General features: G+C 71.9%; 83 protein-coding genes, 4 tRNA genes and 3 pseudogenes (1 of these 90 only partly in view). 53 read left to right on the top strand and 37 right to left on the bottom strand.

Translation table 11 applies throughout. The annotated features are described in order from the left end of the window. Together ABZT74_RS26275 and ABZT74_RS26280 are read left to right on the top strand one after the other, a co-directional pair. A pseudogene (locus ABZT74_RS26275) lies at window positions 1–265 on the top strand (YafY family protein); its annotated part reaches 698 nt to the left of the window's first position; the annotation flags it as partial. A 394-nt stretch (window positions 266–659) separates the two neighbouring features. Further along, window positions 660–875 (top strand): I78 family peptidase inhibitor, encoded by a 216-nt coding sequence (locus ABZT74_RS26280; protein ID WP_355874565.1) that lies wholly within the window; start codon window positions 660–662, stop codon window positions 873–875. A 140-nt stretch (window positions 876–1,015) separates the two neighbouring features. On the opposite strand, the gene ABZT74_RS26285 is transcribed toward ABZT74_RS26280, so the two are convergent. Continuing rightward, window positions 1,016–2,044: a phosphatase PAP2 family protein gene (locus ABZT74_RS26285; protein WP_355874563.1), complete on the bottom strand. Its 1,029-nt coding sequence runs from the start codon at window positions 2,042–2,044 to the stop codon at window positions 1,016–1,018. 672 nt (window positions 2,045–2,716) lie between these two features. Between ABZT74_RS26285 and ABZT74_RS26290 the strand changes: the two genes are divergently transcribed. Then, on the top strand, window positions 2,717–4,378 hold the full coding sequence (locus tag ABZT74_RS26290; RefSeq protein WP_355874560.1) for an MFS transporter: 1,662 nt from the start codon (window positions 2,717–2,719) through the stop codon (window positions 4,376–4,378). 164 nt (window positions 4,379–4,542) lie between these two features. Next, complete coding sequence (locus ABZT74_RS26295; RefSeq protein ID WP_355874557.1) at window positions 4,543–5,733, top strand: acyl-CoA dehydrogenase family protein; 1,191 nt, start codon at window positions 4,543–4,545, stop codon at window positions 5,731–5,733. 50 nt (window positions 5,734–5,783) lie between these two features. On the opposite strand, the gene ABZT74_RS26300 is transcribed toward ABZT74_RS26295, so the two are convergent. Further along, window positions 5,784–6,224 carry a cell division protein SepF gene (locus ABZT74_RS26300; RefSeq protein WP_355874554.1) on the bottom strand — a complete coding sequence of 147 codons (441 nt, stop codon included), beginning with the start codon at window positions 6,222–6,224 and terminating at the stop codon, window positions 5,784–5,786. A 289-nt stretch (window positions 6,225–6,513) separates the two neighbouring features. Between ABZT74_RS26300 and ABZT74_RS26305 the strand changes: the two genes are divergently transcribed. The 6 genes from ABZT74_RS26305 (at window position 6,514) to ABZT74_RS26330 (ending at window position 14,879) form a co-directional block, all read left to right on the top strand. Further along, window positions 6,514–7,767: a DUF5685 family protein gene (locus tag ABZT74_RS26305; protein WP_356177211.1), complete on the top strand. Its 1,254-nt coding sequence runs from the start codon at window positions 6,514–6,516 to the stop codon at window positions 7,765–7,767. 503 nt (window positions 7,768–8,270) lie between these two features. Next, on the top strand, window positions 8,271–10,172 hold the full coding sequence (locus tag ABZT74_RS26310) for an FAD/NAD(P)-binding protein (RefSeq protein WP_356177210.1): 1,902 nt from the start codon (window positions 8,271–8,273) through the stop codon (window positions 10,170–10,172). A gap of 151 nt (window positions 10,173–10,323) precedes the next feature. Next, window positions 10,324–11,106, top strand: a complete 783-nt coding sequence (locus tag ABZT74_RS26315) for a DUF1684 domain-containing protein (protein ID WP_356177209.1) — start codon at window positions 10,324–10,326, stop codon at window positions 11,104–11,106. Window positions 11,107–11,372: 266 nt separating this feature from the next. After that, entirely contained in the window at window positions 11,373–12,272 is a 900-nt protein-coding gene (locus ABZT74_RS26320; protein ID WP_355874543.1) for a S1 family peptidase, read from the top strand. A 243-nt stretch (window positions 12,273–12,515) separates the two neighbouring features. Continuing rightward, complete coding sequence (locus ABZT74_RS26325; protein WP_356177229.1) at window positions 12,516–13,508, top strand: SPFH domain-containing protein; 993 nt, start codon at window positions 12,516–12,518, stop codon at window positions 13,506–13,508. 288 nt (window positions 13,509–13,796) lie between these two features. After that, window positions 13,797–14,879: a S1 family peptidase gene (locus tag ABZT74_RS26330; protein WP_356177208.1), complete on the top strand. Its 1,083-nt coding sequence runs from the start codon at window positions 13,797–13,799 to the stop codon at window positions 14,877–14,879. Window positions 14,880–15,032: 153 nt separating this feature from the next. Here ABZT74_RS26330 and ABZT74_RS26335 read toward each other — a convergent pair whose 3' ends face one another. Further along, on the bottom strand, window positions 15,033–16,103 hold the full coding sequence (locus ABZT74_RS26335) for a DUF3533 domain-containing protein (RefSeq protein ID WP_356177207.1): 1,071 nt from the start codon (window positions 16,101–16,103) through the stop codon (window positions 15,033–15,035). Between the two features lie 153 nt (window positions 16,104–16,256). Between ABZT74_RS26335 and dnaE the strand changes: the two genes are divergently transcribed. Together dnaE and ABZT74_RS26345 are read left to right on the top strand one after the other, a co-directional pair. After that, window positions 16,257–19,835, top strand: coding sequence for a DNA polymerase III subunit alpha (dnaE, locus tag ABZT74_RS26340; protein ID WP_356177206.1), 3,579 nt, complete (start codon window positions 16,257–16,259; stop codon window positions 19,833–19,835). Next, on the top strand, window positions 19,832–20,806 hold the full coding sequence (locus ABZT74_RS26345; RefSeq protein WP_356177205.1) for a hypothetical protein: 975 nt from the start codon (window positions 19,832–19,834) through the stop codon (window positions 20,804–20,806). The genes dnaE and ABZT74_RS26345 overlap by 4 nt, the downstream gene beginning before the upstream one ends. 12 nt (window positions 20,807–20,818) lie before the next feature. Here the strand turns inward: ABZT74_RS26345 and ABZT74_RS26350 are convergent, their stop codons facing one another. Beyond that, window positions 20,819–21,217 (bottom strand): cupin domain-containing protein, encoded by a 399-nt coding sequence (locus ABZT74_RS26350; RefSeq protein WP_356177204.1) that lies wholly within the window; start codon window positions 21,215–21,217, stop codon window positions 20,819–20,821. A 191-nt stretch (window positions 21,218–21,408) separates the two neighbouring features. Between ABZT74_RS26350 and ABZT74_RS26355 the strand changes: the two genes are divergently transcribed. Together ABZT74_RS26355 and ABZT74_RS26360 are read left to right on the top strand one after the other, a co-directional pair. Next, complete coding sequence (locus ABZT74_RS26355) at window positions 21,409–21,855, top strand: MarR family transcriptional regulator (RefSeq protein WP_355874527.1); 447 nt, start codon at window positions 21,409–21,411, stop codon at window positions 21,853–21,855. Window positions 21,856–22,027: 172 nt separating this feature from the next. Beyond that, a complete protein-coding gene (locus ABZT74_RS26360) occupies window positions 22,028–22,888 on the top strand; it encodes an alpha/beta fold hydrolase (protein ID WP_356438643.1) in 861 nt (286 codons plus the stop codon). Between the two features lie 70 nt (window positions 22,889–22,958). Here the strand turns inward: ABZT74_RS26360 and ABZT74_RS26365 are convergent, their stop codons facing one another. Continuing rightward, window positions 22,959–23,987, bottom strand: a complete 1,029-nt coding sequence (locus ABZT74_RS26365) for a lytic polysaccharide monooxygenase (RefSeq protein ID WP_356177202.1) — start codon at window positions 23,985–23,987, stop codon at window positions 22,959–22,961. A gap of 254 nt (window positions 23,988–24,241) precedes the next feature. Here ABZT74_RS26365 and ABZT74_RS26370 point away from each other — a divergent pair, with 254 nt between their 5' ends. Then, window positions 24,242–24,733, top strand: coding sequence for a GNAT family N-acetyltransferase (locus ABZT74_RS26370; protein WP_356177228.1), 492 nt, complete (start codon window positions 24,242–24,244; stop codon window positions 24,731–24,733). Window positions 24,734–24,762: 29 nt separating this feature from the next. On the opposite strand, the gene ABZT74_RS26375 is transcribed toward ABZT74_RS26370, so the two are convergent. Beyond that, a complete protein-coding gene (locus ABZT74_RS26375) occupies window positions 24,763–24,897 on the bottom strand; it encodes a hypothetical protein (RefSeq protein WP_351429693.1) in 135 nt (44 codons plus the stop codon). A 169-nt stretch (window positions 24,898–25,066) separates the two neighbouring features. Between ABZT74_RS26375 and ABZT74_RS26380 the strand changes: the two genes are divergently transcribed. After that, the gene (locus tag ABZT74_RS26380; RefSeq protein ID WP_356177201.1) at window positions 25,067–25,699 is read left to right on the top strand and encodes a class I SAM-dependent methyltransferase; all 633 of its coding nucleotides are present in this window, start codon (window positions 25,067–25,069) and stop codon (window positions 25,697–25,699) included. 225 nt (window positions 25,700–25,924) lie between these two features. Here ABZT74_RS26380 and ABZT74_RS26385 read toward each other — a convergent pair whose 3' ends face one another. Both ABZT74_RS26385 and ABZT74_RS26390 read right to left on the bottom strand, forming a co-directional pair. Beyond that, on the bottom strand, window positions 25,925–26,425 hold the full coding sequence (locus ABZT74_RS26385; RefSeq protein WP_356177200.1) for a DUF402 domain-containing protein: 501 nt from the start codon (window positions 26,423–26,425) through the stop codon (window positions 25,925–25,927). After that, window positions 26,397–27,335: a GNAT family N-acetyltransferase gene (locus ABZT74_RS26390; RefSeq protein ID WP_356177199.1), complete on the bottom strand. Its 939-nt coding sequence runs from the start codon at window positions 27,333–27,335 to the stop codon at window positions 26,397–26,399. The genes ABZT74_RS26385 and ABZT74_RS26390 overlap by 29 nt, the downstream gene beginning before the upstream one ends. Before the next feature lie 71 nt (window positions 27,336–27,406). Between ABZT74_RS26390 and ABZT74_RS26395 the strand changes: the two genes are divergently transcribed. Next, entirely contained in the window at window positions 27,407–27,781 is a 375-nt protein-coding gene (locus ABZT74_RS26395) for a GntR family transcriptional regulator (protein WP_355874510.1), read from the top strand. Window positions 27,782–27,818: 37 nt separating this feature from the next. Here the strand turns inward: ABZT74_RS26395 and ABZT74_RS26400 are convergent, their stop codons facing one another. Further along, complete coding sequence (locus ABZT74_RS26400) at window positions 27,819–28,913, bottom strand: DUF5925 domain-containing protein (protein ID WP_355874508.1); 1,095 nt, start codon at window positions 28,911–28,913, stop codon at window positions 27,819–27,821. 165 nt (window positions 28,914–29,078) lie between these two features. Here ABZT74_RS26400 and ABZT74_RS26405 point away from each other — a divergent pair, with 165 nt between their 5' ends. Next, a complete protein-coding gene (locus ABZT74_RS26405) occupies window positions 29,079–30,506 on the top strand; it encodes a xylan 1,4-beta-xylosidase (RefSeq protein ID WP_356177227.1) in 1,428 nt (475 codons plus the stop codon). Window positions 30,507–30,672: 166 nt separating this feature from the next. Here ABZT74_RS26405 and ABZT74_RS26410 read toward each other — a convergent pair whose 3' ends face one another. The 5 genes from ABZT74_RS26410 to ABZT74_RS26430 form a co-directional block, all read right to left on the bottom strand. Continuing rightward, window positions 30,673–34,539: a lipopolysaccharide biosynthesis protein gene (locus ABZT74_RS26410; RefSeq protein WP_356438646.1), complete on the bottom strand. Its 3,867-nt coding sequence runs from the start codon at window positions 34,537–34,539 to the stop codon at window positions 30,673–30,675. Then, complete coding sequence (locus ABZT74_RS26415) at window positions 34,532–35,329, bottom strand: polysaccharide deacetylase family protein (protein WP_355874503.1); 798 nt, start codon at window positions 35,327–35,329, stop codon at window positions 34,532–34,534. Before ABZT74_RS26415 ends, ABZT74_RS26410 begins: the two co-directional genes overlap by 8 nt. Then, window positions 35,326–36,339: a glycosyltransferase family 2 protein gene (locus ABZT74_RS26420; RefSeq protein WP_355874501.1), complete on the bottom strand. Its 1,014-nt coding sequence runs from the start codon at window positions 36,337–36,339 to the stop codon at window positions 35,326–35,328. Before ABZT74_RS26420 ends, ABZT74_RS26415 begins: the two co-directional genes overlap by 4 nt. Continuing rightward, window positions 36,336–37,154, bottom strand: coding sequence for a glycosyltransferase family 2 protein (locus ABZT74_RS26425; protein ID WP_355874499.1), 819 nt, complete (start codon window positions 37,152–37,154; stop codon window positions 36,336–36,338). Before ABZT74_RS26425 ends, ABZT74_RS26420 begins: the two co-directional genes overlap by 4 nt. 363 nt (window positions 37,155–37,517) lie before the next feature. Beyond that, window positions 37,518–37,964, bottom strand: coding sequence for a hypothetical protein (locus tag ABZT74_RS26430; RefSeq protein WP_356438649.1), 447 nt, complete (start codon window positions 37,962–37,964; stop codon window positions 37,518–37,520). A 196-nt stretch (window positions 37,965–38,160) separates the two neighbouring features. Between ABZT74_RS26430 and ABZT74_RS26435 the strand changes: the two genes are divergently transcribed. After that, window positions 38,161–38,967, top strand: coding sequence for an SGNH/GDSL hydrolase family protein (locus ABZT74_RS26435; RefSeq protein ID WP_356177195.1), 807 nt, complete (start codon window positions 38,161–38,163; stop codon window positions 38,965–38,967). A gap of 11 nt (window positions 38,968–38,978) precedes the next feature. Here the strand turns inward: ABZT74_RS26435 and ABZT74_RS26440 are convergent, their stop codons facing one another. From ABZT74_RS26440 to ABZT74_RS26455, 4 genes are all read right to left on the bottom strand, one after another. Beyond that, window positions 38,979–40,616: a serine/threonine-protein kinase gene (locus ABZT74_RS26440; RefSeq protein ID WP_356438651.1), complete on the bottom strand. Its 1,638-nt coding sequence runs from the start codon at window positions 40,614–40,616 to the stop codon at window positions 38,979–38,981. A gap of 45 nt (window positions 40,617–40,661) precedes the next feature. After that, window positions 40,662–42,548 carry a sulfite exporter TauE/SafE family protein gene (locus ABZT74_RS26445; protein ID WP_356438653.1) on the bottom strand — a complete coding sequence of 629 codons (1,887 nt, stop codon included), beginning with the start codon at window positions 42,546–42,548 and terminating at the stop codon, window positions 40,662–40,664. Beyond that, window positions 42,545–43,975 carry a tetratricopeptide repeat protein gene (locus tag ABZT74_RS26450; RefSeq protein ID WP_356438655.1) on the bottom strand — a complete coding sequence of 477 codons (1,431 nt, stop codon included), beginning with the start codon at window positions 43,973–43,975 and terminating at the stop codon, window positions 42,545–42,547. The genes ABZT74_RS26445 and ABZT74_RS26450 overlap by 4 nt, the downstream gene beginning before the upstream one ends. 114 nt (window positions 43,976–44,089) lie before the next feature. Further along, window positions 44,090–45,625, bottom strand: a complete 1,536-nt coding sequence (locus ABZT74_RS26455; protein WP_355874482.1) for a DUF4331 domain-containing protein — start codon at window positions 45,623–45,625, stop codon at window positions 44,090–44,092. A 230-nt stretch (window positions 45,626–45,855) separates the two neighbouring features. Between ABZT74_RS26455 and ABZT74_RS26460 the strand changes: the two genes are divergently transcribed. The 3 genes from ABZT74_RS26460 (at window position 45,856) to ABZT74_RS26470 (ending at window position 47,571) form a co-directional block, all read left to right on the top strand. Then, window positions 45,856–46,398, top strand: coding sequence for a sigma-70 family RNA polymerase sigma factor (locus tag ABZT74_RS26460; protein WP_355874479.1), 543 nt, complete (start codon window positions 45,856–45,858; stop codon window positions 46,396–46,398). Next, window positions 46,395–47,186, top strand: a complete 792-nt coding sequence (locus ABZT74_RS26465) for an anti-sigma factor (RefSeq protein WP_355874476.1) — start codon at window positions 46,395–46,397, stop codon at window positions 47,184–47,186. Before ABZT74_RS26460 ends, ABZT74_RS26465 begins: the two co-directional genes overlap by 4 nt. 115 nt (window positions 47,187–47,301) lie before the next feature. Next, on the top strand, window positions 47,302–47,571 hold the full coding sequence (locus ABZT74_RS26470) for a hypothetical protein (protein WP_355874473.1): 270 nt from the start codon (window positions 47,302–47,304) through the stop codon (window positions 47,569–47,571). 154 nt (window positions 47,572–47,725) lie between these two features. On the opposite strand, the gene ABZT74_RS26475 is transcribed toward ABZT74_RS26470, so the two are convergent. Continuing rightward, window positions 47,726–48,934 (bottom strand): CaiB/BaiF CoA-transferase family protein, encoded by a 1,209-nt coding sequence (locus tag ABZT74_RS26475; RefSeq protein ID WP_356438658.1) that lies wholly within the window; start codon window positions 48,932–48,934, stop codon window positions 47,726–47,728. A 78-nt stretch (window positions 48,935–49,012) separates the two neighbouring features. Continuing rightward, a pseudogene (locus ABZT74_RS26480) lies at window positions 49,013–49,663 on the bottom strand (ABC transporter permease); the annotation flags it as partial. Between the two features lie 2 nt (window positions 49,664–49,665). Here ABZT74_RS26480 and ABZT74_RS26485 point away from each other — a divergent pair. Further along, a pseudogene (locus ABZT74_RS26485) lies at window positions 49,666–49,917 on the top strand (TetR/AcrR family transcriptional regulator); the annotation flags it as partial. 60 nt (window positions 49,918–49,977) lie between these two features. On the opposite strand, the gene ABZT74_RS26490 reads toward ABZT74_RS26485, so the two are convergent. Genes ABZT74_RS26490 through hmgA form a run of 3 tightly spaced genes read right to left on the bottom strand, consistent with a single transcriptional unit; the run spans window position 49,978 to window position 53,375 of the window. Further along, complete coding sequence (locus ABZT74_RS26490; protein ID WP_356438661.1) at window positions 49,978–51,195, bottom strand: type ISP restriction/modification enzyme; 1,218 nt, start codon at window positions 51,193–51,195, stop codon at window positions 49,978–49,980. A 41-nt stretch (window positions 51,196–51,236) separates the two neighbouring features. Then, window positions 51,237–51,986 (bottom strand): GntR family transcriptional regulator, encoded by a 750-nt coding sequence (locus ABZT74_RS26495; protein ID WP_355874465.1) that lies wholly within the window; start codon window positions 51,984–51,986, stop codon window positions 51,237–51,239. Between the two features lie 48 nt (window positions 51,987–52,034). Beyond that, window positions 52,035–53,375, bottom strand: a complete 1,341-nt coding sequence (hmgA, locus tag ABZT74_RS26500) for a homogentisate 1,2-dioxygenase (protein ID WP_356438664.1) — start codon at window positions 53,373–53,375, stop codon at window positions 52,035–52,037. Between the two features lie 223 nt (window positions 53,376–53,598). Here hmgA and ABZT74_RS26505 point away from each other — a divergent pair, with 223 nt between their 5' ends. The 8 genes from ABZT74_RS26505 to ABZT74_RS26540 all read left to right on the top strand — a co-directional run bounded on the left by ABZT74_RS26505 (window position 53,599) and on the right by ABZT74_RS26540 (window position 64,489). Continuing rightward, on the top strand, window positions 53,599–54,276 hold the full coding sequence (locus tag ABZT74_RS26505) for a nuclear transport factor 2 family protein (RefSeq protein ID WP_356438667.1): 678 nt from the start codon (window positions 53,599–53,601) through the stop codon (window positions 54,274–54,276). Continuing rightward, window positions 54,273–54,890, top strand: coding sequence for a TetR/AcrR family transcriptional regulator (locus tag ABZT74_RS26510; RefSeq protein WP_355874456.1), 618 nt, complete (start codon window positions 54,273–54,275; stop codon window positions 54,888–54,890). Before ABZT74_RS26505 ends, ABZT74_RS26510 begins: the two co-directional genes overlap by 4 nt. A gap of 89 nt (window positions 54,891–54,979) precedes the next feature. Beyond that, on the top strand, window positions 54,980–57,244 hold the full coding sequence (locus ABZT74_RS26515; RefSeq protein WP_356438670.1) for a molybdopterin oxidoreductase family protein: 2,265 nt from the start codon (window positions 54,980–54,982) through the stop codon (window positions 57,242–57,244). A gap of 122 nt (window positions 57,245–57,366) precedes the next feature. Beyond that, complete coding sequence (locus ABZT74_RS26520) at window positions 57,367–58,854, top strand: citrate:proton symporter (RefSeq protein ID WP_356438672.1); 1,488 nt, start codon at window positions 57,367–57,369, stop codon at window positions 58,852–58,854. A gap of 59 nt (window positions 58,855–58,913) precedes the next feature. Further along, window positions 58,914–60,143: an MFS transporter gene (locus ABZT74_RS26525; RefSeq protein WP_356438674.1), complete on the top strand. Its 1,230-nt coding sequence runs from the start codon at window positions 58,914–58,916 to the stop codon at window positions 60,141–60,143. A 306-nt stretch (window positions 60,144–60,449) separates the two neighbouring features. After that, window positions 60,450–61,799 carry an ABC transporter ATP-binding protein gene (locus ABZT74_RS26530; protein WP_355874445.1) on the top strand — a complete coding sequence of 450 codons (1,350 nt, stop codon included), beginning with the start codon at window positions 60,450–60,452 and terminating at the stop codon, window positions 61,797–61,799. 208 nt (window positions 61,800–62,007) lie between these two features. Continuing rightward, complete coding sequence (locus ABZT74_RS26535) at window positions 62,008–63,396, top strand: aldehyde dehydrogenase family protein (protein WP_356438677.1); 1,389 nt, start codon at window positions 62,008–62,010, stop codon at window positions 63,394–63,396. Window positions 63,397–63,406: 10 nt separating this feature from the next. After that, on the top strand, window positions 63,407–64,489 hold the full coding sequence (locus tag ABZT74_RS26540; RefSeq protein WP_356438680.1) for a Zn-dependent alcohol dehydrogenase: 1,083 nt from the start codon (window positions 63,407–63,409) through the stop codon (window positions 64,487–64,489). A 44-nt stretch (window positions 64,490–64,533) separates the two neighbouring features. Here the strand turns inward: ABZT74_RS26540 and ABZT74_RS26545 are convergent, their stop codons facing one another. The 3 genes from ABZT74_RS26545 to ABZT74_RS26555 form a co-directional block, all read right to left on the bottom strand. Beyond that, on the bottom strand, window positions 64,534–65,631 hold the full coding sequence (locus ABZT74_RS26545) for a DMT family transporter (protein WP_356438683.1): 1,098 nt from the start codon (window positions 65,629–65,631) through the stop codon (window positions 64,534–64,536). Between the two features lie 117 nt (window positions 65,632–65,748). Further along, window positions 65,749–66,474: a winged helix-turn-helix domain-containing protein gene (locus ABZT74_RS26550; RefSeq protein ID WP_356438686.1), complete on the bottom strand. Its 726-nt coding sequence runs from the start codon at window positions 66,472–66,474 to the stop codon at window positions 65,749–65,751. A gap of 113 nt (window positions 66,475–66,587) precedes the next feature. Then, the gene (locus tag ABZT74_RS26555; protein WP_355874431.1) at window positions 66,588–67,229 is read right to left on the bottom strand and encodes a TetR/AcrR family transcriptional regulator; all 642 of its coding nucleotides are present in this window, start codon (window positions 67,227–67,229) and stop codon (window positions 66,588–66,590) included. Window positions 67,230–67,318: 89 nt separating this feature from the next. On the opposite strand from ABZT74_RS26555, the gene ABZT74_RS26560 reads away from it, so the two are divergent. The 3 genes from ABZT74_RS26560 (at window position 67,319) to ABZT74_RS26570 (ending at window position 69,549) form a co-directional block, all read left to right on the top strand. Further along, window positions 67,319–68,470, top strand: coding sequence for an acyl-CoA dehydrogenase family protein (locus ABZT74_RS26560; protein ID WP_356438689.1), 1,152 nt, complete (start codon window positions 67,319–67,321; stop codon window positions 68,468–68,470). Window positions 68,471–68,573: 103 nt separating this feature from the next. Next, complete coding sequence (locus ABZT74_RS26565; RefSeq protein WP_355874425.1) at window positions 68,574–68,828, top strand: YiaA/YiaB family inner membrane protein; 255 nt, start codon at window positions 68,574–68,576, stop codon at window positions 68,826–68,828. Between the two features lie 94 nt (window positions 68,829–68,922). After that, complete coding sequence (locus tag ABZT74_RS26570; protein WP_356438692.1) at window positions 68,923–69,549, top strand: TetR/AcrR family transcriptional regulator; 627 nt, start codon at window positions 68,923–68,925, stop codon at window positions 69,547–69,549. Window positions 69,550–69,597: 48 nt separating this feature from the next. Here ABZT74_RS26570 and ABZT74_RS26575 read toward each other — a convergent pair whose 3' ends face one another. Next, on the bottom strand, window positions 69,598–70,059 hold the full coding sequence (locus tag ABZT74_RS26575) for a MaoC family dehydratase (RefSeq protein WP_355874419.1): 462 nt from the start codon (window positions 70,057–70,059) through the stop codon (window positions 69,598–69,600). 106 nt (window positions 70,060–70,165) lie between these two features. Here ABZT74_RS26575 and soxR point away from each other — a divergent pair, with 106 nt between their 5' ends. Then, entirely contained in the window at window positions 70,166–70,708 is a 543-nt protein-coding gene (gene soxR / locus ABZT74_RS26580; protein WP_356438695.1) for a redox-sensitive transcriptional activator SoxR, read from the top strand. A gap of 31 nt (window positions 70,709–70,739) precedes the next feature. Here the strand turns inward: soxR and ABZT74_RS26585 are convergent, their stop codons facing one another. From ABZT74_RS26585 to ABZT74_RS26595, 3 genes are all read right to left on the bottom strand, one after another. Beyond that, entirely contained in the window at window positions 70,740–71,807 is a 1,068-nt protein-coding gene (locus ABZT74_RS26585; protein ID WP_356438698.1) for an RNA ligase (ATP), read from the bottom strand. Window positions 71,808–71,995: 188 nt separating this feature from the next. Next, the gene (locus tag ABZT74_RS26590) at window positions 71,996–72,721 is read right to left on the bottom strand and encodes a 3-keto-5-aminohexanoate cleavage protein (RefSeq protein ID WP_356177770.1); all 726 of its coding nucleotides are present in this window, start codon (window positions 72,719–72,721) and stop codon (window positions 71,996–71,998) included. Between the two features lie 396 nt (window positions 72,722–73,117). Then, window positions 73,118–73,720, bottom strand: coding sequence for a hypothetical protein (locus ABZT74_RS26595; RefSeq protein ID WP_355874411.1), 603 nt, complete (start codon window positions 73,718–73,720; stop codon window positions 73,118–73,120). Between the two features lie 285 nt (window positions 73,721–74,005). Between ABZT74_RS26595 and ABZT74_RS26600 the strand changes: the two genes are divergently transcribed. Further along, the gene (locus ABZT74_RS26600) at window positions 74,006–76,795 is read left to right on the top strand and encodes a penicillin acylase family protein (protein ID WP_356438701.1); all 2,790 of its coding nucleotides are present in this window, start codon (window positions 74,006–74,008) and stop codon (window positions 76,793–76,795) included. A gap of 206 nt (window positions 76,796–77,001) precedes the next feature. On the opposite strand, the gene ABZT74_RS26605 is transcribed toward ABZT74_RS26600, so the two are convergent. Then, on the bottom strand, window positions 77,002–77,490 hold the full coding sequence (locus ABZT74_RS26605) for a YajQ family cyclic di-GMP-binding protein (RefSeq protein ID WP_355882138.1): 489 nt from the start codon (window positions 77,488–77,490) through the stop codon (window positions 77,002–77,004). A gap of 200 nt (window positions 77,491–77,690) precedes the next feature. Here ABZT74_RS26605 and ABZT74_RS26610 point away from each other — a divergent pair. Beyond that, window positions 77,691–77,772, top strand: a tRNA-Tyr gene (locus tag ABZT74_RS26610). Between the two features lie 200 nt (window positions 77,773–77,972). Further along, complete coding sequence (locus ABZT74_RS26615; RefSeq protein ID WP_356438704.1) at window positions 77,973–78,491, top strand: hypothetical protein; 519 nt, start codon at window positions 77,973–77,975, stop codon at window positions 78,489–78,491. Between the two features lie 95 nt (window positions 78,492–78,586). Here the strand turns inward: ABZT74_RS26615 and ABZT74_RS26620 are convergent, their stop codons facing one another. Both ABZT74_RS26620 and ABZT74_RS26625 read right to left on the bottom strand, forming a co-directional pair. Beyond that, window positions 78,587–78,799: a hypothetical protein gene (locus ABZT74_RS26620; RefSeq protein ID WP_081218853.1), complete on the bottom strand. Its 213-nt coding sequence runs from the start codon at window positions 78,797–78,799 to the stop codon at window positions 78,587–78,589. A gap of 271 nt (window positions 78,800–79,070) precedes the next feature. Beyond that, window positions 79,071–79,727, bottom strand: a complete 657-nt coding sequence (locus ABZT74_RS26625) for an SDR family oxidoreductase (RefSeq protein WP_355882131.1) — start codon at window positions 79,725–79,727, stop codon at window positions 79,071–79,073. Window positions 79,728–79,933: 206 nt separating this feature from the next. Here ABZT74_RS26625 and ABZT74_RS26630 point away from each other — a divergent pair, with 206 nt between their 5' ends. Beyond that, a complete protein-coding gene (locus ABZT74_RS26630) occupies window positions 79,934–81,016 on the top strand; it encodes a hypothetical protein (protein WP_356438707.1) in 1,083 nt (360 codons plus the stop codon). 201 nt (window positions 81,017–81,217) lie between these two features. Here the strand turns inward: ABZT74_RS26630 and ABZT74_RS26635 are convergent, their stop codons facing one another. Further along, window positions 81,218–82,465 carry an amidohydrolase family protein gene (locus ABZT74_RS26635; RefSeq protein WP_356438710.1) on the bottom strand — a complete coding sequence of 416 codons (1,248 nt, stop codon included), beginning with the start codon at window positions 82,463–82,465 and terminating at the stop codon, window positions 81,218–81,220. A 407-nt stretch (window positions 82,466–82,872) separates the two neighbouring features. On the opposite strand from ABZT74_RS26635, the gene ABZT74_RS26640 reads away from it, so the two are divergent. From ABZT74_RS26640 to ABZT74_RS26675, 8 genes are all read left to right on the top strand, one after another. Then, a tRNA-Thr gene (locus tag ABZT74_RS26640) sits at window positions 82,873–82,945 on the top strand. A 46-nt stretch (window positions 82,946–82,991) separates the two neighbouring features. Continuing rightward, a tRNA-Met gene (locus ABZT74_RS26645) sits at window positions 82,992–83,064 on the top strand. 87 nt (window positions 83,065–83,151) lie between these two features. Then, the gene (rpmG, locus tag ABZT74_RS26650; RefSeq protein ID WP_004571794.1) at window positions 83,152–83,316 is read left to right on the top strand and encodes a 50S ribosomal protein L33; all 165 of its coding nucleotides are present in this window, start codon (window positions 83,152–83,154) and stop codon (window positions 83,314–83,316) included. A 168-nt stretch (window positions 83,317–83,484) separates the two neighbouring features. Then, window positions 83,485–83,937, top strand: a complete 453-nt coding sequence (locus ABZT74_RS26655; protein ID WP_081218857.1) for a MaoC family dehydratase N-terminal domain-containing protein — start codon at window positions 83,485–83,487, stop codon at window positions 83,935–83,937. 1 nt (window position 83,938) lies between these two features. Continuing rightward, on the top strand, window positions 83,939–84,367 hold the full coding sequence (locus ABZT74_RS26660; RefSeq protein WP_356177531.1) for a MaoC family dehydratase: 429 nt from the start codon (window positions 83,939–83,941) through the stop codon (window positions 84,365–84,367). A 190-nt stretch (window positions 84,368–84,557) separates the two neighbouring features. Beyond that, window positions 84,558–85,127 carry a helix-turn-helix domain-containing protein gene (locus ABZT74_RS26665; protein ID WP_356438713.1) on the top strand — a complete coding sequence of 190 codons (570 nt, stop codon included), beginning with the start codon at window positions 84,558–84,560 and terminating at the stop codon, window positions 85,125–85,127. A 94-nt stretch (window positions 85,128–85,221) separates the two neighbouring features. Continuing rightward, entirely contained in the window at window positions 85,222–86,853 is a 1,632-nt protein-coding gene (locus ABZT74_RS26670; RefSeq protein ID WP_356438715.1) for an MFS transporter, read from the top strand. 114 nt (window positions 86,854–86,967) lie between these two features. Next, window positions 86,968–88,056: a UDP-N-acetylmuramate dehydrogenase gene (locus tag ABZT74_RS26675; RefSeq protein ID WP_356438717.1), complete on the top strand. Its 1,089-nt coding sequence runs from the start codon at window positions 86,968–86,970 to the stop codon at window positions 88,054–88,056. 36 nt (window positions 88,057–88,092) lie between these two features. Here ABZT74_RS26675 and ABZT74_RS26680 read toward each other — a convergent pair whose 3' ends face one another. Beyond that, the gene (locus tag ABZT74_RS26680) at window positions 88,093–88,725 is read right to left on the bottom strand and encodes an NAD(P)H-binding protein (protein WP_356438719.1); all 633 of its coding nucleotides are present in this window, start codon (window positions 88,723–88,725) and stop codon (window positions 88,093–88,095) included. A gap of 137 nt (window positions 88,726–88,862) precedes the next feature. On the opposite strand from ABZT74_RS26680, the gene ABZT74_RS26685 reads away from it, so the two are divergent. Further along, window positions 88,863–89,495 carry a TetR/AcrR family transcriptional regulator gene (locus ABZT74_RS26685; RefSeq protein WP_356177536.1) on the top strand — a complete coding sequence of 211 codons (633 nt, stop codon included), beginning with the start codon at window positions 88,863–88,865 and terminating at the stop codon, window positions 89,493–89,495. 9 nt (window positions 89,496–89,504) lie between these two features. Here ABZT74_RS26685 and ABZT74_RS26690 read toward each other — a convergent pair whose 3' ends face one another. Beyond that, window positions 89,505–90,524, bottom strand: a complete 1,020-nt coding sequence (locus tag ABZT74_RS26690) for an adenosine deaminase (protein WP_356177537.1) — start codon at window positions 90,522–90,524, stop codon at window positions 89,505–89,507. Between the two features lie 170 nt (window positions 90,525–90,694). Further along, window positions 90,695–91,921, bottom strand: a complete 1,227-nt coding sequence (locus ABZT74_RS26695) for a pyridoxal phosphate-dependent aminotransferase (RefSeq protein ID WP_355882096.1) — start codon at window positions 91,919–91,921, stop codon at window positions 90,695–90,697. 247 nt (window positions 91,922–92,168) lie between these two features. On the opposite strand from ABZT74_RS26695, the gene ABZT74_RS26700 reads away from it, so the two are divergent. From ABZT74_RS26700 to rplA, 5 genes are all read left to right on the top strand, one after another. Then, a tRNA-Trp gene (locus ABZT74_RS26700) sits at window positions 92,169–92,241 on the top strand. Between the two features lie 108 nt (window positions 92,242–92,349). Next, window positions 92,350–92,628, top strand: a complete 279-nt coding sequence (gene secE, locus ABZT74_RS26705) for a preprotein translocase subunit SecE (RefSeq protein ID WP_081218863.1) — start codon at window positions 92,350–92,352, stop codon at window positions 92,626–92,628. Window positions 92,629–92,705: 77 nt separating this feature from the next. Beyond that, window positions 92,706–93,584, top strand: coding sequence for a transcription termination/antitermination protein NusG (gene nusG, locus ABZT74_RS26710; RefSeq protein WP_355882092.1), 879 nt, complete (start codon window positions 92,706–92,708; stop codon window positions 93,582–93,584). Between the two features lie 193 nt (window positions 93,585–93,777). Further along, window positions 93,778–94,212: a 50S ribosomal protein L11 gene (gene rplK / locus ABZT74_RS26715; protein WP_355882089.1), complete on the top strand. Its 435-nt coding sequence runs from the start codon at window positions 93,778–93,780 to the stop codon at window positions 94,210–94,212. Between the two features lie 93 nt (window positions 94,213–94,305). After that, the gene (gene rplA, locus ABZT74_RS26720; RefSeq protein ID WP_355987555.1) at window positions 94,306–95,031 is read left to right on the top strand and encodes a 50S ribosomal protein L1; all 726 of its coding nucleotides are present in this window, start codon (window positions 94,306–94,308) and stop codon (window positions 95,029–95,031) included. Window positions 95,032–95,273: the final 242 nt, after the last annotated feature.

The following is a 95,273-nucleotide window of genomic DNA, read 5'->3' on the forward strand; positions in this document are numbered from 1 at the left end:
CTCCACGCGCGCGTACGCCACGCACGCCGTGGTCCGGCTGCTGGTGCCCCTGGAGCGGGCCGCCGAGCGGATCTCGCCCTCGGCCGGGACGCTGGAGGCCGAAGGGGAGGGCAGCTGCCTGCTGCGCACCGGGGCGGCGAGCCTCGACGTGATGGTCATTCACGTGATGCTGATGGGCTTCGAGTTCGAGATCATCGAGCCCGCGGAGCTCACCGACTCGATCAGGACGGCCCGGGACCGGCTCTCCCGTGCGCTGGAGCGGGCCGCGCCGGGAGAACCCGGGACCACGCCTCCCACGCCGTAGCGGATGACCGGCGGTGAGGAGAGAACAGGCGGGGGTTCTGTGTCGGAACCGTGTATTTCCTATGCCGTGTCAGCTGTCGCGGTGGACGGCGGAATCGGGCGGGACCCGAATGGAAAGACACTGCCGAACGTATGCGCGCGCACATTCCGGCGGGTTATTCAGGATGTACCGGTGAAGGCTCAGAATTGCGTTCGAAGATGTTCGGAACACGGCGCGTGATCCTCCTGCGCGAGACGGAGTTACGCCGAAACGCGTGTCGTGATCCTGTGACAGAGATGTGACCGGCGGGGGACGAGTGACGCATGGTGGCCGCCCGGGCTTCCACCGTCGGGTCGCGGAGCCTAACGTGGCGGTCATGGCACCCATTCACCCCTCGCGTCCAGAGCCGCAGGACAGTCCGGAGAGCTATGTCGGACTGGAGGTGACCCGTGCCGAGGAACGCGCGCGGGAGCACGGCTGGTCCTCGGTGCGCTCGCTGCCACCCGGCACGGTCATCACCATGGAGTACCTCGTGGGACGGCTGAACTTCGAGGTCAGGGACGGCACGGTGGCCCGCTGCTGGAAGGGCTGAGCGCCCCCGGAGCGGGACCCCTCGGGATGCTCCGCGGAGGGCGCCCCGACGCCGGCACCCGACGTGCGAAGGCCCCCGGCTCGACGAGCCGGGGGCCTTCGCTGTGCGGGGTGAGGCTGTGCGTACCGACCCCGCAGTCCTCAGCCGCCCAGGGGGCGGGCGGAGGTGGTCGTCGTCGCCGCGCGGGCCACCCGGTCGGCGTGCGGTGGCCGACGGCTGCCCGCCGGCGTGACGGGTGTGCGCTCCGAGCGGGCGGTGTGCGGGCCCGGAGCCAGGTGGACGGGGGCTCTGGCCGGACGGGACGCGGTGGCGCCGCGGGCCGGCATCTCGCCGCCGTCCGTCGCGGAGGGCCGCGTGGCCATGACCGGGGCGCCGACCGGCGCGGGTGCCGGAGCGGGCGCGGTGCCGCCGCCACGGGAGCGCAGGCGGTCGCGGAGCGCGAAGATCCCGGCCTCGGCGCGGGCGATCAGCGGCTCGAACCAGGGCAGCGCCAGCAGGATCAGCAGGCCCGCGGCCCAGCCCAGCAGGACGTCGCTCAGCCAGTGCGTACCGAGGTACACGGTGGTGAGGCCGACACCGAGCGAGGTCACGGCGGACAGGGCGGAGAGCCAGCGCCTGGCCCGCGGGGTCGAGGCCAGATACGCCAGGATTCCCCAGGTCACCACGGCGTTGGCGGTGTGACCGGAGGGAAATATATCGCCGCCCAGACCCATCTCGTTCGAGCCGATCGTGATGGCGTAGTGCGGGCCGAGACGGCCCATGCCGATCTTGGCGGCGCCGACCGTGATGTTCAGCAGCAGCAGGGAAGCGCCCAGCGTGAGCAGCGGGCGCAGGGTGTGCTGCCGCCAGGAGCGCCAGCCGAGCCAGGCCGTGACCATCACGGCGGTGGGGCCGCGCTGGCCCAGCACCACGTAGTAGTCGAGGAAGGCGTGGATCTCCGGCCACTGCTGATAGGGCCGGAAGAACATGACCTGCCAGTCGAACCGGACCAGCCACGACGTGATCGAGACGGCCCACACGATGGCCAGGTAGAAGGCCAGGGTCGCCGTGAAGAGCACGACCCTGTGCCGGCTCATCCTGGAGACATCGATGTGGGCCGGCCGTTCCGGCTCACGGTCGAGCCGGGCGAAGACCCGGTCCAGACGGGTGAGGTTTCGTTCGGTACGCACTCAATCGACGTTACAGCGAGTGAGCTGCGTTCCAGGCCGATTCACTCGCTTTGTGATGACGATGTGATGTGGGATTCCTCTCAGGATCATGTTCATTTCCAATGAATCTCTAATCCGTGGAGTGCGGAGCCTTCAATTCCTTTGGTCATCGGCGGCTCCGGTTATATAGCGCTTATGTATTCGTTCACCGAATGATGGCGCGGAATTACCCCGCCGCTCACCGACCGCACACGGGCGGGCGGGCCGCGGCTCGCGGCGGTCCCGAGCGCGTCGTCGCAGGTCCGGCGACCTGCGCCACCGCCGCCGCACCCCGGGGACCGGCATGGACCTGGATGGACGCACCCGATCGGGAAGCCCGGGTGCGGCCGCGGCTCGGGACGCCGCCGGGAGGCGGTCCCGCGCGCCGCGACGGCGCCGGAGAAGCGGGGCCAAGGGCTCCGCGAGGCCCGGATCGGGCGGGTCCCGTCGGGCCCGGTGGGCGTGGCGTACGCCACACACCCACCGGAAGAACGTGAGAGGTCCGCCACGTGTCATCGGCGGGAACTCGCGTACGCTGACGCCTCACTCGCCTTTGTTGCGTGGGCCCGGGATTCGCTCTTCGGGCCGCAGCCCCCAGGGAGTCCCCACCCTGGCGGATCCGCCGAACGCGAGGGAATCTCTGGAGGTACGTACATGTCCGGGACGACCACGGCCGCTACGCGACGCCGTCGGGAGACCGGGGCCGGTGCCAACCGCTGGGTCGTCCTCGTCGTGCTGTGCGTCAGCCTGCTGCTGGTCGCCCTCGACGCCACCGTGCTCCACGTGGCGGTGCCCGCCGTCACCGAGGACCTCAGGCCCGGCGCCATGGAGCTGCTCTGGATCGTCGACGTCTACCCGCTCGTCTGCGCCTCGCTCCTCATCCTCTTCGGCACGCTCGGTGACCGCATCGGCCGCCGCCGTGTCCTCCTCCTCGGCTACGCCCTCTTCGGCGTCGCCTCCGGCATCGCCGCCCTCGCCGACAACGCCCAGGTGCTGATCGGCGCCCGCGCCCTGCTCGGCGTCGGCGGCGCGATGATCATGCCCGCCACCCTGTCGATCCTGCGCCAGGTCTTTCCCGACCGGCGCGAGCGGGCCCTGGCGATCGGCATCTGGAGCGCGGTGGCCGCGGTCGGCGCGGCGATCGGCCCGCTGCTCGGCGGGTTCCTCCTCGAACACTTCTGGTGGGGATCGGTCTTCCTCGTCAACATCCCCCTGATGATCGTCAGCCTGCCGATCGGACGGCTGCTGCTGCCCGAGTCCCGCGGCGAAGCCGACGGCCCCTGGGACGTGGTCGGCGCGCTGATGGCCGCCGCCGGCCTGTTCGGACTCGTCCTCGGGGTGAAGCGCCTCGGCGGCGGTGAGGCGCCCTTCAGCCCGTTCACCCTGGCGCCGCTGCTCGTCGGCGGCCTGATGATGGCCGGGTTCGTCCGGCGCCAGCGGCGCCGCAAGCATCCACTCGTGGACCTGCGGATGTTCTCCCGGCCCGCTTTCAGCACGTCGGTGGGGTGCATCGTGCTCGCGATGCTCGCCCTCGTCGGGCTCGAACTGATCGCCGCGCAGTACCTCCAGCTCGTCCTCGGACTGTCCCCGCTGGAGACCGGGCTGCGGCTGCTGCCGCTGACCGTCGCGGCGATGGCCGCCGGCCTCGCGGGCGCGAAGCTGCTGCGCCGGTTCGGCCCGCGCACGATGGTCTGTTTCGGCTTCTGCCTCACCGCGGCCTCCGTCGTCACGCTCACCGCGATGGGCACGCGGGACAACACCGGGCTGCTCCTGGCCGGCTTCGTCCTGCTCGGCTTCGGCCTGGAGACCACGCTCTTCGGTGCGTACGAGTCGATGCTCAGCGAGGCACCGCCCGCACAGTCGGGCGGGGCGGCCGCGATCGGCGAGACCTCGTACCAGCTGGGCGCCGGCATCGGCATCGCCCTGCTTGGCAGCGTGATGAACGCGGCGTACGCGCCCGGACTGTCCTCCGTCCCCGGCGTCCCCTCCGCCGACTCGAAGGCCGCGGGTCACTCGCTGGGGGAGGCGTACGAGGTCGCCGCGCGACTCGGCGGACCGGTGGGCGGCGCTTTGCGGCAGGCCGCCCGGAACTCCTTCGTGCACGGACTCCACGTGACCCTGCTGGTGAGCGCGGCCCTGCTGCTGCTCGGCGCGGTGATGGCGCTGCGCCTGCCCCGGGTCATGGACTGCGGGGCCGACACGACGGCCGCCGCCCCGGAATCGGGGCCCGGCAGGGACTCCGTCCCGGACCCCGCCTCGGGCCCGGCGGACATCCCGGCCCCACGGGAAGTCGCCGAGACCCGCGTCTCCGCGTAGGCCTGTCCTCGGAACGCGGCCGGCCCCGTGAAGTGCGGCCCCGGTCCTGACGACGTGACCCGCCCGACCGGGAAGCGCCCTGGACTTGCGGGACACTGCGTCGTAACGTCGGGCCGAGATCATTAACTAGCGGTGCTAGTTATCACCCCTGTCGGAGGCTGTGTATGTCCGCGTCCTCGAAGCTCCCGCCCCTCGACCCCGCCGATCTGCTCGGGATCGACGACCTGCTGGACGCGGAGGACCTCGCCATCCGCGACTCCGTGCGGACCTGGGCCGCCGACCGGGTGCTGCCCCACGTGGCCGACTGGTACGAGAAGGGCGAACTGCCCGGCATCAGGGAACTGGCGCGGGAACTGGGCGGCCTCGGCGCCCTCGGCATGTCGCTCCAGGGCTACGGGTGCGCGGGCGCCAGCGCCGTGCAGTACGGCCTCGCCTGTCTGGAGCTCGAAGCGGCCGACTCCGGGATCCGCTCGCTCGTCTCGGTGCAGGGCTCCCTCGCCATGTACGCCGTGCACCGCTTCGGCAGCGAGGAGCAGAAGCAGGCATGGCTGCCGGGCATGGCGGCCGGCGAGATCATCGGATGCTTCGGACTCACCGAGCCCGACCACGGCTCCGACCCGGGCTCGATGCGGACGTACGCCAAGCGCGACGGCGGCGACTGGGTCCTCAACGGGCGCAAGATGTGGATCACCAACGGTTCCGTCGCCGGTGTCGCCGTCGTCTGGGCGCAGACCGACGACGGCATCCGCGGGTTCGTCGTCCCGACGGACGCCCCCGGGTTCTCGGCCCCCGAGATCAAGCACAAGTGGTCCCTGCGGGCGAGCGTGACCAGCGAACTCGTCCTCGACGACGTACGGCTGCCCGCCGACGCCGTCCTGCCCGAGGTCGTCGGTCTCAAAGGTCCGCTCAGCTGTCTCTCGCACGCCCGCTACGGCATCGTGTGGGGCGCGATGGGCGCGGCACGGGCCAGCTTCGAGTCGGCCGTCTCCTACGCGAAGACGCGTGAGCAGTTCGGACGTCCCATCGGCGGCTTCCAGCTCACCCAGGCCAAGCTCGCCGACATGGCCGTCGAGCTCCACAAGGGAATCCTGCTCGCCCATCACCTGGGCCGCCGCATGGACGCGGGACGGCTCCGTCCCGAGCAGGTCAGTTTCGGCAAACTCAACAACGTGCGCGAGGCCATCGAGATCTGCCGCACCGCGCGCACGATCCTGGGTGCCAACGGCATCTCCCTGGAGTACCCCGTGATGCGGCACGCCACGAACCTCGAATCGGTGCTCACCTATGAGGGCACCGTCGAGATGCACCAACTCGTGCTGGGCAAGGCGCTCACCGGACTCGACGCCTTCCGGTAGAGGCCCGTTCCCGGGACCCCGGTACGGCAGGGCCGGTGAGCGGCCCTGCCTCAGCTCTGGTTGAAGAACCCGTCGGTCTGTCGGCCGGCGGCCTCGCCGCTGACGATCTCCGTGTTGGCGGGGGTCAGCAGGAAGACCCGGGTGGCGACCCGCTCGATGGTGCCGCGCAGGCCGAAGGTCAGGCCGGCCGCGAAGTCCACCACGCGCTTGGCGTCGGAGGGCTCCATGGCCGTGAGGTTGATGATCACCGGGACGCCGTCCCGGAAGAGTTCGCCGATACCGCGTGCGTCCCGGAAGCTGTCCGGGGTGACCGTGCCGATCCGGCGGCCCTTCTCCTCCGCCGTCTCGGAAGCGACCTTCACGCGCGGGTCGGTGACCCAGGCCTCGCCGGCGGTCTCCTGACCCTCGGCGTAGTCGTCGTCGTAGTAACGCTCGTCATCGTTGTCGTCGACGAGGCCAAGCCAGGCACTCGCCTTGCGCACCGATCCCATGGACGCCTCCTCTCACAGCGGTCTTTCGTGCTTCCGCATACCCATGGTCGTCCATGATGCGGATGTCGCGCCAAGTGGATAGACGCCGCGCGGGGGTTTCGTGACGGTACTGGTGCACAGCCAATCCGTCGAGAGCCCGCGCCCCCCAAGGGTCCTGCGCCGTAAGGCTGCTGACTGAGAGTGAAATATGATTTCTCACGGCGATCGGGTGACGGGCGGGGCGTACGGGTGAACGGGGTGGTCGATACGATGCCGCAGCCCAACGTCGTACGTGTCACGGGGGAGTGTCGTGTTCGGAATCGTCAGGCCCTGCAGTCATCGCCTCGGTGAGGGACTCAAGACGCAGTGGATGGCGCATCTGTGCGGGCTGTGCCTCGCACTGCGCGGGGACCACGGCCAGTTCGCACGGGTCGTCACCAACTACGACGGCCTGCTCATATCGGTTCTGACGGAGGCTCAGGCCGAGCGTGCCACGGGATGGCGGCGCACGGCCGGGCCCTGTCCGCTGCGCGGGATGCGCACCGCCTCCGTCGCCCAGGGTGAGGGCGCCCGGCTGGCCGCGGCCGTCTCGCTGGTCCTCGCCTCGGCGAAGGTGAGCGACCACGTCGCCGACGGGGACGGCCTCTTGGCGCGCAGGCCGGTGGCGCTCGCCGCCCGGCGGGTCGCGGCGAGCTGGGGGCGGGCCGGTGCGCGGACCGGGTCCGACGTCGGGTTCGACACCGCCGTGCTCGTCGACGCGGTGGACCGGCAGCCCGGGATCGAGGCGCTGGCCGGCCCCGGCACCTCGCTGCTGACCGTGACGGAACCCACCGAGACGGCCACCGCGGCGGCCTTCGCGCACACCGCCGTCCTCGCCGGCCGCCCCGGCAACGCCGCGCCCCTGGCCGAGGCCGGCCGGCTCTTCGGCCGGCTCGCCCATCTGCTGGACGCCGTGGAGGACAGGGAAGCTGACGCCGCGTCGGGTGCCTGGAACCCGCTCACGGCCACCGGGACCCCGCTCGCCGAGGCCCGTCGGCTCGCCGACGACGCCCTGCACGGCATCAGGCTCGCCCTGCGCGAGGCCGAGTTCACCGACAGCAGGCTCGCCCATGTGCTGCTCGCTCACGAACTGGGCCGCTCTGTGGACCGCGCGTTCGGTACGTCGAGGTGCGGGCACCCCGCGGACGGCTCGCACGGGTCGGGTGATCTTCACAGTGTCCCCGGTACCCCCGGAGTTCCGGGTTCACTCGGATCGGCCGTCCTGCTCGGCCCCGAAAGCGTCTTCGGGCCGCCACCCCAGCACGGCGGGAACCCGTACGTCGGCGGCGGCAACCCCTTCGGCGGTCCCTCCGTCCAGCCTCCGAACCCCGGCGGACGCGGATTCTGGGCGGGCTGCGCCGCCGCCGTCGGGCTGTGCTGCACCTGCAAGGTGTGCTGCGCCGACGAGTTCGAGGGCCCCTGGTCGCGCAAGAAGCGCGAAGGATGCCTGAACGACTGCGACTGCGGTTGCTGTGAGGCGTGCCAGTGCTGCGAGTGCTGCTCGTGCTGTGACTGCGGGCTCTGAACCCTTTCCCTGGGTGGAGTGTTGACGCGGCGCGCGGCCGGGATTCCGGCGGTGCGTCGCCGTCGTGGTCGCGGTCGTGGCCCGGAACAGGGCGCGACGCTGTTCCGTGGTGCGCGGTGAGGGGAGGGGTGCGCGTGTGAAGGCGGGGAAGTGAGGAAACGCGGCGAAACGCCGGCGAACGCGGCGGGCGCCCGTCCGTGACGGGCGCGCAGAGGGGTCAGCTCAACAGGAAGAGGACCACACGCGACCGAAGTCGATGTGGGAGCGCTTGACCAGCCACTGCTGTGGATGCATGGGCCAAGTGGAACAGGCATCCGAGGGCACGTCAACCGGCATGAGACGGACCGCTCACAGTACGGACACCCTTGACACCGAGGGGAAACGCCGCCGTACTCTCGTCCCACGGCCCTGCTGAGGGGCTCGGCCGTGCGGCGCCCCAGGGCGTCCAGCGTGACCTGTGTGAAGGCACCCGTGCTCGACTCGACGCATCACGGAGCCTCCGCATGTCCTCCGACACCCCTGCCCTCCCCACCCCCGCGCCGGACGAACCGGTGTCCCCGCCCGCTGCCCGGCAGCCCGGTCCCGTCGTACCGGCGCCCGTCCCCGCCGCGCGGGCCCCGCTCGCGGGGGGCAGGAGCGCGCCGGTCGCCGGTCGCCCCTCGCTGGTGATCGTGGGAGCCGGGCCGCGCGGGACCGGCCTCCTGGAACGGATCGCGGCCAACGCGCCCGAGCTGTATGCCGGTTCGGAGCTCGACATCCATGTCGTGGACCCGTACCCGGCGGGTGCCGGACGCATCTGGCGCACCGAGCAGTCGCCGCTGTTGTGGATGAACTCCGAGGCACAGGACGTCACGATGTTCACCGACGAGACGGTCGACATGGCAGGACCCGTGCTCGAAGGCCCCACGCTGGACACCTGGGCGGGCCTCGACGGACGCACGTTCGCCGGCCGGCCGCGGCAGGGCGCCTATCTCCGGTGGGTGTACGAGCGGACGGTGGCCGCTCTGCCGCCGGGCATCCGGGTGCACCGGCACGCCTGCCGTGCGGTGCGGGTGAGCGGATCCCGCGAGGGCCGCCAGCAGGTGTGGCTGGAAGGGCGGCCCCGTCCGCTCCTCACCGACACCGTCGCGCTGACCCTCGGCCACCTCGACGCCGAACTCGACCCCGAACAGGTCGCGTTGGCCGCGTACGCGCAGGAGCACGGCCTGGTCCACCTGCCGCCGGACTTCACCGCCGACAGCGATCTGTCCGCCCTCGCGCCGGGCGAGCCCGTCCTGGTCCGCGGCTTCGGCCTTGCCTTCGTGGACCTGATGGTGCTGCTCACCGAGGGCCGCGGCGGCCGGTTCGAGGGCGACCGCTACCGGCCGTCCGGACAGGAGCCGGTCCTGTACGTCGGCTCCCGGCGCGGTGTCCCCTACCACTCCAAGATCGGCTACGACTGGAAGGGCGAACGGCCGCCACTGCCACGGTTCTTCGGGCCCGCCGAGGTCGACGCACTGCTCGCCCGCCCGGACGGCCACGACTTCCGGCGGGACGTGTGGCCGCTGATCGAGAAGGAGCTGGGGTTCGCGCACTACCACCGGCTGTTCGCCGCCCACCCCGAACGCACCCGGACCCCGTGGACGGACTTCGAGGAGAAGTACGCCGCCGGTACCGGGGAAGAGATCGGGGCGCTGGTCGCGGACGCCGTGCCCGACCCCGCCGACCGTCTCGACCTCACCGCGCTCGACCGGCCGCTGGACGGTGTGCGGCACACCTCGTACGAGGATCTCCAACGCGGACTGCGGACGTACATCGAGGACGATCTGGAGAGGCGGCACGACGACTCCCGCAGCCCCGACCTGGCCGTCTTCCTCGGACTCCTGTCGGTCTACGGCCAGTTGGTCCGGCTCGGCGACATCGGCCCGTGGTGGCACGGGTTCTTCAGCTACCTGGCCTCCGGACCGCCCGGCCCCCGGCTGCGGCAGATGCTCGCCCTGTCCCGGGCCGGCATCCTGAGATTCGTCGGCGCGGACATGACCGTCACGGCCGAGGACGGGGTCTTCCGGGCGGCCGGTGCCACCGTGCCCGGCGCGGTCGTCGAGGCCCGCGCGCTCGTCGAGGCCCGGCTCCCGCACCCCACCGTCGAGCGCACCCGGGACACCCTGCTGCGCGAGCTGTACGCCGACGGAGCCGCCGCGACCCCCGAGGGACTTCTCGCCGTCGACCCCGCCGACGGACGGATCCTGGGCCGCGACGGCACCCCGCACCCGAGGCGCTTCGCGCTCGGGCCGCACACCGACGCGCGGGGCTCCGGCGCCTTCACCCGGCCGCGCACCGGCGGGCCGGCCTTCCGGCAGAACGACGCGACGGCCCGCGCCGCGCTCACCTTCCTGCGGGCGCTGTCCTGCCGTATGGCGGCCTGACGGCCCGTGACACGGACGGGGAACCGGGCCGCACGGTCCGCTGCGGGCGGCCGGCGGTCCCGGGCCGTGCGTCCACGCCGCACGGAATACACGGACACCACGGCGCGCTCGCACCCCGGGTTGGCGGAGCGCGTATGGAAGGGTTGATCACATGACGACGGACGCACCCGAGGACTGGAAGCACTGGCAGGAGCATCGCGAGGCCGCGGTGTCCGCGCCGTACGGACCGCTCTCCCTCACCGGCACCCACTGGGTCGAGGACTATCCGGAAGGGCGACTTCCGGACATCCCCGGTCTGTGGGGTGTGAAGGACGACGCGGTGGTCCTGACCGCGGTGGCCGAGGAGGGGCTCACCGTCGACGGCGAGCCGTTCACCGGCGAGATCGTGCTGGGCGCCGACCACGGCCCGGCCGACGGGGCGCGGGTCGGACACGGCGACCGCCGGTTCGTGGTCCTGGTGCGCGAGGAGCTGTGGGGGGTGCGCCGCTACGACCCCGGCGCGCCCGCCCGTAAGGCCTTCGCGGGCATCGAGGCGACCCCCTTCGACGCGCGCTGGTCGGTGCCGGGACACTTCACCCCGTACGGCGAGAGCCGCACCGTCCGGGTCGAGAACGCCGACGGCGTCGCACGCGGACTCCCCATCGGCGGCATCCTCGCCTTCACCCTCGACGGGCAGGACCTCACCCTCCAGGTGTCGGTCGAGAGCGACGGCTCGCTGTGGGCCGTCTTCTCCGACGCCACCAGCGGGGACGGCAGTTACCGTTTCCGCTTCCTGCGCCCGGCGGCGCCCGACGCCGAGGGGCGCACGACGGTGGACTTCAACCGCACCGTGCTTCCACCGTGCGCGTTCGCGGACCATTTCGTCTGCCCCTTCCCGCCGCCCGGAAATACGCTGGGCGTGGCCGTCGCCGCGGGGGAGCGCCGACTGCGCTGAGGCCTCCGGGACTCCCGAAGACACGTGGGGAATCCGAAGCCTTCAGTGCTTCGTCGATCAACCTCCCTGGGACGTACGTAAGTTGAACGCTGCACGGCCGAAAGGCGCCCTTGCGTCCGTCGGCCGTGCCGCCGAATACTCCCCCTCAGCGCTTGTCAGGAGCACGGCTTGTCCGGAATCCGGACAGGCGGCTCCCGGCTGCGCCTCACGGGCCCCACCACCCCACGAAACGGGGGGCCCCTTACTTCCCTTCGGAGGAACGAAACGTGAGGATCAAGCGCACCACCCCCCGCAGCGGCATAGCGAGACGGAGTCGGCTGATCGCCGTCACCACCGGACTCGTCGCCGCGGCAGCGTTCGCGGTCCCCAGCGCGAACGCGTCCGACGCCCAGACGTTCAGCACCACCCAGCTGAGCAGCGCCAAGCAGTCGGTCCTCAAGTCCGATGTCGCGGGCACCGCCTGGGCGGTCGACGCCAAGACGAACCGCGTGGTCGTCACCGTCGACAGCACGGTCTCGAAGGCGGAGATCGCGAAGATCAAGGAAGAGGCGGGCGGCAACGCCGGCGCCCTCACCATCAAGCACACCCCGGGCACCTTCAAGAAGCTGATCACCGGTGGCGACGCCATCTACGGCGGCGGCTACCGCTGTTCGCTCGGCTTCAACGTGCACAGCGGAAGCACCTACTACTTCCTGACCGCCGGTCACTGTGGTGAGGTCGCCTCCACCTGGTACTCCAACTCGGGCCAGACCACCAAGCTGGGCACGAACGTCAGCTACAGCTTCCCGACCAACGACTTCGCGCTGGTCCGCTACACCAACACCTCGGTCGCGCACCCCAGCGCGGTCGGCAGCCAGACGATCAGCAGTGCGGCCACGCCCAGCGTGGGCACCACGGTCTACCGGCGCGGCTCGACCACCGGCACGCACAGCGGCCGGGTCACCGCCCTGAACGCCACCGTCAACTACGGCAGTGGTGACGTCGTCTACGGCATGATCCAGACCACGGTCTGCGCCGAGGGCGGCGACAGCGGCGGTCCGCTGTACGGCGGCAGCGTCGCCTACGGTCTGACCTCCGGCGGCAGCGGCAACTGCAGCTCCGGCGGTACGACCTTCTTCCAGCCGGTCACCGAGGCGCTGAGCTACTACGGCGTGAGCGTCGGCTGACCACCGCCCGACCGATGGACCGGCCCCTCGATCGACTCGTCGCCTGACGGAACCGGCACCCCCCACACCGCTTCCGCACGACTGGACGACCGCGCTTCGCACGGCGGAGCCCCCAGCACACGGACGAGCCCCCGCACGCAACCGGCGTGCGGGGGCTCGCCCTTGTTCCGTCGCCGGAGTTACCTTCGAAGCGCACGCTGTGCACACACCTGCTACGCCCACGCCGGACCCTGGGGGGCCGTGATGGTCGAGGAACTGGTGGCGGCGGGAGTCTCCGTCGCGTCCGTGGGGCTGGTCTACGTGATGGCCGGGGCCCGCGTCGTCAAACAGTACGAACGGGGCGTGGTGCTGCGGCTCGGCAGGCTGCGCCCGGAAGTGCGCGGTCCCGGGTTCACGATGATCGTTCCGTTCGTGGACCGGCTCCGCAAGGTCAACATCCAGATCGTGACCCTGCCCATCCCTGCCCAGGAGGGCATCACCCGCGACAATGTGACGGTCCGGGTGGACGCGGTCGTCTACTTCAAGGTGGTGGAGGCGGCCGACGCGATCATCCAGGTCGAGGACTACCGGTTCGCGGTCTCGCAGATGGCGCAGACCTCCCTGCGTTCGATCATCGGCAAGAGCGACCTGGACGACCTGCTGTCCAACCGCGAAAAGCTCAACCAGGGGCTGGAGTTGATGATCGACAGCCCGGCGATCGGCTGGGGCGTGCAGATCGACCGCGTCGAGATCAAGGACGTGTCGCTGCCCGAGACGATGAAACGGTCGATGGCCCGGCAGGCCGAGGCCGACCGTGAGCGGCGGGCCCGGGTCATCAACGCCGACGCCGAGTTGCAGGCCTCGAAGAAGCTCGCGCAGGCCGCCGAGGTGATGTCGGAGCAGCCGGCCGCCCTCCAACTGAGGCTGCTCCAGACGGTGGTGGCCGTCGCAGCGGAGAAGAACTCCACCCTCGTCCTGCCCTTCCCCGTCGAACTCCTTCGCTTCCTGGAACGCGCCCAGCAGGGTGGGCCTCCCCAGCAGCCGGGCCAGGCGCGGGAGCCCGCGCCCCGGCGGTCCGCGCAGCCGCCCGAGCCGGAGGAGCCCCGGCAGGACGGCGGGTCCGGAGCGTCGGCCGCGCCGCAACAGGCCTCCACGGCACCGTGGTCGGCCCTGCCCGAACAGTCCGCGGGCGTGCGGGAACCGGTCGCCCCGTCGTCGGACGAGCCTCCCGAAGGGTCGAAAACAAGACAGGACTAGTCCTCACAGGCTGCATCTTCGCGATCCGCGGACAGTGTTTGCAGGGGGAATCAACACGTCGTGACCATGGGCGGCCACGACGTAGGAGGTGTACGGCGGTTGTCGTGCCCGCGTCCTGAAGTCGACCTTGTGTGTCCCCTGTGCGGCTCGGAATAGTGGGCCGCGCACAACTGGCATGGACGCGTCGAGACAGACATTTCTGTCGTTCCGCGGGTTCATGTCCGTACGCCTTCCGGTCCTGGAGGTCCCCACAACCTCCCGGTCCGACCCCCCACAGGAGGACGTAAGTTGAAGCACCGACGCATATCCCGGCGCCGTGCCGTCATGACGGGCGCGGGCATCGCCGCACTGGTCACCGCCGGCGTCACCTTCCAGACTGCGAACGCGAGCGAGGCCCCCACGGCCTCGACGCCGCACATCCTCTCCGCGGTGGCGGCCGGAAAGCTCGCCTCGACCCTCGGCAAGGACCTGGGTACCGACGCGGCGGGAACGTACTACGACGCGTCGTCGAAGCACCTCGTCGTCAACGTGCTCGACGCGAGCGCGGCCGACGCGGTCACGGCGGCCGGCGCCAAGGCCAGAATCGTCGAGAACTCCCTCGCCGAACTGAAGGGCGCCCGTACGACGCTCACGAAGGACGCGGCCATCCCCGGAACGTCCTGGGCGACCGACCCGGCGAGCAACAAGGTCGTCGTCACCGCGGACCGCACGGTCTCCAAGACCGAGTGGGCCCAGCTCACCAAGGTCACCGACCGGCTCGGCAGTAAGGTCGAACTCCAGCGCACGAAGGGGGAGTTCAAGCCCTTCATCGCCGGTGGTGACGCCATCAGCGGCTCCGGCGGGCGCTGCTCGCTCGGCTTCAACGTGGTCAAGGGCGGCCAGCCGTACTTCATCACGGCCGGGCACTGCACCGAGGCCATCTCGACCTGGTCGGACTCCAGCGGCAACGAGATCGGCACGAACGAGCAGTCCAGCTTCCCGGACAACGACTTCGGTCTGGTCAAGTACACCGGCAGCACGGAGCACCCGAGCGAGGTCGACCTGTACAACGGTTCCTCGCAGCCGATCACCAAGGCCGCCGCGGCGACCGTCGGCGAGAAGGTGACCCGCAGCGGCTCGACGACCCAGGTGCACAGCGGCACGGTCACCGGCCTGGACGCCACCGTGAACTACGGCAACGGTGACGTCGTCAACGGGCTCATCCAGACGGACGTCTGCGCCGAGCCCGGTGACAGCGGTGGTTCGCTCTTCGACGGCGACTCCGCGATCGGTCTCACCTCCGGCGGCAGCGGCGACTGCACCGCGGGCGGCGAGACCTTCTTCCAGCCGGTCACCGAGGCGCTCTCGGCCTTCGGCGCCCAGATCGGCTGACGCCCTCCCCGATCGGGCGGAGCCCCGCTCCCGCGCACACCGCGCGGGAGCGGGGCTCCCGGCGTTCCCGGCGTCGTCGCACCCGGCTCCCGGGCCGCACCGTCGCCCGCCCGGACCCGGCGGGGGAGGAGCGGGAGCTGACGCGGTGTGCGACTACGAGGGGTCCGGGGCCGTGGTCCCGGCCGGAGCGGCGGTGCGCGGCCTGGCGCGGAACGCGGCGGCGAGCAGCGTCACCGCGCTGCCGACCACGGCCCACGCCGAGAGCACCAGCATGGCGCCGGTCATGTCGTTGCCCTTGAAGTACGCGATCGAACGGGCCGCCCAGGTGCCCGCCCCCGGTGGCAGGGCAGGCCCGATCGCCTTCCAGAAGGGCGGCAGCATCGGCAGCGGGAAGGCGCCGCCCGCGCTCGGGTTGCCCGCGATCACCACCAGCAGGATCGCCAGCCCGATGCCGACGACCCCGAACAGGCCCTGCAGGCCGAGGGTGGCGGCGCCCACCGCGAAGGTGATCAGGGCGCCGAGGCCCCAGAAGGCGCAGACGGGACCCGGCAGGGCGCCGAGGATCGGGCCCACGATCACCGCGCCGCCGAGACCGCCGACGATCGCGACGAGGGCCATCACGAGGAGCCGGATCATCGCGCGCCGCAGGTTGGCGGGCCGGGCGCCCGCGCTGATCGCGAGGATCGAGGCGCAGAGGTATCCGCCCACGCACCATCCGACCACCAGGTAGAAGGACGAGAGACCGTCGAAGTCGTGGGCCGAGGCCCGGGCCACGTCGACGGTCCGCACCGTGCGCTGCTCGGCCGCCTCCAGGGTGGTGACCAGCTTCTCCAGGGTGGTGGCGAGGACGGTGCCGCCGCCGGAGGCGACCAGGAGTGTGTCCGTGGAACTCCGGGGGTCGACGATCAGGGCACCGTCGATCTCCCGGTTCAGGATCTGCTCGTGTGCGGCTGCCGCGTCGGAGACCGTCCTCGGGTTCAGCGGCTCACCCTTGAGCCCCTCCAGCCGGGTCACCGTCCGCTGGGCCACCGCCTGCGGGGCGACCACCCCGAACGGGACGTCCTTCGGCTTCGGGTCGTGGAGCGCGCCCACGTAGGAGGCGATGAAGAGCAGCTGGAGCGCGATCACGCCGATGACGAGCAGGGTGGCCCGGGGGGTGACGGCGTCCTTCGCCTCGGTCAGGAAGGAAGGGCGCGGGGCGGCGTCGCCGGCTGTCTGCGTCATGCCCCCACGGTCCGAGCCGACGGGTGTTTGCGCAGGTGGGGCGGGTCCGAACGGATGTCGCACAAGAGTTCGAAAATTGGTCTATGGTGGAGACGAGGTAGTTGGGAACTAGTGTTCGAAAGTCCGCAGGGACTCACAGGTCGGGAGGTGTGCGTGCCGGGATTCACGCATCTGCGCACCGCCTCCGGATTCTCCCTGCGGTACGGGGCCTCGCACCCGGAGCGTCTCGCCGCGCGCGCCTCCGAGCGGGGCATGGACGCCCTCGCGCTCACCGACCGGGACGGCCTCGCGGGCTCCGTCCGGTTCGCCAAGGCCTGCGCGAAGGCGGGCGTCCGTCCGCTGTTCGGCGTCGACCTGGCGGTGGGGGAGCCCGTACGGAGGGAGCGGCGGCGCACCCCGGTGCGCGGCGGGGCCTTCGTCGACGAGTCGGCACCCCGCGTGACCTTTCTCGCCCGGGACGGCGCGGCCGGCTGGGCCGACCTCTGCAGAATCGTTACGGCGACGCATGCCGACGCCGGGCGGAGCGGCCCCCCGCTGCTGCCCTGGCCGGACAACCACGGCGACGGCCTGACCGTGCTGCTCGGCCCCGCCTCCGACGTCGGCCGCGCGCTCGCCGCGGGCCGCCCCGACCGCGCGGCCGAACTGCTCGTGCCCTGGCGGGAGATCTACGGCGACGCACTGCGTCTGGAGGCCGTCTGGCACGGTCGCCAGGGCACCGGGCCCGGCTCCCTGCGCCTCGCCGCCCGCACGGTCGGCTTCGCCGCCGAACAGCGGGTGCGTCCCGTGCTCAGCAACGCCGTCCGCTACGCCGACCCCGGCCTCGGGCCGGTCGCCGACGTCCTGGACGCCGCCCGCCGGCTCGTCCCCGTCGACCCCCGGCGCGAGCTCGACTCCGGCGAGGCCTGGCTGAAGGACGGGGCCGCCATGCTGGGCGCCGCCGAACGGATCGTCGAGGCGGCCGGCTTCCGCCGCGACACCGCGCACCGGCTGCTCGAACAGACGGCGGACACCGCCGCGGCCTGCCGTGTCGACCCCGCGGACGACCTCGGCATCGGCAGCGTCCACTTCCCGGAACCGCGTCTCGTCGGCGCGGACCGGCGCACCGCCCAGCGCGTCCTGGCCTCCCGGGCGGCGGCCGGCATGGTGCTGCGCGGCTACGCGGGACGGCACGCCTACTGGGAGCGGATGCACCACGAGCTGGACATCATCGCCCACCACAACTTCGCCTCCTACTTCCTGACGGTCGCTCAGGTGGTGGACGACGTACGGGAGATGGGTATCCGGGTCGCCGCGCGCGGGTCCGGGGCGGGCTCCCTGGTCAACCACCTCCTCGGTATCGCGCACGCCGATCCCGTCGAGCACGGACTGCTCATGGAGCGCTTCCTGTCCAAGCGCCGCCCGGTGCTGCCCGACATCGACATCGACGTGGAGTCCGCGCGCCGGCTGGAGGTGTACCGCGCGATCATCGGCCGGTTCGGCACCGAGCGGGTCGCGACCGTCTCCATGCCCGAGACCTACCGGGTCCGGCACGCCGTCCGTGACGTCGGCGCCGCCCTCTCCCTGGATCCGGCCGAGATCGACCGGATCGCCAAGGCATTCCCGCACATCCGGGCCCGCGACGCCCGCGCGGCCATGGCCGAACTCCCCGAACTGCGCGAGCTGGCAGGGGAGAAGGAGCGGTACGGCAGGCTGTGGGACCTGGTCGAATCCCTCGACGCCCTCCCGCGCGGCATCGCCATGCACCCGTGCGGGGTGCTCCTCTCCGACGCCTCGCTGCTCGCCCGTACGCCGGTCATGCCGACCAGCGGCGAGGGCCTGCCCATGTCGCAGTTCGACAAGGAGGACGTCGAGGACCTCGGGCTGCTCAAGCTCGACGTGCTGGGGGTGCGGATGCAGTCGGCGATGGCGCACGCGGTGGCCGAGGTGGAGCGGGCGACGGGGGACCGGCCGGACATCGACGCGGCACCGCCGGGCGACCCGGCGACGTACCGGCTCGTCCAGTCCACCGAGACCCTGGGGTGTTTCCAGATCGAGTCGCCGGGCCAGCGGGACCTGGTCGGACGTCTGCAGCCCGCGACCTTCCACGACCTCGTCGTCGACATCTCGCTCTTCCGCCCGGGGCCGGTCGCCGCCGACATGGTGCGGCCGTTCATCGAGGCGCGGCACGGCAGGGCGCCGGTCCGCTATCCGCACGAGGACCTGGAGGGGCCGCTGAAGGAGACGTACGGAGTCGTCGTCTTCCACGAGCAGATCATCGACATCGTCGACATCATGACCGGCTGCGGACGCGACGAGGCGGACCGGGTGCGCCGGGGGCTCTCCGATCCCGAGTCGCAGGGGCGGATCCGGTTCTGGTTCGCCCAGCACGCGACCGCGAAGGGGTACGACGCCGAGACCGTCGCGCGCACCTGGGAGATCATCGAGGCCTTCGGCTCGTACGGCTTCTGCAAGGCGCACGCGGTCGCGTTCGCCGTCCCGACGTACCAGTCGGCGTGGCTGAAGGCCCATCACCCGGCCGCCTTCTACGCCGGGTTGCTCACGCACGACCCCGGGATGTACCCGAAGCGGCTGCTGCTGGCGGACGCGCGGCGGCGCGGGGTGCCGATCCTGCCGCTGGACGTGAACCGGTCGGCGGTCGCTCATCAGATCGAACTGGTGTCTGAATCCGGTGAGTCGGACTCCGGCCTCGGCTCGGACTCCGGCCCCGGTGCCGGCCAGGACCCGGTCGGTCCCGGCTCGGACTCCGGCCCCGGTCCGGGTTCCGCCGCCGTCGGTCGCTGGGGCGTCCGGCTGGCACTGTCCGACGTGCACGGCATCAGCGAGGCCGAGGGGGAGCGGATCGCGGCCGGCCGGCCGTACGCCTCGCTGCTCGACTTCTGGGAACGGGCCCGGCCGAGCCGGCCGCTCGCCCAGCGGCTCGCGCAGGTGGGCGCGCTGGACGCGTTCGGCGCCAACCGCCGCGACCTGCAACTGCACCTGACCGAACTGCACCGCGGCTCCCGGGGAGTGCGCGGCGGCCAACTCCCGCTGTCCGGCGGACGGAACACCGCCCCGGCCGGGCTGCCCGACCTGTCCCCGGCGGAGCGGCTGAGCGCCGAACTCGGCGTGCTCTCGATGGACGCCTCCCGCAACCTGATGGACGACCACCGTTCGTTCCTGGACGAGTTGGGCGTGCTCACGGCACGCCGGCTGCGCTCGGCGCGGCACGGCGAGACGGTCCTGGTGGCCGGCGCCAAGGCGGCCACCCAGACCCCGCCGATCCGCTCCGGCAAGCGGGTCATCTTCAGCACGCTGGACGACGGGACGGGCCTGGTCGACCTCGCCTTCTTCGACGACTCCCACGACGCCTGCGCCCACACCGTCTTCCACTCCTGGCTGCTGCTCGTCCGTGGCGTGGTGCAGCGCCGCGGCCCGCGCAGCCTCAGCGTGGTGGGCGCCACCGCCTGGAACCTCGCCGAACTGGCCGAACTGCGCGCCGGGGGCGGCCTCGACGTGGTGGCCGCGCGCCTGGCCGAGCCCGCGCCGAGGACGCCGGGCGGACGGGAGGAGCCGGGGGAGTCCCGGCAGCCGGGAACGCCCGGCGCGCCGGGCGACGGAGGTCCGGCCGGGGGCCGGACGATCCGGATGTCCACGGGGTACGAGATGCACCCCTGGGCCGATCTGCGCCCCGCGGGCGAAGGGCCCGCGGGAGGAAAGAAGTTGTGGCACCAGAGTCCGGGGAGTGCGGGATGACCATCCTCTGTGTACGTTTCCAGCTGCCTCCGACGCACGAGGACGCCCTGCCCCGACTCCTCGGGTTACTGGAGGAGTTCACACCCGTCATCGAGGCGCTGCCGCCCGACGGAGCGCTGCTCGACCTGCGCGGCGCCGAGCGGTACTTCGGCCGTGGCCCCGTCGAGTTCGCCTCGCTGATCCGGGTCCGGGCACTCGCCCTGCACGGCGTCGACTGCGTGATCGGCGCCGGTCCCGGACCGATGCTCGCGCGGATGGCGCTGCGCGACGCCGCACCCGGAGCGCCCCGGGTGGTGCCCGCGGATCCGGACGCCGTCACGGAGTTCCTCGCCGTCCGGCCCGTCACCGCGCTGCCCGGCGTCGGCGGCGCCACCGCCCGCACCCTGTGCGAGTACGGCCTCGACACCCTCGGCAAGGTCGCGGCCGCGCCCCTGTCCACACTCCAGCGCCTCACCGGCGCCCGGGCGGGCCGCGAACTGCACGAGAAGGCCTCCGGAGTCGACCGCGGCCGGGTGGTACCGAACGCCGCCTCCCGCTCCCTCGCCACCGAAAGGCCCTTCCAGCACGACGAGTTGGACGCCGACCGGCATCGCCGGGCGCTGCTCTCCGCGGCCGGGGAGATCGGCGCACGGCTGCGCGCCCTGGAGAAGGTCTGCCGCACCCTGACCCTCACCGTGCGCTACGCCGACCGCTCCGCGACCACCCGCAGCCGCACCCTCGGGGAGCCGACAGCGCACTCCTCGACCCTGACCGACACCGCGTACCGCATGTACGAGGCGCTCGGCCTCCAGCGTGCCCGGGTCCGCGCGATCGCGCTGCGCGCCGAGGGGCTCACATCCGCCGAACAGGCCTCCCACCAGCTGACCTTCGACCCGGTGGACGAGAAGGTCCGCCGCATCGAGGAGGTCGCGGACCGGGCACGGGCGAAATTCGGCGCGCACGTGATCGGACCCGGGACGCTGGCCGCGTGACGCCCTGAAACGTCACGAACGGCCCTGCTCCGGGTCCTGGTTGGCCCAGGGCGGGGTGAGGACCGAGCCGTCGGCCAGTTCCGCCCGCAGTCCGACGGAGGTGGTGACCCAGGCGGTCGCCGGCTGCCCGGAGGTGTTCTCGATGCCGAGCGCGGTGCCCGGGTTGACGATCACGGTGTCGCCCGCGGTGACCTGCTCGGTCCTGCCGTCGAGCGTGATCAGCAGGTCGCCGGTGAGGAGGTGGAAGATCTCCTCGCGGTCGACGGTGTGCACGGGGGCCCGGAGCCCCGCGGGGATCTCCGTGCGCCAGGCGCACAGCTCCTTGCTCCCGCTGCGCGGGGTGGCGTACGAGACGAACCGGCCGCCGTGGATCTCGTGGACGACGGCTTCGGAAGAACGGACGACGGGCACGGAGTGCCTCCTGTGTCGGATCGGTGGGGATCGGGGTCGGCGCCGGGCCCGGACGGAGCGCGGGACCGGCGAGGCCTGCCCCGGCCCGTACGGCCGGGCAGGTACGGCATATGGTCAAGCTGCTTGACTATGTGCGCTGTCTTCATAGTCAAGCTGCTTGACTGATTCGTCAAGGGTGTTTCAATGCCTGCGTGCAGAACTCCGAGGCCATGGCCCTGTCAGCCGCCCTGCTCGCCACCGCCGGCGAGCTGACCCGCCGTATCAACGAGGGTGTGGTGGCCCGCGGATTCCAGGACGTGCGGCCCGCCCACGGCTTCGCCTTCGCCCGCCTGTCGGCGGACGGCGCGACGGTCACCGACCTCGCCACCCATCTCGGGGTCACCAAGCAGGCCGCCAGCCAGCTCGTCGACGAGCTGGTCCGCAAGGGGTACGTCGAGCGCCGGCCGCACCCCGAGGACGCCCGCGCCCGGCTGGTCCTGCTGACCGAGCGGGGGCGGGAGTGCACCCGTGCGGCGGAAGAGGCCGCGGCGGACGCCGTCCGGGGGTGGGGCGAACTGCTCGGTGAGGGTGACATGCGCGCGTTGTATACGCGTCTGCTGCGCATCGCGCCCTACGGTCCCATCAGGCCCGCCTGGTGACGGTTCGAAAGACCGCGACATCCCCAACTGGTTATCACTGAAAGTTTTTACTGACGCGTAACTTCACACGTGGGCTACTCGCTCGTAACTTGACGAGTGAACAGCATCCTCGTGATCCGGATCACAGGGCGTACGCCGTCGCAACTCCCTTGAGCCGCAAGGAGATCACACGATGCTGCCCTGGAACCGAGTGCTCAGACCCCTGGCCGCCCTGCTCCTGGCCGCCGCCGTCGCGGTCGTCCCCGCCGCCACGGCCCAGGCCGACTCCGCTCCCAGCAGTGGCTGGAACAACTACTCCTGCAAGCCGTCCGCCGCACATCCCCGCCCCGTCGTCCTCGTCCACGGCACGTTCGGGAACTCCGTCGACAACTGGCTGGCCCTCGCCCCCTACCTGACCAGCCGCGGGTACTGCGTCTTCTCCCTCGACTACGGCCAGCTCGCCGGCGTCCCCTTCTTCAACGGCCTCGGCCCCATCGACAAGTCGGCCGCGCAGCTTCAGGTCTTCGTCGACAAGGTGCTCGCCTCCACCGGCGCCGCCAAGGCCGACCTGGTGGGCCACTCGCAGGGCGGCATGATGCCCCGCTACTACCTCAAGTTCCTCGGCGGAGCCGCCAAGGTGAACGCCCTCGTCGGTATCGCCCCCGACAACCACGGCACGACCCTGAGCGGCCTGGCCAACCTGCTCCCGTACTTCCCCGGCGCCGAGGACCTGCTGTCGTCGGCGACTCCCGGACTCGCCGACCAGGTCGCCGGTTCCGCGTTCCTGACCAAGCTCAACGCGGGCGGTGACACCGTCCCCGGCGTGCACTACACCGTCATCGCCACCAAGTACGACGAGGTGGTCACGCCGTACAACTCGCAGTTCCTGAGCGGATCCGACGTCCACAACGTCCTGCTGCAGAACCTGTGCGGCCTCGACCTGTCCGAGCACGTGGCCATCGGGATCATCGACCGGATCGCCTACCACGAGGTCGCGAACGCCCTCGACCCCGCGCACGCCTCCGCCACCACCTGCGCGTCCGTGTTCAGCTGAGCACACAGCCGGGGGCTGACCGGCCTGAGCCGCCGGTCAGCCCCCGGAGTCCAGTGTCCTGGGACCTGTCCTAGCGGCCGTGCCGGCCGCCGCCCGGGGTCGCCCGGCGTCGCACCGACGCGAACAGCGTCGCGGCGCCGAGCGCCAGGACGGCGGCACCGCCGATCGCGATGTACGCGGTGCTGGAATCGCCGCCCGTCTCGGCGAGGCCGTCGGAGGTTCCGGCGGCCTCCGGCCGGTTCGCCGCGGCGTCAGCGGCGTCCGGGGTGGCCTCCGTGTCCTCGGCGACACCGGCCGCCTTCGCGCTCGCGGTCGGCTCGGCCGACGTACTGGCGTCGTCGTCCCCGTGACCGTGGTGCTCCACCGTCGACTTGTCGCTGCCGTCCGCGATCTGCTCGTCGGAGGGAGCGGAGGCGGTCGGCGCCGGAGTGGTGCCGCCGCCCGCGCCGGTGCCGTCACCGGTGCCGCCGAACGCCACGTCGGAACACGAGTAGAAGGCCTCCGGGCTGTCCGAACGCTGCCAGACGGCGTACAGGAGCTGCTTGCCCGAACGCGCCGGGAGCGTGCCGGAGAAGCTGTAGAAGCCGTTCGAGGCGGTCGGATCGGTGGCCGTCGCGACGGGGTGCGCGAGGTCGAGATCGGCCCAGGCCAGCGGCTTGGACGGGTCGTAGCCGGACTTCGTGATGTAGACCTTGAAGGTGCCCTTGTGCTGAGCCGTCACCCGGTACCTGAAGGTGTACGCGCCGCTGCTCACACTTGTCGTCGGCCAGTCGGCGCGCGCCAGGTCGAGCCCCTTGAACTCCTCGCTGTCGGCGCTGCACAGCTTGCCGTCCGGGATCAGCGCCTGGTGCTGTCCGTTCGCGTCACCGATACGGATGCCGTTCCAGTCGTAGAGCGCCTGCGTGCCGCCCACGGCGACCGCCGCCTTGCAGGCCGCCGACTTCGGGCTCTCCGGACCCTCCGCGTAGCACTGGGACACCCGGCTCACCGGGTCCCCCATCGTGCCGTGCGCCGACGCGGGCGCGGCGGCCAGCGCGGACAGGGCGAGCGGGGTGATGCCGACGGCGGCGACGGCGGCGGCCTTGCGGCGTGCAGACATGAGGGAACTCCTCGGGCGATCCTGATGCGTGGGGCGAACCCCGCACGCCGTTCGTGCGGGGGTCCCGTGGGGGGTGATCAGAAACTAGCCCGAGGAATCCGTGAAATCGCCTGCTGGGAACGGGTGATGGGGATCCTTATGGCGCCGTTAAGGCGGGGCTAACGGGGGGCTCAGGAACGAGCCCCGGGGGTCGTCGGCGCATCGGGGCGCCGCAGGACCGGCGGCCTGTGGGTAGCGTGCGGGGTATGACGGAGATGCCCGTGGAGTCGGGGGAGCCCGGAGGGCGCGATGAGCGGCTTGCGGCGTTCGGGGTGCGGCGTGCCGGCGCCGGTGACGTGCCCGCCGTGCGAGCCGTGATCGACGCCGCCTTCGAGCCGTACGTGGAGCGCATCGGGGTCGTGCCCGCGCCCATGGAGGCGGACCACGCCGCCGGCGTCGCGGCCGGCCGGGTGTTCGTCACGGGCGAGCCGGTGACCGGGCTCGTGGTCGTCGAGGAGCGACCGGACCACCTGTACCTCGACATCGTCGCCGTGCGGCCCGACGCCCACGGCCGGGGCGTCGGGGGACGACTGCTGCGGTTCGTCGACGCCTACGCGCGCGTCCTCGGCCTGGACGAGGTCAGGCTCTACACGAACGCGATGATGTGGGAGAACCAGGAGATCTACCCGAAGCTCGGGTACGAGGTCGTCGAGCGGCGTGTGGACGGGCCCTACGACCGCGTCCACTACCGCAAGCGGCTCGGCTGACGGAGGCCGCGCGGGACCGGCGAGGCGGCTCAGCCGTCCGGCCACCAGGTGCGCGCGATGTCCTTGCGGATCTCCGGGCGTGCGGCCGGACGTTCCTCGGCCTCGTCCCGTACACGGCGGGAGTCCGGCTTCCTCAGGGGCTTCTGCACGGTCGCACGGCGCATGGCTGCCTCCTAGCGTCTACCGGATCCCGAGGGTGTACGGAGGTAGACCTTTCGGGGGAGAGTTCCTCATCGGTGGCGATCTGTCTGTGGCGCCGGTCACGTTCCACCCCGGTCCGGCCGCCACGGCGGGTCCGCCGGATTGTCAGTGGCCGCTGCCAGGATGGGACGCATGGTGAGCGACAGCGTGACGAATCCGGGGGCGGGCGTCGACTGGGACGCGGAGTCCGCCACGTTCGACGAGGAGCCCGACCACGGCCTGCGCGACCCGGCGGTCCGCGAGGCCTGGGCGGCCCGGCTGCGGACCTGGCTGCCGGACCGGCCGGGAGATCTGCTCGACGTGGGCTGCGGCACGGGCAGCCTGTCCCTCCTCGCCTCCGAGGAGGGACACCGGGTCACCGGGGTGGATCTCTCGCCCCGCATGATCGACCTCGCCAGAGCCAAGCTGGCCGGCCGTGACGCGGCGTTCCTCGTCGGTGACGCGGCGGCGCCCCCCGTCGGCGAGCAGCGGTACGACGTGCTCTTCTGCCGTCACGTGCTCTGGACCCTGCCCGCCCCCGGGCGCGTGCTGCGGCACTGGCGGGGGCTCCTGCGCCCCGGCGGCCGGCTCGTCCTCGTCGAGGGCGTCTGGGGCACGGTGCACCCGGTCGGTCTGTCCGCGGACCGGCTGACCGCCCTGCTCCGGCCGCTGGTGGCCGAGGCGGGGGAGGGGGCCGCGCTGCGCGTGGAGCCGCTGTCGGGCGACGCACGGCTGTGGGGGCACGAGGTCGACGACGAGAGGTTCGCCGTGGTGGCCACCTTCTGACCCCGGGCAGCTGCCGCCCGGCGCCGCCCGGAGGACCCGCGTCCGGCAGACAGTCGTGCCGAACGCCGAACGCCGAACGCCGAACGCCGAACGCCGAACGCCGAACGCCGGCGCCGGGCGAGGCCCCTTTCGGGACCTCGCGTGGCACGGCCCGGACATCACGGGTCCGGTACCGGGAACTGCCGGTCCGGGCCCCTCAAGAGGCCCGTGCCCAAGGAAGCCCGCCTACTCCAGCAGTGCTTCGAAACCGCCCTCGCGGGCCAGGTGTTCGAGATGGTCCAGGGCCTTCTCGGCGGCCGCCGCGGCCGCCGGGTCAGTGGTCGCCAGGCCGCTCTCCGCGAACTCGTCCTCGTCCAGCCGCAGAACGTCCGCGCCGTCGGCCGAGCGCCACAGGTCCAGGTCGAGATCCTCGACCACCAGCCGTCCCTCGGAGACGGTGGCGGGCCGCGTGACGTCGCAGTACCAGCCCTTCCGCACACCCGCGGCGTCCCGGACCTCCTTCACCGAGTACCACCGGTCCCGCCAGTAGTACTCGGTGAAGACGTCGCCCCTCTCGAACCGCACGAAGCCGAAGTCCCGGGTGGTGTCGCCCGCCCACGGGGCACGCACCACGACCCGCGTCCCGTCGTCGGCGAGCAGCTCCGCCGGGTAACTGATCTTCGTGCGGCCCGCCTTGACGAGCACGATCTCCACCGTGTCAGGCGTTCCCGCCGAGTTCGTGGACATACTTCACCTCCGTGGCGCACACCTCGTAGCCGAACCACTTGTTGATCGCGAGCATCGGCCCGTTGCCGGTGTCGTTGCCGGTGAACGCCTCCCGGTAGCCGGCCGCGCGGGCGCGGTGCAGGGAGTGGTTCTTGGCGAGTTTGGCCAGACCGCGGCCCCGGAAGGCACGGGCGGTGCCCGTCATCACGGTGCCGTAGCGGGAGCCCCCGTCGGTGCGTGCCGCGCTGAACGCCGCCGGGCGGCCGTCCACCAGGGCGACGGACGTCAGCCCGTGGTCGAGGAGCGGATGATGCCAGGTCTCCTCCAGCCAGGCCTCGTAGTCCGTGAACTCCCGCTCGACGTCGCTGGGTTCGTCGAGGAGCGTCTCCGCGTCCAGGGTGAACAACGGGCGCGGGTCGTCCGCGAAGTCCGCCCCCGTGCGCAACTCGACGCCGGGGGGCGGGGACTGGAGCGGCGGCAGGGTGCCGTTCGCCAGGTCGAGGCGGAGGAAGTGCGCGGAGCGGGCCGAGTCATAGCCCCGCCCCTCCGCGAAGGCGCGGTTCGCCGGGGTGTCCAGCACCCAGGCGAACAGCCGGGTCGCGCCCAGGGCGGCGAGCCGCTCCTCCGCGGAGCGCACCAGCAGCGAACCCGCACCGCGGCCCGTGTGCTCCGGGTGAACATAGACGTTGACGTAGCCCTGGCCGGGCTCGGGGCTGTCGTGCACGAGGCCCACCTGCGCCGTGCCGACCGGTTCGCCGTCCTCCAGGGCCAGCAACGGCTGGTAGTGCGCGTCGGGATGGGCGTGCTCGACGTCGTAGGCGATGGACTGCGGGGTGAAGAGCATGAAGGGGAGAGCCTCGTGACGGATACGCGCGAAACTCGCGGCGTCCACCGGGTCCCCGCGACGCACCTCACGGACGATCAGTGTCATGGCAGCGCACGCTACGGGGAGGCCGCGTGCGGATGCCTCTCATTTTTCCCGGCGTGCGGGACAATCGCCGGGTGACCCTGAAGATCCACATCGCAGAGGGGGCCGCGCCGTACGAGCAGGTGCGCGCCCAGATTTCCGAGCAGGCCAGGTCCGGCGCGCTGCCGGTCGGCCACAGACTGCCCACGGTGCGGGGGCTGGCCGAGTCGCTCGGCCTCGCGGCCAACACCGTCGCCAAGGCCTACCGGGCCCTCGAGTCGGACGGGGTGATCGAGACGCGCGGCCGCAACGGGACGTTCGTGGCCGCCGCCGGGGACGCCGCGGCGCGCGAGGCGGCGTCGGCCGCGCAGGCCTACGCCGACCGGGCGCACCGCCTCGGGCTGACCGAGACCGCCGCGCTGGCCGCCGTACGGGACGCCCTGCGCGCGGCGTTCGAGGAGAACTCCTAGAACACCCGGAGCACCCTGGGCGCCGGAACCCCCACGCCTACAGGTACAGCCCCGCGTCCGCGCCCTCGCGCTGGTCCGGGACCGATGTCGGCGTCGTGCCGCGGCGCAGCGCGTACAGCTCGGCGAGGGTCGCGCCCTCCCGCGGGACGCCCTCCTCGGTGCCCAGCCAGCCGACCGACTCCCGGCGGGTCAGCGGTCCGACCTCGATCCGGGCGAGGCAGCGGCCGGGGCGGACGACCGCTGGGTGAAGACGCTCCAGGTCCTCGTTCGTCGTGACGCCCACCAGGACGTTGCGCCCCTGGCCGAGGAGGCCGTCGGTGAGGTTGAGCAGCCGGGACAGGGCCTGGCCCGCCGTGTGCTTCGCCTCGCCGCGGATCAGTTCGTCGCAGTCCTCCAGGAGGAGCAGCCGCCAGCGTCCCTTGCCCGTGCCGTCCTCCTCGCCGATCGCGATGTCCATCAGATAGCCGACGTCGGAGAAGAGCCGCTCGGGGTCCAGCACACAGTCCACCTGGCACCAGTCGCGCCAGGAACGGGCCAGCGTGCGCAGGGCGGAGGTCTTGCCCGTGCCGGGCGGGCCGTGCAGGAGCAGGAGGCGGCCCGCGATGTCCTCGGGCGTCGTCTTCATCAGGCCGTCCATCGCGTCCGCGACCGGCGCCGTGTAGTTGGCGCGGACCTCCTCCCACGTGCCGGCGGAGATCTGCCGGGTCGTGCGGTGCGGGCCGCGGCGCGGCGACACGTACCAGAACCCCATCGTCACGTTCTCCGGCTGCGGCTCCGGCTCGTCCGCGGCGCCGTCCGTCGCCTGGTTCAGCACCTTCTCGGCCAGCTCGACCGTGGTCGCGGTCACGGTGACGTCCGCGCCTCTGTTCCAGCGGGACACCAGAAGGGTCCAGCCGTCCCCCTCGGCGAGGGTCGCGCTGCGGTCGTCGTCCCGCGCGGAGCGCAGCACCCGGGCGCCCGGCGGGAGCAGGGTGGCTCCGGACCGTACACGGTCGATGTTCGCGGCGTGCGAGTGCGGCTGCTCGCCCGTCGCGAAGCGACCGAGGAACAGCGCGTCGACGACGTCCGACGGCGAGTCGCTGTCGTCGACGTTGAGCCTGATCGGCAGAGCGTCGTGTGGGTTCGCAGACATGCCGCCATGATCCGTCACGTGGGCGTCCCCCGCACCCGGTTTCCGCAGTGCGTCGCGTGTGTCGCGTGGGGCCCGCCCTTCCGGTGCATCCCTTCCATCCTGTTACAGGGCTGTACGGCGGCAGACCTGTCGCGCGCCCGATTCCCCCCGTTACTGTTGCCCATGATGGGACGTCATGGGTGGAATTCGGGGGAACGACGGTGGCGCCTGACCGCGCTGCTCGGCGTGGGCGCGGCCGTACTCGCCCTGGTCGTGACACTGCTCAACACCCTGCCGGGGGACGGCGGGAGCACCGCGGGCACGACCCGCGACGGGGACAAGGTGCACGGCACGCCGGTCACCCCGCCCCAGACGCCCCGCCCCGACGTGGGTTGGGGGTTCACCCACACCCAGTACAGCGCCGACGAGGGCGACGACGCGGCCACCGAGCGGGTCGAGGGACTGCTGGGCCGTGACGAGGTGTCGCTGCCGCAGAACCAGCACATCATGGGCTGGGGAGCGGGCAACCCCGAACCGGCCGAGGGGCGTTACGACTTCTCCGAGATGGACAGCCGCATCGACTTCGTCCGCAGGTCCGGCGGCACCCCGGTCGTGACCCTGTGCTGCTCCCCGGACTGGATGAAGGGCGGCAAGTCCGGGGCGGACCGGACGGACTGGAGTCAGGCCTCACTGGAGACGGCACCCGAGCCGTCGCACTACGCGGACTACGCCGCCCTCGCCGCGACGGTCGCGCGGCGCTACCCCGACGTACGCCACTTCATCGTCTGGAACGAGTTCAAGGGCTTCTGGAACGACAGCGAGGCCCGCTGGGACTACGAGGGCTACACCAAGCTCTACAACCTCGTGTACAAGGCGCTGAAGAAGGTCGACAAGGACATCATGGTGGGCGGTCCCTACCTGGTCATGGACAGCTTCGACCCGCGCCAGACGCAGGACGCGTCCACGACGGTGAAGGGGACCTGGGGCGCCATGGACCAGCGGGTCCTCGACGCCTTCACCTACTGGAACGAGCACAAGGTGGGTGCCGACTTCGTCGTCGTGGACGGCTCCAGCTACACCAACGACGACGAGACGCTGCCCGACGAGTTCGGGGCCACCGACAAGTTCACGGCCGTCGGCAGATGGCTGCGCGCCCAGACGCACGGACTGCCGCTGTGGTGGGCCGAGTACTACGTCGAACCGGCCGACTCCAAGGACGAACGCAAGGGCTGGTCCGAGGCCCGCCGCGTCGCGGTCCAGGCGAGCGGGATGATCTCGATGGTCAGGGGCGGAGCCTCCTCCGGCTTCTACTGGAACCCGGAGAAGGAGAAGGGCGCCCGCTGCCCCGGCTGCCTGTGGACCCCGACCGACACCGCCGGGGGCGGCAGGGACCTGCCCATGTACGACCTGATCTCCCGCTTCGGCAAGGCGTTCCCGCCGGGCACGGCCTACGAGAAGGTGTCCGTCGCCGCCGACGACGTGCCGAACGTACGGGTCCTCGCCACCGACCGGACCGTCCTCGTCGTCAACACGCTGGACCGGCCGATCAGCGCGAAGGTCGACGGGAAGCGGTTCGAGCTGGGCGCCTACGCGGTGAAGTGGCTCAGCCGCTGACCGGGCGGGGCGACGGCACCGGGACGTGCGGAGGTGGCCGGGCCGGCGTACCGGCCGGGCCGCCTCACCCGCACGCACCGCTCCCGGGCTCACCCGCACGCACCGCTCCCGGGCTCACCCGCACGCACCGCTCCCGGGCTCACCCGCACGCACCGCTCCCGGGCTCCTACTTCATCGTCAAAAACCGCTGCACCAGTGATGCCAGCAGGACCGCCAGCAGCGGCAGGGAGAACCAGAAGCTGCTCTGGATCCACCGCAGTTGCCGCACACCGGGCCGCACCGCCACGCGCACGGCCTCCCGCGCCGTGAGCAGCACGATGAGCGCGATCGCAGCGAGGCCGCCGACGACCGACCACGGCGTCCACGTCACCTGCGGTCCGATCGGTCCCGGCTCGGCCCGCGGGACGGCGCCCTCCGGCCGCTCGCGCAGCGCGTACATCGTGACGTCGTCGTTGGCCAGGACCTTCCTCAGCTCCGGCCGCTCGTCGAGGTTCGTGATCAGCCGCGACTCCCACGTCGCCGAATAGCCCACGTCCAACTGGAGGTAGACCACCTGGCTGCGATTGATCATCAGGTACGAGTTCGGGCCCGCGTCCTTGAGCGCCTTGACGAGCCCGGACACCAGCACCGGGTCGGCGGGCGCGAGCGTGGGAACGTAACTCACCTTCTCCATGTCCCTGGCGCCCCAGGGCATCGCGGGCGTCACGTTGTCGACCGTGTCGTTGCTCAGCCACAGCAGCCGGGCCGTCGGATCGTCGTGCGCGTACACGTAGTTCATGGCCGTGACCTCGCCCGGCCGGATCCGCTCGAACGACTCGTTGCCCCAACGGGCCACCAGGAAGCCGCCCATGAGGAGCAGGCCCGCCATCAGCGCGGCGACCGGGGCGAGACTCAGCCGGTCCTTCTCCCGCTCCTTCGCGGTGACACCGGTACGCGGGAACAGGGCGAGTCCGGCGAGCAGGGCGGCACCCGGCACGGCGAACATGAAGACCCGCAGCGCCATCTCGCCGCCGTAGGACTGCATGCCGAAGCCGAGGAACGGGACGAAGGTCAGCACCAGCAGCGACCGCTCGCGGTACCGGTGCTCGCGCCGTCGCCACCAGCCCCAGCAGGCGAAGGCCATCATGCCGCCGGCGAGCAGCACCCGCGTGTACAGCACCAGCTTGTGCGTCGAACTGCCGCCTTGGATACGGCCGGAGACCGACGTCGACACGTTGCTGCCGACGCCCCCGACGCCCCCGAACAGGTCGTCGAAGTGGCCCGACCAGTACGGCTCGGCCATGAATCCGATCCAGGCGGCGACCACGACGGCGAACAGGATGGGCAGACCGCGCAGTTCGGAACGGCCGACGAGGACGAGGACCGCGAGAACGCCCAGCATCACGAACGGGGTGAGCTGGTGCGCTGGCACGGTGGCCGCGAACAGCCCGATCAGGACCATCAGCAGCACGGCCTGCTGGCGCCGGTCCGTCGGCTCGACCTCCGCCTCGCCCGGCCGCCGCTTCGTCCACACCACGCGTGGTGCCCGGAACCACACGAGCAGGATCGCCACGAACACCAGGTACAGCAGATACGTGAAGCCCTGCGGCGAGAAGTAGTCCTGGCCCACCCAGCCGCACAGCGTGAAGAACCAGATGCCCGTCCACTTGGCGCGCCAGCTCGCCCGCATCGACCGGACCAGCAGGAACATCGGCGCCAGATAGAGGAGTTGGATCGTCATCGGCCACCAGCGGATGACCTCGGACAGGTCGGAGACCCCGCACGCCTTCGCGACGAACGCGGCCACCGCGAAGAAGCCCGGCCAGCTCCAGCGGGCGTCCAGGTCCGGCACGGCGGACCCCGTGCGGTCGATGTAGTCGAGGAAGCCGAGATGCTGCCAGGCGGTCGCGAACCGCGGCTCGGTCTCGATGACCGCCGGGAGCGCGTGCAGCGACACCACCGTGGCGAGCAGCGTGACCAGCAGCAGACCCCGGTGCTCGCGTTTCATCCAGAGCAGCGAGCTGAACACCGTGACCAGCAGGGCCGCGCCGATCAGCGTCGGCAGCGGGAGCACCGAGACCAGGCCCAGGCCGCCCATGGCCGTCAGCGAGTCGTCGTCGAGGCCGAACGCGGGGACCCAGTAGAGAAGCAGCGCCGAGATCAGCAGGAAGCCGAGGACGACACCGGGTCTCGACGGACGCAGGACGCGCTCACGCCAGGACGACGAAGGGCCGTCCGGTGGCTGCCGGTCCTCCGCGGTCCTGTCCGCCGCGACCGGTTCCGCCGCCGACGCGCCCTCCACGGAAGCGGCCCGCACCCCGGACGCGGCACCGCCGGGCCCCTCCGTCTCGAACGGGGCGTCGACCTCCGGCACCTCCACCGGACCCAACGAGGCCTCCGAACCCGGCTCCCGAGCCTCCACGGGCAGCCCCACGGCCGGCTGCCGCTGCGCCCACGCGGGGCGGCGCTCCGCACCCCTCCCGGCGCGCACCGCGGGGGTGCCGGTCGGCGGCGTGCCCGGCCCGGGGCGTACGTCCGGCCGGCGTTCCAGGTGGTCGAGGTCGATGTGCAGGCCGAGGGCCAGAGTGTCCGAGTCGAGGGCCCGGGCGGGGCCCCGCTTCGGCTCTCGCGACGCGGCGACGTCGCCGGCACCCAGGTCGGCGAGGTCCCCGTCCGGCGCCGCGTCCTGTGGCGGTTCGGCGGCCGGCGCGGTCCGCACGATCCTGAACAGCATGGGGGCGGCGATCGTCACGATCACCGCGAGGCTGGAGATCTCCGCGACTCCAGCGCCCGTCAGACCCATCCGGGGCAGCAGGATCACCGTGAGGCCGAGCACCAGAAGGCACAACAGGCCCTGCAGATAGGCGAGTCCTGAGGTGCGGCTCTGCGCGCGCAGCACGGCGAAGTAGGTCTCCATGACCACCCGCAGCAGCGCGCCGACGGCGAACCAGCGCAGCAGCGGGGTCGCCGCGTGCGCGTACCCGGCGCCGAAGACGTGCAGGATGTACGGCGCGCCGAGGAACAGCAGCCCGCACACCGGCAGCATGATCCTGGCCATGCGCCGGAGCGCGGCCCGGGTGTTGGCGGCGAGCCGCGCCGGATCGTGCGACCCCTCCACCGTCAGCGAGGCGCCCATGTTGATGGCGAGCAGGTTGACCGTGCCGCCTATGGTCGTCGTGATGTAGAAGTACGCGTTGTCGGTGGAGCTGACCTGCGAGGCGACGATCACCGGGACGAGATAGACCACGGCGAGCGAGAACAGCGACCCGGTGTAGTCACCGGCGAGGAACCGGCCGATCTCCTTGAGGGAGGGCGGCCGGGTGTGGTTCTCCGTCGCCTTCACGTGCCGGGGGACCAGCCGGCGGAACACCAGGATCCCGAGCGGCACCACCGACAGGGCGATCGCCGCGACCCAGGAGACGAAGACGCCCGAGGTGGGGATCGCGGCGGCGAGGCCGATCAGCAGGGCCAGCTTCACCGCGGAGAACACGGTGTTTCCCACCGGCACCCACAGCGCGCTGCGCAGCCCCGTCAGTACCCCGTCCTGCAGTGTCAGCACCGACCAGGCGACCACCGCGAGCACGAAGAACACGCCGTGGAGCGGGCCGTGCAGGAAGCGGTACGAGGGGCCCCACAGGTCGAGGGTGAGCAGGAAGATCCCGGCGGCGAACGCCACGACCACCGAACTGCCCGCGTACGTGCGGAAGATGAGCCGGGCGGTGGCGCGTCCGGCGACGGGGATGAAGCGGGCGAGGGCGCCGGTCAGTGTCACCGCGGTGACACCCGCGAGGAGCTTCATCGCGGCGATGGCAGCGGAGCCCTGGCCGACGGCGGACTCGGTGTAGTAGCGGGCGGCGATCAGCCAGTACCCGAGGCCCAGCACCGCGGAGATCCCGGTGTTGAGCATCAGGGCGTAGGCGTTGCGGAACAGCGGGCTGCCGCCTCCGCCGCCCTTGCGGCCAGTGCCGGGCAGACGGAGGCGGCGGCCCGGCCGCTGCTCGGGTGCCTCGGGCGATGTGGTCGAGGCCTGGGCTGTGGTGGTCGTGTCAGACACGGGAACGGATGGCCTTCCGGCGGACCTGTCGTGCTCTTCGGACCATGGCGTACCCCTTGGTGAGGGCGCGGTCCCGGGCGAAGGTGCGGGCGATCGAACGGCCCTCGACCAGCCGCTCGAACTCCTCGATACCGGTCGTGCGGCGCACGGTGACGCGTTGCAGGGCGTACGGGCCCTGGCGGCGGCGGGCGAGACCGTTGCCGACGGCGAGCGACTGGGCGAACCCCGCCGCACGCACCGAACGGCGCACCCGTGCGCTGGAGTAGCCGTACGGGTACGCGAACGAGACGGGAGGCGACCCCAGTTCGCCGGCGATGATCTCCCGGCAGTGCCGCAGCTCGAACCGGAGCGCGTCGTCCGTGATCTGGTCGAGCTGCGGATGGGTGTGGCTGTGGCCGCCGATCTCCACCTGATCCCCGGCGAGTTCGCGCACCTGGTCCCAGTCGAGCATGGTGTCGAGGCCGCCCCCGGTGTCGTACGCGCCCCTGATCCACCCCGTGGAGACGAAGAGGGTGGAGGCGAAGCCGTACTTGGCGAGGGCGGGCAGGGCGTGCCGGTGCACGCCCTCGTAGCCGTCGTCGAAGGTGATCAGGACCGGACGCGCGGGCAGCGGGACGCCCGAGCGCCAGGAAGCCGCCAGCCGGGCGGTGCCGACGGGTGTGAACCCGCGGTCGTCGAGCAGCGCCATCTGCTCGGCGAACGCCTCGGGCGCGACGGACAGCGCCCGGGTCGCGTCGTTCGGCGTCCGCGCGACCGAGTGGTACATCAGGATCGGTACCGGTCCGTTCATGCCGCCGCCCCCTCGTCGTCCGCCGCCTCCTCGACCGCCGCGACGGGGACGACCGAGAAGACGGCGCCGCTCCGGCGGGCCCGGACGCTCCCCGCGACATACCCGCCGGCCGCCGTCAGTACCCCGGCGACGATCGCGCCCGCGCGCCCGGCGCCGCCGGGACGGGCGAAGGCGGCGTCGCGCAGCCCGCGCAGCACGCCGACGGGCAGCACCCGGGTGGTGTAGCGGCGTTCCGACTCCAGTCCCTTGCCCGCGCCCACACTGCGGGCGACCAGGGCCTTGGAGAGACCCTCGGCGTAGGCGCGGGTGCGGAAGTAGCCGAAGCGCTCGCGGGCGGCGGGCACCCGGTGGTGGATGACGGCACGGTCGTCGATCAGCAGGACGGCGTCCGGCCGGGCACGGGTGAGCCGGATGCACAGCTCCGTCTCCTCGCAGCCCAGCGGACGCTTGTCGCCGTCGCGGCCGATCCCGGTCGCGAAGCCGCCCGCCGCGTCGAACGCCGTACGGCGGAAGGAGGCGTTGCCGCCGAGGACGTTGCGGACCCGGACCCGGCCCGGCGGCAGGCCCCTGTACGTGCAGCCCACCACCCAGTCGAACTCCTCGGGGAACCAGGCCGGCCGCCGGCCCGACGCCCAGACGGGCATCGTGCGCCCGCCGACGGCCATCACCCGCGGGTCGGCGTAGCCCTCGGCGAAGTGCCGCAGCCAGTCCCGCTCGGCGACGGCGTCGTCGTCGAGGAAGGCGATGACCGGGCCGTGCGAGGCGGCGATCCCCGTGTTGCGTCCGGCGGACAGACCGCGGGGACCCGCGTTGGCGAGCACCCGCACCCCTTCGGTCTCCTTGTACTCCCCGGCCAGCCGCTCCAGCAGAACGACGTTGTGGTCGACGACCAGCAGTGTCTCCAGGGCGGGCAGGGACTGCGCCCGCACCGAGGAGACCGCCGCGAGGATGTCCTCCCAGCGGTCCTCGGTGTACACGCAGATCACCACGGAGATGTCCCGCGTGCTCAAGACACCTCTCCCCGGCCCGAGTCGAGCTGGTGGGCGTGCGGTGTCCGGCGCAGCGCACGCCGGTTGGACCGCTCCTTGAGAATCACCTTGAGCACCCGGATCCCGTCCCGCACGGCGCGCAGGTTGCTCGCGCCGTGGATGCGGAGGTACTCGTGGCTGGGTATCTCCTGCACCTTGAGGCCGGCCTTGACGACCCGGATGTTCATCAGGGTCTCGACCTCGAAGCCGGTGCAGTCGAGTTCGATCTTGTCGAGGCAGTGCCGCCAGAACGCGTTGTAGCCGTAGCAGAGATCGGTGTAGCGGGCGCCGAACTTGGCGTTGACGGTCGCGCAGAGCACACGGTTGCCGAGCTTGCGGATCGGCGTCATGTCGGACGTGCCGCCGCCGTTGGCGAACCGCGAGCCCTTGGCGAAGTCCGCCCCGGACACCAGCGCGGAGACGTACGAGACGATCTCGTGGCCGTCGGCCGAGCCGTCCGCGTCGACCATGACGATGATGTCGCCGGTGCACGCCGCGAACCCGGTGATCAGCGCGTCGCCCTTGCCCCTGCCGAGCTGCTTGACGACCTTGACGTCCGGCCACAGCTCCCGTGCGACCTCGACGGTGTTGTCGGTGGAGTTGCCGTCCACGAGGACCACTTCGTGGATCCAGGACGGCAGCGTCTTGAAGACGTACGGGAGATTCTCCGCCTCATTCATGGCGGGAATCACGACACTCACCGGTGGCGCGATGGCCAGGTGAGAGGAGATCGGCCGGTAGTTCGCGGCCGTTGACGGATGGTCGCCCGTGATGGCTGGGCGCAGGACTGAGCTCATGAGTCTGGTCCCTCTCGTCCGGTGGACCGCCCGCCCCTGGGCGGTCCGTCTCTTTGTCCGGTTCGAAAGGGGGGTTACTCACTGACGGCATGCCGGAATGGCTCTCCGTCCATGCCGGGTGAGCTGGCAAAGCTTGCCGGCTCCGAACTGAGGAGCAGGCCGCGCGGCCCGACTCGGCATACGTCTGGTCACCGAGAACGGCACCCCCCAACCGCGCCCCGCGCCGGCTTCCATCGCGGTCCTGAGCCCTCCCCTGGAGCCGCTGATGATGGACCGATGCGGGTGAGATGTACGACGGTATTGACGAATGCGTCTGTATGGCAAGACCTGGAACGAGGCCTCACCTTTTTGTTGGTTTGACCGTTACCTTGTACCTCGAACGGATTTTCCCCATCCGTTTGAGGGTCCTTGGGTGCGCCGTCGGCGCACCAGTGTGAGCAGCAGAATCAGTGAACTGAGCGCCGCCACGGCGATGATGCCGCCGGGCACCGACCAGCGGTGCACGGCGAGCATGCCCTGGGCCACCAGCATGTTCAGGACCACGGCGCCGGCGACGGACGTGAGGACGCGGCCGAACGGATCGAGCCCGCGCAGCGCGGCCCCGATCGCGGCCGACGGCGCGGCGAGCAGGAAGAAGAGCGTGAACGGCCCGCGCAGCGGTGAGCCCGCGTCGGCGAGCGCGAGGAACGCGCCCACGGCCCCCACCGTGGTCGCGCCGCCCGCGAGCAGCGGCAGCAGGTCCCTCCCCGGGCGCCGCCGCGGCCCCTTCGTGGTGTCGGATGAGGATGCCTTGATCCGTAAGGTCTGCATTGGCGACTTTGCCCCCCGACGCGCCGGATGCCGGGCTTCAATGTGGCGCAGCGCGTCCATGGCCGTCAAGGCGTGAAGGGGGCGCGTTCGCGGGTCTCCTGACGCAGTGGCACAGAAGTTTTGGCATGAACACTTCCTGTCAATGCGCGTAGCTGGTACCAAAGTTGTGGCAGAGATCCTGCTAAAGGGAGGTTCCATGAGACGTTCCCGAATTACGGCATACGTGACCTCACTCCTCCTCGCCGTCGGCGTCACCCTCACCGGGGCGGCCACGGCGCAGGCACGAACGGCCGCCGCCACCGGCTATGTGGCCCTTGGTGACTCCTACTCCTCCGGTGTCGGCGCCGACAGCTACATCAGCTCCAGCGGCGACTGCAAGCGCAGCACGAAGGCCTACCCCTATCTCTGGGCGGCCGCGCATTCACCCTCGTCGTTCGACTTCACCGCCTGCTCGGGCGCTCGTACGGGTGATGTCACGGCGAACCAGCTCGGTCCCCTCACCTCCTCGACCGGCCTCGTCTCCATCAGCATCGGCGGCAACGACGCCGGCTTCTCGGACGTCATGACGACGTGTGTCCTGCAGTCCGAGAGTTCCTGCCTCGCGCGCATCGCCACGGCGAAGGCGTACGTCGCCTCCACACTCCCCGGCAACCTCAACTCGGTGTACTCGGCGATCCGGGCGAAGGCGCCGTCCGCCCACGTCGTCGTCCTCGGCTATCCCCGCTTCTACAAGCTCAACGGCAGTTGCCTGACCGGACTGTCGGAGACCGAACGGTCCGCCATCAACGGCGCGGCCGACTACCTGGACAGCGCGATCGCGGCCCGCGCCGCCGCCTACGGATTCACCTTCGGTGATGTCCGCGGCACCTTCACGGGCCACGAGATCTGCTCCAGCAGTGTCTGGCTGCACAGCCTGAACTGGCTGGACATCGGGGAGTCCTACCACCCGACGGCGGCCGGACAGTCCGGCGGCTACCTCCCCGTCCTCAGCGGAGCGGTCTGAGCCCTCCGGCTCTACTGAGGTGATGCGGAAGCGGAGGCTCCGTCAGTCGGGGTCTCCGTCGCACATGTGATCGTGAACGGCACCGCGTCGGACGTCGTACGGACCGGGCTCCGGACCTCGACGCTGATCCTGTTGGCGAACGCCCCGGTCGTGTCGTAGGTCGTCGCCACCACCGTCGTCTGCCGGGTCCTGCCGCCGCCCGCGGGGAACGAGAGCGTCTTCCAGCTCTTGTCGGTCACCTCGCCGGTCTCCGTGACCCACCGGTACTCGACGTCCACCGGTACCCGGCCCACCGTAAAGGTCGCCGTGAACGAGGGCGCCTCCGCGCCGGGCGGCGGACAGGACCCCGTGTAGTCGGTGTGCCGGCCCGACACCGTCACGCGCACCGACTGGGCGGGCCGGGCGGTCGTCGCCCCTCCGCCGGTGGGCGCGCTCGCGGACGAACTCGCGCTGCCGGTGGGGTCGGTGGCCCCGCTCCCGCTGTGGCTCTTCGCCCCGTCCGTCGCGCCCCCGCTGCCGCCCCCGTCGGTGCTGCTCCGCGCGTTGTTCCCGCCGCTTCCGCCGTTCCCGTCGTCGTGGTTGAGCAGCGCGTACGTCAGTCCGCCGACGGCGAGGGCGAGCGCGGCCACCCCGGCGATCAGGACGAAGGCCGCCGGGCGACGACGGCCCGGCTCCGCGGTGGGGCCCGTCGTGGACCTCGTCACCGGAGGCGGACCGAATCCTCCCGACGGCGTCGGCGGGCCGGGCGACGGCTGGTGGAACGCGCCGATCGTGGGTGTGTCGGAGGGCGGCAGCGGGCCGACGGCCCGGGTGGGGGTCCTGCCGCCCTCGGCGATCGCGCGCAGTTCCTGCTCGGCCGCGGCGGCGCTCGTCCGCGCGGCAGGATCCTTGGCCAGCAGTCCCTCGATCACGGGGGTGAGGGGACCCGCCCGGCGGGGCACCGGCAGCGGCTCGTCGACGATGGCCCGCAAGGTGCTCAGCGGAGTGTTCTGCCGGAAGGGGGAGTTGCCCTCGACCGCCGCGTACAGCAGCACCCCGAGCGACCAGAGGTCCGACTCCGGTCCCGGCGTACGTCCCAACGCGCGCTCCGGGGCCAGGAATTCGGGCGATCCGATGACCTCGCCCGTCATGGTCAGCGCGGAACTGCCCTCGACCGTGGCGATGCCGAAGTCCGTCAGCACGACCCGTCCGTCGTTCGACATCAGGACGTTGGCCGGCTTCACGTCGCGGTGCAGCACTCCCGCCGCGTGCGCGGCCCGCAGCGCGGACAGTACGTCGGCGCCGATGCCGGCGACCCGCCGCGGCGCCAACGGCCCCTCGGCGTCCAGCAGATCGGAGAGCGCGATGCCCCGGACCAGCTCCATCACGATCCACGGCCGGCCGTCCTGGGTAGCCACGTCGTACACCGTGACGACGTTGTGGTTGGAGATACGGGCGGCCGCCCACGCCTCCCGTTCCAGGCGGGCGTACATCCGCTCGATCTCCGACCCGGCGAGTCCGGCCGGGGCGCGGACCTCCTTGACGGCCACCTCGCGCTGCAGCACCTCGTCACGGGCGCGCCACACCGTTCCCATGCCGCCCTCGCCCAGGGGCGAGAGCAGGCGGTAGCGGCCCGCGATCACACGTTCACTGCCCGGATCTTCGGACACGTGCGTCCCCCATTCGCATCCGCGCGACATCTCCCCAAAAGTAGCTCAGCCGAGTACGGATGCCGCCCCCTTGAGCACCAATCCGGCCCCGAGGGCCACCACGATCGCCGCCGATCCCAGGGGTGCGGTCCGGCGGACGAACCGTACGGCCCGTCCCTCGGCCCAGCGCGGACGCCTCGCCAGGGCCCGGTTCACGCCGCCTCCGAGCCGGACGACGGCGAAGCCCGCCGCCGTCAGCGTCAGGGCCAGGCCGACGCCGTACGCGAGAACGAGCAGGAGGCCGAACCAGGCCTGCCCGAGCGCCGCGGCCCCCACGAGTACGACCACCGCCGACGGACTGGGCACGAGCCCGCCGGCGAACCCCAGCAGGATCGTTCCGCGCAGGGTCGGGGCGATCTCGTGGGTGTGGGTGAAGCCGCCGTGGGTGTGTTCGAGCGCGGGGGAGCGGCGTTCGAGGGAGCGGCGGACGCGGGATCGCGGGGTGGGTGCGGACGGGTGGTGGTGCTCGTGGTCGTGGGGGTGGTCGTGGGCATGGGTGTGGCCGGGGCTCGCGTCGTGCGGGTGCGGGTCGGGTTGCGGCGCGGTGGTGACCGGGGAGCCCGTCCGCGGTGCCGCGGCGGCGTGTGCCAGGACCAGCGGGCGTTCGCGATGACCGGCGCGCCCGTCCCGGGGGTGCGTGTCCGCGTCCAGGACGGCGCGTTCCCGGTCGTGCCGACGGATGACGGAGTGGACGGCGGCCTGTTCACGCGCGTGCTCGTGGTGGTGCGGGTGTTCCGACCCGGCCTCGTGGACGTGGTCGGTACCGTCCGGGTGCTCGTGCTCGTGCTCGTGCCCGTGTGCGTGGTCCCCGCCGTGCGGGTGGCCGTCCGTGTGGCTGTGGGGCAGGCCGTGTCCCGGCGACCGGTGGGGCCAGGCCCTGCGCAGGAGCGTGACACCCGCCAGGGTCACCAGGACGCCGCTCGACACGCCCAGCCAGGCGATCACGGACGGCGCCGCCGCCGACCCCGCGGTGACGAGCAGTCCGAGCGCGACGACCCCGAGGGTGTGCGTGACCGTCACCGACGCGGCCAGCGGCAGTACGTCCTTCAGCCGGGCCCGGCCGCCGCGCGCCGCCGCCGTCGCGGCCATCAAGGTCTTGCCGTGGCCCGGCGCGAGGGCGTGCATCGCGCCCAGGCCGACGGCGATCACCAGGGCCAGCGCGGCGAAGCCGAAGGTGAGGTGGTGCCGGGCCACCAGGTTGTTCAGGGCCTCGGTCCAGCGGTCGGCGCCGCGCGGCAGCACCGAGGCGGCCGGCGCGTTCCGGCGGCCCTCGACAAGAGCGGGGCCGCCCGGGCGGATCCGCAGCGTGGCGGTGGCGGTGTCGGCCGGCGAGGACAGCAGCGCCTTCGGGTACGTGGTCAGCTCCGCGGACACCGAGGTGCGCGGTACGTCCGAGGCGGTGAGCGTCATCCGGTCGCCCCGGGCGGTGATCTCCCGCCAGCCCGGCCCGCGGTCGGCGCCCGCGCTGTGGAAGCCCACCGAGGCGTCCTCGCCCTTCGGGAGCGGTGCCGTCGAACGGCACTCCACGCGCAGGGTGTTCAGCCCGGCCTGTCCCGGCCGCGTCCGCGCGTGGCTCGCGCCCGGGGTGAGCGCGACCTCGTGCCCGCCGACGGTGACCCTGCTCCCGCGCGCGGCGCTCGCGCACCGTTGCCGGGCCCACTCCGTCATGCCGAGCCTCGCGATGTCCGGCTTCGCCTGGGTCGCGGGAATCTCCGCGAGGTCCTCGACGTGGTCGACGCGCAACTGACCGGGGGCCGCGACGAGTCCGTCGTACCGGTTGACGGTGAAGTTGCCCAGGGGATGCGCGGCCGCCGGTCCGGCGGGGATCAGGACCAGCGCGCAGGCCGCGGTCAGGGCCGCCCCGCACGCGGCGAGCAGCCGACGCGCCCTCACCGTGCCGCCTTCAGCGCGGCGCGGGCCTCTCGGGCGCCCAACGGGGAGAAGCCCGGGTTCAGTTCCAGGGCCGCCTTCAGCGAGGCGCGGGCCGCCTTCGTGTGTCCGGTGGCCCGTTCGATGACACCGCGGTGATAGAGGAAGGACGCGTTGCGATAGCCCGTCGCCGTGGCCTCCCGGGCGTGCGGCAGCGCCTCCTTGTCGTGGCCCGAGACGTGCAGGGCCCAGGCGAGCGCGTCCGCGGTGTGCACGGTGTGCCGGCGCGCCCACTCGTCGCGGGCCGCCTTCAGCGCGGCCCCGTGGTCCCCGTGGTCGGCGGCGGCCAGCGCGGTGTCGAGGTCGGCGTCGACGCCGTTCGCGCGGGCGAGGGAGACCCAGGCGTTCACCAGCGCGTACTGGTCGCGGGCCTTCCGCGCGTCACCGGCCCTGCCGCGTGCCTCGTACAGTTCGCCCAGCTCGACGAGGGGCTGCGGCAGCGGATAGCGCTGGACGACCTGCTCCATGCCCCTGATCGCCGCGGCCCGGTCCCCGCGCGCCGCCTGGGCACGGGCCCGGCCCTCCAGGGCGGGCAGGTAACTGTCGTCGGCCGCGAGCGCCCGTGCGTAGGAGGTGAGGGCGGAACCGTAGTCGCCCTGGTTCCAGGCGAGTTGACCGAGCGCGGTCGCCACGTACGCGATGTCGCCGCGGCTCGTCGCCGTGGCGAGCGCCTGCTTCAGCACCCGTCGGGCGGTAGGCACGTCACCGCGCAGCTCGTGGACGTAGGCGTACCGCGTGAAGACGGGTACGCCCGGACGCCTGGAGTCGGCGAGGTCGGCGGCCTTCGACGCCTCGGCGTAGCGGCCGAGTTCGACGAGTGCGTCGATCCGGGAGCAGAGGGCGCGCTCGCTGTACGGGTTCTGCTCGAGGGCGAGCTCCGCGTATTTCAGGGCGCCGGTGAAGTCGTGCCGGGCGGCGGCGAGCGCGGCCCGTCCGGCGAGTGCCGGGTCGTAGTGGGGGCGCATCTTCAGGGAACGGTCCAGCGCTTCCTGCGCCTGCGGATAGCGGGAGGGGTCGCCCTTGGTGCGGGCCTGTTCCACATAGGCCAGACCGAGCGTGGCCCAGCCGCCGAAGTCGGCCGGCTGCGTGCGGAGATGGGCCTGGAGCGAGGTGATGCTCGCGTCGAGATCGCCGCTCGCCAGCAACTGCGGCGACACCCCGGCCGCCGCCGTGGCGACGGCGGGTGTCGCGCCGCTGTCCCGAAGGGCGCCGACGGCCACGGCCCCCGCCGTCAACGCGACGGCCAACGCGGCGGCGCAGAAGGCGAGTCGGGCCGGTCGCAGGCGGCCGCGGGAGGCACTGTTCCCGGCCGGCCCGGCCCCCACGGTGCTCGCCTCGGGCGCGGCCCTGCCGGCGTCGGGCGTCGCGTCGTCGTTCGTACCCGGGGACATGCCCTCTCCTCAAAGTCCTTGATGGAACGGGTCGTTGCTTGCAGACGGGAAGGGGGGCGCGGCCCGCACGGTGGGGGGTCGGTACGTGCGGGCCGCGCCGGTCGGGAGGCCGGGTCAGTAGGCCCGGTCGTAGCGGCGGCGCCACCAGCGCAGGCCGGTGCCGATGAGCAGGATCCCGGCGGCGCCCGCCGCCGCGGAGCCCGCGACGAGCACGGTGTCGGTCCCGCCGCCGGAGGTTCCGGCAGGCTGCAGCGCGTCACCGAGTTGGCTGCGCACGTCGGTCCCGGCGGCGGTGCCCTTGGCGAGGGCGCCACGCGAACCGGAGGTGGGCTCGGCCACGTACGGGAAGTACTTCTCGAACTTCTTGTCGTTCTTGTCGACCGCGTCGCCCAAGTCGTTCTTGGAGCCGACCAGTTCACCCTCGACGACCTGGAGCGAGGCGTCGATCACGTCGTCGGTGAGCCGCCGCCCGTTCGGGAAGCCCGCGTTGTCGCCGTCGAGCACACCGAGGCGCTTGGGATGCATGGCCGGCTTGACCGAGGTGTTGAGGCGCAGTTCCTCCGCCGGGCGCACGTGGGGCGGCTGGTTGAGGCCCTTCACACCCTTCAGGAACACGTCGACCAGGTCGTTGCGCGGCTCGGCGGGGGCCTTGATCTTGTAGATGCCCTCGATGAGCTTCGGCAGCTCCGGGTTGGTCACGTTCTTCAGGAACTGGGCGTCGTTCCAGGGCGCGGACGCGTTGAACTTGTCCTTGTCCTTCTGCGGGTTGACGACCTCGTTCACCAGCGGCATGCCGAGCCGGGAGACCTGCCGGTAGCTGCCGCGGGCGTCCCTGCGCTGCGTGGTCGACCAGATGCCGACGACCGGCTGTCCCGCCGACTCGCGGATCATGTCGTTCGGCACCTGCAGGGCTATGGAGTTGACGTTGTAGCCCTTGAGCGTGTCCCGCCCGACCTCGGTCAGGTTCCCGCCGTACAGCAGGTCGAAGACGCGCAGGTCCAGGAAGAACGGGTCGTCCGCCTGACCGGCGAACGTCGTGGAGCCGCCCGCCAGCTTGTGCACGGCCTGCCCGCGCAGCTTCGCGTAGTCCGGCATCGACGCCTTGCCGACGTTCGACGGCGCGACCGGCACGTCGTCCGCGACCTTGGTCCGCGACACCAGCTTCTGGTCGTGCAGCCGCAGCAGGTCGATGTCGTACGTCTGCGTGATGTTCAGGTCGGGGTCGTCGAGGCTGGTGACCGGACCGGTGTTGTACAGGAACGTGTCGCCGTTCTTGCGGTGCGTCCTGAACGTGTAGCGGTAGATCAACTCGCCCTGCGCGTCACCGTTGTTGTCGATGTGCAGGTCGTACTGGGCGTCGTCGGCGAACGTATAGAAGTTCGGCCCGCCCGCGGGTTCCTCGAAGGGGATCCAGTTCGCCACGATGGTCGTCGTGTCGGGCTTGTCCGGGCTCACGAACGCGTACACGTCGGTGTTGTCGTACTGGGGGGTGCCCGAGATCAGCGGGGCCTCCCGGTGGCTGGAGGCGGAGGCCGCCCCCGGTTGCAGCGCGGTCACGCCGGCGGCTGCGAGCGCCCCGGCGGCCAGCGCACCGCATACGAGGGTCGCGAGAGTCCTGCGTCCCCCGCCGCTCCTGGAGATAGGTGTCATGCCGTCCGTCCTCATGTCCAACTTGCCTGACGGACGCCATTCGGAGCGGTGGCGGGGGCGGATTGGTCGAATCTCAAACGTGTTCGCGACGGCCTGATTCCGCGGCCGTTCGAAGTGTTCGGCGCAGGACTCGCGTTTTCGGCTCCCTGATCCGTAACCCATCCGGAGAGACGTTCGCTGCGAACAGGTAGGGGAGGGGGCGGACCGTGCACGTCCGGAGAGGGGGCCGCGTGGAGGCTGACGAGCTGCTGATACGGGTGGCCGGAGGCGACCAGAGGGCGTTCGAGGATCTGTACGCACTGGTCTCCGGGCCGGTGTTCGGGCTGGTGCGCCGCGTGGTGCGGGATCCCGCGCAGTCGGAGGAGGTGTCGCAGGAGGTGCTGCTCGAACTCTGGCGCTCCGCCGCGCGGTTCGACCCCGGGCGCGGCACCGCCCTGTCCTGGGTCCTCACCCTCGCGCACCGCCGCGCGGTCGACCGGGTGCGCAGCGCCCGTGCCGCCACCGAGCGCGAGCAGCGCGAGGGTCGGCGCCATCACCATCCCGCGTTCGACCAGGTGGCCGAGGAGGTCGAGGCGGGGCTCGAACGCGAGTGGGTCCGTCGCTGCCTCGACCGGCTCACCACCCTGCAGCGCCAGTCCGTCACCCTCGCCTACTACGACGGCTACACGTACCGGGAGGTCGCCGAACGGCTCTCGCTGCCGCTGGGCACGGTCAAGACCCGGATGCGCGACGGCCTGACCCGCCTGCGCAACTGCCTGGGAGGTGCCGCGTGAGCGTCCTCGACAGACTGCTGGGCCGCGATCTGCACTCCCTCGCCGCCCCCTACGCCCTCGACGCCCTGGAAGCCGACGAGCGGCGCCGCTTCGAACGCCACCTCCGGAGCTGCGAGCGCTGCGCGGACGAGGTGCGGGCGCTGACCGAGGACGCCGTACGGCTCGCCTGGTCCACCGCGGCGGCCCCGCCGGCCGCGCTGCGCGAACGGGTCCTGTACGCGGTGCGCACGACCCCGCAGGAGCCGGCGCCCCGCGAGCGCACCGCACACGCGCGGACCGTCGAGCCGCCCACCCGGGCACGCTCACCCCGCTTCCGCCCGCTGCTCGCCCCCCTCGCCACCGCCACGGCCGCCGCGGCCCTCGTCGTCGCCTCGCTGTTCGCCGTGCAGGCGGCGCAGACACGCGAGAGCCTCGACCGGGAGCGCGCCCAGGCACGTGAGATCGCCCACGTTCTCGCCGCACCGGACGCCCGGGCGACCGGTGAGCGGGACGCGCGGGGCAGAGGGATCGGCGTCGTGGCGTCCGCCGCGGAGCGGCGCGCCGTCGTGACACTGAGCGGACTCGGCACCCCCTCCGGAGGCCGCGTCCACCAGCTCTGGCTCATGCGCCCCGAAGGGAAACCGCGCTCTCTCGGTCTCTTCGACGGCGACACGCCCCTGATCGCCGACGGACTGAACCCGGACGCGACGTCACTCGCTGTGACCGTCGAACCTCACGGAGGGTCAGTGCAGCCCACCAGCCAGCCGGTTGTCCAACTCGCCCTGGAAACGCTCGGATTCGGAGAGTAACCGTCAACCCCCTTACAGAGATGGTGAATCCTGGGACCGCGATACACGAGTGCCGCGAGGGAGCGATAGGGTTAGCCTGCCCGGGCCGGGTGGACTCGTACGGGTGGGGAGTGACATGGAACAGATAACGGTGCGCAGCAGGGCACGTGTCCCTGCGATCACGTGCGGGAGCAGCGCGACCAGTTCGCGCCTCGACCGCCATCTCGCTGTGCTGGGCGGACCCGCCATACCGCAACGCGAGACGGTCGAGGCGACGTCACTGATGCGCGAGCTCACGGCGCGTGACACCGCGCACGACAGCGGCTCCAGGAGCGCACGCGTGCGGCGTGTCTCGCTGTTCGCGCCTCTCAGGCGGCTGAGCCGCTCACTGTTCGGCGGCCGCTGATCGGCGTCGGCACCGGCGTTTCCCGACCCGCGCTCCGGTGAGCCACCGGCCCGCGCGGCGCTGCCCTTCCGCGTCCGTCATCCCCACGGCAGGCAGCGGCGCCCCGTGGCCACCACGGCCGGAGCGCGGGTCACCCACGCCCTGAGCCGTACGGTCAGCGCACCACCCCGTCACGCCGCAACGCGGCGACGTCCGACTCCGTCAGGCCCAGCCCCCGCAACACCACGCCCGTGTGCTCGCCCAGCCGCGGAACGGCCCCCATGCGCGCCTCCTCCCCGCCCGGCAGCGTGATCGGAGGCAGCAGCGCCCGCAGCGGCCCGGCCGGCGAGTCCACGTCCCGCCAACGGTTCCGGGCCGCCAGCTGCGGATGCTCGGCGACCTCCCGCACGTCCCGCAGCCGTGCGCACGCGATGCCCGCCGCGTCCAGGCGGCCCACCGCCTCGTCGGCGCCGAGCGCGCCGAGCGCCTTCGCCACCAGGGTGTCCACCCGTTCCCGGTTCGCCACCCGCGCGGGGTTCGTCGCGTATCCCGGATCGTCCGCCAACTCGGGTGTTCCGAGCACTTGTTGGGCGAGCCGGCGCCACTCCCGGTCGTTCTGCACCGACAACAGCACCCGTCCGCCGTCCGCCGTCGAATAGACGTCGTAGGGAACGATGACGGAGTGCGCGAGACCGGTGCGCTCCGGCGGGGTGCCGCCGTGCATCGCGTGGTGCAGCGGATGGCCCATCCACTCCGCCAGCGCGTCCAGCATCGACACCTCCACCGGACCGCCCCGCCCCGTCGTGCTGCGTCGGACCAACGCCGCGAGGACACCGGAGAACGCGTACATGGCCGCCGCGATGTCGGCCGCCGGAATCCCGGCCTTCACCGGCTGCTCGGGCGTCCCGGTGACCGACACGAGCCCCGCCTCGCACTGCACGAGCATGTCGTAGGCGCGTTTGCCGGCGTACGGCCCGGACGGCCCGTATCCCGAGATGTCCACGGCCACCAGCCGCGGTTGCCCGGCACACAGGGTCGCCGCGTCGAGACCGAGCCGGGCCGCCGCCCCCTGGGCGAGGTTCTGCACGAACACGTCCGCGTCCGCGACGAGCCGGCGGACGACATCGAGCCCGCGGGGGTCCTTCAGATCGACGGCGAGGGACTGCTTGCCGCGGTTGCACCACACGAAGTGCGAGGCCAGACCCGAGGCCGCGGAGTCGTAGCCGCGGGCGAAGTCCCCGCCGTCGATCCGTTCGACCTTGATGACACGGGCCCCGAGATCGGCGAGCTGACGCGTCGCGAAGGGAGCCGCGACCGCTTGTTCGACGGCGACGACGGTGATGCCTTCGAGGGGCAGAGGCTGTGACTGCATGCGGTGGATCATGGCTCCTCGGGAGCACCTTTGTCATGCGTCGGTGCTGACCGGCCGACGGGCCCGGGCGGGCCGGGCCTGCCGGTGCTCTCACCGGTCCCCGGCCGCGAACCGGCGGACGGCGAGCGGGAGGAACACGGCGAGCAGCACCCCGCACCAGACCAGCGCCCCCGCGACCGGATGGGCCACCGGCCACGCGGAGCCGGGCGGCACCCGGCCGTTTCCGAACAGCTCGCGCAGGGCCGCCGTCACCGCGCTGATCGGGTTCCACTCGGCGAGTGTGCGCAGAACACCCGGCAGGCCGTCCGTCGGGATGTACGCGTTGGACAGCAGCGGCAGCATGAACGTCACGCTGCCGAGCTGGCCGGCCGCCTCCTCGCTCCGGGTCAGCAGGCCGAGAAAGATGCCCGTCCAGGTCGCCGCGAACCGGAAGAGCAGCAGCAGGAGGACCGCGGCGACCGCGTGGAGGGCCGAGTCCTCGACGCGCCAGCCCACCGCGAGCCCGACGAGCAGGAACGGCACGGTGCCGACGGCCGTCACGAGCAGATCCGCGACGGCCTGTCCGAGGGGCACGGCGGCCCGGCTCACGGGCAACGTGCGGAAGCGGTCCGTCACTCCGCGGTGGGTGTCCTGCGCCGCCTGGAACATCCCGGTCATGACGCCGTTGGCGGCGGTCGCCACCAGCAGTCCGGGAACGAGGTAGGACCGGTACTGCGGCCCGGGCATCGCGAGCGCGCTGCCGCGCGATGCTCAACGGTGTGGTCACGACCTACGTCGGCAACGAACTGGCCACCGTCGAGCGGACCCGCGCGCTGCCCTGGACCGAGGAGCAGGAGAACGCGGCCCGGATCGCCTATCTGGGTGGTCAGGTGGCGTCGGGTGCCTATCCGCGGATGGCCGCCGCCTTCATGGAGGACGCGGGCCCGATCGACCTGGAGGCGGTGTTCGAGCGGGCGCTGGGCCGGGTGCTGGACGCCTTCGAGCCGAAGGCGTGAGGACGCCCCGCCGGGCGTGGCCGGCGGGGCGTCGTGCTGCGGGGCAGGGCCCGGATGTCCCTAGAGCAGCGCGAACTGCCCCTCCGGGCCCTCCTCGTGGTGGTCCAGGACGGAAGCGGGGCGGTGGGCCGTGGGCGGGGCCGGGAGGACGCCCGCCGTGTCGAGTTCGGCCCGGGTGATGGGGGAGTGGAGGTGCAGCTCGGCCCGTCGGGGGCGCAGTTCGGCGAGCAGGGCGAGCACCGTGATGAGTTCGAGGAGTTCGGACGTCCGGCTCCGCGGCCACGCGGTGGGGCCGATCGCCTCCAGGGTGCCCGGCTCGGACACCCCGGTCCTGGCCGTGAACCACCGCTCCAGCACGCGTACCCCGCCCACCTCGAAGTCCCAGGCCTCCGGCGGCACGGGGGAGATCCTGCCCTCGCCGAGGAGCAGGGCCTCCTCGTCGCGGTCGTAGCGCGGGTCGAGGAGGATCGTCCCTCCGGGGCGGCCCGTGTCCGCGTGGGGCAGGCCGGTGAGGGGCGCGCGGACGTACGGGCGCCGGCCGCCGGGGAGCTTGGGCCGCTCGCCGTCCCGGCACATCAGCCAGAGCATCCGCCGCCCCAACTCGACTCCGTACGCCCACACTTCCGGGTCGGCGGTGAGCGGGACCAGGCAGCCCTCCCGGCCGGGCCGTGCGACCGCGACCGTCCAGGCGAGGACGTCCCGGGGGGCGGGGGAGTGGCCGAGCCGTGTGCCGAGGTGCTCCAACAGGCCGGGCGCCAGGTTCGGTTCGACGCCTCCGGGGCGCCGGTACAGGGGGCGCACCCGGCCGCCGCGGCCGGCGGTCAGCGGCAGCACGGAGGTGGCCAGCAGGGCGGGTCCGGGCGACTCGGGCACCACCGTCTGTTCGACGGCGAACACCTGGCCCTCACCCGCCACCCGCCACAACTCGGGGCGCGCCGCGTCGATCAGCCGGTGGTCCGGGATCAGCCACTGCTCGTCGAAGGGCGCGGTCAGCGCCCGGACGGGCTCCGGGCACGGGCCGACGTCGCGGACGAGGCGGCCCGTCCCGCTCGACTGGCCCGGCAGCTGGGTGACCGCGGAGTGCGTCGTGCGCGAGCGTGTCGGACCGAACAGCGCCTCGCGGGCCGGTCCTTCGGCCTTCGCGAGGGCGTCCCACCGTGCCTTCAGGGACGCCGCTTCGGGGGCCGTCGGCCACCCCCGGCCCAGCTTCGGCGGTGCGACGGACCACGGCATGAGGTCCGCGAGCAGCGGTGCGGCGTCGTGCGTCACGCTCGGCATCGTACGACGTGGGCGTCGCGCGGCGTCCTCGTACCGCATGCTCAGTGGGCGTCGAGGGTGACGGTGAACGAGAAGCGGTCGCCGCGGTAGTGGATGACGGCCACGTCCAGCGCGCGGCCGTCCTGGCCGTAGGTCACGCCGGTGTAGCGCAGGATCGGGCTGAGCAGCGGGACCTGGAGCAGCCGGGCGGTCTCGGGGTCCGCGAGCCGGGCCTCGACGGTGTCGGTGATCCTGCTGATGGCGACCCCGAGCACGTCGCGCAGCACCTTCGTCATCGGCCAGCGGATCAGGTCCTCCCGGTCGATGCGGTCGGCCAGGTCCGTCCTGAGGTAGTTGCGCGCGTGGTTCGTCGGCTCGCCCGTCGCCTCGTCACCGCGCAGCCGGTGGTACGTCGCCACCTCGTCCACATCCGGGAAGAACTCCACCAGTTCACCCGGGACCGGTCCCTTGCCCTCGTCCAGCAGCTCCGTCGACATACCCGACTGCTGGGCCACGATCGCGTCCACCGAGCCGAGCAGCCGCACGGGCGCGCCGCGTTGCGCGCTCGGCTCGATGAACGTGCCCCGCCGCCGGTGCCGGGTGATGAGTCCCTCCTCCTCCAGCTCCTTGAGCGCCTGCCGCATGGTCAGCACACTCACCCCGTAGTGACCCGCCAACTGCTCCTCGGTGGGCAGACGGAGGGGGTCCTGGGGGGCGCGGCCGAGTATCGAGGCGCGCAGGGACTGCGACACCTGATACCAGAGCGGCAGCTTGCGGTTCAGGACGATCGAGTCCGGAGCGAAGGAGGTCACGAGGGTATCCGTACCGGTCGCGGGCGGGGAAGGCAACGGCCGGTGGCCTCAGTCGCCCGCGCGGAAGTGCCGCTGGAGGCCCTGCCACACGTCGTCGTACCCCCGCTGGAGATGTTCGGCCCGGGCCGCCTGGGCCGTCGCGGTCACCGGCCAGCGCGTCTCGAACATGAACGCCAGCCCGTCGTCGATCTTCTGCGGCTTCAGTTCCGCGGCACTCGCCCGCTCGAACGTCTCCTGGTCGGGGCCGTGCGCCGACATCATGTTGTGCAGCGAGCCGCCGCCCGGCACGAAGCCCTCCGCCTTCGCGTCGTACGCGCCCTCGATGAGCCCCATGTACTCGCTCATCACGTTCCGGTGGAAGTACGGCGGCCGGAACGTGTCCTCGCCCACCAGCCAGCGCGGCGCGAACACCACGAAGTCGACGCCCGCCAGGCCCGGGGTGTCGGACGGCGAGGTCAGCACCGTGAAGATCGACGGGTCCGGGTGGTCGTAGCTGATGGAGCCGATCACGTTGAAACGGCGCAGGTCGTAGACGTACGGCAGGTGGTTGCCGTGCCAGGCGACCACGTCGAGCGGCGAGTGGTCGTACGTCGCCGTCCACAGGTTGCCGCAGAACTTGTTCACCACCTCGACCGGGCCCTCGACATCCTCGTAGGCGGCGACCGGGGCGAGGAAGTCACGGGCGTTGGCGAGGCCGTTGGCGCCGATCGGACCGAGGTCGGGCAGCCGGAACGGCGCCCCGTAGTTCTCGCACACATAGCCCCGGGCGCCCGCGGCCGCTCCGTCCTCCCGCGCGGGGTCCAGCAGCTCCACCCGGAAGCGCACCCCGCGGGGAATCAGCGCGACATGGCCCGGCTCCACACCGAGCAGCCCGAACTCGGTGCGCAGCAGCAGACCGCCGCGCTCGGGGACGATGAGCAGCTCGCCGTCGGCGTCGCTGAACACCCGCTCCATCGAGGAATTGGCGTGATACAGGTGGACGGCGACACCGGTGCGCTGGGCCGCGTCGCCGTTGCCGCCGAGGGTCCACAGGCCCGCGAGGAAGTCGGTCCCCGCCGGAGGCTCCGGCAGCGGGTTCCAGCGCAGCCGGTTCGGGTCGGGCGCCTCCTCCGTGAAGGGCGCCGTACGCAGCGCGCCGTTGCCGGTGCGGGTGAACGCGGGGTGCGCGGCCGACGGACGGATCCGGTACAGCCACGAGCGCCGGTTCGACGCCCTCGGCTCGGTGAACGCGGTGCCGCTGAGCTGCTCCGCGTACAGCCCGAGGGGTGCGCGCTGCGGCGCGTTGCGGCCGTGCGGCAGCGCCCCCGGGACCGCCTCCGAGCTGTGTTCGTTGCCGAATCCGGAGAGGTAGGTCAGCCCTTCGGCCGTCTTCCTCGCGTCCCCGCTCATGATCGCTCCCTCGCGCCTGATTCCTATGCATCACCGTAGGATTCGGCGTGCGCCCGCGCAAGAGGGCGGCCGTGGAGACCGAACGGGACCGGCCACACTCGCGCACCCGGACCGGCCGCACCGGCGACCCTCGCCGGACGTAGTCCCCAGGACCTGCCCGCGGAGCCGAGAACCCGACTTCAGGGGGATCCGGCTGTCGGAGCCTTGTTCTACGCTCCCCGTCATGCGGTGGACGCGTGGACTGCTCGCCGCACTCGCGGTCTGCGCCCTGTTCGGCGGACCCGCGGGCTGCGGCACCGGTGATGCGCACGGGCGGGAGGACGGAGTGTCGGCCTCACCCGTGGGCACGTTGCTCGACGAGGCGGACGAGGAGGGGCGGTTCTACCGTGACGTGGACGAGAAGGGTGCGCCGGAGGTCGGGATCGAGATCCAGCCGGACTCCGCCGACAGCTGGGACGTGCGCCTGACCGTCCACAACTTCCGCTTCTCACCGCCGGGCGCGCGCACCGTGCCGGTCGCCGGACGAGGCATCGCCCGTCTGTACGTCGACGGCCGCACCGTCGCCCGGCTGCGCTCCGGCGAGTACCACCTGGCCGGCCGGCTGGTGCCGCGCGGTACCCACCACATCACCGCGCGGCTGTACGCGGACGACGGCACCGTGTGGGCCGTCCACGGCGAGGCCGTCGAGAGCACCGCCGACGTCACGGCGTCGAGGGCCGGTTCCACACCGGATCAGGCCGGCTCGACACCGGATCCGGCCGGTCCGGCACCGGGCGGGGCCGCGTCGGACACGGGGTCCTCGTCCCCGCCGGCGAGCCCGGACGCGCGAATGAGTGGGCAGGGCACCGAGGTACGTAGTGAGGAAGGAGGTTCACCGGACCCCGGCGGAAAGGCATCATGAAGACCGTGCCCCATGCGACCTCGCTGCGCAGAGCGCCCGTACAGCGGCGCAGCGCAGAACGACTGACCCGGATCCTCGACGCCTGCGCCGACCTCCTCGACGAGGTGGGCTACGACGGCCTGAGCACACGTGCCGTGGCCCAGCGGGCCGGTGTGCCCATCGGCTCCGTCTACCGCTTCTTCGGCAACAAGCGTGCGATGGCCGATGCCCTCGCCCAGCGCAACCTGGAGCTCTACACCGAGCGCGTCACCCGGCGCCTGGGGGAGTCGGACGGGCAGGGCTGGCGGGCCGCGATGGACGCGGTGCTCGACGAGTACCTGGCCATGAAGCGCACCGCCCCGGGCTTCTCGCTCGTCGACTTCGGGAACCAGATCCCGGTGGGCGCCTCCCACGCCGAGCCCAACACCCGGGTCGCCGACCGCCTCACCGACCTGCTCTCCGGCTATCTCGGCCGCACTCCGGACGAGAACCTGCGCCGCTGCTTCCTGGTCGCCGTGGAGAGCGCCGACAGCCTGGTGCATCTGGCCTTCCGGGTCGCGCCCGAGGGGGACGAGGGAATCATCGCGGAGACGCGCGAACTGCTGCGCGCCTACCTCGGCCGCGTCCTCGACTGACCCGGATCACCCCTCCCCACCATGCGTACCGGTCGGTATGCTCGGCGGTGTCCGCGTGCCATCGACGTCACCGTCCTCCGGGAGGACCCGTGTCCCGCACCTCCGGCAGTACCCCCGACGCCCGCACCGCCGTACGCGTCTGCCCCCTCTGCGAGGCCACCTGCGGGCTCACGCTGACGATCGAGGGCACCCGGGTCACCGGCGCCCGCGGCGACCGCGACGACGTGTTCAGCAAGGGGTTCATCTGCCCGAAGGGCGCCTCCTTCGGAGCGGCCGACGGCGACCCCGACCGGCTGCGCACTCCTCTCGTCCGCGAGGACGGCGTACTGCGCGAGGCCACCTGGGAGGAGGCCTTCGACGCGGTCGCCGCCGGGCTGCGTCCCGTGATCGAGCGGCATGGGCCGCACGCGGTCGGAGTCGTCCTCGGCAACCCGAACGTGCACACCATGGCCGGCGCCCTCTACCCGCAGGTCCTGCTCGGAGCGCTGCGCACCCGCAGCGTCTTCACTGCCTCCACCGTCGACCAGATGCCCAAGCACGTGTCGAGCGGCCTGCTGTACGGCGACGCCAACGCGATCCCCGTCCCGGACCTGGACCACACCGACCATCTGCTCCTCATCGGCGCCAACCCGCTGGAGTCCAACGGGAGTCTGTGCACCGCCCCCGACTTCCCCGGCCGGCTCCGGGCGCTGCGGGCGCGCGGCGGCACGCTGACCGTCATCGACCCGCGCCGCACCCGTACGGCCAAGCTCGCCGACCGTCACGTGGCCATCCGCCCCGGCACCGACGCGACGCTCCTCGCGGCGATGGCGTACGTCCTGTTCGAGGAGAAGCTCGTCGACCTCGGCGCCCTCGCCCCGCACGTCCAGGGGGCCGACGAACTCCCGGACGCGCTGCGGGACTTCACCCCCGAGGCGGCGAGCGCGGCCTGCGACGTCGACGCCGGGACCATCCGTGAACTGGCGCGCGAGCTGGCCGCCGCGCCCACCGCCGCCGTCTACGGCCGGATCGGCAGCTGCACCGTCCCGCACGGCACCCTCGCCAGCTGGCTCGTGGACGTGCTCAACATCCTCACCGGCAACCTCGACCGGCCCGGCGGCGCCCTCTTCCCGCTGGCCGCCACCGACCGGGCACCGCGTCCGGCGGGTCCCGGTCACGGCTTCGCGCTCGGCCGCTGGCACAGCCGGGTGAGCCGGCATCCGGAGGCGAAGGGCGAACTGCCGCTGGCCGCCCTCGCGGAGGAGATCGACACCGCGACGCCGGAGGGCAGCCCGGTCCGTGCCGTCATCGCCGTCGCCGCCAACCCCGTGCTGTCCGCGCCCGACGGACTCCGCCTCGACAAGGCGCTCGGCTCACTGGACTTCATGGTCAGCGTCGACCCCTATCTGAACGAGACCTCGCGCCACGCGCACGTCGTCCTGCCGCCGCCTCCGCCCTCCCAGGGCGCGCACCACGACTTCGCGTTCAACACCCTCGCGGTCCGCAACCAGGTCCGCTACAACCGGCCCGCCGTCCCGCTGGAGGAGGGCCGCATGGCGGAGACCGAGATCCTCGCCCGGCTCGTCCTCGCCGCCACCGGCATGCACGGCGCCGACCCGTCCGCCGTCGACACGATGGTCATCGACGGCACCCTCGGCAAGGCCGTCGGCGACACGGCCTCCCCGGTGCACGGCCGCGACCCGCGGGAACTCGCCGCCGCGCTCACCGGCGAGAACGGCCCGGAGCGCCGGCTCGACATGATGCTGCGGCTCGGCCCGTACGGCGACGGCTTCGGCGCCCGCGAGGACGGTCTGACCCTGGACAGGCTGCTCGCGCACCCGCACGGCATCGACCTCGGACCGCTCGCGCCCCGCGTGCCGCAGCGGCTGAAGACCCGCAGCGGAAAGGTCGAGCTGCTGCCCGGGCCGATCGCCGCCGACCTGCCGCGCCTGCGCGCCGCGCTCCGCGAACGCCCGGCCGCCGTCGTGCTCGTCGGCCGCCGCCATCTGCGTTCCAACAACAGCTGGATGCACAACGTGCCTGCCCTGACCGGAGGTTCGAACCGCTGCACGCTGCACATCCACCCGGACGACGCGGCCCGTCTCGGACTGGCCGACGGCGCGGCCGTACGCGTGAAGGGGGCCGGAGGAGAGGTGACCGCCCCGGCGGAGATCACCGACACGGTCAGGCGCGGCGTCGTGAGCCTTCCGCACGGCTGGGGCCACGACCGCCCCGGCACCCGGATGAGCCACGCGGTCCTGGACCCCGGCGTCAACGTCAACCAGCTCCTCGACGGCTCGCTCCTCGACCCGCTGTCCGGCACGGCGGTGCTCAACGGCGTCCCCGTGGAGCTCGCGGCCGGCCCAGCGCTGTGACCTGGACTTCTGCGCTTATTGCTCGCGTGTCAACATCTTGTTAACGCTCTCGGGCGCGACCTAACGTCGTCGGACCGCCGGCCCTGGTGGGAGTTCAAGGGCGAACGTTAGGTGTCCATTCCATGCTGACCATCCTCGGCTTCGGCATGATCGCGACCTTCCTGGTCCTGATCATGCTGAAGAAGATGTCGCCGATCGCGGCCCTCGTGCTGATCCCGGCACTCTTCTGCGTCTTCGTCGGAAAGGGCGCCCACCTGGGCGACTACGTCCTCGACGGCGTCACCGACCTCGCGCCCACCGCGGCGATGCTGATGTTCGCGATCGTCTACTTCGGCGTGATGATCGACGTCGGCCTCTTCGACCCGATCGTCCGGGGGATCCTCAGGTTCTGCAGGGCGGACCCCCTGCGGATCGTGATCGGTACGGCGCTCCTCGCCGCCATCGTCTCGCTGGACGGCGACGGCTCGACCACCTTCATGATCACCGTCTCGGCGATGTACCCGCTCTACAAGCGGCTGAAGATGAGCCTCGTCGTGATGACCGGCGTCGCCGCCATGGCCAACGGCGTCATGAACACGCTGCCCTGGGGCGGCCCGACCGCCCGCGCCGCGACCGCGCTCAAGGTCGACGCGAGCGACATCTTCGTCCCGATGATCCCCGCCCTCGCCACCGGACTCCTGGGCGTCCTCGTGCTCGCGTACGTGCTCGGCCGCCGCGAGCGCACGCGGCTCGGCGTACTCACGCTGGACGACGTGCTGGAGCCCCACGAGGCCCGCACCGAGGCGGTGCTCGTCGCGACGGGCGGCCCGGACACCGTGACGGGAGCGGCGCACGGCCGCCCCGGAACGGCCAAGGGGGCGCCGGGCGGCGGAGGTTCGGGCCCCGGCGCCGGCAACGCGGGCGCCGGCGACGGAGAGAGGGGCTCGCGGACCGGCGGGGAGGCCCGACACCCGGACGCGGAGGACGACTTCCGGGGGCTCGACCCCCACCGTGCCACCCTGCGGCCCCGGCTCTACTGGTTCAACGCGCTACTCACGGTCGTCCTGCTCACCGCCATGATCATGGAGTGGATGCCGATCCCGGTCCTGTTCCTGCTCGGGGCGGCCCTCGCGCTCACCGTCAACTTCCCCCACATGCCCGACCAGAAGGCCCGCGTCGGGGCCCACGCCGAGAACGTCCTCAACGTCTCCGGCATGGTCTTCGCCGCCGCCGTCTTCACCGGAGTCCTCCAGGGCACCGGCATGGTCGACCACATGGCGTCCTGGCTGGTCGACAACATCCCCGACGGCATGGGCCCGCACATGGCCCTCGTCACCGGCGTCCTGAGCATCCCGTTGACGTACTTCATGTCCAACGACGGCTTCTACTTCGGCATCCTCCCGGTGCTCGCCGAGGCCGGCAACGCCCACGGCGTCTCCACCCTGGAGATCGCCCGCGCCTCCATCGTCGGACAGCCCCTGCACATGTCGAGCCCGCTCGTGCCCGCGGTGTACGTCCTGGTCGGCATGGCCAAGGTCGAGTTCGGCGACCACACGCGCTTCGTGGTCAAGTGGGCGGCGCTCGTCTCGCTGGTGGTCCTCGGCGCCGGCGTCCTCTTCGGCACCATCTGACCCACCCGCACACGACGGCCGCACGCGGGTGCTCCCGCGAGGCCCGGAAGGACATCACCATGAGGCCCGGCGGGAACCGCGGCTGGCTGCTCCGTCTCGTCATCGCCTTCGCCTTCACCCAGGGCGCGGTGTCGATGGCCCGGCCCGCCGTCTCCTACCGGGCCCTCGCGCTCGGCGCCGACGAGCGGGCGATCGGCGTCATCGCGGGCGCCTTCGCGCTGCTCCCGCTGTTCGCGGCCGTCCCTCTCGGACGCCGTACCGATCACGGGCGGTGCGCGCCCCTGCTGCCCGCCGGTGTCGTCCTCATCGTCGCGGGCTGCGCCCTGAGCGGCACCGCGGACGGTCTGGCGGCGATGGCCGCCTGGAGCGGCCTGATGGGCCTCGGCCACCTCTGCTTCGTCATCGGCGGGCAGTCGATCGTGGCCCGCCAGTCCGCCCCGCACGAACAGGACCGCAACTTCGGGTACTTCACCATCGGCGTCTCCCTCGGCCAGCTGATCGGACCCGTCGCCGCGGGCGCGCTGATCGGCGGCCACGACCGGTCGGACGGCAGCGCCGTCGCCCTGCTCGTCGCGGGCGCGGTGGCCGCCGTCTCCTTCACCGCGCTGTGGCGCATCGAGCACCGTGCGGCGGACGCGGATCCTGCGGCGCGCGGCGACCGCGTGCCGGTGCGCCGCATCCTGCGCACCCGGGGAGTCCCGGCGGGCATCTTCGTCAGCGCCGCCGTCCTGTCCGCCACCGACATCCTCACCGCCTACCTGCCGGTCGTCGGCGAACACCGCGGCATCGCGCCCGCGGTGATCGGCGTCCTGCTGAGCCTGCGCGCGGCGGCGACCGTCGCGTGCCGGCTGGTGATGACCCCCATGCTGCGGCTGCTCGGCCGGACCGCGCTGCTCACCGTGACCTGCCTGCTGGGCGGCGTGCTCTGCGCGGGTATCGCGCTGCCCGTACCGGTGTGGGGGCTGGCCCTGCTGCTCGTCGTCCTCGGCTTCTGCCTCGGCGTGGGCCAGCCGCTCTCCATGACCACGGTCGTCCGGGCCGCGCCCGGCGACGCACGCTCGACGGCGCTAGCGCTGCGGCTGACCGGCAACCGGCTCGGCCAGGTCGCCGCACCCGCCGCCGCGGGCCTGGTCGCCGGAACGGCAGGCGCCGCCGCGCCCTTCGTCATGCTGGGCGCACTGCTGCTGCTCTCGTCGGGCATCGCGCTGCGCGCACCCGCCGGCGCCGGGCCGGAACGCGGGGCACCACGGCACCCGGGCCTGCCCGCACGGCGGCACAGCGGCATCTGACCGGCCACCCGGCACGGGACACCGACCGGCGTCCGGCACCGGACCCGAGCGCCTCCCGGCACCGGACCCGAGCGGTGGCCGGCACCGGACACGTGGGCCCGGGGGCCTCGGGACGTTGTCCGGATCCGACCGGTAGACGATCGTCCGTTTCCGCCCGTACCGAACCGGCCCGTCCGATACCGGTAGGTGTCTTCCCTCAGGCATGCGCGGTCCGTTAGCTTCCGTGACTCATACGTCCCGTACGACTCGGGCGGGACGACCGACCGCGGAGCACCAGCGCCTTGCACGCCCCCGGGGGCACCTGTCATGACACGCGCCATCTCCCTGCACCACGTCAGCAAGTCGTACACGCGCGGTGTCCGCGTGGTGGAACGGCTCTCGCTGGACATCCGGCCCGGCGAGTTCCTCGTCCTGCTCGGCCCCTCCGGCTGCGGCAAGTCGACCGTGCTGCGGATGATCGCCGGCCTGGAGGAGGTCACCGAGGGCGAGATCCGGCTGGACGGGGAGTACGCCAACGAACGTCCGCCGTCCGGACGCGACATGGCGATGGTGTTCCAGAACTTCGCGCTCTACCCGAGCATGACGAGCCGCGACAACATCGGTTTCCCGCTGCGCATCGAGTCACCCGGCGAGGACCCCCGGGCCCGGGTGGACGCCACGGCCCGCATGCTCGGCATCCAGGACCTCCTCCACCGCTTCCCCAGCCAGCTCTCCGGCGGCGAGCGGCAGCGGGTCGCGATGGGACGGGCCATCGCACGTCACCCCTCCGCCTTCCTGATGGACGAGCCGCTGTCCAACCTCGACGCCAAACTCCGCAACCACCTGCGCGCCGAGATCGCCCGGCTCACCCGGGAGTTGGGCGCCACCACCGTGTACGTCACGCACGACCAGGCCGAGGCGATGTCGCTCGGCGACCGGGTCGCCGTGCTGCGCGGCGGAGTACTCCAGCAGGTCGGCACACCCCGCACGGTCTACGGGCTGCCCGCCAACGTCTTCGTCGCCGCCTTCATCGGCACCCCCCGGATCAACCTGCTGCGTGGAGTCGTGCGGGCACCGCTCGACGGGGCGATGACGATCAGCCTCGGCAAGCAGTTCCTGCGGCTTCCCGAACCCCTCTCCCTCGACCACCAGTTGCTCCGGGTGCAGCAGGGCCGCGAGGTGATCGTCGGGCTGCGCTCCGAAGCGATCCGGCTCGCCAGGGCGTCCGACGCGCGGGCGGGCGAGGTGGCGATCACCGGCCTGGTCGAGCACGTGGAGTTCCAGGGGCACGAGGTCCTGGTCCACTTCAACACCGGGTCGCGGCCCGCCCTCGTGCCGGACCTGGAGTCGCCGCGCCCGTCCCGCGGGACCCGCAGACGGCGCCGCGACGGCACCGTCCTCGACCGGTTGCGGGAGCGTGCCGGGGCGCTGAGGGCCGGACCGGTCGTGGTCCTCGACCCGCCCGGCGAAGGAGACGCCGACCTTGATCAGCCGGGACAGACCCCGCCCGAGGGGCGGCTGCCCGGCGACCTCGTCGTGCGCACCACGCCCGACCTCGACCTGCGGCACGGGATGCAGGTCCCGCTCCTCGTCGACCTCGCCCATCTGTTCGTCTTCGACCGGGGCGGCGAGCGGATCTGCCCGGCACCGGCACGGCTGCCGGACCTGGACGAGTGACGGGGCGCGGGATAAGGGGTGCGGGACGAGCGGCGAGGAGAGCTGAGTCCTGCTCCCTGGGGGCAGGCCGACCGCCGTGGCCATCGGGGTGCCGGGCGACGCCCTGACCGCCCGGGCCGCCCTTCTCGCCGCGGGTCCCCCTGGCGCCGCAAAACTATCATCGCTAGTTTAGGGCCCGGACGACGCTGCCCCGCCCGGGAGGAACACGATGAAGGCACACGACGGCATGTACATCGACGGGGCGTGGCGCCCCGCAGCCGGACGGGACACGATCGAGGTCGTGAACCCGGCCGACGAGCAGGTGATCGGCCACGTCCCGGCGGGCACGGTCGAGGACGTCGACGCCGCCGTGCGCGCCGCCCGCGCCGCGTTCCCCGGCTGGGCCGCGACCCCGCCCGCCGAGCGGGCCGCCCGCCTGGCCGCCCTCCGGGACGTCCTGGCCGCCCGCAAGGACGAGATCGCCGAGACGGTCACCGCGGAGCTGGGCTCACCGCTCGCGTTCTCGCAGGCCGTGCACGCGGGCGTCCCCGTCCTGGTCGCCGGTTCCTACGCCGACCTCGCGGCGACGTACGCCTTCGAGGAGAAGGTCGGCAACTCGACCGTCCACCAGGAGCCCGTCGGCGTCGTCGGCGCGATCACGCCCTGGAACTACCCGCTGCACCAGATCGTCGCCAAGGTCGCCCCCGCGCTCGCCGCGGGCTGCGCGGTAGTGCTGAAGCCCGCCGAGGACACCCCGCTGACAGCCCAGCTCTTCGCCGAGGCCGTCGCCGAGGCGGGCGTCCCGGCCGGTGTCTTCAACCTGGTCACCGGCCTCGGTCCGGTCGCGGGCCAGGCCCTCGCCGAGCACCCGGACGTGGACCTCGTCTCCTTCACCGGGTCCACGGCGGTCGGCCGGCGGATCGGCGCCACCGCGGGCGCCGCCGTCAAGCGCGTCGCCCTGGAACTCGGCGGCAAGTCCGCCAACGTCATCCTGCCGAGCGCCGACCTCGCGAAGGCCGTCAACGTCGGTGTCGCCAACGTGATGTCCAACTCCGGCCAGACGTGCAGCGCCTGGACCCGGATGCTGGTGCACGCCGAGCGCTACGACGAGGCGGTGGAACTGGCGGCGACCGCCGCCGCCAAGTACGGCGACCGTATCGGCCCGGTCGTCAACGCCCGGCAGCAGGCGCGGGTGCGGGGCTACATCGAGAAGGGCGTCGCCGAGGGCGCGCGGCTCGTCGCGGGAGGCCCCGAATCCCCGCGCGAACAGGGCTACTTCGTCAGCCCCACCGTCTTCGCCGACGTGACGCCGCAGATGACGATCGCGCAGGAGGAGATCTTCGGCCCGGTCCTGTCGATCCTGCGGTACGAGGACGAGGAGGACGCGCTGCGCATCGCGAACGGCACCGTGTACGGGCTCGCGGGCGCGGTGTGGGCGGGCGAGGAGGCCGAGGCCGTCGCCTTCGCGCGCAGGCTCGACACCGGCCAGGTCGACATCAACGGCGGGCGCTTCAACCCCCGGGCCCCCTTCGGGGGGTACAAGCAGTCGGGCGTGGGGCGTGAACTCGGCGCCCACGGCCTCTCCGAGTACCTCCAGACCAAGTCCCTCCAGTTCTAGGAGCGTTCACGTGGTTCGCGCCGCAGTCCTTTCCGCCGTGGGTGCCCCGCTGGAGATCGCGGAGATCGAACTCCCCGACCCCGGACCGGGCCAGGCCCGGGTCCGGCTGGCCGCCGCCGGCGTCTGTCACTCCGACCTCTCCCTCTCCAACGGCACCATGCGGGTGCCGGTGCCCGCCGTCCTCGGCCACGAGGGCGCGGGCACGGTCGTCGCCGTCGGCGAGGGCGTCACCGAGGTCGCGCCCGGAGCCGAGGTCGTCCTCAACTGGGCCCCGTCCTGCGGCCGTTGCCACGCTTGCTCGCTCGGCGAGGTGTGGCTGTGCGCCGACGCGCTCACCGGCGCCGGGAACGTCTACGCCCGCCGCGCCTCCGACGGCGCCGACCTGCACCCCGGCCTGAACGTGGCCGCCTTCGCCGAGGAGACGGTCGTCCCCGTCTCCTGCCTGCTCCCGGTGCCCGAGGGCATCCCCCTCACCGACGCGGCCCTGCTCGGCTGCGCCGCCCTCACCGGCTACGGCGCCGTCCATCACTCCGCCCGGGTCCGCGCGGGCGAGACCGTCGCCGTGTTCGGGGTCGGCGGGGTCGGGCTCGTCGCCCTCCAGGCCGCCCGCATCGCGGGCGCCTCGAAGATCGTCGCCGTCGACGTCTCGCCCGAGAAGGAGGCGCTCGCGCGCGCGGCGGGCGCCACCGACTACGTCGTCGCCTCCGAGACCACCGCCCGCGAGATCCGCGCCCTCACCGGCAAGCAGGGCGTCGACGTCGCCGTCGAGTGCGTCGGCCGGGCCGTCACCATCCGCACCGCCTGGGAGTCCACCCGGCGAGGTGGCCGCACCACGGTCGTCGGCATCGGCGGCAAGGACCAGCAGGTCACCTTCAACGCGCTGGAGATCTTCCACTGGGGCAGGACCCTCGCGGGCTGCGTGTACGGCAACTCCGACCCGGCACGTGACCTCCCGGTACTCGCCGAGCACGTCCGCGCGGGCCGCCTCGACCTCGCGGGCCTGGTCACCGACCGCATCGCCCTGGACGGCATCCCGGCGGCCTTCGACAACATGATCGCCGGAAAGGGCGGCCGGGCCCTGGTGGTGTTCTAGGAACTCACCGCCCCGGAGCGCGGGAACGCGCTCCGGGGCGCATGTCAGGCCTCGTCGGGGCAGGACCTCGCGGCGGCCTCCTCGTCGCACGCCGACGTCGCACCCGCGCCGGTGCCCGACGGAGCCGTGGGCGTGCCTGTCGTCGGCGCCGTCGTGCCCCCGCGCGCGCCCGCCGGAACCGTCGCGGGACCCGACACCGCCGCCCCCTCCGGCACGGTCGCGGCGATCGCCGCCGAACGCGGCCGGGACCGGGACACCGCCACACCCGCCAGACAGAGCACGCCGCCCGCCAGCGTCATCAGGCCCGGCACCTCGTCGAGGAAGAGCCAGGACATCAGCACCACGAGGGCGGGCACCGCGTAGGTCGTGGCGCCCATCCGGCTCGCGCTCGTGCGGGCCAGGGCATACGCCCAGGTCGTGAAGGCCAGCGCGGTCGGGAAGACGCCCAGGTAGACCATGTTGAGCGTCGCCGGGACAGGAGCGTCGGCGACGTCGTGGACGAGCTGACCTGCGAACGGCAGACAGACCACGGCCCCGATCAGACAGCCGTACGTCGTCACCTGGAGCGCGCTCGCCCGGCCGAGCGCCGGCTTCTGCGCGACCACCCCGCCCGCGTACGCGACGGCGGCGAGCAGGCACAGCACGACGCCGAGCACCGAGGAACCCCCGCCGCCCGACATCGACAGGCCCACGGCGACCGCGCCCGCGAACGACACCGCCATGCCCGCCAGCAGCCGCGGCGGCATCGCGTCCCCCAGCAGCCGCGAGCCGAGCAGCGCGATCAGGATCGGGCCGACGTTCACCACCAGCGCGGCCGTCCCGGCGTCCACCTGCTGCTCGCCCCAGTTGAGGGCCACCATGTAGAAGCCGAACCACAGCACGCCGGACACCGCGATCCCGCGCCAGGCGCCGCGCGGGGGCAGCCCCTCGCGCCGCACCGCGCAGACCGCCCCGAGCACCAGCACCCCCGAGAGCAGCCGTCCGAGCGCCAGCGCGCCCGGTGCGTACGCGGCGCCCGCGCTGCGGATCGAGACGAAGGCGGAGGCCCACAGTCCGACGGTGACGACCGCCGCGGCCGCGGCGAGCAGACCGTCACGACGTCGGGGCGAGGCGGACGTTCCGACGGGGGAGGCGTTCATCATGCTCCTGAGACTAGGCGGGAGGCGGTCGTCGGTCTCGCGGATATCGGACGCGGAGGCCGGGCACGGCAGAGGACGCGGCGGCGCTCCCGTGAGCGCGCCGCGGTGGATCGCCGCGGTTCAGCGGAGTGCGGTCGCCTCGATGCCGAGGAGTTCCGCGAGGGCGCGCTCGCCGTCCGGGGTCACCTTGACCGCCCGGTCCGAGCCGATGCGGACGCACCAGCCCGCGTCCAGGGCGTGCCGGCACAGCGCCGCGCCCGCGGTGCCCGCGAGGTGCGGCCGGCGTTCCGTCCAGTCGAGGCAGGCGCGGGCCAGCGGCCGCCGCCCGGCGCGTTCCAGGGAGATGCCCGCGCCGTCGAACCAGCGCAGACCGGCGTCGGTGAGCGCGAACCCGGTGTCCTGGCGCAGCAGTCCGCGTCCGGTCAGAGCGTCGGTGAGGGCGATGCCGAGCCGTCCCGCCAGATGGTCGTAGCAGGTGCGCCCGCGCGCCATCGCCGAGCCGGCGCTCGACTCCCGCAGGGTGCGCGGCCGTTCGGCGGGGCGGGGCCCGGCGTGCGCCGCGAGGTCCTCGACGAGCTGGGCGACCCGGGCGTCGGCCAGTCGCACATAGCGGTGGCGTCCCTGCCGTTCCTCGGTGAGCAGGCCGCCCGCGACCAGCTTGCCGAGGTGTTCGCTCGCGGTCGACGGCGCCACCCCCGCCTGCCGGGCCAGTTCACCGGCGGTCCACGCCCGCCCGTCGAGGAGGGCGAGCAGGAAGGCGGCCCGCGTCTCGTCCGCCAGCAGCCCGGCCAGTGCCGCGAGCCCCGGCCCCACCGGATCGTTCGACCTCGTCATGCCGTCCAGCATGCGACACGGACACTTCGGCGGCGGCCGAAAGATCCCGAGGGGCCGTCGCCTGACCGGCGGCGCACCTTGCCGCCAGAGCCACCGCCGCGCACCCGGACCGGCGGGCCGACCGGTCAGGCCTCCGGTGTGCGCCGCGCGTACTGCACCGCGAGGCCGTCCAGCAGTGCCCCGAGCCCGGTCTCGAAGGCCCGCTCGTCGATCTTGTCCTGCTGGTCGGCGAGAAGGTGCGCCTGACCGAGGTGCGGGTAGTCGGCGGGGTCGTACGCGCTCTCGTCGTCCACGAAGCCCCCGGCGAACGACCCCAGCGCGGAGCCCATGATGAAGTACCGCATCAGCGCGCCGATCGAGGTGGCCTGCGCGGGCGGCCACCCGGCGTCGACCATCGCCCCGAACACGGCGTCGGCGAGCCGGAGCCCGGCCGGCCGCCGCCCGGGCCCGCGCGCGAGCACGGGGACGATGTTCGGATGGTCGCGCAGGGCCGTCCGGTAGGAGACGGCCCAGTCGTGCAGCGCCGTCCGCCAGTCACGGCCGTCCTCGAACATCGACAGGTCGACCTGAGCGCTCACCGAGTCCGCGACCGCCTCCAGGATCTGGTCCTTGGTGCGGAAGTGGTTGTAGAGCGAGGGACCGCTGACCCCCAGTTCGGCTGCCAGCCGGCGCGTCGAGACGGCCGCCAGGCCCTCGGCGTCCACCAGGGCCCGTGCCGTCTCGACGATGCGGTCGGTGCTGAGGAGGGGCTTGCGCGGTCGGGCCATGGCGCACATAGTAGGGCTGCGCCAGTAAACTAGCAGTGCTAATTTAAATGTACGGCTTTCAAGGGCCGCTATCTGTGGGGTGACTCGGCATGAACCTTGGTCTCAGCGAGGAGCAGACCGCCGTCCGGCAGCTCGCCAGGGACTTCGTGCAGCGTGAGATCGCCCCGCACGTCGTCGCGTGGGACCGCGCCGAGGAGGTCGACCGCTCGATCGTGAAGAAGCTCGGCGACGTCGGTTTCCTCGGCCTGACCGTCGACGAGGAGTACGGCGGCGGCGGTGGTGACCATCTCGCGTACTGCCTGGTCACCGAGGAGCTGGGGCGCGGCGACTCCTCCGTGCGCGGCATCGTCTCCGTCTCGCTCGGGCTCGTGGCCAAGACGATCGCCCACTGGGGGGACGAGGAGCAGAAGCGGCGGTGGCTGCCGGGGCTCACCTCCGGCGAGTACGTCGGCTGCTTCGGCCTCACCGAGCCGGGCACCGGTTCCGACGCCGGACAGCTGTCGACCCGGGCCGTACGCGACGGCGACGACTACGTCATCAACGGCAGCAAGATGTTCATCACGAACGGCACCTGGGCCGACGTCGTGCTGCTCTTCGCGCGCTCCACCGACGCCCCCGGCCACAAGGGCGTCTCCGCCTTCCTGGTGCCGGCCGACACCCCCGGTCTGACCCGCCGCACCATCCACGGCAAGCTCGGACTGCGCGGCCAGGCCACCGCCGAACTCGCCTTCGAGGACGTGCGGGTGCCCGCGAGCGCCATGCTGGCACCCGAGGGCAAGGGCTTCGCGGTCGCCATGTCGGCGCTGGCCAAGGGGCGGATGTCGGTGGCCGCGGGCTGCGTCGGGATCGCCCAGGCCGCGCTGGACGCGGCGGTCACGTACGCGACCGAGCGCGAGCAGTTCGGCAGGACCATCGCGCACCACCAGCTCGTCCAGGAACTGCTCAGCGACATCGCCGTCGACGTGGACGCGGCGCGGCTGCTGACCTGGCGGGTCGCCGATCTGATCGACCGCGGGCTGCCGTTCGCGACCGAGTCCTCGAAGGCCAAGCTCTTCGCCTCCGAGGCCGCCGTGCGGGCCGCCAACAACGCCCTGCAGGTCTTCGGCGGCTACGGCTACATCGACGAGTACCCGGCGGGCAAACTCCTGCGCGACGCCCGCGTGATGACGCTCTACGAGGGCACCAGCCAGATCCAGAAGCTGGTCATCGGACGCGCTCTGACCGGAGTCTCGGCCTTCTGACCCCACCCGGGCCGGCGCCGGCGCCGGCGCCGGCCCGGGTCTGAGTACGTCTCTGAGTACGACGGCGGATGTGGCCGCGGCCGCGTCCGCCGATCCTTCTCCCATGAGTGAGACACCGGTCAAACAGCAGAACACGGCCGCCTTCTACGGACAGGCCGTGGCGTCCTTCTCCGTCGCGATGGCCGCGACCGCCCTCGGCATCTTCAAGCTCCAGGCCGACGCCTGGGTGCGGGGCTTTTTGGCCGTCGCCGTCCTCTATCTCGTGACGTCCGCCTTCACGCTCGCCAAGGTGATCCGGGACCGCCAGGACGGCCAGCGCGCCGGCGGCCGGGTGTACGACCCCTTCGAGAAGCTCTGACCCCGCAGGTCCGAGACCGGGCGCAGGCACTAAGCGCTCGCTCAGGTTCGGGGGTATGGTGTTCACCCTGGCAGTGGAGAAGGGGCGAACAGCGATGAGTACGGCGCAGGAGACGCCCGGCGGCGAGACACAGCCGTGGGCCGAGGTCACCCCGGACGCGGCGCGGCGGCTGCTCGTCGCCGCCGTGGAGGCCTTCGCCGAGCGCGGGTACCACGCGACGACGACCCGGGACATCGCGGGCCGCGCCGGCATGAGTCCGGCCGCGCTCTACATCCACTACAAGACGAAGGAAGAGCTGCTCCACCGGATCAGCCGGATCGGCCACGACAAGGCGCTCGACATCGTGCGCTCCGCGGCCGAGGGGCAGGGCACCGCCGCCGAGCGGCTCTCCGACGCCGTACGGTCCTTCGTGCGCTGGCATGCGGGGCAGCACACGACGGCGCGCGTCGTGCAGTACGAGCTCGACGCCCTCGGGCCCGACGCGCGCGCCGAGATCATCGCGCTGCGCCGCCAGGTGGACGCCGAGGTCCGCGGCATCGTCGAGGACGGCGTCGCCGCGGGCGACTTCGACGTCCCGGACGTCCCCGGCACCACGCTCGCCGTGCTGTCCCTGTGCATCGACGTGGCGCGCTGGTTCAGCGTCGACGGGCCCCGGACACCGGACGAGGTCGGCGCGCTCTACGCCGACCTCGTCCTGCGGATGGTCGGGGCCAAGAAGTAGGACCCGGCGGACGCGTGTCCGCCGGGACCCCGGGCCCGTCCGGTGCTCTCAGAGGTAGTAGCGCGAGACGGACTCCGCCACGCAGACCGGCTTGTCGCCGCCCTCGCGCTCGACGGTGAACGCCACGGTGACCTGGACGCCACCGGTCACGTCGTCCACCGCGGTGATCGTCGCGGTGGAGCGCAGCCGCGAGCCGACCGGCACGGGAGCGGGGAAACGAACCTTGTTCGTCCCGTAGTTGACGCCCATCTTCACGCCCTCGACCGCGATCAGCTGCGGCCCGAAGAGCGGCAGCAGCGACAGGGTGAGGTAGCCGTGCGCGATCGTGGTGCCGAACGGACCCGACGCGGCCTTCTCGGGGTCGACGTGGATCCACTGGTGGTCGCCGGTCGCCTCCGCGAAGAGGTCGATCCGCTTCTGCTCGATCTCGACCCAGTCGGTGTATCCCAGCTGCTCGCCCACGGCGCCACGCAGTTCGTCGACCGTGGCGAACGTCCTCGGCTCTGCCATGTCCCTGGCCTCCCGCATCTCATAGTCTAAGCGACTGCTTAGCATGCTCGGGCGGGCGGCGCATGTCAACGGACCGGACGTGTGACGCGGTGGGTAGGTTGGACGAGTGCCCCAGATCCCCGAGAAGATCCACGAGCTGACCGTCGGCCAGCTGTCGGCCCGCAGCGGCGCCGCCGTCTCCGCCCTGCACTTCTACGAGTCGAAGGGTCTGATCAGCAGCCGCCGGACCACGGGAAACCAGCGCCGCTACCACCGCGACGCGCTGCGCCGGGTCGCCTTCGTGCGGGCCGCCCAGCGCGTCGGCATCCCGCTCGCCACCATCCGCGAGGCGCTCGCCGAACTGCCCGAGGAGCGCACCCCGACCCGGGAGGACTGGGCCCGTCTCTCCGAGGCCTGGCGCTCCGAACTCGACGAGCGCATCAAGCAGCTCGGCCGGCTGCGCGACCACCTCACCGACTGCATCGGCTGCGGCTGCCTCTCGCTGGAGAACTGCGTGCTCTCCAACCCCGACGACGTCTTCGGTGAGCGCGGGACCGGCTCGCGCCTCATGGTCGAACGCCCCGACAGCCCGCGGACGGCGACGACGGACGAACCGGCGTCGGACGGCGGGTCCGCGCGGCGGGAGGAGCCGGCGGGGGACTGCCGCTGAGACGAGCGTCCCCCACCGCCGTCCGCCCCGCCTACTCGTACTCCGTCCCGCTCTTGCGGGTCAGGTACGCCGGGCTGACGGCTTTCGCCACCGCCCGCCCGCCCGTCACCGGGCTGTACCGTTCGGCGGCCGGGCGGATCACGACCCCCTCGCGCAGGTGCAGTTCGCGGCCGGACACCGTCTCCCGTCCGGAGGCGATCTCCAGGACGCGCCCTACGGCGTACGGGCCCTCGTACAGCCTTGGTACGAGCGGGAGTTCGCCGGCCAGCAGCTCTGCCGCGTCCAGCCAGCGGACCTCGCCGTCGATCTCCGCCGACACGTCGAACACGGCGTATCCGATGGCCTCGCGGCGGCCGTCGGCGCCGTACGAGAGGTCCTGGACGCCCGCTCCGTACACCTCGCCGAAGATGCCGACCCGGCGCGCGCCGAGTCGTCCGGCGAGCCGGGCGGCGGCCTCCGGGACACCGTGGCCGCGCACGGCACGCCAGTACAGGTTGCGCGGATTCTCCTTCAGGGCCAGGGACTTGGCGCCGAAGCCCTTCGAGGAGACGTGCACGCGGTCCTCGTCCGCGAGGTAGGTGAGCAGACAGGCCGAACCGTGCAGCTTCTCCGTCAGGACGATCGGCTCGCCCTCGGTGAAGATGTCCGGGTACCGCTGGATGTTCTCGATGTCGACCCAGGGCAGCAGGCCGGGCGCCGACTCGACGTCCCCGTCCATGGTGGGCGGGACCGGAGGCACCCATTTCACGATGCCGAGGGTCCGCGCGAAGTCCGTGCCCTCCGCGGCCGCGCGCGCCAGGTCCGTGTCCGCCAGGGCCTTCGGGCGGCACACGATGCCCTGGGACAGTTCGCCCCGCAGCCGGACCGCCCTGACCCGGTCCGCCGCGGAACCCGCGAGCCGCCCGGTCAGCCCCAGCTCCTCGATCAGGGCCGTGGGCAGCACGGACTGCTCGGGGATGTAGACGGCGTACTCGCCGGTGCGGAACGCGCCCTTGGCGACCACGGCCCGGTACAGCCCCACCTGGGCCAGTTCGAGCGCGTCGGCGTTCGGGTGTTCGTGGACGGTCAGCACTTCGGCGGTGACGCGCAGCGTCGACATCGGGGCTCCTCGGATCGCTCAGCCGGTTCTCATCGCCCCCAACTGTCCGTGGGGGAAAGGGCTGGAACCACCGAATTCACGGCTGCTACGGTCGTCGGCCGCCCCTCCCCGAGGAACCCGCCGCCGCCCGGGGAACTCCGGCCCGGCTGCCCCGGCGGAACGCGCCCCCGTGCCCGGCCGAGGCCGGTCTACCGCCGGACCCGGGCCGCCTCGTACTGCCGGAGCCCCTCGGTCACCAGCCGGCTGTTGGACTCCGCCCGCTCCCCGTCCGGGAGTTCGAGGGTGTCCTCCAGGCCGATCCGGGTCGCGAGCCCCAGGCTTCCCGCCAGACGCAGCACCGGCCAGGCGCCGCCGTCCTCGCCGTGCAGCAGGACGGGCCGCTCGGGTCCGCCGAGCGCGGCGAGCAGAGCGCGGGCCGACGACTCGGCCGTGTCCGCGCAGTGGTCCGTCACCTCGGCGAGGACCCGCAGCACCCGGGGCGCGAGCGGCGACGCAGCGAACCGGGCGGCGCCGTCCGTGCCGGACCAGATCCCCGCCTCCACGCCGATCCCGCGGTCCAGGAGGGCGGCGGCGATCTCCTCGGCGCCCGGCTCGTGCCAGTTGACCGACGCGTGGTCGGGCAGCACCGTCCACGAGCGGATCCGCTCCGCCCGGTCCGCCGGATCGGGCTCCGCCCAGGCCCCGGTGGTCACACCGACGCCGACACCGACCCGCGACCGGATCGCTTCGAGCGTCATCGCCAGCACCCTCGGGGACAACGTGTCCTGCCCGCACGGGGTCTTGGGATGGACGTGGATGTCGGAGGCGCCGGCCGCCACCGCCTCGGCGGCGGAACGGGCCATGGCCTCCGGATACATCGGCACGACGGAACCGTCGGCCGGACCACGCGCTCCGTTCAGACAGACCTGCACCATGCGTCCGATGATGCCGGACGGCAGGAACCTGTGGCGGTCCGGGCCGCCGGACAGCTGTGGCACCGGCGACATCCGGACACCGTTGCGACCGGTGCGGCCGGGGAGCCGGGCCCCTCACCGCCGATGCCGGATCCGGCGGCGGACCGGCCGACAGCACGGCCGATGTCCGCGGCGGCGAACCCGGCCGACCGTCGTCACGGGCGATCGGTCGTCGGCGTTCAGGGGCGCCGACGGGGTGGGGACAGGGGGCTGTCGGGACCGTGCCGGCGCCGGTTCTCCCGGCGCCGGGAACTGCGTGCCCGGCCACGGACGGTCCGCGGCCGTCGGCTCACCCGCAGTTCCCGCACCCGCCGTTCGGCCCGGCGGCGTCCCTGCCGCCCGGCCCGGCGGGGGGACTCACGCCGACACGAGCAGCCGGCTGCGCCGGGCGCCGGCCAGGGCTTCCGGGGTCAGGACGGGCCGGGGCACCACGATGCCGCAGCTCGTGCAGACGGGGCCCGACGAGGGTTCGTGGGCCAGGTCGTACATCCACAGGAGGTGGCCTCCGGCGCACACCGGACAGACAGCGCCCGGCTCGCGCTCCAGCGCGGCGATCAGCCGGCGCAGCACCTCGGCGAGGGATTCATGGGGGTGGACACGGGGGTTGTCGCACCAGGCGACCCCGAACCCGCCCCAGGTCAGCCGGTGCCAGTCGTCGACACTGCCCGGCCTGCGCAGCCCGTCGTGCTTCTCCTTCTTGCGACGCTGCGCGAACTCGACCTCGTAGGCGAGCCAGACGGAGCGGGCCTCCTCCAGCTCCTCCAGTGCGGCCACGAGCCGCGCCGGATCGGGGGAGCGGTCCTCGGGTCCGAACCCGGCCCGGGAACACAGATGGTCCCAGGTCGCCCGATGCCCGTAGGGGGCGAACCTCTCCAGGCACTTGCGCAGTGAGTACCGCCGCAGTGCCAGATCACACCTCGGATCTCGCACCTGTCTCGCCAGACTCCGGAAACCGGCCATCGCCCTGCACCTCCGTCACACCTGCACCTGTACTCCGGTCACTTCGGCGCCGTCTCGTACGGACGTCGCCGAATAGACGTATCGACACGCGATTCGGCTCCATCCGTTTTTCGATGACTGCCATAAGCCACCCGCCGAGTGCCCTCGGCCTGCCTCCCGTTGCTGTCAGCCGCCCGGGGGCGGCGTCCACGGTCGCGATGAATCCTCAAAACTGACGCATGTTCATCTTCAAACTCGGGGATACCGGCGGTAACGTCCGGCCCACCCCAGTCGGTAGGAGCTGACATGCCACCGAGCACCCCACGCACCACCCTGGACAGACTGAGAACTCCCCGCAGATTCCCCAAGTTCCTCAAGGCCGCATCCCTATGCGTGCTCATTGCCGGTCTTTTGTCGCCGCTTTCCCCGGCGGTCGCCGCCGACACCTCGGCGGCCGCGACGAACGACTACTGCGGCGGTCAGTGTTCGGACATCCTGCCGCCGGGCGAGAACGGCAACGCGACGCTGGCGCAGATCCTGCTCAACCAGGCCTTCGGCACCCAGCCCGGCCACGCGGAGGACCAGCTCACTCCGTACGCCAACCTGGCCTCCGGGTACCCCGCACTCACCGACACCAAGATCAACGACTTCTTCAACGACGCGTCCTTCGGCGTCGCCCCGGGCCAGGTCGCCTCGACCACCAGGCCCGGCGGGCGCGGTGACGTGACGATCGTGCGGGACAAGAAAACGGGCGTTCCGCACATCACGGGCACCACGCGGTACGGCACCGAGTACGGCGCCGGGTTCGCCGCCGCCCAGGACCGGCTGTGGCTCATGGACGTGTTCCGCCACGTCGGACGCGGCCAGCTGACCGGCTTCGCCGGCGGCGCCCCCTCCAACCAGGGCCTGGAGCAGGAGTTCTGGCGCAACGCTCCCTACACCGAGGCCGACCTGCAGGCCCAGATCGACAGCGCGACCAGCAACGCCGGAGCACGAGGCGTCCAGGCCCTCGCCGACGCGAAGGCCTACCTCGACGGCATCAACGCCTACATCGACGCCTCCGACAGCGGCCGCTACTTCCCCGGTGAGTACGTCCTGACCGGCCACAAGGACGCCATCACCAACGCCGGCACCATCGACCACTTCCAGCTCACCGACCTGGTCGCGCTGGCCTCCGTCATCGGCTCGCTGTTCGGCTCCGGAGGCGGCGGCGAGGTCAACAACGCGCTGTCGCTGCTCGCCGCCCAGTCCCGGTACGGCGTCACCGAGGGCACCAAGGTCTGGGAGTCCTTCCGCGAGCGCAACGACCCGGAAGCGGCCCTCACCGTGCACAACGGCGAGAGCTTCCCGTACGGCGGCAAACCGGACAGCGCGCAAGGCCAGGCACTGCCCGATCCCGGCTCGGTCACCCAGGAGCAGCTCGTCTACGACCGCACCGGCAGCGCGACGGCGGCGAGCGCGACCGGCGCCTCCGCCACCGCGGCGAAGACCTCCCTCACCTCGGCCAAGCGGGGCATGTCCAACGCCCTGGTGGTCAGTGGAAAGCACACGGCGAGCGGCCACCCGATCGCCGTCTTCGGCCCCCAGACCGGCTACTTCGCGCCACAGCTGCTCATGCTCCAGGAGATACAGGGCCCGGGCCTGAGCGCCCGCGGCGCCTCCTTCGCGGGCCTGAGCATGTACGTCGAGCTGGGTCGCGGGCAGGACTACTCCTGGAGCGCGACGACCTCCGGCCAGGACATCATCGACACCTACGCCGTCGAACTGTGCCAGGACGACTACCACTACCTGTACCACGGCACCTGCACGGCGATGGACAAGGTCGAGCGGACCAACGCGTGGAAGCCGACCGTCGCGGACGGCACCGCGGCCGGCTCGTACCGGATGCAGGTCTACCGGACCAAGTACGGTCCCGTGGAGTACCGCGCGACCGTCGGCGGCAAGAAGGTCGCCTACACCACCCTGCGCTCGTCCTTCATGCACGAGGCCGACTCGATCATCGGTTTCCAGATGCTCAACGACCCGGACTACGTGAAGAGTCCGGCGACGTTCCAGAGCGCGACCCAGCACATCAACTACACCTTCAACTGGTTCTACGCCGACTCCGCGCACACCGCGTACTACAACAGCGGGGACAACCCGGTGCGGGCGAGCGGGGTCGACAGCGAGTTCCCGGTGTGGGCGCGCTCCGCCTACGACTGGCAGGGCTGGGACCCGGCCACCAACACCGCCACGTACACCCCGCCCTCCCAGCACCCCAACTCCGTGGACCAGGACTACTACATCTCCTGGAACAACAAACAGGCCAAGGACTACACGACGGCCTCCTGGGGCGACGGCTCGGTGCACCGCGGCGACCTGCTGGACGACCGGGTCTCCAAGCTGGTCGCGGCCGGCGGCGTGACCCGGACCGCGCTGGTGAAGGCCATGGCCGACGCGGCCCTCGCCGACCTGCGGGCCGAGGACGTGCTCCCGAAGCTCCTCAAGGTGGTCAACAGCTCCCCGGTCACCGACCCCACGGCCGCGGCCGCCGTGAGCAAGCTGAGCGCCTGGCTGACCGCGGGCGCGAAACGCACGGAGACCTCGGCCGGTTCGCACACCTACGCCGACGCCGACGCGATCCGCATCCTGGACGCCTGGTGGCCGCTGCTGGTCAAGGCGGAGTTCCAGCCGGGGCTCGGCGACGGCCTGTACACCGCCTTCGGCAGCAACCTGCCCATCGACGAGGCCCCGTCCGCCGGGCACGGGCCGACCGGCTCGCACGCCGGAAGCTCCTTCCAGTACGGCTGGTGGAGCTATGTCGACAAGGACATCCGGGCCGTGCTGGGGGAGTCCGTACAGGGCGGTCTGTCGCAGAAGTACTGCGGCGGCGGCAGCCTCAGTGCCTGCCGGGACGCCCTGGTCGGCACGCTGAAGGAGGCGGCGGGCAAGACCGCGGCCGTCGTCTACCCCGGCGACGACCAGTGCTCGGCCGGCGACCAGTGGTGCGCCGACTCGATCGTCCAGCGGGCGCTCGGCGGCATCAAGCACGGCAAGATCACCTGGCAGAACCGGCCGACCTACCAGCAGGTCGTCGAGTTCACCGGCCACCGGTGAGCCGGGGACCGCGCCGATAGGCGCGGTCGCACCGGGCCGGGGGCGGACCGCGGAAAGCGGCCCGCCCCCGGGGCGTGGGGGGGGCCGCCCGCCCCGGGGGGCGCCCCCCCGGGGGCCCCCCCCCCTTCTCGCGTGCCGGTCGCGACGCCTGACGCGCCCGCTGGATCCCGGGCGCGCCCCGGTTCGTCCCGGGCGTTCCGTCCGTCCTACCGGTAGTTCACGTACTGCAGGGCGAAGTCGAAGTCCTTGCCCTTGAGGAGGGCCTGGACGGCCTGCAGGTCGTCACGGCTCTTCGAGCTGACACGCAGCTCCTCGCCCTGCACCTGGGCCTTCACGCCCTTGGGGCCTTCGTCACGAATGATCTTCGCGACCTTCTTCGCGTTGTCCTGGGAGATGCCCTCCTCGATGGACGCGAAGATCTTGTACTCCTTGCCGGAGAGCTGCGGCTCACCGGCGTCCAGCGACTTCAGCGAGATGCCGCGCTTGATCAGCTTGGTCTCGAACACGTCGAGGATCGCCTTCACGCGCTCCTCGGCGTTCGCCTCCATGAGGATCTTCTCGCCGGACCAGGAGATGGAGGCGCCGACGTTCTTGAAGTCGTAGCGCTGCGAGATCTCCTTGGCAGTCTGGTTGAGGGCGTTGTCGACCTCCTGCCGCTCGACCTTCGAGACGATGTCGAAACTGGAGTCGGCCATGTCCTGTGGCTCCTTGTATCGGGGTGCGTGGGGGCGGCCGTCGAGCCCGGCGTAGGCCCCGGCCGCATCCGCATAAGCCTAGCCACCCCCCTCCCTCCAAGGCTCGATCAATCGGGTGGCGAAGCACCCCCGGGCATCGGGTATCGTTTACGTCGTTGCCACGGAGCACCGCCCAAAAGCGGGGTTCAGGCAGCAAACCTGGCGGTGTGCCCGAGCGGCCAAAGGGAGCAGACTGTAAATCTGCCGGCTTAGCCTTCCGTGGTTCGAATCCACGCGCCGCCACATGAAGGTAAACCCCCTCCGATCTGCGGAAACGTAGATCGGAGGGGGTTTCTTCGTGTTGGGGTGAGGGCGAGCCCGAGTCGGTTCGTCCATGTTCGTTCCGTTCCCCGGACAGGGCTGATCGCTGCCTTCCTGGCGCTGTGCCGGGACTGTGACGAGCGGCGACGGACAGCGGAGCGGGGCGCTGTCATGCTTCGGTCATGTCTGATGAGACGCTCGCCGAGTCCGGTGTGGGAGTGGCTTCGTCGCCCGCCGTGTCGGACGGGTCCGAGCCCCTGCGGAAGCGTGGGTTCCCCGGTTTCCGGGGCGCCTTGGTGCTGGCGGCCGTGCTCGGGATCGTCGTCGGGTCGGGTGCCGTCGCGCTGGCGTGGGGACTGTCCGGGGCCGGTGGCGGGGGAGCGGGGACGTTCACCTTGGTCGGACGGGTGCGTATCGCGTCCGACCCCGGCCTGACCGGGGGATGCAGCGGCAGTGGCCCGTTGAGTGACGTCGACAAGGGCGCGCTCGTCACGGTCTACGACTCCGAGGGCCTGGTCGTCGCGACCGGCACACTCGGCGCGGGTGCCTACGACGAGGCGGCGGCGTGCACATTCCCGGTCATCGTGCGGGACGTGCCGGACGACTCGAAGTCGTACGCGGTGCGCATCGGTTGGCACTCTCGGGAGGACATCACCAACGAGGTTGCGCGGACCGGCGAACTGGTCCAGACGCTCGGCTGACACGGCCGGTCGTCCTTGCGCGTCCCTGGGACACCCGCGCCCGGTCCCTGAGCCCACTGCCGGTCGGTCGGCGGTCCGCGGAGCCCTCGCAGACCTCAGAACAGCGGCAGTTGGCCCGGGAAGTCCGGGACCGCGTATCCGTCCAGGGTGGGCTGGGCCGCGCCGAGTTGGGCCTGTCGGCGTGAACCGGGGCACGAGACCAGTTCGCCGCTCTCCCGCCCGCCGGGCGGATCGTGTCGAGCGAACCGGCCCGCGACGACGGCGATCTCCCGGCGGCACTCGGGGCAGTGTCTGCGACGCGATGACATGCCATCAGTGTGCCCCGTGGCCACCGGGTCGTGTCGGACGGCATGGACGGTATGGGATGGCGTGGACCGTACCGCTCGTCGTGTGCGGGCCGAAGACGCGTCCTAAGCGGGGATCCCGGCCCGCCCTGGTTCCCGGCGACCGACTGCACCGTCACAGAGACGGGTGTCTCGGGCCGGTTCCCGGCTACCGGCGTCACCGCCACGGAGAGCCGGTGTCCCCGGACCGGTTCCCGGCCACCCGCTTCAGCCCTGCGGCGATCGGTGCCCCGGGCTAGTTCCCGGCCACCGACTTCACCGCCACGGAGATCGGTGTCGAGCCGCTGACCGCCTCCAGCGTCAGACCCGCCGTCGCCGAGGTGTCCACCAGCTCCGCGAGGATCGCGGCGACGTCGTCGCGGGGGATCATGCCCCGCCCGGTGGACGCCTCCAGCCGTACGAGGCCGGTGCCGGCGTCGTCGATCAGGCTGCCGGGGCGCAGGATCGTCCAGTCCAGGCCCTTGAGGCCACGGATGTACGCGTCGGCTTCGCCCTTGGCCCGGAGATACGCGTCGAAGATCTCGTCACCCGGGTGGTTCGCGTCCGCGCCCATCGAGGACACGACCACGTGCCGCCGCACACCCGCCTTCTCCGCGGCGTCCGCGAACAGGATCGCCGCGCCCTTGTCCACCGTCTCCTTGCGGTCCACCCCGCTTCCCGGGCCCGCGCCCGCCGCGAAGACGGCCGCGTCCGCCCCGCGCAGGTGTGCCGCGACGTCGTCCACCGACGCCGACTCCAGGTCGCACAGGGCCGGCTCGGCGCCGGTCGCCCGCAGATCGTCACTCTGCTCGGCGTGGCGGATGAGCCCCACGACCTCGTCGCCGCGCGCGGAGAGCAGCCGCTCCAGCCGCAACGCGATCTGACCATGACCTCCAGCGATGACAATGCGCATGTCTCCGACCGTACGCCGGGAGGGAGACGTTCGCCGCACAACCCTGTGGACAACTCATGCGTCACATGAGTGATCACTGTGGACGCACGGGGCGCGCCAGGTGCGCCGGACGTACCGGGTGTGCCGGTGGGCCCGGACGGGCTGACCGACCTGTGCGGAGGATTCACCGTGATCACGTCGAGAACGACGGAACACGCGAACGAAGGATGACGGGCGGGCCGCCCGGCGTCACAGAGGAGACCACCATCACCGCCATACGCAAGACCGTGACCGCGGCCGGCTGCACCGTTGCCCTCCTCACCACGGCGGCCGCCTGCGGCACGGTCGAGAACCTCACCGCCGGCCAGAAGGTGGACCGCGCCGTCGACCGGCTCGGCGAACAGAAGTCCCTCTCCTTCCGGTTGGACCTGGACGCCGACGCCGACACGATCAGCGCGCTCGGCGGCGACGCCGACCCGGACGAGGCCCTTCCGCCGGAGGCCGCGAAGGCCCTGAGCGCGCTGCACGTCGATGTCTCGGTCAAGTCGAAGAAGCCGCTGGCGGATTCGGGGGAGAAGGACCTGCTCGGTACGAGCCTGAAGGTCTCGGGGGCGGACGGTGTCCTGGCCGAGTTCCGCGTCGTCGGTGACTTCACGTACTACCGCGCCGACATGAAGGCTCTGGGCAGGACGATGGGCTTCCCCATGCCGTCCGCCGACGATCTCCCTCCGAGCGAGAAGGAGATGAAGAAGGTCCTCCAGGGCGACTGGGTGAAGATCGACACCAAGGCCCTGGAGGACGCGCAGAACCCCGCGGGCGGCTCCAAGAGGGCGGGCGGCGCCGGTGACATCGACGCCAAGACGCAGAAGAAGATCCTGGACGCGGTGGCCACGGTCATCGGCCGCAAGGTCACCTTCCGTACCAAGGACGGTGCCGACGGGGTCGAGCACGTCGTCGCCACGGGCAACTTCCGCGCCCTGGTCACCGGCGTCATCGCCAAGCTCCGGCCGCTCCAGGACAACCTGCCGGCCGGCATGGAGCTCCCCACGGCCAAGGACCTGAAGGGCGCCCCGGACAAGAAGGTCTCCGTCGACTTCACCCTGAAGAACGGCGACCTCCGGCAGATCAGGATCGACCTCGCCGCTCTCGCCGACGCTCCCAAGGGCAGCAAGCTCCCCCTCGTCCTGAAGCTCGCCGAGGCCGGCGACGTCAGCGCACCGAAGGGAGCCACGGAACTCCCCGCCGACAAGTTCCCCGGCGCCGGTCCCGGAGCGCTGGGCGGCGGCATGCTCGGCGGCGGCGAACTCTAGAAGTCCCGCGCCCGCACCCGCCTCCAGCGCACCCAACTGGAGCGCACCCACCCGCAGCGCACCCGCCTCCAGCGCACCCGCCCTCCAGCGGCACCGGCCTCCAGCACGCCGCCTTCCAGCGCACCGGCCTCCGGAAAGCCTCCGGGGGTCGGCCCGCGCCGGGGCGGGGCGCGCCGCGGTCAGAGAGGGCCGGATCGCGTCCTACGAAAGCCCGCCGCGCCCCTGTCGCGGCAGGTCGAGTCCGGACGCCGCCGCCGACTTGCAGTACTCGCGCACCGCGCTGGTCCGCGCCACCACGCGCCCCCGGTGCACCACGATCCGGCTGTACGCGAGGGACAGCACCCCGTCGAGCCGGTCGCCGCGCACGGCCAGCAACTCGGCCGGGAATCCCGCCTCCACGCGTACCTCCGGCAGCCCGAGAGCGGTCCGGGCGGCGCAACTCACCGCCTCGTAGGCGTCCTCGGGGCGCAGGCCGTGGCGGGAGGCCAGCAAGTAGGCGGCTTCCAGGGGGTCTCCGCGGCCCACCGGGTTGGAGACGTCCCGCAGGGCGCCGCTGCCGGCCGCCACGCGCACCCCGGCCGACCGCAGCAGCCGTACGGGAGCGGTGGCGCGGAGGTCGGCCGAACCGCAGCCGCCCTGCGGCAGACACACCACCGTCACGCCCGCCGCGGCGAGTTGGTCCGCGGCGCGGGACGCCACCTCGGTCGGCAGTCCGCCGAGCCCGCCGCACGGTCCGAGCGTCACGCCCGGCCGCAGTCCGCCCGCCATGGCCGTGAGCCGGGCGAGCCGTGCGGGATCGGCGGCGTCCGTGTGCAGGTCGACCGGGCAGCCGTGTTCGGAGGCGATCTCCAGGACGGCCTCCACGTATCCGGTCGGATCGGGGTCGGCGTCCGGGCACCCGCCCACCGCGGAAGCACCCATCTTCAGGGCGTCCCGCAGCATCGCGAGCCCGTCGGCCCCGGCCGCTCCGGTCAGCACCCGCGGCATCGCCACCGTCGTCAGCTCCGCGAGCCCGCGCAGCGACCGCCGCACCTGGAGCACGGCCGCCAGGGCGTCCAGCCCCTGTACGTCGCCGACGCGCACGTGGGAGCGCAACGCCGTGGCGCCGTGGCCGAGTTGCAGCAGAGCGGCCTCGGTGGCCCGGCGCTGGATCTCCTGGTCGTCGTAGGCGAGAGGGCCGTCACCGTCGGCCGACAGCGCGGTGTCGCTGTGCGCGTGGGCCTCCGCGGGCGCCGGCAGCAGGAGATAGCCGTCCAGGTCCACCTTGGCGGCGAGGGTCCCGGAGGCGCCCGTCAGGCTTCCGGCGGTCCCGACCGCCTCGATCCGCCCGCCGCCCAGCCGTACGTCCACGGCCCGGCCGTCGGTGAGGCGCGCTCCGCACAGCAGCAGCGCTGCCGTGTCGGTCTGTCCCGACGAGGAGTGGGGCGGCTGCTGCTGTCGGTCGGGCATCGCGCTCCTGGGCTCGAGGGCGGCTGCGGGAGGGACGGCTGCGGAGCGAGGGGACACAAGATCACGCAGCGTGAGTCGAGCCTAGGGCGGCGACCCGTCAACCTCGGGGAGGAGCGCAATAGTCGTACCGGTGTGGTCCGTCGGCGGGTGGTTGACCAGGGCGGACCGCACCCGACCGGACCTGCGGGGGAGCCCGGTCGGCACCGGGCGCGCGGCGCGATCGGCGGGACTCCGGCCGTACCGGGACGGCCCGGGAAGTCCTCGTCACCGCGTGTGATGTGGGGGCCGCCCGGGGCGCGTGAGAGGTCCCGGGAACGGCCCGGCGAACAGCGGAGAACAGGCCGGGACGGGTGCCGCGAAACGGATTTGGGCGATCGGCGGGCGACCGTGTAATGTCTTCATCGCTCGCCCCAATAGCTCAGTCGGTAGAGCGTCTCCATGGTAAGGAGAAGGTCTACGGTTCGATTCCGTATTGGGGCTCTGGTGTGAGAGGTTCCCGTCGCGAGACGGGAGCCGATCTCATCAAAGCGGTGTAGCTCAGTCGGTAGAGCAAGCGGCTCATAATCGCTGTGTCACCGGTTCAAGTCCGGTCACCGCTACTGACAGTAGCCGATTGCGGGGTCGGTCCTTCGATCGGCTACTCTCGTATGCATTAATGTCCCATCCGTTCGTCAAGGAGCACTCCTGTGGCTGCCACCGACGTCCGCCCGAAGATCACGCTGGCCTGCGTGGAGTGCAAGGAGCGGAACTACATCACCAAGAAGAACCGGCGTAACGACCCGGACCGACTGGAGATGAAGAAGCACTGCCCGCGTTGCAATGCGCACACCGCGCACCGCGAAACGCGATAATTCAGGCTCGTACACGAGGCCGTCCCCTTCGCGGGGGGCGGCCTCGCGTCGTTGTGCAACCGTGTCCGGCACGGATCCGGGGCACCGGAGTCCGCGGCGGCCCGGCCTTTCCGGGTCCGCGGTGGACCCGGCGTCCAAGAGCGAAGACAACCAGGAGGTGCCGAGCCCATGGCGCTCGACCAGTCCTTCGTGGGGCGGTCCTACCCGCCCACCGACCCCTACGAGGTCGGCCGGGAGAAGATCCGCGAGTTCGCGGAGGCCGTCGGGGACGGTAACCCCGCGTACACGGACCCCGAGGCCGCGCGAGCGCTCGGACACCCTGACGTGATCGCCCCGCCGACCTTTGTGTTCGCCATCACGTTCAAGGCCGCCGGCCAGGTCGTCCAGGACCCGCAACTGGGCCTCGACTACAGCCGCGTGGTGCACGGTGACCAGAAGTTCGCGTACACCCGGCCGGTGCGCGCGGGCGACCGGCTCACGGTCACCTCGACCATCGAGTCGATCAAGTCCCTCGCGGGCAACGACATCCTGGACATCCGTGGCGAGGTCCACGACGAGGCGGGCGAGCACGTCGTGACAGCCGTCACGAAGCTTGTGGCGCGCGCGGCGGAGGTGGGCTGACATGGCGGCGAAGATCTCTTACGCGGACGTCGAGGTCGGCAGCGAGCTGCCCGGCCGGAGCTTCTCCGTGACCCGTGCCACGCTCGTCCAGTACGCGGGCGCCTCCGGCGACTTCAACCCGATCCACTGGAACGAGAAGTTCGCCGTCGAGGTGGGTCTCCCCGACGTCATCGCGCACGGCATGTTCACCATGGCCGAGGCGGTCCGCGTCGTCACCGACTGGGTCGGCGACCCGGGCGCGGTCATCGAGTACGGCGTGCGCTTCACCAAGCCCGTCGTCGTCCCGAACGACGACAAGGGCGCCACCATCGAGGTGAGCGCCAAGATCGGCGCCAAGCTCGACGACAACACGGTGCGCGTCGACCTCACGGCGACGAGCGACGGGCTGAAGGTCCTCGGCATGTCGCGCGCGGTCGTACGGCTGGCCTGACCGGCGGACGCTTCGAGACCCGCGGCGAACGTCGCCGGGTCCGGGCGGCCGCTTCGAGGTTCGAGTTTGCGAGTAAGGGGCGTCCCGCCATTGCGGACGCCCCTTACTTCTCTCCCGGCCGCCGGCACTTCCCAGAACGTCGACGACCCTCCCCTTGACCTAGTTAGTGATTGAGTACTAACTTAGCCGCATGGTCAGGATGAGCGCAGAGGAGAGGCGCGAGAGCGTCATCCGCGCGGCGATGAGCGAGTTCGCCCGGGGCGGCTACTACGGCACGTCCACCGAGGCGATCGCCAAGCGCGTGGGTGTCTCGCAGCCGTATCTCTTCCGGCTCTTCCCGGGGAAGAAGGCGATCTTCCTGGCGGCCGCCGAGCGCTGCATGGAGCTGGCGCGGCACACCATGGAGGAGGCATCCGAGGGCCTGGAGGGCGAGGAAGCCCTGCACTCCATGGCGAACGCCTATGTGAAGGTCATCGCGGAGCATCCGGAACGGCTGCTCATGCAGATGCAGATGTACGTCGCTGTGGCCGCGGCCGAGGAGGCCGGCGACCGCGAGCTCGGCGAAGCGGTGCGGGCCGGCTGGATGCGGCTCTGGGACACGGTGCATGTGCCGCTGGGTGCGCAGGTCGACGACACGGCGACCTTCATGGCGTACGGCATGCTCATCAACTGCCTGGTGGCGATGGGGTTCCCACCCGAGCACCGGGTGTGGGAAGGGCTGTATCCGTCGGCGCGGGTCACGGGTCGGCTGGAGAAGTAGGGCGGCGGAAAGGCGGAGTTCTGCGCCTTTCTCTGTCCGCAGAAGTTAGTCATCAATAACTAACCAATGATCCACATCATCCTCTGGGGGAGCGATGGCACAGCGGACGGAACCGACAGAGAACGGACCGGGCGAGCAGCGCGGGCCGGGCGAGCAGAGCGGAACGGCAGAGCGGAACGGGCCGGGCGACCCGGCCGGGGCGTCGACCGCGAAGGCCCCCGCGAAGTCGGCCGCCGCGCCGGACAAGCGGCGCGGGGGCGCCGGCTGGGCCCTCGTCATCACCAGCGTCGCCGGATTCATGGCGGCCCTCGACAACCTCGTCGTCACCACCGCCCTGCCGTCGATCCGCAAGGACCTCGGGGGAGCGCTGGACGACCTGGAATGGACCGTGAGCGCCTACACGCTCACCTTCGCCGTCCTGCTGATGTTCGGCGCCGCCCTCGGCGACCGGTTCGGCCGCCGGCGGCTCTTCCTCGTCGGCCTGACCATCTTCACCGGCGCCTCCGCCGCCGCGGCCATGGCCCCCGGCATCGACTCGCTGATCGCCGCCCGGGCCGTCCAGGGCGTCGGCGCCGCGATCATGATGCCGCTGACCCTGACCCTGCTGACCGCCGCGGTCCCGGCCGCCCGGCGCGGCATGGCCTACGGAATCTGGGGCGCGGTGAACGGACTCGCGGTCGCCTCCGGACCCCTCATCGGCGGCAGCCTCACCGAACACGTCTCCTGGCACTGGATCTTCTGGCTGAACGTCCCGCTCGGACTCGCCGTCCTCCCGCTCGCCCGGCTGCGGCTGTCGGAGTCGTTCGGCAACGGCAACCCGCTCGACTTCCCCGGCACCCTGCTCGCCAGCGGCGGACTGTTCGGGATCGTCTACGGTCTGGTCCGCGGGCCTGCCGACGGATGGACCAGCCCGTACGTGCTCACCGCCCTCTTCGCGGGGGCCGCGCTGCTCGCCGGGTTCGTCCTGCACGGCAGCCGCGCCAGGAACGCGATGCTCCCGATGCGGCTCTTCCGGTCCCGTGCCTTCGCCGGGATCAACGCGGCCAGCCTGCTGATGTTCCTCGGGATGTTCGGCTCGATCTTCCTGCTCAGCCAGTACATGCAGGGCGTGCTCGGCTACTCGCCGACCGAGGCGGGGCTGCGGATGCTCCCCTGGACCGGGATGCCGATGCTCGTCGCGCCCATCGCCGGCTACCTCTCCGACCGCGTCGGCGGACGTCCCGTCGTGGCGACCGGGCTCTTCCTCCAGGCCGCGGGGCTCGCGTACTACGCCTCCGTGGTCGCCGCCGACGCCTCGTACTCCGCGCAGCTGCCCGCGCTGATCATCAGCGGCATCGGGATGTCCCTCTACTTCGCCCCCGCGTCCAACCTGGTCATGTCCAGCGTCCGGCCGCAGGAGCAGGGCATCGCCTCAGGAGCCAACAACGCGCTGCGCGAGGTGGGCGGCGCCCTCGGCATCGCGGTCATGTCCTCGATCTTCTCGGCGCAGGGCGGCTACGCGACGGCGCAGAGCTTCATCGACGGACTGCGCCCGGCCCTGGTGGTCGGCGCCGTGGTGGTGGGTCTCGCGGGCCTCGCCGCCCTGGCCATCCCGAGCGCCGGGCGCCCCGAGCGCGCCGAGGCGGACGGAACGCCGACGCTCGCCCCCGAAGCGGACCGGGCCGGGACGGCTCGGACCGGTGCCGCCCAGGAGGAGACCGGCTCCCTGGAGACCGCCTCCCGCTGACGCCCCGGACATGCGCGTTCGCACGGCGAAACGGCCCCGCCCGACCAGGCGGGGCCGTTCGCCGTTCCGGGGCGCCGAGGATCCGGCGGGCGGTCCGGCGCGCACCGGTGGCCGGTGGCTCCCGCCCCTTCTCGTAGTCTTGGGCCCGTGCTGGAACTCCACGATGCCCCGCTCGCCCCGCTGACCACCTTCCGGCTCGGCGGCCCGGCCGCCCGGCTGATCACCGCCACGACCGACGCCGAGGTGGTCGCCGCCGTACGCGAGGCCGACGCCGCCGGTACGCCGCTGCTGCTGGTCGGCGGTGGATCGAACCTGGTCATCGGCGACAAGGGCTTCGCGGGCACCGCCCTGCGCATCGCCACGGAGGGCTTCTCGCTCGACGGTACGACGCTGGAGCTGGCCGCGGGCGAGGTGTGGACCGACGCGGTCGCCCGCACCGTCGAGGCCGGGCTCGCCGGGATCGAGTGCCTCGCCGGCATCCCCGGCTCCGCGGGCGCGACCCCGATCCAGAACGTGGGCGCGTACGGCCAGGAAGTGTCGTCGACGATCAGTGAAGTAATCGCCTACGACCGCAGGACGGGCGAGACGGTCACGCTGACCAACGCCGAGTGCGCCTTCTCCTACCGCCACAGCCGCTTCAAGGCCGACCCCGACCGCCATGTCGTCCTGCGCGTCCGCTTCGAGCTGGAGGACGCGAACGGCCTCTCGGCGCCGGTCAAGTACGCCGAGACCGCCCGCACACTCGGTGTCGAACCGGGTGACCGCGTCCCCCTCGCCGACGCCCGCGAGACCGTCCTCGAGCTGCGCGCCGGCAAGGGCATGGTGCTCGACCCCGAGGACCACGACACCTGGTCCGCAGGGTCGTTCTTCACCAACCCGATCCTCACCGACGAGGCGTTCGCCGCGTTCCACGCGCGCGTGAAGGAGCGCCTCGGCGCCGACGCCGTACCGCCCGCGTTTCCCGCGGGCGAGGGCCACACCAAGACCTCGGCGGCCTGGCTGATCGACAAGTCCGGCTTCACCAAGGGCTATGGAACGGGCCCCGCCCGCATCTCGACCAAGCACACGCTGGCCCTCACCAACCGGGGCGAGGCCAGCACCGAGGACCTTCTCGCGCTGGCCCGCGAGGTCGTCGCCGGAGTCCACGACGCCTTCGGCATCACCCTGGTCAACGAGCCGGTCACGGTCGGCGTCAGCCTCTGACGCCGGAGGTCTCCGGGAGGCGGCCCCACGGGGCGCCTAGTAGGCGACGCCCACGCCCTGCTTCACCGTCGCCGGGTCGTGGGTCATCGCCAGCATCGCGTGGGCGACGTCGGCGCGTCCGATGAAACGGCCCCGGGCAGGGAATCCGCCGACAACTGTGCGATAGGAGCCGGTCACCGGCTTGTCCTGGAGGCGGGGCGGGCGGACGGCCGTCCAGTCCGTGGCGCTCGCGGCCAGCGCGGCCTCCATCTCCCGGAGGTCGGCGTACACGTCCTTCAGAAGCGACGAGATCATGCCCCGCATCGCGCGGTCGACGAGCCCGTCCTCCGTGCCGGCCGGGCCGACCGGGCTCGCGCTGACCACCAGCAGGCGTCGCGTCTGCTCCGCCTCCATCGCGCCCAGCACCGTACGGGTGAGCCGGGCGGCGACCCCGGCGTCCTTGCGGCGGCGCGCGCCGAGCCCGGACAGCACCGCGTCGCGGCCGGCGACCGCGGGGCGCAGTGCCCGCGCGTCGGTGAGGTCGGTGCGGAACACCTCCAGACCGGCGCCCGTGACGGCGAGCCGCGCGGGATCCCATACGACGGCTGTGACCTGGTGGCCCGCGCCCAGGGCCTGGCGGACGATCTCCTGGCCGATGCCTCCCGTGGCACCGAGAACGGTGAGTTTCATGACCTGCTCCCCAGAGGGTGGACGTGACGGAAGCGGGAGGTGGGTGAGTGTTCACTCACTCCTGCTCCTTCTAGAGTGAGTAAGTACTCACCCACCCGTCAACCCCGCGAGGACACGCCGTGGAATCCTTGGGCCCCATGCAGCAGACATCCGCCGCCGAGCCCGCGCGGTCGAAGCCGGCCAGGATCCGCATCCTCGACGCGGCGCACGAACTCATGCTCACCCTCGGCCTCTCCCGTGCCACCACCAAGGAGATCGCGAAGGCGGCCGGCTGCTCCGAAGCGGCCCTCTACAAGTACTTCGCGAGCAAGGAAGAGCTGTTCATCCGCGTCCTGGAGGAACGGCTGCCCCGGCTCGGCCCGCTCCTGGAGCGGCTGACGGCCGAACCGGAGCGGCACTCCCTGGAGGAGAACCTCACCGCGATCGCCCGCCAGGCGGCCCTCTTCTACGAGCAGAGCTTCCCGATCGCCGCCTCCTTGTACGCGGAGACCCAGCTCAAGCGGCGTCACGACGAGGCGATGCGGGCCATGGGCGCCGGACCCCACATGCCGATCCGGGGCGTCGCCGCCTATCTGCGCGCGGAGCAGCAGGCCGGGCGGGTCCAGCCCGGCGTCGACACCTATGCCGCCGCCTCGCTCCTCCTCGGCGCCTGCGCGCAGCGCGCGTTCGCCTACGACGCGACCCAGGACGGTGTGGCCCCGCCGCTCGACACCTTCGCCCCGGCGCTCGCCCGCACCCTGCTCACCGGGATTGCGCCGGTCGGCCCCTGACGCACCCCTCTAGGAGGTCAGCCAGTCGTCGACGCCGGCCAGCAGCTTCGCGCGTTCGTTCTCCGGCGCCGCCGAGGCGCGGATCGACTGCCGTGCCAGCTCGGCCAGTTCCGCGTCCGTGAAGGCGTGGTGGCGCCGCGCGATCTCGTACTGGGCGGCGAGCCGTGATCCGAAGAGCAGCGGGTCGTCGGCGCCGAGGGCCATCGGGACCCCGGCTTCGAACAGAGTCCTCAGGGGTACATCGGCCGCCTTCTCGTAGACGCCGAGCGCGACGTTCGACGCGGGGCAGACCTCACAGGTCACCCCGCGGTCGGCGAGACGCTTCAGCAGACGGGGGTCCTCGGCGGCCCGCACCCCGTGGCCGATCCGGGAGGCGTGCAGGTCGTCCAGGCAGTCGCGGACGGAGGCGGGGCCGGTCAGCTCGCCGCCGTGCGGCGCCGCCAGCAGCCCGCCCTCCCGCGCGATCGCGAAGGCGCGGTCGAAGTCCCGCGCCATGCCGCGCCGTTCGTCGTTGGAGAGCCCGAAGCCGACGATCCCGCGGTCCGCGTAGCGCACGGCGAGCCGGGCCAGTGTCCGGGCGTCGAGCGGGTGCTTCATCCGGTTCGCGGCCACCAGGACGCGCATCCCGAGCCCGGTGTCCCGCACGGCCGAGTCGACCGCGTCGAGGATGACCTCCAGGGCCGGGATCAGACCGCCGAGCCGGGGTGCGTACGACGTCGGGTCGACCTGGATCTCCAGCCACCCGGAGCCGTCCTTGATGTCCTCCTCGGCGGCCTCGCGGACCAGCCGCTGGATGTCCTCGGGCTCTCTCAGGCACGACCGGGCGGCGTCGTACAGGCGCTGGAAGCGGAACCAGCCGCGCTCGTCGGTCGCCCGCAGCTTCGGCGGTTCCCCGCTGGTCAGTGCGTCCGGCAGTCGTACGCCGTACTTGTCGGCCAGTTCCAGCAGGGTCGTGGACCGCATCGACCCGGTGAAGTGCAGGTGCAGATGGGCCTTCGGCAGTTCACTTACATCACGTACGCGCTCCATCCCAGGATCTTGCCGCACACGGATGGCGTGCCGGTAGCGCTTTCCCTGATCGGGGGCTTGCCCGAACGAAGAAACGGGGGCCGGCCACTGTGTGAGCGGCCGGCCCCCGCACGCGCGCGTGGAGCTCGATGTCACCGGATGCCCCGCGAGGGGCCCGAGGACGGGTGACGTCAGTCCGTCGCCTCGGCGAGCAGCTTCTGGATCCGGCTGACGCCCTCGACGAGGTCCTCGTCACCCAGGGCGTACGACAGCCGCAGGTAGCCCGGCGTACCGAAGGCCTCGCCGGGGACGACCGCGACCTCGGCCTCCTCCAGGATCAGCGCGGCCAGCTCGACCGTGTCCGCGGGGCGCTTGCCGCGGATCTCCTTGCCGAGCAGTGCCTTCACCGAGGGGTACGCGTAGAACGCGCCCTCGGGCTCGGGGCACAGCACGCCGTCGATCTCGTTCAGCATGCGGACGATGGTCTTGCGGCGGCGGTCGAATGCCTCGCGCATCTTCGCGACGGCCGTCAGGTCGCCCGAGACGGCGGCGAGCGCGGCGACCTGGGCCACGTTCGAGACGTTGGACGTGGCGTGCGACTGCAGGTTGGTCGCGGCCTTGATGACGTCCTTCGGGCCGATGACCCAGCCCACGCGCCAGCCGGTCATCGCGTACGTCTTGGCGACGCCGTTCACGACGATGCACTTGTCGCGCAGCTCCGGCACCACGACGGGCAGGGAGTGGAACTCCGCGTCGCCGTAGACCAGGTGCTCGTAGATCTCGTCGGTCAGGACCCACAGGCCCTTCTCGGCGGCCCAGCGGCCGATCTCCTCGACCTGCTCGCGGGTGTAGACCGCGCCCGTCGGGTTGGACGGCGAGACGAAGAGCAGCACCTTGGTGTTCTCGGTGCGGGCTGCCTCCAGCTGCTCGACCGAGACGCGGTAGCCGGTGGTCTCGTCGGCGACGACGTCCACCGGGACACCGCCGGCGAGACGGATGGACTCCGGGTAGGTCGTCCAGTACGGGGCGGGGACGATGACCTCGTCGCCCGGGTCGAGGATCGCGGCGAAGGCCTCGTAGATGGCCTGCTTGCCGCCGTTGGTGACGAGGACCTGGGCGGCCTCCACCTCGTAGCCCGAGTCGCGCAGGGTCTTCGCGGCGATGGCGGCCTTCAGCTCGGGGAGCCCGCCGGCCGGCGTGTAGCGGTGGTACTTGGGATTCGAGCAGGCCTCGATGGCGGCCTGCACGATGTAGTCGGGGGTCGGGAAGTCGGGCTCACCGGCGCCGAAGCCGATCACCGGACGTCCCGCGGCCTTGAGGGCCTTGGCCTTGGCGTCCACGGCGAGAGTGGCGGACTCGGAGATCGAGCCGACTCGGGCGGAGACCCGGCGCTCGGTGGGAGGGGTTGCAGCGCTCATGGCACCCATCGTTTCAGACCGGAAACGCCCCCGGCACGCGGGTTTCACAGACTGAACAGCGTCAGAACATCCGTCCGCTTCCCCAGGCCTCACCAGTGGATCTTCAGCGGAGGCGGCACGTGTGGCCACTTTCTGTTCGACGCCCGGCTCAGGAGCACGTACACTCTCACCTCGTTGGCCTTCACCGGCCGCACTCTCCCGGTGCCACCGAGCACCCGGGCGGATGCGGTACGTTGGGGGAAATCAAAGGGTCGTAGCTCAATTGGTAGAGCACTGGTCTCCAAAACCAGCGGTTGGGGGTTCAAGTCCCTCCGGCCCTGCTTCACACACCTTTCGCCAGGATGTGTGCGCATGTACGTACTGCATTGCACCGCCGTGCGGCTCAACCGGGCGCGGCACGGCCACGACCCGGAATCAGGTGAGGACGAGTGACGGACGCCGTGGGCTCCATCGACATGCCTGATGCCGAGGCGCCTGAGTCGAAGAAGCCTCGCAAGGGCGGTAAGCGTGCCAAGAAGGGCCCGCTGAAGCGCCTTGCCACCTTCTACCGCCAGATCGTCGCGGAGCTCCGCAAGGTCGTCTGGCCGACGCGCAATCAGCTGACGACGTACACCACCGTGGTGATCGTGTTCGTCGTCATCATGATCGGCCTGGTGACCGTGATTGACTATGGGCTCAACCACGCCGCCAAGTACGTCTTCGGCTGAGCCGAGAGCGAAGGGCGCCGTCACCGGCGCCCCTTTCGCGCGTTCCACCCCCATGTATCCAGGAAGAAGCAGCCACCGTGTCTGACCCGAACCTGAACGGCGCCTCCGAGTCGGTCGAGTCCGTTGACGACGAACTCGAGATCGTCGAGGGAGCGGACGTGACGGACGAGTTCGAGGCTGCCGATGCCGCCGCCGGCGACCCCGCCGAGGACGCGGCCCTGCACGTCGAGGACGAGTCCGGTGAGGACGTCGCCGACGAGGACGTGCCCGCCGAGGCCCTCGTCGAGGACGAGTCCGAGGAAGCCGCCGAGGCCGAGGCCGAAGAAGAGGCCGAGCCCGTCGACCCCGTGACCGCCCTGCGCGACGAACTGCGCTCGCTCCCCGGCGAGTGGTACGTCATCCACACGTACGCCGGTTACGAGAACCGCGTGAAGACCAACCTCGAGCAGCGTGCCGTCTCGCTGAACGTCGAGGACTTCATCTTCCAGGCCGAGGTGCCGCAGGAAGAAGTCGCGCAGATCAAGAACGGCGAGCGCAAGACCATCAAGCAGAACAAGCTCCCGGGCTACGTCCTGGTCCGCATGGACCTGACGAACGAGTCCTGGGGCGTCGTTCGCAACACTCCCGGCGTCACCGGCTTCGTGGGCAACGCCTACGACCCGTACCCGCTGACCCTGGACGAGATCGTCAAGATGCTCGCTCCGGAGGCCGAGGAGAAGGCGGCCCGCGAGGCGGCCGAGGCCGAGGGCAAGCCCGCGCCGCAGCGCAAGGTCGAGGTCCAGGTGCTGGACTTCGAGGTCGGCGACTCGGTCACCGTCACCGACGGCCCGTTCGCCACGCTGCAGGCCACGATCAACGAGATCAACGCCGACTCGAAGAAGGTCAAGGGCCTCGTCGAGATCTTCGGCCGCGAGACTCCGGTCGAGCTCTCCTTCGACCAGATCCAGAAGAACTAGCACCTTCTGGACGTACGTCTTCCGAACAGGTCAGACGGGCTCTCGCAGCCGGTCTGACCTGCTCGGTTTTTAGCCGCGCATGGATACCCGTTATCGTTGTGCGGTATGCCTCCATCCGGATCATTGGTCCGACTGGGGGCAGCCGTCCGGGGCGACTCGGACGTAGGAAGGCGAAAACGAAAGAGGACCCGGAATGCCTCCCAAGAAGAAGAAGGTCACGGGGCTCATCAAGCTCCAGATCAACGCCGGTGCGGCGAACCCGGCCCCGCCGGTCGGCCCCGCGCTCGGTCAGCACGGCGTCAACATCATGGAGTTCTGCAAGGCCTACAACGCCGCGACCGAGTCGCAGCGTGGCTGGGTGATCCCGGTGGAGATCACGGTCTACGAAGACCGCTCCTTCACCTTCGTCACCAAGACTCCGCCGGCCGCCAAGATGATCCTCAAGGCCGCGGGTGTCGAGAAGGGCTCCGGCGAGCCGCACAAGACCAAGGTCGCCAAGATCAGCCAGGCGCAGGTCCGTGAGATCGCCACGACCAAGATGCCCGACCTCAACGCCAACGACCTGGACGCCGCGTCGAAGATCATCGCCGGCACCGCCCGTTCCATGGGCATCACGGTCGAGGGCTGACACCCACCTTCGTAGGAATCTGCGGCTCCGGCCGCACGTGGCAGGGCCTGCTCGGCCCACACCACGACTCCTCAGAACACATCAGGAGCAGTAGTGAGCAAGCGCAGCAAGTCTCTCCGCGCTGCGGACGCCAAGATCGACCGGGCGAAGCTGTACGCCCCGCTCGAGGCCGTCCGTCTCGCCAAGGAGACCTCCACGAGCAAGTACGACGGCACCGTCGAGGTCGCCTTCCGCCTGGGTGTCGACCCGCGCAAGGCCGACCAGATGGTCCGTGGCACCGTGAACCTGCCGCACGGCACCGGCAAGACCGCCCGGGTCCTGGTCTTCGCGACCGGTGACCGTGCAGCGGCCGCGGAGGCCGCGGGCGCCGACATCGTCGGCTCCGACGAACTGATCGACGAGGTCGCGAAGGGCCGTCTGGACTTCGACGCCGTCGTCGCCACCCCGGACCTCATGGGCAAGGTCGGCCGTCTCGGCCGCGTGCTCGGTCCCCGTGGTCTCATGCCGAACCCCAAGACCGGCACCGTGACCCCCGACGTCGCCAAGGCTGTCACCGAGATCAAGGGTGGCAAGATCGAGTTCCGCGTCGACAAGCACTCGAACCTGCACTTCATCATCGGCAAGGTGTCCTTCGACGACACCCAGCTGGTGGAGAACTACGGTGCGGCCCTCGACGAGATCCTTCGTCTGAAGCCGTCGGCCGCCAAGGGTCGCTACATCAAGAAGGCCGCGTTCAGCTCGACGATCGGCCCCGGCGTCCCCGTCGACCCCAACCGCACCCGCAACCTCCTCGTCGAGGAGGACCCGGCCGCCGTCTGAGCCCTCCGCTCACCCCGGTGACCGCGTCGCGCACGCGTATCTGAGACGGGCCCCGCAACCTTTCGAGGTGCGGGGCCCGTCCTCATGTCCGGAGCCCTTCCGCGGCGAGCGCCCCGGCGGGGATTCCGGACACGTGCGTCAGTGGCCCGCGTCAGCGTGCGGTCACAGGAATCACATAGGGGTGGGGACGAATGAAGAGCATCATCGTGCGCCGGGTGACCCTCGCGATCGCGCTGACCGCC

The organism is Streptomyces sp. NPDC005302 (assembly GCF_040607345.1).
Taxonomy (GTDB): Bacteria; Actinomycetota; Actinomycetes; order Streptomycetales; family Streptomycetaceae; genus Streptomyces.

Excerpts from the sequence above, each read along its gene's own strand:
- ABZT74_RS26280 (WP_355874565.1), top strand. The coding sequence starts at position 660 with ATGGCACCCATTCACCCCTCGCGTCCAGAGCCGCAGGACAGTCCGGAG.
- ABZT74_RS26290 (WP_355874560.1), top strand. The coding sequence starts at position 2,717 with ATGTCCGGGACGACCACGGCCGCTACGCGACGCCGTCGGGAGACCGGG.
- ABZT74_RS26295 (WP_355874557.1), top strand. The coding sequence starts at position 4,543 with ATGTCCGCGTCCTCGAAGCTCCCGCCCCTCGACCCCGCCGATCTGCTC.
- ABZT74_RS26300 (WP_355874554.1), bottom strand. The coding sequence starts at position 6,224 with ATGGGATCGGTGCGCAAGGCGAGTGCCTGGCTTGGCCTCGTCGACGAC.
- ABZT74_RS26310 (WP_356177210.1), top strand. The coding sequence starts at position 8,271 with ATGTCCTCCGACACCCCTGCCCTCCCCACCCCCGCGCCGGACGAACCG.
- ABZT74_RS26315 (WP_356177209.1), top strand. The coding sequence starts at position 10,324 with ATGACGACGGACGCACCCGAGGACTGGAAGCACTGGCAGGAGCATCGC.
- ABZT74_RS26325 (WP_356177229.1), top strand. The coding sequence starts at position 12,516 with ATGGTCGAGGAACTGGTGGCGGCGGGAGTCTCCGTCGCGTCCGTGGGG.
- ABZT74_RS26335 (WP_356177207.1), bottom strand. The coding sequence starts at position 16,103 with ATGACGCAGACAGCCGGCGACGCCGCCCCGCGCCCTTCCTTCCTGACC.
- ABZT74_RS26345 (WP_356177205.1), top strand. The coding sequence starts at position 19,832 with ATGACCATCCTCTGTGTACGTTTCCAGCTGCCTCCGACGCACGAGGAC.
- ABZT74_RS26360 (WP_356438643.1), top strand. The coding sequence starts at position 22,028 with ATGCTGCCCTGGAACCGAGTGCTCAGACCCCTGGCCGCCCTGCTCCTG.
- ABZT74_RS26365 (WP_356177202.1), bottom strand. The coding sequence starts at position 23,987 with ATGTCTGCACGCCGCAAGGCCGCCGCCGTCGCCGCCGTCGGCATCACC.
- ABZT74_RS26370 (WP_356177228.1), top strand. The coding sequence starts at position 24,242 with ATGCCCGTGGAGTCGGGGGAGCCCGGAGGGCGCGATGAGCGGCTTGCG.
- ABZT74_RS26375 (WP_351429693.1), bottom strand. The coding sequence starts at position 24,897 with ATGCGCCGTGCGACCGTGCAGAAGCCCCTGAGGAAGCCGGACTCCCGC.
- ABZT74_RS26380 (WP_356177201.1), top strand. The coding sequence starts at position 25,067 with ATGGTGAGCGACAGCGTGACGAATCCGGGGGCGGGCGTCGACTGGGAC.
- ABZT74_RS26385 (WP_356177200.1), bottom strand. The coding sequence starts at position 26,425 with ATGTCCACGAACTCGGCGGGAACGCCTGACACGGTGGAGATCGTGCTC.
- ABZT74_RS26390 (WP_356177199.1), bottom strand. The coding sequence starts at position 27,335 with ATGACACTGATCGTCCGTGAGGTGCGTCGCGGGGACCCGGTGGACGCC.
- ABZT74_RS26400 (WP_355874508.1), bottom strand. The coding sequence starts at position 28,913 with ATGTCTGCGAACCCACACGACGCTCTGCCGATCAGGCTCAACGTCGAC.
- ABZT74_RS26405 (WP_356177227.1), top strand. The coding sequence starts at position 29,079 with ATGGGACGTCATGGGTGGAATTCGGGGGAACGACGGTGGCGCCTGACC.
- ABZT74_RS26415 (WP_355874503.1), bottom strand. The coding sequence starts at position 35,329 with ATGAACGGACCGGTACCGATCCTGATGTACCACTCGGTCGCGCGGACG.
- ABZT74_RS26425 (WP_355874499.1), bottom strand. The coding sequence starts at position 37,154 with ATGAGCTCAGTCCTGCGCCCAGCCATCACGGGCGACCATCCGTCAACG.
- ABZT74_RS26430 (WP_356438649.1), bottom strand. The coding sequence starts at position 37,964 with ATGCAGACCTTACGGATCAAGGCATCCTCATCCGACACCACGAAGGGG.
- ABZT74_RS26435 (WP_356177195.1), top strand. The coding sequence starts at position 38,161 with ATGAGACGTTCCCGAATTACGGCATACGTGACCTCACTCCTCCTCGCC.
- ABZT74_RS26450 (WP_356438655.1), bottom strand. The coding sequence starts at position 43,975 with ATGTCCCCGGGTACGAACGACGACGCGACGCCCGACGCCGGCAGGGCC.
- ABZT74_RS26455 (WP_355874482.1), bottom strand. The coding sequence starts at position 45,625 with ATGACACCTATCTCCAGGAGCGGCGGGGGACGCAGGACTCTCGCGACC.
- ABZT74_RS26470 (WP_355874473.1), top strand. The coding sequence starts at position 47,302 with ATGGAACAGATAACGGTGCGCAGCAGGGCACGTGTCCCTGCGATCACG.
- ABZT74_RS26475 (WP_356438658.1), bottom strand. The coding sequence starts at position 48,934 with ATGATCCACCGCATGCAGTCACAGCCTCTGCCCCTCGAAGGCATCACC.
- ABZT74_RS26490 (WP_356438661.1), bottom strand. The coding sequence starts at position 51,195 with ATGCCGAGCGTGACGCACGACGCCGCACCGCTGCTCGCGGACCTCATG.
- hmgA (WP_356438664.1), bottom strand. The coding sequence starts at position 53,375 with ATGAGCGGGGACGCGAGGAAGACGGCCGAAGGGCTGACCTACCTCTCC.
- ABZT74_RS26505 (WP_356438667.1), top strand. The coding sequence starts at position 53,599 with ATGCGGTGGACGCGTGGACTGCTCGCCGCACTCGCGGTCTGCGCCCTG.
- ABZT74_RS26510 (WP_355874456.1), top strand. The coding sequence starts at position 54,273 with ATGAAGACCGTGCCCCATGCGACCTCGCTGCGCAGAGCGCCCGTACAG.
- ABZT74_RS26520 (WP_356438672.1), top strand. The coding sequence starts at position 57,367 with ATGCTGACCATCCTCGGCTTCGGCATGATCGCGACCTTCCTGGTCCTG.
- ABZT74_RS26525 (WP_356438674.1), top strand. The coding sequence starts at position 58,914 with ATGAGGCCCGGCGGGAACCGCGGCTGGCTGCTCCGTCTCGTCATCGCC.
- ABZT74_RS26530 (WP_355874445.1), top strand. The coding sequence starts at position 60,450 with ATGACACGCGCCATCTCCCTGCACCACGTCAGCAAGTCGTACACGCGC.
- ABZT74_RS26535 (WP_356438677.1), top strand. The coding sequence starts at position 62,008 with ATGAAGGCACACGACGGCATGTACATCGACGGGGCGTGGCGCCCCGCA.
- ABZT74_RS26545 (WP_356438683.1), bottom strand. The coding sequence starts at position 65,631 with ATGATGAACGCCTCCCCCGTCGGAACGTCCGCCTCGCCCCGACGTCGT.
- ABZT74_RS26550 (WP_356438686.1), bottom strand. The coding sequence starts at position 66,474 with ATGCTGGACGGCATGACGAGGTCGAACGATCCGGTGGGGCCGGGGCTC.
- ABZT74_RS26555 (WP_355874431.1), bottom strand. The coding sequence starts at position 67,229 with ATGGCCCGACCGCGCAAGCCCCTCCTCAGCACCGACCGCATCGTCGAG.
- ABZT74_RS26560 (WP_356438689.1), top strand. The coding sequence starts at position 67,319 with ATGAACCTTGGTCTCAGCGAGGAGCAGACCGCCGTCCGGCAGCTCGCC.
- ABZT74_RS26565 (WP_355874425.1), top strand. The coding sequence starts at position 68,574 with ATGAGTGAGACACCGGTCAAACAGCAGAACACGGCCGCCTTCTACGGA.
- ABZT74_RS26570 (WP_356438692.1), top strand. The coding sequence starts at position 68,923 with ATGAGTACGGCGCAGGAGACGCCCGGCGGCGAGACACAGCCGTGGGCC.
- ABZT74_RS26575 (WP_355874419.1), bottom strand. The coding sequence starts at position 70,059 with ATGGCAGAGCCGAGGACGTTCGCCACGGTCGACGAACTGCGTGGCGCC.
- ABZT74_RS26585 (WP_356438698.1), bottom strand. The coding sequence starts at position 71,807 with ATGTCGACGCTGCGCGTCACCGCCGAAGTGCTGACCGTCCACGAACAC.
- ABZT74_RS26590 (WP_356177770.1), bottom strand. The coding sequence starts at position 72,721 with ATGGTGCAGGTCTGTCTGAACGGAGCGCGTGGTCCGGCCGACGGTTCC.
- ABZT74_RS26595 (WP_355874411.1), bottom strand. The coding sequence starts at position 73,720 with ATGGCCGGTTTCCGGAGTCTGGCGAGACAGGTGCGAGATCCGAGGTGT.
- ABZT74_RS26600 (WP_356438701.1), top strand. The coding sequence starts at position 74,006 with ATGCCACCGAGCACCCCACGCACCACCCTGGACAGACTGAGAACTCCC.
- ABZT74_RS26605 (WP_355882138.1), bottom strand. The coding sequence starts at position 77,490 with ATGGCCGACTCCAGTTTCGACATCGTCTCGAAGGTCGAGCGGCAGGAG.
- ABZT74_RS26615 (WP_356438704.1), top strand. The coding sequence starts at position 77,973 with ATGTCTGATGAGACGCTCGCCGAGTCCGGTGTGGGAGTGGCTTCGTCG.
- ABZT74_RS26620 (WP_081218853.1), bottom strand. The coding sequence starts at position 78,799 with ATGTCATCGCGTCGCAGACACTGCCCCGAGTGCCGCCGGGAGATCGCC.
- ABZT74_RS26625 (WP_355882131.1), bottom strand. The coding sequence starts at position 79,727 with ATGCGCATTGTCATCGCTGGAGGTCATGGTCAGATCGCGTTGCGGCTG.
- ABZT74_RS26630 (WP_356438707.1), top strand. The coding sequence starts at position 79,934 with ATGACGGGCGGGCCGCCCGGCGTCACAGAGGAGACCACCATCACCGCC.
- ABZT74_RS26635 (WP_356438710.1), bottom strand. The coding sequence starts at position 82,465 with ATGCCCGACCGACAGCAGCAGCCGCCCCACTCCTCGTCGGGACAGACC.
- ABZT74_RS26655 (WP_081218857.1), top strand. The coding sequence starts at position 83,485 with ATGGCGCTCGACCAGTCCTTCGTGGGGCGGTCCTACCCGCCCACCGAC.
- ABZT74_RS26660 (WP_356177531.1), top strand. The coding sequence starts at position 83,939 with ATGGCGGCGAAGATCTCTTACGCGGACGTCGAGGTCGGCAGCGAGCTG.
- ABZT74_RS26665 (WP_356438713.1), top strand. The coding sequence starts at position 84,558 with ATGGTCAGGATGAGCGCAGAGGAGAGGCGCGAGAGCGTCATCCGCGCG.
- ABZT74_RS26670 (WP_356438715.1), top strand. The coding sequence starts at position 85,222 with ATGGCACAGCGGACGGAACCGACAGAGAACGGACCGGGCGAGCAGCGC.
- ABZT74_RS26680 (WP_356438719.1), bottom strand. The coding sequence starts at position 88,725 with ATGAAACTCACCGTTCTCGGTGCCACGGGAGGCATCGGCCAGGAGATC.
- ABZT74_RS26685 (WP_356177536.1), top strand. The coding sequence starts at position 88,863 with ATGCAGCAGACATCCGCCGCCGAGCCCGCGCGGTCGAAGCCGGCCAGG.
- ABZT74_RS26690 (WP_356177537.1), bottom strand. The coding sequence starts at position 90,524 with ATGGAGCGCGTACGTGATGTAAGTGAACTGCCGAAGGCCCATCTGCAC.
- ABZT74_RS26695 (WP_355882096.1), bottom strand. The coding sequence starts at position 91,921 with ATGAGCGCTGCAACCCCTCCCACCGAGCGCCGGGTCTCCGCCCGAGTC.
- rplK (WP_355882089.1), top strand. The coding sequence starts at position 93,778 with ATGCCTCCCAAGAAGAAGAAGGTCACGGGGCTCATCAAGCTCCAGATC.